Source organism: Pseudomonas brassicacearum subsp. neoaurantiaca (genome assembly GCF_013608025.1).
Taxonomy (GTDB): Bacteria; Pseudomonadota; Gammaproteobacteria; order Pseudomonadales; family Pseudomonadaceae; genus Aquipseudomonas.
On sequence record NZ_VDLV01000041.1, the window covers coordinates 38,963 to 135,729 of the forward strand.

The 96,767-nt window shown below is 62.4% G+C and carries 80 protein-coding genes and 1 pseudogene; 26 read left to right on the forward strand and 55 right to left on the reverse strand.

The features are described from left to right. Positions 1-641: 641 nt before the first annotated feature. Together FHK92_RS20445 and FHK92_RS20450 are read right to left on the reverse strand one after the other, a co-directional pair. On the reverse strand, positions 642-845 hold the full coding sequence (locus FHK92_RS20445) for a hypothetical protein (protein ID WP_181289667.1): 204 nt from the start codon (positions 843-845) through the stop codon (positions 642-644). A gap of 187 nt (positions 846-1,032) precedes the next feature. After that, positions 1,033-1,380: a carboxymuconolactone decarboxylase family protein gene (locus FHK92_RS20450; protein WP_030140590.1), complete on the reverse strand. Its 348-nt coding sequence runs from the start codon at positions 1,378-1,380 to the stop codon at positions 1,033-1,035. A gap of 110 nt (positions 1,381-1,490) precedes the next feature. Between FHK92_RS20450 and FHK92_RS20455 the strand changes: the two genes are divergently transcribed. Beyond that, on the forward strand, positions 1,491-2,396 hold the full coding sequence (locus FHK92_RS20455) for an AraC family transcriptional regulator (protein WP_181289668.1): 906 nt from the start codon (positions 1,491-1,493) through the stop codon (positions 2,394-2,396). On the opposite strand, the gene FHK92_RS20460 is transcribed toward FHK92_RS20455, so the two are convergent. The 6 genes and pseudogenes from FHK92_RS20460 to FHK92_RS28160 all read right to left on the reverse strand — a co-directional run. Further along, complete coding sequence (locus FHK92_RS20460; RefSeq protein ID WP_181289669.1) at positions 2,393-3,298, reverse strand: LysR family transcriptional regulator; 906 nt, start codon at positions 3,296-3,298, stop codon at positions 2,393-2,395. The genes FHK92_RS20455 and FHK92_RS20460 overlap by 4 nt on opposite strands. Further along, a complete protein-coding gene (locus tag FHK92_RS20465) occupies positions 3,298-4,218 on the reverse strand; it encodes a LysR family transcriptional regulator (protein WP_181289670.1) in 921 nt (306 codons plus the stop codon). The genes FHK92_RS20460 and FHK92_RS20465 overlap by 1 nt, the downstream gene beginning before the upstream one ends. A gap of 90 nt (positions 4,219-4,308) precedes the next feature. Further along, a complete protein-coding gene (locus FHK92_RS20470; RefSeq protein ID WP_181289671.1) occupies positions 4,309-4,938 on the reverse strand; it encodes a glutathione S-transferase family protein in 630 nt (209 codons plus the stop codon). Positions 4,939-5,082: 144 nt separating this feature from the next. Beyond that, positions 5,083-7,137 carry a 2Fe-2S iron-sulfur cluster-binding protein gene (locus tag FHK92_RS20475; RefSeq protein ID WP_181289672.1) on the reverse strand — a complete coding sequence of 685 codons (2,055 nt, stop codon included), beginning with the start codon at positions 7,135-7,137 and terminating at the stop codon, positions 5,083-5,085. A 232-nt stretch (positions 7,138-7,369) separates the two neighbouring features. Beyond that, positions 7,370-7,966 carry a methyl-accepting chemotaxis protein gene (locus tag FHK92_RS28155; RefSeq protein ID WP_375154619.1) on the reverse strand — a complete coding sequence of 199 codons (597 nt, stop codon included), beginning with the start codon at positions 7,964-7,966 and terminating at the stop codon, positions 7,370-7,372. After that, positions 7,958-8,725 (reverse strand): annotated as a pseudogene (locus tag FHK92_RS28160) (PAS domain-containing protein); the annotation flags it as partial. The gene FHK92_RS28155 and the pseudogene FHK92_RS28160, both read right to left, overlap by 9 nt. Before the next feature lie 300 nt (positions 8,726-9,025). Here FHK92_RS28160 and yghU point away from each other — a divergent pair. After that, positions 9,026-9,865: a glutathione-dependent disulfide-bond oxidoreductase gene (gene yghU, locus FHK92_RS20485; RefSeq protein WP_181289674.1), complete on the forward strand. Its 840-nt coding sequence runs from the start codon at positions 9,026-9,028 to the stop codon at positions 9,863-9,865. 39 nt (positions 9,866-9,904) lie between these two features. On the opposite strand, the gene FHK92_RS20490 is transcribed toward yghU, so the two are convergent. The 10 genes from FHK92_RS20490 to FHK92_RS20535 form a co-directional block, all read right to left on the reverse strand. Continuing rightward, positions 9,905-10,666 carry an ABC transporter ATP-binding protein gene (locus tag FHK92_RS20490; RefSeq protein ID WP_181289675.1) on the reverse strand — a complete coding sequence of 254 codons (762 nt, stop codon included), beginning with the start codon at positions 10,664-10,666 and terminating at the stop codon, positions 9,905-9,907. 55 nt (positions 10,667-10,721) lie between these two features. Then, the gene (locus FHK92_RS20495) at positions 10,722-11,432 is read right to left on the reverse strand and encodes an ABC transporter permease (RefSeq protein WP_181289676.1); all 711 of its coding nucleotides are present in this window, start codon (positions 11,430-11,432) and stop codon (positions 10,722-10,724) included. Then, positions 11,429-12,157: an ABC transporter permease gene (locus FHK92_RS20500; RefSeq protein WP_181289677.1), complete on the reverse strand. Its 729-nt coding sequence runs from the start codon at positions 12,155-12,157 to the stop codon at positions 11,429-11,431. The genes FHK92_RS20495 and FHK92_RS20500 overlap by 4 nt, the downstream gene beginning before the upstream one ends. Before the next feature lie 54 nt (positions 12,158-12,211). After that, positions 12,212-12,994 (reverse strand): transporter substrate-binding domain-containing protein, encoded by a 783-nt coding sequence (locus FHK92_RS20505; protein WP_181289678.1) that lies wholly within the window; start codon positions 12,992-12,994, stop codon positions 12,212-12,214. A gap of 155 nt (positions 12,995-13,149) precedes the next feature. Then, positions 13,150-13,467, reverse strand: coding sequence for a DMT family transporter (locus tag FHK92_RS20510; RefSeq protein WP_181289679.1), 318 nt, complete (start codon positions 13,465-13,467; stop codon positions 13,150-13,152). Between the two features lie 153 nt (positions 13,468-13,620). Next, positions 13,621-14,823, reverse strand: coding sequence for a trans-sulfuration enzyme family protein (locus tag FHK92_RS20515; protein ID WP_181289680.1), 1,203 nt, complete (start codon positions 14,821-14,823; stop codon positions 13,621-13,623). A 10-nt stretch (positions 14,824-14,833) separates the two neighbouring features. Beyond that, on the reverse strand, positions 14,834-16,291 hold the full coding sequence (locus FHK92_RS20520) for an aldehyde dehydrogenase family protein (protein WP_181289681.1): 1,458 nt from the start codon (positions 16,289-16,291) through the stop codon (positions 14,834-14,836). A gap of 178 nt (positions 16,292-16,469) precedes the next feature. Further along, positions 16,470-16,907 (reverse strand): Lrp/AsnC family transcriptional regulator, encoded by a 438-nt coding sequence (locus FHK92_RS20525; RefSeq protein WP_030140575.1) that lies wholly within the window; start codon positions 16,905-16,907, stop codon positions 16,470-16,472. A gap of 14 nt (positions 16,908-16,921) precedes the next feature. Next, positions 16,922-18,283, reverse strand: coding sequence for a threonine synthase (thrC, locus tag FHK92_RS20530; protein ID WP_181289682.1), 1,362 nt, complete (start codon positions 18,281-18,283; stop codon positions 16,922-16,924). A 40-nt stretch (positions 18,284-18,323) separates the two neighbouring features. Next, complete coding sequence (locus FHK92_RS20535) at positions 18,324-19,019, reverse strand: B3/B4 domain-containing protein (RefSeq protein WP_181289683.1); 696 nt, start codon at positions 19,017-19,019, stop codon at positions 18,324-18,326. Between the two features lie 161 nt (positions 19,020-19,180). On the opposite strand from FHK92_RS20535, the gene FHK92_RS20540 reads away from it, so the two are divergent. Further along, positions 19,181-19,783, forward strand: a complete 603-nt coding sequence (locus FHK92_RS20540; protein ID WP_181289684.1) for a helix-turn-helix domain-containing protein — start codon at positions 19,181-19,183, stop codon at positions 19,781-19,783. Between the two features lie 47 nt (positions 19,784-19,830). Here FHK92_RS20540 and FHK92_RS20545 read toward each other — a convergent pair whose 3' ends face one another. Beyond that, a complete protein-coding gene (locus FHK92_RS20545; RefSeq protein ID WP_181289685.1) occupies positions 19,831-20,757 on the reverse strand; it encodes a Gfo/Idh/MocA family protein in 927 nt (308 codons plus the stop codon). Positions 20,758-20,848: 91 nt separating this feature from the next. Next, positions 20,849-21,634, reverse strand: coding sequence for a DeoR/GlpR family DNA-binding transcription regulator (locus FHK92_RS20550; RefSeq protein WP_181289686.1), 786 nt, complete (start codon positions 21,632-21,634; stop codon positions 20,849-20,851). A gap of 217 nt (positions 21,635-21,851) precedes the next feature. On the opposite strand from FHK92_RS20550, the gene mqo reads away from it, so the two are divergent. Then, positions 21,852-23,498 carry a malate dehydrogenase (quinone) gene (gene mqo / locus FHK92_RS20555; RefSeq protein ID WP_181289687.1) on the forward strand — a complete coding sequence of 549 codons (1,647 nt, stop codon included), beginning with the start codon at positions 21,852-21,854 and terminating at the stop codon, positions 23,496-23,498. Between the two features lie 22 nt (positions 23,499-23,520). Here mqo and FHK92_RS20560 read toward each other — a convergent pair whose 3' ends face one another. The 19 genes from FHK92_RS20560 to gspG all read right to left on the reverse strand — a co-directional run bounded on the left by FHK92_RS20560 (position 23,521) and on the right by gspG (position 56,453). Then, positions 23,521-24,498 carry a LysR family transcriptional regulator gene (locus FHK92_RS20560; protein WP_181289688.1) on the reverse strand — a complete coding sequence of 326 codons (978 nt, stop codon included), beginning with the start codon at positions 24,496-24,498 and terminating at the stop codon, positions 23,521-23,523. Between the two features lie 40 nt (positions 24,499-24,538). Beyond that, positions 24,539-25,504, reverse strand: a complete 966-nt coding sequence (locus FHK92_RS20565) for a peptidylprolyl isomerase (protein ID WP_181289689.1) — start codon at positions 25,502-25,504, stop codon at positions 24,539-24,541. Positions 25,505-25,509: 5 nt separating this feature from the next. Next, entirely contained in the window at positions 25,510-25,992 is a 483-nt protein-coding gene (locus FHK92_RS20570) for a YbjN domain-containing protein (protein WP_181289690.1), read from the reverse strand. 34 nt (positions 25,993-26,026) lie between these two features. Continuing rightward, entirely contained in the window at positions 26,027-26,674 is a 648-nt protein-coding gene (locus tag FHK92_RS20575) for a DNA repair protein (RefSeq protein WP_181289691.1), read from the reverse strand. A gap of 16 nt (positions 26,675-26,690) precedes the next feature. Then, positions 26,691-28,382, reverse strand: a complete 1,692-nt coding sequence (locus FHK92_RS20580; protein WP_181289692.1) for a putative porin — start codon at positions 28,380-28,382, stop codon at positions 26,691-26,693. 35 nt (positions 28,383-28,417) lie between these two features. Further along, entirely contained in the window at positions 28,418-29,140 is a 723-nt protein-coding gene (locus FHK92_RS20585) for an energy transducer TonB family protein (RefSeq protein WP_181289693.1), read from the reverse strand. A gap of 3 nt (positions 29,141-29,143) precedes the next feature. Next, positions 29,144-29,569, reverse strand: a complete 426-nt coding sequence (locus FHK92_RS20590; protein ID WP_181289694.1) for an ExbD/TolR family protein — start codon at positions 29,567-29,569, stop codon at positions 29,144-29,146. Positions 29,570-29,579: 10 nt separating this feature from the next. Beyond that, positions 29,580-31,406, reverse strand: a complete 1,827-nt coding sequence (locus FHK92_RS20595) for a DUF2341 domain-containing protein (RefSeq protein ID WP_181289695.1) — start codon at positions 31,404-31,406, stop codon at positions 29,580-29,582. Between the two features lie 31 nt (positions 31,407-31,437). After that, positions 31,438-33,021, reverse strand: coding sequence for a ShlB/FhaC/HecB family hemolysin secretion/activation protein (locus FHK92_RS20600; protein WP_181289741.1), 1,584 nt, complete (start codon positions 33,019-33,021; stop codon positions 31,438-31,440). Between the two features lie 159 nt (positions 33,022-33,180). After that, positions 33,181-33,780, reverse strand: coding sequence for a transposase (locus tag FHK92_RS28035; RefSeq protein WP_181289696.1), 600 nt, complete (start codon positions 33,778-33,780; stop codon positions 33,181-33,183). A gap of 242 nt (positions 33,781-34,022) precedes the next feature. After that, positions 34,023-46,535, reverse strand: a complete 12,513-nt coding sequence (locus FHK92_RS20610) for a filamentous haemagglutinin family protein (protein WP_181289697.1) — start codon at positions 46,533-46,535, stop codon at positions 34,023-34,025. A 202-nt stretch (positions 46,536-46,737) separates the two neighbouring features. Then, complete coding sequence (locus FHK92_RS20615) at positions 46,738-47,970, reverse strand: substrate-binding domain-containing protein (RefSeq protein ID WP_181289698.1); 1,233 nt, start codon at positions 47,968-47,970, stop codon at positions 46,738-46,740. 339 nt (positions 47,971-48,309) lie between these two features. Next, positions 48,310-49,521 (reverse strand): type II secretion system inner membrane protein GspF, encoded by a 1,212-nt coding sequence (gene gspF, locus FHK92_RS20620; protein ID WP_181289699.1) that lies wholly within the window; start codon positions 49,519-49,521, stop codon positions 48,310-48,312. Beyond that, positions 49,521-50,951 (reverse strand): type II secretion system ATPase GspE, encoded by a 1,431-nt coding sequence (gene gspE, locus FHK92_RS20625; RefSeq protein ID WP_181289742.1) that lies wholly within the window; start codon positions 50,949-50,951, stop codon positions 49,521-49,523. The genes gspF and gspE overlap by 1 nt, the downstream gene beginning before the upstream one ends. Positions 50,952-50,959: 8 nt before the next feature. Beyond that, complete coding sequence (gene gspD, locus FHK92_RS20630; RefSeq protein ID WP_181289700.1) at positions 50,960-53,329, reverse strand: type II secretion system secretin GspD; 2,370 nt, start codon at positions 53,327-53,329, stop codon at positions 50,960-50,962. Next, entirely contained in the window at positions 53,326-53,880 is a 555-nt protein-coding gene (gspM, locus tag FHK92_RS20635) for a type II secretion system protein GspM (RefSeq protein ID WP_181289701.1), read from the reverse strand. The genes gspD and gspM overlap by 4 nt, the downstream gene beginning before the upstream one ends. Beyond that, the gene (gene gspL, locus FHK92_RS20640) at positions 53,873-55,036 is read right to left on the reverse strand and encodes a type II secretion system protein GspL (RefSeq protein WP_181289702.1); all 1,164 of its coding nucleotides are present in this window, start codon (positions 55,034-55,036) and stop codon (positions 53,873-53,875) included. Before gspL ends, gspM begins: the two co-directional genes overlap by 8 nt. Next, positions 55,033-55,977 carry a type II secretion system minor pseudopilin GspK gene (gene gspK / locus FHK92_RS20645; RefSeq protein ID WP_181289743.1) on the reverse strand — a complete coding sequence of 315 codons (945 nt, stop codon included), beginning with the start codon at positions 55,975-55,977 and terminating at the stop codon, positions 55,033-55,035. Before gspK ends, gspL begins: the two co-directional genes overlap by 4 nt. Positions 55,978-56,003: 26 nt before the next feature. Next, the gene (gene gspG, locus FHK92_RS20650) at positions 56,004-56,453 is read right to left on the reverse strand and encodes a type II secretion system major pseudopilin GspG (protein WP_181289703.1); all 450 of its coding nucleotides are present in this window, start codon (positions 56,451-56,453) and stop codon (positions 56,004-56,006) included. A 175-nt stretch (positions 56,454-56,628) separates the two neighbouring features. Between gspG and gspI the strand changes: the two genes are divergently transcribed. Next, positions 56,629-57,009 (forward strand): type II secretion system minor pseudopilin GspI, encoded by a 381-nt coding sequence (gspI, locus tag FHK92_RS20655; protein ID WP_181289704.1) that lies wholly within the window; start codon positions 56,629-56,631, stop codon positions 57,007-57,009. A gap of 1 nt (position 57,010) precedes the next feature. Here the strand turns inward: gspI and FHK92_RS20660 are convergent, their stop codons facing one another. Continuing rightward, a complete protein-coding gene (locus tag FHK92_RS20660) occupies positions 57,011-57,439 on the reverse strand; it encodes a type II secretion system protein N (protein WP_181289705.1) in 429 nt (142 codons plus the stop codon). Positions 57,440-57,531: 92 nt separating this feature from the next. Here FHK92_RS20660 and gspH point away from each other — a divergent pair, with 92 nt between their 5' ends. After that, complete coding sequence (gene gspH / locus FHK92_RS20665; protein ID WP_181289706.1) at positions 57,532-57,990, forward strand: type II secretion system minor pseudopilin GspH; 459 nt, start codon at positions 57,532-57,534, stop codon at positions 57,988-57,990. After that, positions 57,990-58,604 (forward strand): prepilin-type N-terminal cleavage/methylation domain-containing protein, encoded by a 615-nt coding sequence (locus FHK92_RS20670; RefSeq protein ID WP_181289707.1) that lies wholly within the window; start codon positions 57,990-57,992, stop codon positions 58,602-58,604. The genes gspH and FHK92_RS20670 overlap by 1 nt, the downstream gene beginning before the upstream one ends. Before the next feature lie 6 nt (positions 58,605-58,610). On the opposite strand, the gene FHK92_RS20675 is transcribed toward FHK92_RS20670, so the two are convergent. From FHK92_RS20675 to FHK92_RS20685, 3 genes are read right to left on the reverse strand one after another with little or no spacing between them, the layout of a single operon-like run. Then, the gene (locus FHK92_RS20675) at positions 58,611-59,567 is read right to left on the reverse strand and encodes a FecR family protein (protein ID WP_181289708.1); all 957 of its coding nucleotides are present in this window, start codon (positions 59,565-59,567) and stop codon (positions 58,611-58,613) included. A 54-nt stretch (positions 59,568-59,621) separates the two neighbouring features. Then, positions 59,622-60,167, reverse strand: coding sequence for an RNA polymerase sigma factor (locus FHK92_RS20680; protein ID WP_181289709.1), 546 nt, complete (start codon positions 60,165-60,167; stop codon positions 59,622-59,624). Then, a complete protein-coding gene (locus tag FHK92_RS20685; RefSeq protein WP_258232705.1) occupies positions 60,164-60,838 on the reverse strand; it encodes an STN domain-containing protein in 675 nt (224 codons plus the stop codon). Before FHK92_RS20685 ends, FHK92_RS20680 begins: the two co-directional genes overlap by 4 nt. 215 nt (positions 60,839-61,053) lie before the next feature. Here FHK92_RS20685 and FHK92_RS20690 point away from each other — a divergent pair, with 215 nt between their 5' ends. Then, on the forward strand, positions 61,054-61,362 hold the full coding sequence (locus FHK92_RS20690; RefSeq protein ID WP_181289710.1) for a hypothetical protein: 309 nt from the start codon (positions 61,054-61,056) through the stop codon (positions 61,360-61,362). Positions 61,363-61,425: 63 nt separating this feature from the next. Continuing rightward, complete coding sequence (locus FHK92_RS20695; RefSeq protein WP_181289711.1) at positions 61,426-61,929, forward strand: GNAT family N-acetyltransferase; 504 nt, start codon at positions 61,426-61,428, stop codon at positions 61,927-61,929. Here FHK92_RS20695 and FHK92_RS20700 read toward each other — a convergent pair. Next, complete coding sequence (locus tag FHK92_RS20700) at positions 61,926-62,843, reverse strand: transcriptional regulator GcvA (RefSeq protein WP_181289712.1); 918 nt, start codon at positions 62,841-62,843, stop codon at positions 61,926-61,928. The two genes, FHK92_RS20695 and FHK92_RS20700, sit on opposite strands and share 4 nt — an antisense overlap. 114 nt (positions 62,844-62,957) lie before the next feature. Here FHK92_RS20700 and gstA point away from each other — a divergent pair, with 114 nt between their 5' ends. Then, entirely contained in the window at positions 62,958-63,569 is a 612-nt protein-coding gene (gene gstA, locus FHK92_RS20705; protein WP_181289713.1) for a glutathione transferase GstA, read from the forward strand. Here gstA and FHK92_RS20710 read toward each other — a convergent pair whose 3' ends face one another. Together FHK92_RS20710 and FHK92_RS20715 are read right to left on the reverse strand one after the other, a co-directional pair. After that, entirely contained in the window at positions 63,570-63,947 is a 378-nt protein-coding gene (locus tag FHK92_RS20710; RefSeq protein ID WP_181289714.1) for a hypothetical protein, read from the reverse strand. 168 nt (positions 63,948-64,115) lie between these two features. Then, entirely contained in the window at positions 64,116-64,457 is a 342-nt protein-coding gene (locus FHK92_RS20715; RefSeq protein ID WP_181289715.1) for a hypothetical protein, read from the reverse strand. A 140-nt stretch (positions 64,458-64,597) separates the two neighbouring features. Here FHK92_RS20715 and FHK92_RS20720 point away from each other — a divergent pair, with 140 nt between their 5' ends. Continuing rightward, a complete protein-coding gene (locus FHK92_RS20720; RefSeq protein WP_181289716.1) occupies positions 64,598-64,840 on the forward strand; it encodes a hypothetical protein in 243 nt (80 codons plus the stop codon). Positions 64,841-64,895: 55 nt separating this feature from the next. Here FHK92_RS20720 and FHK92_RS20725 read toward each other — a convergent pair whose 3' ends face one another. Next, positions 64,896-66,074: a XylR family transcriptional regulator gene (locus FHK92_RS20725; protein WP_181289717.1), complete on the reverse strand. Its 1,179-nt coding sequence runs from the start codon at positions 66,072-66,074 to the stop codon at positions 64,896-64,898. 154 nt (positions 66,075-66,228) lie between these two features. On the opposite strand from FHK92_RS20725, the gene xylA reads away from it, so the two are divergent. From xylA to leuD, 6 genes are all read left to right on the forward strand, one after another. Beyond that, complete coding sequence (gene xylA / locus FHK92_RS20730; RefSeq protein WP_181289718.1) at positions 66,229-67,545, forward strand: xylose isomerase; 1,317 nt, start codon at positions 66,229-66,231, stop codon at positions 67,543-67,545. 148 nt (positions 67,546-67,693) lie between these two features. Further along, complete coding sequence (xylF, locus tag FHK92_RS20735) at positions 67,694-68,695, forward strand: D-xylose ABC transporter substrate-binding protein (RefSeq protein ID WP_181289719.1); 1,002 nt, start codon at positions 67,694-67,696, stop codon at positions 68,693-68,695. A 157-nt stretch (positions 68,696-68,852) separates the two neighbouring features. After that, positions 68,853-70,409 carry a D-xylose ABC transporter ATP-binding protein gene (gene xylG / locus FHK92_RS20740; protein ID WP_181289720.1) on the forward strand — a complete coding sequence of 519 codons (1,557 nt, stop codon included), beginning with the start codon at positions 68,853-68,855 and terminating at the stop codon, positions 70,407-70,409. Continuing rightward, positions 70,410-71,546 carry a sugar ABC transporter permease gene (locus tag FHK92_RS20745; RefSeq protein WP_181289721.1) on the forward strand — a complete coding sequence of 379 codons (1,137 nt, stop codon included), beginning with the start codon at positions 70,410-70,412 and terminating at the stop codon, positions 71,544-71,546. Between the two features lie 156 nt (positions 71,547-71,702). Next, positions 71,703-73,124: a 3-isopropylmalate dehydratase large subunit gene (gene leuC, locus FHK92_RS20750; protein ID WP_181289722.1), complete on the forward strand. Its 1,422-nt coding sequence runs from the start codon at positions 71,703-71,705 to the stop codon at positions 73,122-73,124. Beyond that, positions 73,121-73,732, forward strand: a complete 612-nt coding sequence (leuD, locus tag FHK92_RS20755) for a 3-isopropylmalate dehydratase small subunit (protein WP_258232710.1) — start codon at positions 73,121-73,123, stop codon at positions 73,730-73,732. Before leuC ends, leuD begins: the two co-directional genes overlap by 4 nt. 145 nt (positions 73,733-73,877) lie before the next feature. On the opposite strand, the gene FHK92_RS20760 is transcribed toward leuD, so the two are convergent. Together FHK92_RS20760 and treA are read right to left on the reverse strand one after the other, a co-directional pair. Continuing rightward, a complete protein-coding gene (locus tag FHK92_RS20760; protein WP_181289724.1) occupies positions 73,878-74,852 on the reverse strand; it encodes a LysR substrate-binding domain-containing protein in 975 nt (324 codons plus the stop codon). A 62-nt stretch (positions 74,853-74,914) separates the two neighbouring features. Then, on the reverse strand, positions 74,915-76,519 hold the full coding sequence (gene treA / locus FHK92_RS20765; protein ID WP_181289725.1) for an alpha,alpha-trehalase TreA: 1,605 nt from the start codon (positions 76,517-76,519) through the stop codon (positions 74,915-74,917). A gap of 147 nt (positions 76,520-76,666) precedes the next feature. Here treA and FHK92_RS20770 point away from each other — a divergent pair, with 147 nt between their 5' ends. Next, positions 76,667-77,968, forward strand: a complete 1,302-nt coding sequence (locus FHK92_RS20770) for an SDR family oxidoreductase (protein ID WP_181289726.1) — start codon at positions 76,667-76,669, stop codon at positions 77,966-77,968. A 19-nt stretch (positions 77,969-77,987) separates the two neighbouring features. Here the strand turns inward: FHK92_RS20770 and FHK92_RS20775 are convergent, their stop codons facing one another. Further along, on the reverse strand, positions 77,988-79,988 hold the full coding sequence (locus FHK92_RS20775) for a sigma-54 interaction domain-containing protein (protein ID WP_181289727.1): 2,001 nt from the start codon (positions 79,986-79,988) through the stop codon (positions 77,988-77,990). A gap of 179 nt (positions 79,989-80,167) precedes the next feature. Between FHK92_RS20775 and FHK92_RS20780 the strand changes: the two genes are divergently transcribed. The 4 genes from FHK92_RS20780 (at position 80,168) to FHK92_RS20795 (ending at position 84,405) form a co-directional block, all read left to right on the forward strand. Continuing rightward, positions 80,168-81,190: a Gfo/Idh/MocA family oxidoreductase gene (locus FHK92_RS20780; protein WP_181289728.1), complete on the forward strand. Its 1,023-nt coding sequence runs from the start codon at positions 80,168-80,170 to the stop codon at positions 81,188-81,190. Beyond that, entirely contained in the window at positions 81,187-81,978 is a 792-nt protein-coding gene (locus FHK92_RS20785) for a TIM barrel protein (protein WP_181289729.1), read from the forward strand. Before FHK92_RS20780 ends, FHK92_RS20785 begins: the two co-directional genes overlap by 4 nt. 59 nt (positions 81,979-82,037) lie before the next feature. Next, positions 82,038-82,964 carry a sugar ABC transporter substrate-binding protein gene (locus FHK92_RS20790; protein WP_181289730.1) on the forward strand — a complete coding sequence of 309 codons (927 nt, stop codon included), beginning with the start codon at positions 82,038-82,040 and terminating at the stop codon, positions 82,962-82,964. A gap of 226 nt (positions 82,965-83,190) precedes the next feature. Continuing rightward, positions 83,191-84,405 (forward strand): multidrug effflux MFS transporter, encoded by a 1,215-nt coding sequence (locus FHK92_RS20795; protein WP_181289731.1) that lies wholly within the window; start codon positions 83,191-83,193, stop codon positions 84,403-84,405. A 7-nt stretch (positions 84,406-84,412) separates the two neighbouring features. On the opposite strand, the gene fabF is transcribed toward FHK92_RS20795, so the two are convergent. From fabF to FHK92_RS20810, 3 genes are read right to left on the reverse strand one after another with little or no spacing between them, the layout of a single operon-like run. After that, positions 84,413-85,699, reverse strand: coding sequence for a beta-ketoacyl-ACP synthase II (fabF, locus tag FHK92_RS20800; RefSeq protein WP_181289732.1), 1,287 nt, complete (start codon positions 85,697-85,699; stop codon positions 84,413-84,415). After that, entirely contained in the window at positions 85,696-88,758 is a 3,063-nt protein-coding gene (locus FHK92_RS20805; RefSeq protein ID WP_181289733.1) for an efflux RND transporter permease subunit, read from the reverse strand. The genes fabF and FHK92_RS20805 overlap by 4 nt, the downstream gene beginning before the upstream one ends. Next, the gene (locus tag FHK92_RS20810) at positions 88,755-89,864 is read right to left on the reverse strand and encodes an efflux RND transporter periplasmic adaptor subunit (RefSeq protein WP_181289734.1); all 1,110 of its coding nucleotides are present in this window, start codon (positions 89,862-89,864) and stop codon (positions 88,755-88,757) included. Before FHK92_RS20810 ends, FHK92_RS20805 begins: the two co-directional genes overlap by 4 nt. A gap of 219 nt (positions 89,865-90,083) precedes the next feature. On the opposite strand from FHK92_RS20810, the gene FHK92_RS20815 reads away from it, so the two are divergent. Next, complete coding sequence (locus FHK92_RS20815; RefSeq protein ID WP_181289735.1) at positions 90,084-91,544, forward strand: efflux transporter outer membrane subunit; 1,461 nt, start codon at positions 90,084-90,086, stop codon at positions 91,542-91,544. 130 nt (positions 91,545-91,674) lie between these two features. Here FHK92_RS20815 and FHK92_RS20820 read toward each other — a convergent pair whose 3' ends face one another. Both FHK92_RS20820 and FHK92_RS20825 read right to left on the reverse strand, forming a co-directional pair. After that, complete coding sequence (locus FHK92_RS20820; protein WP_181289736.1) at positions 91,675-92,295, reverse strand: TetR/AcrR family transcriptional regulator; 621 nt, start codon at positions 92,293-92,295, stop codon at positions 91,675-91,677. A 102-nt stretch (positions 92,296-92,397) separates the two neighbouring features. Further along, positions 92,398-93,354: a threonine dehydratase gene (locus tag FHK92_RS20825; RefSeq protein WP_181289737.1), complete on the reverse strand. Its 957-nt coding sequence runs from the start codon at positions 93,352-93,354 to the stop codon at positions 92,398-92,400. Positions 93,355-93,458: 104 nt separating this feature from the next. Between FHK92_RS20825 and FHK92_RS20830 the strand changes: the two genes are divergently transcribed. From FHK92_RS20830 to FHK92_RS20840, 3 genes are all read left to right on the forward strand, one after another. After that, positions 93,459-94,253 carry a helix-turn-helix transcriptional regulator gene (locus FHK92_RS20830; protein ID WP_181289738.1) on the forward strand — a complete coding sequence of 265 codons (795 nt, stop codon included), beginning with the start codon at positions 93,459-93,461 and terminating at the stop codon, positions 94,251-94,253. Between the two features lie 143 nt (positions 94,254-94,396). Continuing rightward, a complete protein-coding gene (locus tag FHK92_RS20835; protein WP_258232706.1) occupies positions 94,397-95,401 on the forward strand; it encodes a response regulator in 1,005 nt (334 codons plus the stop codon). A 3-nt stretch (positions 95,402-95,404) separates the two neighbouring features. Continuing rightward, on the forward strand, positions 95,405-96,361 hold the full coding sequence (locus tag FHK92_RS20840; protein WP_181289740.1) for a sensor domain-containing diguanylate cyclase: 957 nt from the start codon (positions 95,405-95,407) through the stop codon (positions 96,359-96,361). Positions 96,362-96,767: the final 406 nt, after the last annotated feature.

Genomic DNA, 96,767 nt, shown 5'->3' on the forward strand with positions numbered 1-96,767 from the left:
GGCGTCAGGTCAGTCGACGAAGATATTGAACGTGCTGGCCTCTTCGCGAGCAAGCTCGCTCCCACATGGGGGCTGTGGTGTGCACGAATTTTGTGGCTACTGAAAATCCGAATGTGGGAGCGAGCTTGCTCGCGATAGCATCAGGTCAGTCGACGAAGATATTGAACGGGCCGGCCTCTTCGCGAGCAGGCTCGCTCCCACATGGGGGCTGTGGTGTGCACGAATTTTGTGGTTGCTGAATACCCGAATGTGGGAGCGAACCTGCTCGCGAAGGCGTCAGGTCAGTCAATGAAGATAATGAATGTGCCGGCCTTTTCGCGAGCAAGCTCGCTCCCACATGGGGGCTGTGGTGTGCACGAATTTTGTGGTTGCTGAATACCCGAATGTGGGAGCGAGCCTGCTCGCGAAGGCGTCAGGCCAGTCAATGAAGATAATGAATGTGCCGGCCTCTTCGTGAGCAAGCTCGCTCCCACATGGGGGCTGTGGTGTGCACGAATTTTGTGGTTGCTGAATACCCGAATGTGGGAGCGAGCCTGCTCGCGAAGGCGGCATTAAAGTCGATAAGGATGCTGGATGTGCGGTCTCTTCATGAGCAGGAACCATAAGCCGCCGTTACCAAAGAAACGGATACACACACCCGCTCAATGAGACCACTTCGCAGCCCAACGAAACAGCGAAAACTTCAAGCCCCGCCGCTCCTGATCGCAAGAATCCAAACCCAACGATTCACCCGCCAGGGCGCCCATCAATTGCGGCAAGAGAAAACTGCTCTCACGCTCCGACCCCATAGCCGCAGGAGCATCAGGCCAAACATCGTCGGCGCTGCAAGAAAGAATCTCAATCATGGGAACCTCCGATCAAATGAAGACCATCGCGAAGGCCCAAGGAAGGCCCATCACCCTGAAACCAGTGTCACCGCCAAGCTTTTCCAAGAGAATCCCCAGAATCATCAGGGCTGGATTTCATGGCATGAAACAATCACAAAAAAAGCCCGGCCACACCAACGTGCCCCGGGCTTTGCGAAGCGCAGGATCAAGCCGGTTGCTTAAGCGTGTCGTACGCCTCCAGCGACCGCAGCGAATAGATATAGGCAGCGCCCGCATTCAACGAAATCGCGGTTGCCAGGGCGGCGGCCACTTCCTCGCGGCTGGCGCCGGCCTTGATGGCGGCGTCCGTATGGACCCCGATGCAACCGTCGCAGTGGGTGGTGATCGCGACCGCCAGGGAGATCAGCTCGCGAGTCTTGGCGTCGAGTACGTTGTTTTCGCTGGCGGCTTCGCCAAGGGCCATATAGGCCTTGACCATTTTCGGGTTGCTGCGGCCCAGGGCACCAAAGGCTTTCTGGATGGTAGGCAACAATTCGGACCAGTTATTGAACATGGCATTAACTCCTGAGTGGGTTGGGTGTACTGTTTCAACGCCCTCAGTTTTCCACTTGGGTGCGGGTCTGGTTTGTTCGATCCGCTCAGCTTTTGTCGCGAAACGCTCAAATGAATGCCATCGATAAACTCATCAGCCTCGCCAACGTACGCGGCAGCCTGGACCTACGTTGCCAGTTTCAAGGCGACTGGGCCTTGAACCACGAACAGGAAACACTCGGGCACGCGCCCTACCACATCGTGCTGGCGGGAGAATGCCGCGTGGAGTTTCCCGATGGCCAACGCTTGCCCATGCGTGCCGGCGACATTCTGTTGTTGCCTCGCGGCGCCCGGCACGTCATGCACAGTTCCGGAAAAACCGTAGCGCCGACCTCGCCGAAGATCATCAGCGGCGGCACACTGCCGATCCATCGCATCGGCGCTGCCAGCCCGGAACTGGACATGCTCTGCGGTGGATTCCACTTCAATCGCGCCTCCCTGCTGTTCGCGTCCTTGCCTGAATACCTGGTGATCCCCAGCGGTGCGCTGCCAGCCAACGGACCGTTGCCGGCTCTGGTCGATGTCATTCGTGCCGAAGCGGACGCGAACAAAGTCGGCGCGCGCTTCCTCCTCGATGCGCTGTCCCAGGCACTGTTCACCTTGATCCTTCGGGCCCACCTGGCAAACCACGGCCAGGACAGCGGATCGCTGGCGCTGCTGGGCGATAAACGCCTAGGCCGCGCCTGGCAATCCATGTTGGACGACCCGGCCCATGAATGGACCGTTCAAAGCCTGGCGGACCTGGCGAGCATGTCCCGGGCCAACTTCATGCGGGCATTCGTGAAAGTGGCGGGCGTCTCGCCATGGGTGCTGCTGACCCAGGTGCGCATGGAGCTGGCGTTCAGCCTGCTGAGCCATTCACATCTGGGCTTGAGCGATATTGCCGTGCAGGTCGGCTACCAATCCCAGGCGGCGTTCAGCAAGAAATTCAAGGAAATCTATGGCGAGGCGCCGGGGCGCGTGAGACGGGCAATTTAGTCAGCCTGCATCGCAGGGTGTTCGCGCAGGTGCTCGACCATGTAATCGACAAAGCTGCGTGCACGCATCGACGCCTCGCGCCTTTGCCGATACACCACGTGGACCGGCAGCGAAGGCGGTTCAAAAGGTTGCAGGACCCGTCGCAGATGCCCGTTGCTCAAATAATCGTAGAGCGGATAGCTCAAGCAACGCGTCAATCCAGCGCCTTGGATCGCCGCCGCAATGGCGCCCTGCAGCGTGGCGCAACTGAGCCGCGTACGCGCCTTGATACAGTCAGGCTCACCCTGGCGCTGGAACGACCACTGAACCTTGTCCTGGTAGGCATGCGTGGCGATCAGCCGATGTCGATGAAGATCCTCCGGCACGACGGGCTCCCCATAATTTTCAAGGTAGGTGGGGCTGCCGCAGACAATCGAACGAACGCTGCCGACAGGTCGAGCGATCAGCGAGGAATTGGGCAGACGCCCCACCAGCACCGCCACGTCCACCCCCTCCTCATTGAGGTTCGCGAACCGGTCATGAAAGTGGGCGAAGACCTTGATGTCGGGGTACAGGTCCATGTAGCCGACCAGCAACGGCGCCATGACGTAGCGACTGAACAGCAACGGCAGCAGGACCGTCAGATTACCCTGCGCTTGCACATGCATGCCCCGGGCGGAGGCCTCCGCCTCGTCGATGCCCTTGAGGATCCGCGAGCAGTCAGTCATGAACGCCATGCCGGCGTCCGTCAGCACGACTCCACGGGTGCTGCGCGACAACAGTTGCACGCCCAGGCGCGCCTCCAGCCTGGCCATGGCGCGCATCAGCGTAGGGCCCGACACGTTGAGGCGGCAGGCAGCCGAAGCCAGGCTGGGACACTGCGACAGCGCATGGAACATCAGCATTTCATGGTAGCGCCCCATCAGCCGACGCCTGCACCGAAAGCCTTGAGGGTGGCATCGCCGCGCAGCCGATCGGCAAGAAAATCCACGAAGGTGCGCACCTTGGCCGGTATTCGATTGTTCTTTTGATACACCACATGAATGGGCAAGGCCGGCAGCTCGTAGTCGCGCAGCACCACTTCCAGCTCGCCATCCACCACTTGCCTGGCGACCTGATAGGACAATACCCGCGTGACGGCCCAGCCCAGGCAGGCAATGTTGATCGCGGCCTGGTTCGCGGTGACCACCAGGCGTGGGTTGGCCCGGACACTGAGCGGTTTCGAACCGTCCATGAATTGCCATTCGCTCAGCAAATGGCTGGCCGAGGACATGACGATATTGGCCTCGCTCAATTCCGTTGGATGACCGGGCCGCCCGTGCCGCTGGAAATACGCGGGCGCGCCGCAGATAACCTGGCGTACCTCGCCGACCTTGATGGCCTGCTGGTTGTTGTCCTGCAAATGACCAATCCGGATCGCCACGTCGATGCCCTCGTCGGCAATATTGACCACGCGATCGACCAGCAAGGCGTTGAGTTGCACGGCGGGAAATTGATCCAGGTAGTCCGTCAGCAACGGCGCGATGTACAACTCGCCAAACAGCACCGGCGCGGTGACAGTCAGGTAGCCACACGGGACCGAGTAACTGCCGGCGGCCGCTTCCTCGGCTTCATCGAGTTCGCCCAGGATGCGTCGGCAATCTTCCAGATAACGTTGCCCCGCTTCGGTCAGGTGGACGTTGCGGGTGGTGCGGGACAGCAATTGGGTGCCGATCCGTTCTTCCATCGCAGCGATGGCGCGCGTCACGCTCGGCGGTGAAATGCGCAGTTGCCGCGCGGCGGCGGCAAAGCCTTCCTGCTCCGCGACGGCAATAAAAACCTGCATTTCCTGAAAGCGATCCATGGGCGCCCCGACCTGGGTGAGGAAGACGTGGAAAAATGGCCGCACGACGCTCGCCGCAAGATGACCCCGGGCAAGCGTCCACGGTGCGGATCAAGCCTGTTGCAAGCCCTTGGCGGTGCGCTGCATGCCCACGAACCTTGGCAAGGCTTCGATGCTGCCCAACCATGCGCGGACGTTCGGGTAATCGGTCAGCGCGACGTTGCCCTCGGGTGCATGGGAGACATAGGTGTAGGCGGCAACATCGGCGATGGTCGGTTGTTCACCGGCAAGGAACGGGCTTCGCTTCAACTCGTCTTCCATTACCTCCAACAGCGCATGGGAACGCTTGATCGTGTCTTCCGGGTCGTAACCTGCGCCGAACACCGTAATCAAGCGGGCGTTGGCCGGCCCTTGGTTGATCTGGCCCGCCGCGACCGATAGCCAGCGCTGGACGCGCGCCTGGCCAACCGGATCGCTCGGCAGCCACTGCCCCTCGCCGTACTTGGCCGCCAGGTAGACCAGGATGGCGTTCGAGTCGGCCAGGACAGTGCCGTTGTCATCGATCACCGGCACTTGGCCAAAACGGTTGATGGCCAGGAATTCGGGGGTCTTGTGCTCGCCTTTCATCAGGTCCACGAATACCAGCTCGGTCGGCAGGCCGAGCAGCGACAGCATCAGTTCTACGCGGTGGGCGTGGCCGGACAACGGATGGCGATAAAGTTTGATCGCGTGCTGAGACATGACGTACTCCGTGTTGTTTTGGATCGAAGCGGTGATCGCGTCGATGGCGCTATCCTCTGCTCTTGGTCCGAACAGCGGAATAACCAGCTTTTACAATCCAGCATTTCATCCGCTGTAACAGTGCGCGGATGAAATGCCGGCGTATCAGGCCTCCAGCACCAAAGGCTCGCTGCCCTGGGCCGGTACCGCGCAACAGATCAGCACTTCGCCCTCGGCGACGGGCTCGGCGGGTTGGGTCAGGTAATGCACCTGGCCTTGGGTCATGCGAGTTTTGCAGGTGCCGCAGGAACCGCCACGGCAGCTGAATTCCGGGTTCAGGCCGCGGGCCTCGGCCAACTCCAGCAACGTCCCGCTGCCCGGTTCCCAGCGCGCCTCCTTGGCTGAGCTGGAGAACAGCACTTTCACCGCCTCACTCGCCGCCGGCACCTGTTCGGCGGCCGGTACGCTGATCTCTATGTCGCGCACCAGCGTGGACGGGCCGAAGGTTTCCGCGTGAATGCGATCGTCCGGAATGCGCAGCTTGCGCAGGCCGTCATACAACGCCTGGGTAAAGGTGCCCGGGCCGCATAAGTAATAATCGTAGTCGTCCAAGGGCAAGAGTTGCTTGAGCAATGCCACATCGATTCGACCAGCCACGTCATAGCCCTGCCCAGCCTTGCCGTCGGTGGGCGGTTGGCTGACCAGGCGCAGCACCCTCAGCTTGTCACCGGCGCGCGCCACCAGTTCATCGATTTCTTCGCGAAAGGCCAGATCGGCCATATGACGGACACTCTGCACCAGCCAGACCGGGCGCATGCGGCTGATGCGTTTCCCTTGGTAGACAACCTCGCGCAGCATCGACAACAGCGGCGTGATGCCGACCCCCGCCGCCAGCAGCACCAATGGGCGGCGCTCGGTGGGATCCACGGTGAAATGCCCTTGCGGCGCCCGAGCTTCGATGTCGTGGCTCGCCTGGATCTGCTCATGCAGATGCGACGACACCACGCCATCGCGCTTGACACTGATGCGCAGGAAATCGTCCGATGGCGCGCTGGACACGCTGTAGGTGCGGATCGACGGCACATCCTGTCCTTCCAGCAACACCCGCACGGGCAGATGCTGCCCGGCTTCGAACCGGGGCAAGCCGGCACCGTCGGTGGTTTGCAGATAGAACGACCGGATATTGTGGCTCTCGTCCACCACGCGGGTGACCTGCAGCGCACGCCAGTGCGTGCGCAGCGCTTCAGCCTGCAAGCGCTCGGCGGTCTGCTCCCAGCTTCCGGTCATCAGTGAATTGGGCGAGTCGCCCTCGGCCTGGTCTTTCCAGCGCAACGGTATCGCCGCCGGACGGTAGACAATGCGCTGCGGAGTAAACCGCAACAGCCGCTCGGCGCCCTGGAACGCGGCGATCTGCGGGTCGTCCAGCAACACCTGCGCCGAACCGCTCATTTGCAGCAAGGCGCCGGTCTGGAAATCCACGAAGACCAAGCCCGCTCGAGGGTTCAGCAGGATATTGCCGAGGGTGTTGAAGAACAGGTTTCCGGAAAAATCCGGGATGGTCAGCGTCCCGTCCTCGTCCATGCGCACAAAACCGGGCTTGCCGCCACGATGGGAAGCATCGACCTGGCGCTCGCCGTCGCGTACCACGTAGGTGGCTACATAGAACGAATCAGACGTTGTGACCAGACGACGAACCAGCGGATCCGCCACCGCCAGTTCACGGGACACGGCTGGCAGCTCATCGACGAAGCTGTACTGCCTCAGATTGATATAACGCGGGCAGTTGCCATAGGCCTGGCTGACCGAAATTTCCAGCCCTTGGTCAAGCCGGCGGCGCACCACGCCATTCATGCGATTACGCCGACGAGTGTGCAACTCGATACCCAGCATCCCGATGGCATCGCCCTCGCCCATGCCTGCCTGGGCCGGGTCCTCGGGCTGCGGATCGAAATGGATCTGCAGCGTTTCAGGATCCGGTGAATTCATGAAGCCCGGCTGCCCGGTGCGCAGGGTCGCCCAGACATCACCCTGACGATCGACCGCACCCAGCACCACGAATGGCAGTTGCGCGTAGAACTCACGGTGCTGGTCCGGCATCCAGGTCCGCGCCAGTTGCCGCTGGCCGACTCCGGCCATCATTTCCATCGCCCCGACGGAGCGCTGCAAGGTCAACTCACCTTCATGCCAGGGCGAAGGTTGTGCTTTGGTGGCTTCGTTCATCAGCTACTCCTTGCGCCCCCGGGCTTTGCAACGGGGTCAGTGCGCTGTGGTCAGGGAGGTCCATCACACCGTTGGCGAACGGTGTGCGCGGTGGAGCCATCTTCTGCCCAAAGCGTCGGCGCAGGAATACGCACGGATTGAAATCCACTGTTTCATGAAATGGAATGACCTGCTGCGAAAGGACGGGCTCCTGCTCGGCGCCCGTCCCAGATGCAGCAATCAGCTGACCACTTCAGCCAACCCAACCAATCGCTGTCTTGGGTATCACTTCCGACTCGTCGAGCTTGGAGGCAAACATACTCACCGCCTCCAGCGCATCGGTAGTCCCGGCCCTGATCTGGACGATGACCGATCCCGCCTGGTCTGCCAGGGTAACGCCGCGCAGCGCGCCCTCGTGGGTCACGCTCATGCTGGCCACCGCATCGCGGGTCTCGGAGAGGATCATGCCGATCATCTCGGCGATTTCCGAGGTCGAGCGGCTAGTGCGCCCGGCCAGTTGCCGGACTTCATCGGCCACCACTGCAAAACCCCTACCCTGGTCGCCCGCCCGCGCCGCCTCGATGGCGGCGTTGAGCGCCAGCAGGTTGGTCTGGTCGGCGATGCCGCGGATGGTATTGACGATGGCGGTGATCTCTTCCGAACGCGCGCCGAGTTGCCCGACCAGGCGCGCGGAGGCGCCGATGTTTTCGGCAATCTGGCGCATTTCCTTGGCGGTTTGCTGGATTACCTGGGCGCCCTGTTCGGCGACGCGTTCCGTCTCCGAAGAAATATGGTACGCACGGGAAGCACCACGTGAATCCTCTTCGAATTTCTCTACCCGTTCGGTGATGTCACTGGCGAACTTGACGACCTTGCTCAGTTTGCCTTCGGCGTCGTAGACCGGGTTATAGCTGGCCTCCAACCAAACTACCTTGCCGTGTTTGCCGAGGCGTTTGAATTGACCGCTGAAGAACTCGCCGGCATTGAGACGCCGCCAGAAGTCGTTGTATTCCGAACTGTTGACCAGGCTCGCTTCGCAAAACAGTCGGTGATGCTTGCCTTTGATCTCCGCCAGCGAGTAATTCATCGTCCGCAGGAAGTTTTCATTAGCGGTGATGATGTTGCCGCCCAAATCAAACTCGATCACCGCCATGGCCCGATCCAGAGCCGCCAGCCGGCCACGAATTTCCGCATCGCTGGCCACCCGAGCGGTGACGTCCAGTGCGTACTTGACCACTTTCACGACCTTGCCCTGCTCATCCAGGACGGGGTTGTAACTGGCCTCCAGCCAGACATGACGGCCTTGGCCGCTGATCCGCTGGAACGTTCCGGAAACGAATTGACCGGCACGCAGCCGGTCCCAGAACTCACGGTATTCGGCACTGCCGACTAACGCAGGGGCACAGAAATTGCGGTGGGACAAGCCCGCCAATTGATCTTCGCGATAACCCATGGTGTTGAGAAAGTTCTGGTTGGCCCGAAGCACTTTTCCATCCGGGCTGAACTCGATCACGGCCATGGACCGCTCCAACGCACCGACCAATCCTTTATAACTTGCCAAGTCGGCCGTCCTGGCCGTCAGTTCATTTTTTAGTGTTGTGTTAAACATGACGTACCCTCGACGAACCCAGGAAATTCACCGGACCTCAGATGGCTATCGGCGAATAATCCAAGGGCTGAACCGGTTCGAAGGAATTATCTTTTGACGTCAACAAAGCCTATATCCATATATTTAAGGAATTATCGCCAAAGGAAATATAACGACTGTGGTTTAGCCTGTAATTGCCACTGCCCTTGTCTGCCTGACAGAGCGCCCATAGATTAGAGTCCATGCCTCGACGCGAGCCATGGCGCACCTGTGCCATGGCGTCGCCCCAGGATCAATGCATTCAACGATAAGGTACGTTTCATGAGCCAAGCGTCTTACGTTCCGCCCAAAGTCTGGAAACACGAGGCCCCTTCGGGTGGCCAGTTCGCCAGCATCAACCGGCCTGTCGCCGGGCCAACCCATGAAAAGCCATTGCCGGTGGGCAAGCACCCGCTGCAGCTCTATTCATTGGCAACGCCCAATGGCGTGAAAATCACGATCATGCTCGAAGAGTTGCTGGCCCTCGGGCACGCTGGTGCGGAATACGACGCCTGGCTGATTCGCATCGGCGAAGGCGACCAGTTCTCCAGCGGCTTTGTCGAGGTCAATCCGAACTCCAAGATCCCGGCCCTGCTGGACCGCAGCGTCGAGCCGCCGCTCCGTGTGTTCGAGTCCGGTTCGATCCTGCTGTATCTCGCGGAAAAATTCGCCGCGTTGCTGCCCAGCGATCCGGCCGGCCGTACTGAAACCCTCAACTGGCTGTTCTGGCAGATGGGCTCGGCGCCTTACCTGGGCGGCGGTTTTGGCCACTTCTACGCCTACGCGCCAGAAAAAATGGAATACCCGATCAACCGCTTCACCATGGAAGCCAAGCGCCAACTGGATGTGCTGGACCGTCGCCTGGCTGAAAACCGCTACCTGGCCGGCGACCAGTACACCATTGCCGATATCGCGGTCTGGCCGTGGTACGGCCAACTGGTGCGGAACAACGTGTACTCGGCGGCCGAGTTCCTGTCGGCCCACGAATACACCCACGTGCAACGCTGGGCCGAGGAAATCGCCAATCGGCCTGCGGTCAAGCGAGGGCAACGTGTCAACCGGACCTGGGGCGATGAGGCGAGCCAAGTGCCGGAGCGGCATCAGGCGGAGGATCTGGAGTAGCGATGACCTGACGCGTCGTCATCGGCTACCCCAACTGTTTCACTTCAAGCCATTGGAGAGGAATTGCTGCAGGCGCTCGCTGCGCGGCTTGTCGAGGATCTCGGCCCCGCCCTGCTCCTCGACGTGGCCTTGGTGGAGAAACAGCAACTGGCTCGATACCTTGCGGGCGAAGCTCATTTCATGCGTCACCATGATCATGGTCCGACCTTCCTCCGCGAGTCCCTGGATGACCTTGAGCACCTCTCCCACCAACTCGGGATCCAGCGCCGAGGTCGGCTCGTCGAAGAGCATGACTTCGGGCTCCATTGCCAGCGCCCGGGCAATGGCGACCCGCTGCTGCTGGCCACCCGACAGAAAGGCTGGAAACTGCTCGGCCACACGCACCGGCAGCCCGACCTTATCCAGGTAATGCCTGGCCCGCTCCTCCGCTTCTTTCTTACCGACACCCAACACCCGTCGCGGCGCAAGGCTGATGTTGTCGAGCACCGTCATGTGCCCCCACAGATTGAAATGCTGGAACACCATCGCCAAGCGCGTGCGCAGGCGCTGCAACTCACTGGCATCGGCCACGCGCAGCCCCAGATGATCCTTGACCATGCGAATCGGCTGGCCGTCCAGGCTCATGGCGCCATCGTTGGGGGTTTCGAGAAAATTGATACAGCGCAGGAAGGTACTTTTACCGGAGCCGCTGGCGCCGATCAGGCTGATGACATCGCCGGTACTGGCTTTGAGCGACACGCCCTTGAGCACTTCGTGGTTGCCGTAGCTTTTATGCAGGTCTTCAACGGTCAATTTGTACATGTCGCAATCTTCTTCTTTAAGCGGATCGGGATGGGCAAGGTTCGGGCAGGCGCGGCTAATGAGCCGGGCCAAGGAAAGCCAGCCAGCGGCGCTCGGCGAGGCGGAACAGGCCGACGAGTGCGAACGTCACCGCCAGGTAGATCAGCGCTGCGATGCCAAACGATTGGAAGGTCAGGAAGGTCGCAGAGTTGGCGTCCCGGGCCACTTTCAAGATGTCCGGTACCGTCGCGGTGAAGGCCACCGTCGTGGAATGCAGCATCAGGATGACTTCATTGCTGTAGTACGGCAGCGAACGGCGCAGCGCGGAAGGCATGATCACGAAGGCGTAAAGCCTCCAACCGGACAGGCCATAGGCTTTGGCCGCCTCGACTTCTCCGTGGGCCATGCTGCGAATGGCTCCGGCGAAAATCTCCGTGGTGTAGGCGCAGGTGTTAAGGGCAAACGCCAGGATGGTGCAGTTCATCGCATCGCGAAAGAACGCATCCAACAACGGCTGCGCCCGTACCGCCGCCAGGCTGTAGATGCCGGTGTAACAGATCAACAGTTGGATATAGAGCGGCGTCCCGCGAAACAGATACGTGTAGAACTGCACCGGCCAACGCACCAGGCCACGGGACGAAACCCGGGCAATGGACAACGGGATCGACACGATGAACCCCACGAGAAGGGAGGCGCTGAGCAGCCACAGTGTCATCGCCAGGCCTGTGATCTGCTGCCCATCGCTGTAGAAAAACGGCTCCCCGTACATCTTCAGAAGTTCGATCATCGCACGGCCTCCCGGCAACCCGTTGCGTAACGCCGTTCCAAGTGACGCAGGACAACGTTGGAAACGCTGGTGATCACCAGATAAGCCAACGCCGCGAGCACCAGGAAAAAGAACAGCTGATAGGTACTCTTGCCCGCGTCTTGGGCGGCCTTTACCAAGTCAGCCAGGCCGATGATCGAGACCAGCGCAGTGGCCTTGAGGATGACCATCCAGTTGTTGCCCAGCCCTGGCAGGGCAAAGCGCATCATTTGCGGAAAAACCACCAGGCGAAAGCGCTGTGCCCGGCTCAACCCATAAGCGGTGGCGGCTTCCAATTGCCCGCGGGGAACGGCGAGCATCGCGCCGCGAAAGGTCTCGGTGAAATAGGCGCCGTAGATGAATCCGAGGGTGAGAATCCCGGCCGCGAACGGGTTGATTTCGATGTACTCCCAACCCAGCGCGACCGTGATCATCGTCAGCCAGGTTTGCAGGCTGTAGAAAATCAACAGCATCAGCACCAGGTCCGGTACGCCGCGAATGAGCGTGGTGTAGAGCTGCGCCGGCATGCGAAGCCATTGCTTGCCGGAGAGCTTGGCGCTGGCCCCGGCAAGCCCCAGCAGCACGCTGAGCAGCAACGAAGCGACGGACAGTTTGACGGTCATCCAGGCACCGTTCAGCAACAGCGGCCCGAAGCCCTTGAGGCTGAACCCTGCGAGCCCCAGCGCGTTTGATAATGTGTCGATCATTGTCAGCAACCTCAGGCGAAAAGACGCCCATCCCCGCGGACGAGCGTCGGAGGGTCATTTGCCGCTGTAGAGATTCAGATCGCCAAAATATTGCTTCTGGATCGAATCGTAGGTGCCATCGTCATGGAGCGCCTGGATGGCCTTGTTCAGCAAGACCTTCAACTCGGCGTTGCCCTTGGCAATGCCGATGGCGGTCTTGGCCGGCAGGTAGGGGCTGTCCACGGTGTTGCTGAGTTCATAACCGGCGCTTTGTGGCGACGCCATGAAACCCAGTTTCGCTTGCAGCGTGTCCTGGATGGAGGCGTCCAGGCGCCCCGCCACCAAGTCGTAATAAACCTGATCCTGATTCTGATAGGACTGGGTTTTCACACCCGCCTTCTCCAGGACGGATTTTGCGTAGGCTTCCTGGATGCTGCCCTGGAAATAACCGACGGTCTTGCCTTTGAGCGAAGCCACCTCCTCGCTCAGCCCAGAACCTTTCTTGAACACGTAGGAGGTTGGACCGGAAAAGAGTTCGTCAGAGAAATCGATGGCTTTTTCTCGGGTTGGGGTCACGGTCATGGACGACAGAATGCCATCGAACTTGCCGGCCTTCAGGCCTGGAATAAGACCGTCGAAATCGCTCTCGACCCAGACGCACTTGACTTGCAGCCGGGCGCAAATGGCGTTGCCCAGGTCGATATCAAAGCCTTTGGGGCTGCCATCGGCCGCTTTGGATTCGAAGGGCGCGTAGTTGGCATCGACACCAAAGCGCAGCGTCGTGTAGTCCTTGGCCGAGGCCACGCCCACAGATAAAGGTAAGAGCATGACCATGCACAACTTTCTTAACGAAATCATAAGTACTTCCCTAACTATTGTAATTGGATTAAGGGCAATCGATGTCTGGCGCTGTTATTCCACGAACACAACGACCTCGACTTAAACATTACCGGAGCGTCGTTATTTTACGAATATGGCAAAGTGAACGATATTACGAGCAGACTGCTCGCCTTTCAGGCCGAGACCAACTTCATCATCAACAGACCACTGACAATCAACACCGCAGCCACGACACGCGCCAGGCTGGCCGGTTCGTCCAGGAAAACGATGCCGACCGCGAACGCTCCCACCGCGCCAATGCCGGTCCAGATGGTGTAGGCGGTGCCGAGCGGCAAGCTTTTCATCGAATAGGAAAGCAAGGCGAAACTGGCAACCACCGTTATCAGGGTAATCACCGTCGGGCCGACCCGAGTCAATCCATCGGACTGTTTCATAGAAAAGGCCCAGACCACTTCAAGCAGTCCCGCGATTATTAAACTTAACCAAGCCACAATCCAACTCCGTTAAATATTCAGGCAATTATCCAGGGGCACTCAGAAGTAACTGAATGAGATAACTGCCAGCAATTTTGTTAAAAGAACCCCCGCTGGTACGGGGGCAAAGACGGGTTGACCAAACCCTGTTGCGCGACCTGATTAACTAACTTAGTTGAAGGTTTCATCCAACGCGGCGGTGATGTCGCTGATCAGATCTTCGGGATCTTCCAGACCAACCGAAAAGCGCAAATGACCGTACTGGCGAAACTCTTCTGGGTACTTGTCGAAACCACCCCGGCCCTCCGCGCCGACGTGCACGATCAGCGACTCATCATGCCCCAGCGATACGGCTGACGTGATGATGCGCAGGTTCGAGACAAAGCGGTTTTGCATGTCCGGATCGCCTTTCACCGCAAACGCCATCATGGCGCCGTAGCCCTTGCCGGCGAACTGTCGGCGCGCCAATTCATGCTGGGGATGAGACGCCAGCCCGGGGTAATAGACGTAGGCGATGCGATCATCGGAATCAAGAAATTCAGCGACCTTCTCGGCGTTGCTCAGCAGCTGCTTCAAGCGTAGCGGCAGCGTGACCGAGCCGCGCATGATCATCCAGGCGTTGAACGGCGAAATCGTCGCGCCGAGGTCGACCAGCGCATCGTTCTTGATCTTGTCGATCATCTGCTGGCTGCCGATGACCACGCCACCCATGGCATCGCCGTGGCCGTTGATGTACTTGGTCAACGAATGCACGACGAAATCGACGCCCTGCTGGCTGGCGCGGAAGAATGGCGGCGGCGTGAAGGTCGCATCCACGCTGATCAACGCGCCATGGGCATGGGCGATGTCGGCCAGCGCTGCGATGTCCGCCACCTTGGTGGTCGGGTTGGCGATCACTTCGGTGTGGATCAGCCGGGTATTGGGCCGCAAGGCTTGGCGCACCGAATCCAGGTCGCCCACGTCGACGAACGTCGCTTCGATGCCGTAGCGCTCAGGCAGCAGTTCCGCAAAAAGCCGCCAAACCGCCTGATAGGTGATATCGCTGACGATGACGTGATCACCGCTTTTCAGGAATGAGAAAAACACCGAATGCAACGCCGCTACGCCGGTGGCGAATACCACCGCCGCTTCGCAGCCTTCGAGTGCGGCGAGTTTTTTCTCCAGGCACACCTGGTTATGACCTTGGTTGCGCGTGTACACCAGCCCGTCCGGACTCGACCAGTCCATGGTGGCCGGGTCTTCAGGCAGCAGATAAGAATTGGCCATCACCAGGGGCGTGCGAACCGCGCCACTGGTGGCGTCGGCAACGTTGCCGCCGTGCACCGCCAGGGTGGCGGCAGACAGCGAGGACAGGTTCTTTTTATCAGGACGCATCGGTATTTCCTCAGAAGGATGTTGTTGTCTTGCCGGGTGAAATCGCGCTTGCACCGGTGCCCGTGTGGTTAAGGCAGACGACCTTGGGCTGGGTCATTTCCTCATAGGCAAAACGCACACCTTCGCGGCCCATGCTGCCGTATTTGAAGCCGCCGAAAGGCATGGCGTCGAACCGAAAATCCGACGAATCGTTGATCATCACGCCGCCCGCCTCCAGCCGTTTGGCGGCGCTCAGGGCGACGTTCAGATTGCAGGTGAAAATGCCGGCATGCAGGCTGTATTGCGGCTCGTTGGCCAATGCCAGCGCCTCATCCAGGGAGCCCACCGATTGCAGCATCACGACCGGACTGAAGACTTCTTCGTACCAGAGCGGACAGTCGCATCCGACGTTTTGCAGGATCGTTGGCGAATACAGCGAGCCCACGCGCTCGTTGCCAAGCAACAACGTAGCGCCATGATCAAGCGCTTCGTTGACCAACGCTTCAGCACGCTTGGCCGCCGCTTCGCTGATCATGGGACCGACGTCCGTACGCTCATCCGCGGGATCGCCGAGGACCAGGGCGCGGGTCTTTTCGATGAAGCCTTTCTTGAACGCCTCAAACACCGGCGCCTCGATCAGGATGCGTTGGGTGCCTATGCAATTCTGCCCCGCCGCCCAGAACGCACCCGACACGCAGGCGTCAATGGCAGCGGCAAGGTCGCTGTCGGCCATGACGATTACCGGCGCATTGCCGCCCAAGTCCATTGCCAGCTTCTTCAGGCCGGCGATACGGGAAATCTGCTCACCGGTGACGAAGCCCCCGGTGAACGAAACCATGCGCACCGCGCGGTGCGCGACCAGGGCCTTGCCCAACGCAGCGCCACCTGTCGCAACGCTGACCACGCCGGGCGGCAAGCCGGCGTCGATCAGACAACCCACCAGTTTGATCGCCGACAGCGGCGTCAACTCGGAAGGCTTGAGCACGACCGCGTTGCCACCTGCGATGGCCGGTCCGAGCTTATGGGCCACCAGATTCAGCGGATCGTTATAAGGCGTGATGGCGACAATGACGCCGAGCGGCTCGCGGGTGTACCAGCCCTGGCGGGACTCCGACCCGGCGTAGGCATCGAACGGGATCACCTCGCCGGCATTGCGCCTGGCTTCCTCAGCGGAGAGTTTCAAGGTGTTGATGCAGCGCGAGACTTCCTTCCTTGCTTGCTTCAAGGTTTTCCCGGACTCGGCCACGATAAGCCGGGCAAACGCATCCCTGTCGGCTTCGACACCTGACGCGGTGGCTTCCAATATCCGCGCCCGTTCATGTCGCGGCAGCTCCCTGGCAACCAGGGCCCCCAGCAGTGCCGTGTCAATCAGCGGGGTCGCTGATGAAGCGGGCATGTCCATCACCTCACCCACTGGAGAACCGTCAAAGGGGTTGCTAACAACTATCGCCTTATAATCAGCCGCGAGCGAGAGACTCAAATTATTCATAATGATGGACCTGTTGTTTCAATACCAAACAGGTAACTGCACAGTCAGCCACGGCACGTTCTCGTTGTTATAGTTAGGTACTGACGATGATAATTCCGCCATTGATGTTTACGAAGATGGCAAACAGCGCGTTATTACGAGCAATTTGCTCGCGCATCGGCACACTTCGCTTTTCGGTTTACTTAGTGCAAGACAAGACGAAAGACGTGACGGTATTCAATACACCCGGCAACGCCGAGATCTCGCTCCAGACTTTGTGGATGCGATCCGAATTCAGCGCCTCTACGGTCAAGACGATGTCGAGATCACCGCTCATCACGTTGCAGGACGTGACTTCGGGAATGGTGGCCACTGACCGGACCACCTCGGCATCGCGCATCCGGTCCTTTCGATAGACAAAGACCAGCGCCCTGATAGGCCCTGCTTCCGCCGCCGGCGTGCCCTTGACGATGGTATATCCCCGGATATAACCATCGCGTTCCAATCGCTCGATCCTGAGCCGCACGGCATTGCGCGACAAATTAACCTTCAAGCCAATTTCATTATGGGCAAGCCGTGCATGACGGGTCAGTTCATCCAGTATTTTTTCATCAACTTTATCGAGAACACGTTTCATCGCTGACTCCGGTTTTATAACGAGCGAGACTCCGTGTCTTTGGACAAGTCATCAATAAACTGCACCAGCGCGGCAATATCATTGGGTATTGAAATACAACTGTCGCTGGACAAACGTTGCAGCCCTGCATCACTGATCGATGGATGGGTGGTCGCCAGGCAAATCATTGGAATCAGCAAGCTGCGTCGGCTGACACGCGCCGCACGCAAGCCGATGGCCGTGGGCGGACTGACCAGGTAACCGCTCTGCACGAAAACCTCATGGATGCTGTTGAAGGCATCCGCGTCCTCGACGGCAAGGGAGTCGAACAGCTTGCGTGCCTGCAACCATTCGTCCTGTTCCAGCTGAATTCGCCCATCTTCCTCCAGCCGCTCCATGTTCCTGGCGACCTTGTTCCCGCAACCATTGAGCACGCTCCATTGCAGCCGCTCGAAATTCGACGCCACGGACACGTTCATGCAAGGCGTCTGGGTGGCGCGGATTTCGTTGCGGCGGTAAAGGTTGTTCTGCAGGAATTCGTGCAGGCCCGCGTTGGCGTTGGTTGCCACGATCAGTTGTCTGATGGGCAGGCCCATTTCCTTGGCCACATACCCCGCGTACAGCGCACCGAAGTTGCCGGTGGGCACGCTGAAAGCCACCTCCCGCTTCGGTGCCCCGAGTTGAAGCGCCGAATAGAAAAAGATCGACAGGTGCGCCAGCACCCTTACCCAATTCACCGAGTTGAAGGAAATCAGCGCTTTGCGGGTTCGGTGGTCGCCCTTGAGAAATTTCTCGCACAAGCGGTGGCAATCGGCGTAATCCCCATCGACTTCGATGTTGATGACGTTGGCTTGCCCGGTGCTCAACAAACGCCGTCGATGCGCTTGCGTCATGCCCCGGGACGGGTGCAGCACGATCAGGGTCACGCCTTGCACGCCATTAAAAGCCTGGATGGCCGCCGCACCGGTGTCGCCGCCGGTACAGCCCACCACCAAGACCTCCTTGCCATTCTCCGACAAGCTGTACTCAATCAGACGGGCCATCAGTTGCAGGCCGAAGTCCTGGTAAACGCTGGCGGGCCCGTGAAACAACTCCAACACCCACTCGTTGGTCGCCGTCTGGTAAAGGGGCGCGACTGCCCTGCTCTTGAAGCCGCAATACGCCTGCTCGACGATTCGGGACAACTGCTCTCTAGATATCCAGTCGCCCAGGAAGGGACCGATCACTTGGCAGGCAAGCTCATGGAAAGGCAGCCACTCCAGCCTGGAGAGGGCCTGTTCGGTAAACCGAGGCACCTTGCCAGGAACGAACAATCCGCCATCCGGGGCATACGCGCCCATGAGCACTTCGCTGAACGCGTAGGTCTTGTCGGGTGTCCGCGTGCTGACGTATTTCATGAATGAGACACCCTCTTGTCCGCTGCGGGACAACTGTTTTTCAGTGAGCGCCGGGGCCGACCAGCGTGCTCTCGATCTGGGCGCCGGGCATCATCGACTGCAACCCTTCGATCAGCCTGTCGCCCGCCTCGGTCAGCGCTTCGAGCGGCATCGCCGGCAGGCTTTCGAGGATGAACCACATGTGTCTGGCATCCGCATCGAGGCGTGTCCTGACGCCCTGTCGCCAGTTCCAGCGACGGCACGTCACGCCCTGGTCGTCGCGCCAGACCACTTCGCCGGCGTCCGGGAATTCATGGGCGGGCGCGCCTTCTTTCATGGTGTCGAACGGTTCGGAGCCGTCGGCGATCACGAGCCGCGGCGAGCCTACGTAGGCCTCGATGTTTTCGCCGCCGACGGGGATCGCGTACTTGATGCTGATGGCGTTGTAGAGATCGACGACGGGATCCAGGCTCGGCAAGCTGCCGTCCCGCAGCACGCGCTTGCGCAGTGCCTCGGCCGAGCACGGCGTGCGTTGTGGCTTGGCGCCGAACTGTCGAAACGTGTCGGCCCATTGCAGCAGGTGGGCCTCACCCCAGGCGGGACCGCCGGCCAGCACCGATTGGCAGGCCCGATCCAGGGCCGTGCGGGCGACGTCCGGTTGGGTCAGCGGCGCAGCCTGCACCACGATGCTCAGGGCCCTGAACCCGGGCGCCAGCTCGGCAACGGCTTGTTCGATCAACGGCAGTACTGACAGCATCAAGGTTCTCCAGCGATCCAAATTGGCTTTCATGCTAGTCATCGCCGACCACCAAAGTCAATATATCGACTTTTCTGGTCGATAAACGCCGATAGGCGGATTGACGGCACCACCGGCAACCGTCGAGAATCCGGGCCTATCTTCCTCACGATTCTTTGGTGATGACCCTGAATACCAATATATCGACCACGCCTGGCGCGGATGCCCACGCGGTGAGCCTGGCCGTTGCCCGTACGCTGAAGCAGGCGCGCAAGGCTCAGAAAATCACCTTGGACGAGCTGTCCCGGCGCTCGGGCGTGAGCAAAGGAATGGTGGTCGAGATCGAGAAATGCACGGCGAACCCGAGCATTGGCATCTTGTGCAAGATCGCTGCGGCGCTGGGCCTTTCGGTGGCGGACATCGTCAACGTGGCGGAGCCACCGTCGGCCCACATCATCGATAGCCAGGACATCCCCACGCTGTGGACCGGGGAATTGGGAGGCACCGCGCGCCTGCTCGCCGGAACGACCGGTCCGAACATGATCGAGTTGTGGCGTTGGGAGATGTTCCCGGGCGAATCCTTTTCTTCAGCCGGACACCCTCAAGGCACCCTTGAGCTGTTCCATGTCGAAAAAGGCACCCTGAAATGTGTGGTGGGAGAAACGGAGCTGGTGATTCCCGCCGGAAGCTCGGCGGTCGCGAAAACCGATGTCGCCCACGCCTATTCCAACGCAGGCAAGTCGAAGCTGGTCTTCACCATGTCGGTTGCAGAAATACATCAATAGGTTGTCACATGCCCATCGTCACGGGGACGATGGGCATGCTCGTGATATCAATCGTAGAACGGCTCGACCAAGGTCCGGCTGCCAACGAAGAAGCTGTCCGCGACCAGGCGTAGCGGTTGCAGGTCCATGTCGCTGGCCTTGTCCTTGATCAACTGCTGGAAATGCCGGTACACCGCCGCATACTCACCCTCCTCCGACACCGCTTGGCGTACGCCGTCGATGCTCAACAGCGCACCGCCGTTGTCCAGGCGCAAGGTGCCTTCGGCGCAGCGAATCTCGATGCTCCAGAGCTCGTCATGACCATGGTCGAAATCGAACTCCGCGCGGATGTCGAGATGGCCGGCGTCGGACATCTTGATGCTGGCGGCAATCGGCGATTGGCAGTTATCGGGAACGCGCAGTTTGGCGGACTCGACGAACAATGACCGCGGCAGCAGGTGGGTAGCGATGGACAAGGCATTGATGCCCGGATCGAACACACCGAGGCCGCCGGGTTGCCAGATCCACGCCTGGCCGGGGTGCCATTTGCGCACGTCTTCCTTCCAGTCGATCTGCACGCTTTGCAGCGTGCGGCTGGCGAGCCAGTCGCGAGCCGCCTCGATGCCGGGCGCATAACGCGAATGCCAGGCGAACAGGCCGCTGACGCCCGTTTCGCGCGCCTGCTCGACCAATTCCATCGCTTCGCCCAAGGTGGCGCATGGCGGCTTTTCCACAAGCACGTGCTTGCCCGCTTCCAGCGCTTGGCGAACCAGGCCGAATCGCCCTTGCGGCGGCGTGCAGAAGGCAATCGCATCGACGTGCGGAGCGTTTTCCAGCAACTCACCCAAGGACCTGAAGTTCTCCACGCCGGCGCACGGCTGCCCTTGCGTGGCGACCGCCACCAGCTCGAACGCAGGGTTGGCGCGGATGGCGGGGACGTGTTGATCCTGGGCGATCTTGCCGTAGCCCACCAGGCCGAGACGAATCGGTTGCATCGATGACTCCTGACTTTTGTAGTTGTGATGGGGCAGCAAACTAGACGTAAATCAGCTGGCGGACAATGGGCTTGTATCCCATCGTTTCACCTCAGGCCCTGGCGGGCGCCGTCATGACTTTGGATATCAGCGCCAGAAAAGGATCGAGTCGCTCACGCGGCGCATCGTGCTCTACCACCAGCGCGGAGACTTCTTCACAAGATGCCACCTGGTAATGAGCAACGCTGGACAGCTTCTGATTGGTGACTGCCACCACCACCTGGCCGCTCGCCGCGACCACCGCCCGCTTGAATTCGGCGTCGTCCAGGCCAAACGCCGTGACACCGTTGTCCGGGTCGATGGCGCAGGCACCCACGAAACACACATCGAAGTTGAACTGGCGCAATTGCTGGACAGCCGCCAACCCGATCGCGCCGCCTGCCACAGGGTTCAGGCGACCGCCCAGCAGAATGACTTCGGCGTTGGGCAGCTTCATCAGCTCCACCGCGATCAACGGCGAGTTGGTGGTGAGGGTCAAGCGCAGCCCGGGATCGATGGCGCGGGCGATGGCCAGGTTGGTCGACCCGGCATCAAGGAAGACATGCTGACCCGCACTGAGCAGCGACGCCGCGGCCCGGGCAAGATTGTCCTTGCGTGCCGAGTCCTGATGGATTCGGACGTCTATCGGCGCTTCGGCCGCCGGCAGGCGAATCGCGCCGCCATAGACGCGCTTGCACAAACCGGCCGCAGCCAACGCGCCCAGGTCGCGACGAATCGAGTGTTCGGAGACGTTGAATTCGCTGGCCAGATCAGCCGCGATAACCCGGCCATACAGGGCCAGCCGCTCGCTGATCAATCGTTGGCGTTCGCCGGGGAATACTTCAAGGGCGGTACTCATGGGATCCACAACCTGCATAAACGAGCACAAATAGACACAACCGAGCGCAATATGCCCCGTCTCCGGCGTATCGTCAAATCTCGGGACGTCCAGGCTCGATTGCCTTTCGTCACCCTGTCCCGCCAGCCGGTGAACAGTATTTTCCCAGCGCAGGTCAACCCAGGGTCGATAGCCACATTTCGCGAACGAGCGACGCACGGTCGCCGAGGATGGAGCCATGAACAATCTGATCATCGCGGCCCTGTTGAGCGTCGCCCTAATGAGTGCCAACGATGCCCAGGCAGCGGAAACGAAAAAGGTCGATGTGCTGCTGGTGGGCGGCGGAATCATGAGTTCCACGCTGGGCATCTGGCTCAATGAGCTTGAGCCCGGTTGGTCAATGGAAATGGTCGAGCGCCTGGACGCGGTGGCTGAAGAAAGCTCCAATGGCTGGAACAACGCCGGTACCGGCCACTCGGCGCTGGCGGAACTGAACTACACGCCAATGGACGACCAAGGCAACGTCAACATTACCAAGGCCATCGAGATCAACGAAGCCTTCCAGATCACCCGGCAGTTCCTGGCATGGCAAGTCAGGAACAACGTGCTCAAGAACCCTCGTTCGTTCATCAATTCCACCCCGCACATGAGCTTCGTCTGGGGCGACGACAACATCAAGTTCCTCAGGAAACGCTACGAGGCGCTGCAAGCAAGTCCGCTGTTCCGCCCCATGCAATATTCGGAAGATCCGGAGCAGATCAAAAAATGGGTGCCCTTGATGATGGAGGGCCGGGACCCGAACCAGAAGCTCGCAGTGACCTGGACGCCGATCGGCACTGACGTGAATTTTGGCGAGATCACCCGCCAGTACGTCAGCTACCTGCAAAGCAAACCCAATTTCAGCCTGAAGCTGTCCAGCGAAGTGCGCGACATCACCCGTAATGACGACGGCACCTGGCACGTCGAATACAAGAACCTGAAGGATGGCGAGACGACTGCCACCGACGCCAAATTCGTGTTCATCGGCGCGGGGGGCGGCGCGCTGCATCTGTTGCAAAAGTCGGGCATCCCGGAAGCGGACGATTACGCCGGATTCCCGGTCGGCGGCTCGTTCCTGGTCGCCGAGAACCCCAGCGTTGCCGAGCGACACATGGCCAAGGCCTACGGAATCGCTTCCACCGGTGCGCCGCCAATGTCGGTGCCGCACCTGGATACCCGCGTACTCGACGGCAAGCGCGTCATCCTGTTCGGCCCCTTTGCGACCTTCTCCACCAAGTTCTTGAAGGAAGGCTCTTATTTTGACTTGTTCACCAGCATGACGCCCCACAACATCTGGCCCATGACCAAAGTCGGCATCGAGCAATACCCGCTGGTGGAATACCTGGCCGGCCAGCTCATGCTATCGGACGATGACCGCTTCAAGGCCCTGCAGGAGTACTTTCCCCAGGCCAAGCAAGAAGACTGGCGTCTATGGCAAGCTGGCCAGCGTGTACAGGTCATCAAGCGCGACGAGGAGAAAGGCGGCGTACTCAAGTTGGGCACCGAAGTGGTGGCCTCGCAGGATGGCAGCATTGCCGGCCTGCTCGGCGCATCCCCTGGCGCATCGACGGCTGCTCCGATCATGCTTGAGGTGATGCAGCGGGTGTTCAAGGACAAGGTCGCCTCGCCGGCCTGGCAGGAAAAGCTTCACCAGATCGTGCCCAGCTACGGAACACGACTCAACGATGATCCTGGCCGTGTCTACGAGGAATGGAAGTACACCAGCGACGTGCTGCAACTGGCACCGCCACCGGATATCCGTGGGAACAGTGAGCCAAAGGCCCCGACCAACAGCGATCCGGTGGGCCAGAAGCACAGCGATTCCGACCCGGACCTGGCGTTGTGAAGGTCGTCTTGGCCGGCAAGGGTTAAAACCACTCCCGGTGTGCCTCGAACGCCGCGCGGACCAACGCCACCAGCCGGGCGACCTCTTCCCGGTGTGCTTCATCGCCGTGTACGGCCATCCAGACCTGCATCGTCATGTCACGGCCAAACAACTCGGGTAGCGGCTGCAGGTTTTTTTCCAACGCGCACACGTAATGCGGCAGCAGGCCGACGCAAGCACTCCATTGGATCATCTGGCGCATCAGTTCATAGGCGTTCACTTGAGTGACACCGGAACGACGCGCGTCGACTGCGTTATTCCAAGGTTGAAGGGAAGGAATATTCGCGTAGCTGTGCAGGCTCACCAGCATATAGTCCTGTAGCTCGGCCAGGCTGCGTGGACGGCTCGCTTCCCGTGAATACCGCTTGGCGATGTGCGGGATGTACTCCAGTTCGGCGAGGCAACTGAGCTCAGCCACCGGAAACGATAGCTGCGGCGCTTGCGCCTGCGGGTTGGTAAGCCAGACGACGACGTCCGCCTCGGCCGGCTCCTGGTCGGGGTTGCTGTCGAGACGCAGCAAGTTCAGGCGCACGTTGGCGTGTTGACGCACAAAGCCGAGCAGCTCGCGATTGAGGATGTCGTGCAACAGGGGCTCCGCCACGGCCACGCGAACCAATGCCTGATCCTCGACGAAGGCGTCAGGCAAAGCCAGCAAGGCTCGGTGAGCCAACAATTGGTTGCGCAGGCGCCGACCGTCCTGGCTGAGCACCAGTGCATTGCCTCGGTGCTCGAACAAGGGACTGCCGTAATGGATCGACAACCGCGAGAGCTTTTTTCGCAGCAACGACGCTTTGACGTTCAAGCTCCGCGCCGCCTGCATGAAGCAGCTGCAGCGCGCCGTCACCAGGAAAAACTCCAACGCCTGGAGATCCTTGAGGTTATCCAGATGCCGATCATCGCTATTGATCGAGGGTGGCAACCGCGCACAATCGTGAATCTGGCCAACGTCCTCCAAAGCCATACGCCCTCCTCCCTAAGGTGTCCCCACGCGACCGCGCCGCTTAACGAACAGACTCCAATGCCTGATTCAGTTGCGCGCCATCGATGCTCAGCGTTGCCTTGCTCACCAGCCCTTCCATATAGGCCCTGGCCACTTGTTCCTGGCGCTGATTGCGCAGCGCCTCGCGCAGTTGTTCGCGAACTTCATCCAGGCTGGCGGCGCGTGCTGGCTGCATATCGGTCAGTTTGAGAATGTGAAAGCCCGCCTGGCTCCGCAAAGCGTCGGAAACGCTGCCGACCCGTTGTCGGCTCAAGACCTGGCGCATCTCCGGCACATATTGCTGCAACGGTTGCAAGCCGCTGTCACCGCCCCGCTGGGCCGTTGCCTGATCCTCGGAAAACTGCCGGGCTAGCTCGGCGAAATCGGCGTTGGGGGCCTGGGCACGACGAGCCAGCTCGGTGGCTTTCTTGCGTAGCGGTTCTTCGTTGGCTCCCGGCTCAACCGCGATGAAAATCTGGCTGACGCGGTACAACGCCGGGCTTTGCAGCTTGTCCTTGGCGCCCTCGTAAGCCTGTTGCAGGGCTTGCTCATCCGGATAGTCGGCGGGGACCTGGCTGACGGATTGCAAGTAGGTGCGCAGCAAAATCTGTTCGGTGGCCGCGCGGGTCATCTGTTGGATGTCCGGACGCTGCTGCCAACCCTGGGCGTCGGCCTGCTGCAACAGGGCTTTCTCTGCCAGGCGCGCACGGATCCAGCCCTCCAGTGCGCCACGATTGCCGCGCAGTTGCTCGCGCACCTGCGGTGTGAGCGAGCTCAACACAGCGTTGAGTTCGGCGCTGCTCAGTTGCAGTTCGCCCAGGCTGGCCACGGTCGGCGCCGCCTCGTCGGAGGTTCTGGCGGGTTTCGGTTGTGCCGCGGGCACCGAGGCTTGGGATACGCCGTCAGGGTTGGAGATCACCGTCAGTACAATGCCGCCGAGCACCAGGACAGCCGCACTGATGCCAGCCAGTTTGCTAAACCTGTTCATCGTAATCAGGCCTCTTCGACCGCAGCTTCCTGCGTTACATCCGCACCGTCCTTTTGCTGCTCGCGTGCGTGCTGGCTGTAGTCGCGCAGGTACACCACGAATTCTTGCAACAGCCGGTCCCAGAGTTCCAGCACGCCACGCACGTGGTCTTCGCTGACACCGGCGGCAACGATGGCGTCCATTTCCATCACCAGGAAATCACCCTGGCGACTCAGGCGGGCAAAGCGGCGGCTGGCATTCCATACCTGGACCAGGCCTTCAGGCAATTCGCCCTCGATGCGCAGCGCGCAACTGAACGTGAAATCCAGAAAGCTGCCCTCGGTGGCGGCCGGGTTGCCGAAACGCACCGCAAAGCCAATGCCCTGGCTGGCGCTCAACAACTGCACCACGGCGCCTTGTTCGGTACGATTGACGCGGTAGCCGGCGGCTTGCAGCAGTTCGCCCAGTTGTTCGGGAGTGATGCTCAGGATCAGTGTTTGTGCGGTCATGACTGGATTTCCCTTGTGGTCATTTGATCAATGGTTATTTGCCGGCGGTGGTCTTGGCGGCATCGAACTGGGTCTGGTACAGCGCATCGCCATAGCGCTGCGCCAATTCTTCGAACTTCACCCGCGCGCCACTGGCGAAGGGTTGGCGGATCTTCAATACGTCGCTGACTTCGATGTTTTCGTAGGCAGTGAGAATCTCTTTGGCGATGCCGTACATCTCTTGGTTTTTCGCCACGCACTGCTGCACTTCACTGTCCCGACTGGTCAGGCTGGCTTGCAGCGTGGCACGCGCCGCCTCTATACCCCGCGCACGGCCCAGCAGTTCTTCGTAGGCCTGCTTGAATTTGCCGACCTGCTCGGTACTGGCGGCTATCTGCGCCTGGGCGCTGCTGCGAACAGCGTCTTGCTGTGCGCCCAGTTGTTCGCTCTGGCTGCGCGCCTTGGCGAGTTCGGCGGTCAGTTGCTTGATTTGCGCTTGCGCCGCACTCAGCTCGGTTTGCGCCGCCTGGCGCGCGGCGGTGCCTTGCGCCTGTTCGCTCTGCAAGGCTTGCAGCTGTTGGGTGGTGCTGCGCAACTGGGCGCGCAAGCGTTCCTCCATGGTTTCCGCCGATGCGCCCAGGGCTGCACCGAGCCCCAACAGCAGCACCACGGCGTGGATCGCGGGATGAAATGACTTTTTCATGCTGTCTCTCCCGGCGCTAGAAGCGCGTGTTGAGCTCAAGTTGCAGAACGTCGATATCGAACGGCGCGCCGTAGACTTCTTCGCTGCTCAACCAGCGTGCGGTCGCGAACACGTTGTCTTCGATGCCGTAGTTGCCGCCGAGGAAATAGCCCTTGGCGTTGGTGCCACCGAGGTGGAACGAAGAGTCGTTGAAGCCGTCCGGCAAGGCATCCGGCTCGATGTGTTTGTAGCCGGCGAACAGGTTCCAATCGCCGCGCTTCTTCAGGTCCAAGGAACTGCCCAGGGTGAACTGCAGCATCCAGGCGGTATCGCCGCTTTCGATGTCACCGTTTTCGTCCACGTTGTTGACCAGCGCGCCGGCCGAGCGCTTGCGCATCTTGCCTTCGTCGTAGCCGAGGTTGACCAGGTAGTTGCCCTGGCTGCGCAACTTGAGATCGTCGAACAGCAAGGTGTCCCAGACCAGATTGAGGTCAAGCAGGTTGAACTCCGAGGCCAGGCCCACGAATTGTGGTTGCGGCGACGTGGTCGGTGCGGACGGGTCCGGCACCAGGTTGCGCAACTCCATCAAGGTGTTGCCCTTCTGCATGAACGCCGGACGCGTTTCGTCGCTGTCACAAGCCGGCGCGCCGTCGTAGATGGCGCAGGGATTGGAGCGTCGTCCTTCGATGTCGTCAAATTGGTAGTAGGCCAGCGCGCCCTTGATGCTGTTGTCCGGCGCAAACGCCCAGTTCGCACCGAGTTGCGCGCCGTAGAGCCATTTGTTCTCGCTGTCTTCTTTGTTCAAACCATCGCTCGACGCGCTGTCGGAGCTGTATTCCACCGGGAACGCGCCCAAGGTGCCGAATACCGCCAGGTCGCGGTTCAACGGGTGATTGAACGAGCCGGCGATACCGTCGAAATTGAGATCGTTGGAATACAACAGATCGGTAGACATGAATGGATTGGGCATGCGTCCCCCGGTGAAGCTCCACTCCTTCGTCGGGCGGTAATTGAGGTAGCCCTGATCGAGCCACAGGTCCTTTTTGTCGAAGCCGCCGCCCAGCGTCTGGGTGGTGGACACAGGACTGCTGTCCGAGCCCGTGCCCAGCCGGATGGCGGCGGTCCATTGAGGAGAAAGCGCGGCCCGCAAGCCCATCCGGGCACGCAAGCGCAGCATGTTCTCGCGATCTTCGCGGGTGTTGAGCAGCGGTGGGTATTGCGTACCGCTTCTAGGGTTGACGTCATAGGGCCCGCTGTTATTGAGCTCGGCGAAATCGACGATCTCGTTGCTGTTGCTGCCCGAGTAATAGCGCGACTCGTTGCGCAAACGCACGTCGCCTTCAAACGTGATGCGCGACACCCAGTCGGGGAAGGTATTGGGCTGGGCCCAGTTTTCCTGTTTGGCCTGGGCGATCACCTCGGCTTTCACCTGGTCGCGAATCTGTTCCCGCACGATGGCCGGCACGTATTGCACCCGCACCTCCCCCGGCGCGCCGGGTGCCGGCACCGGCGCAGCAGTCGCGGCGGCCTGCCGGGCTTGCGTGGCCTCGGCTTCGGCCTGGTCGATCAGCGCTTGGGCCTGGTCCTGCTTGAGCACGCCTTGTTGCACCAACAGGCGAATCAGATTGACCGTAGCGTTCTGCGACGGCGTCTGCGCCAAGGCACTGCCCGTCAGGCTGGCGATCACCAGGCCGACACCCAGCGCCAATCGATTGATTTTGCAGATCATGAACACAACTCCTAATGGTCTCTTGGCGACCCGGCTCAGCCCGGTCGGCGTCCTTGTAGGCGGATACGCACCGGCACCTGCAACGAGGCGGGTGGACGTTCCAGATGGGGTGAAGCGCGCAAGGTCGCCAGGACCTTGGCGTCGAGTTCGGCATCGCCACTGCTGCGTCCCAGCTCCACGCGCGTCACGCGACCGGCCTGGTCCAGCCAGACATCAGCCTCCAGGCGAAACGCCAGGTTGCGCAGCTCGGGCGACTCGCGCAGCAAGCGCTGGAAGCTGTAGGCCAGGAACTGGCTGTAGGTGCCGTTGCCGAGGCGCCCGCCGCCGGTGCCGGCCATGCCGCCGCCCTTGCCCGCACCGATGTTGAAAGCGTCGGAACCCGCCTGGGCGTCACTGTTCATTTGCATCGGGTCGGCCAGGTCTTCGGCGGGCGAAGGCGGCGCCTCTTCCTCCGGCTTGACTTCCTCGGGCTCAGGCGTGGGCTCGGGCTCGACGATCTTTTCTTCCACCGGTTTTTCCGGCTCCGGCGGTTTTTCCGGCGGCGGAGGCGGAGGTGGCGGCAACGGAATGATCGCCGGGATCTTTGGCGCCTCGCGGCGAATGCCGCTCATGTCATTGGCCCACGTCCACAGCAGCCAGGCCAGGCCCGCACCCGCCAGCAGGCCAACGCTCCACAGCAGTACTCGACGCACCGTCCTGGTGACGTCGCGCTGTTGCTTCAGATGGCCGTTCTGCGGCTGTTCAGGAAAAGACGTCATGGCTCAGCCCTGGCTCGGTTTGCCGGTGACCAGGCCGACCTGGGACAGCTCCAGGCGGCGCAAGAGGTCCAGCACTTCAATGACTTTCTGGTACTGCACCGTCGAGTCCCCGCGCACAATCACCGGGAAATCCGGGCTCTGCGCCTTCTCGATGCGCAAGCGGTCTTCCAGTTCGTTGAGAGTGACCGGGTAGGCATCGAGGAACACCTGGCCGCCATCATTGATGGAAATCGCCTTGGTCTTGGGTTGCGAAAGCGAGATGGTCGAGCTGGCCTTGGGTAAGTTGATCTGGATGCCGGAGACCTGGGCGGTGGCGGTGAGGATGAACATCACCAGCACCACCATGAGCACGTCCACCAGTGGCGTGATGTTGATGGTGTCGACGGCGGCATCTTCGTCATCGTCCAGGGCGCTGTTGAGGTTGGCCATGGTCGTCCCCTCACACCGTCAACGACGGACTGGCGACGTGGTTGCCCCGTCGATGCGCCGCTTCGCTGGATTGGCTTTCACCGTGGACTTCGGCCAGGCGGGTGATGAACTCATCCACGAAGACGCGCATGTCGGCGCTGACTTCCTTGTTGCGCGTGGTCAGGCGGTTGTAGCCAAACAGCGCCGGGATCGCGACGAACAGCCCCATGGCCGTCGCCAGCAAGGCCGCCGCCATGCCCGGCGCGATGGCGTTGATGTTCACGTCACCGGCCATGGCGGTGCCGAGAAAGACCACCATGATCCCCAGCACCGTGCCTAACAGGCCGATGTAGGGCCCACCGGCGATGGCATTGGACAGGGTCGACAGCTTGGCGCTGAGCTGCTGGTTTTCACGCGTCCGGACGCCGTCCATGGAGCAACGGATGGCTTCGATGGTGGCGGCGGAAATCGACGACGTATCGGCGCCCTGGTCGCGGCGGGTGCGGATCTCGGCCACCGCCACCGTATACAGGCGCCACAGCGACGAGTCCGCCAGGCGCTGCGCCAGGTCGCGTTCATCGGCAAGCATTTCCAGCCGAGTCCCGACCTTGGCGAAGTGACTGCGGAACAATTCGTTGGCACGGCTGACACGGGCGACATTGCGACTCTTGCGCACCATGATCACCCACGACTGCAGCATCATTAGCACCAGGACGGCGATGATCACCCAGGCGTCCAGCGGCACCGCGTTGAGCAGGAAACCCAGGCTGCCGAAGCCGAAGCCGGACTGTTCTTCGTCCACGCCGTAGACCACCAGGCGTGACTCGGCGCCCTGGGCGGTGGCATCGGCCAGGATCAGCTCGGGCGAGCGAGCGATGCGGGACACGCGCAGTTCATCAAGGCCGCCGGTGAAGGCCTGATAGGTCGCGGTCGGCGCGCCGACAGCCACCGCTGCCGGTGCATCGCCACCAATCGCGATTGCACTCTGCAAGGCCGGCAGCGGCTGCGCCAGGTTGGCCGCCGCTCTGCCGTTGACGTACAAACGCAACCCACTGGCATCGGCTGTCAACGCCAGGTGTTGCCATTGCCCAAGGGCCACGGCCTGGTTCGCCACCGCGCGCTGGCCGTTCACCTCGACGAAAGGAACGCCCTGGTTCATGCCCACCAAGAGCGAGTTGCCGGCGTCACGACGGGCCAGCAGCAGTTGTTCCCCTGCCCCCTGCTCCATGCGCAACCAGGTGCTGAACGTCATCGCGCCCCCCGCGTTGACGCCCAAGGACGCGCTGGCCGGCAACAACAGCGGTTGGCCGTTGAATTGCGCCGCGCGGCCGATCACGCCGTCAAGGATGCCTGCCGGTGCGTTCTGCGCGTGGTTGGCAAAGGCGCTGGCATCACGCGGTGGTGCGCCAACGGCACCATCGAAGTGATAGACCAGGCTGTAATCGGCGTCGAACGCCAACTGGGGATTGCTGGTGGCCGGTGCTTTCGGGTTGCCGTAGTACATCCAGATGTCCGAGCGCTTGCCCCCCTCCACCATGGGCACGTCCACCCAGATCAAGGCCATGCCCATCAGCGGATCGAAGCTTTCAATCTGGTGGTTGAGCACGGTGTGGTCGTCGGCGGCGACAAAACGGATGTCCGAGCCGTTTTCGTTGACACCGTCAAAGGTGAAATTGCCGGTGTGCAAACGCACCAGCAGCGCAGTGCGCCCCACCGCCTCGTTGATGGCGGCGCCCTGGGGCGTCGTGTCGATGCTGATCTGTTTGCGGTAATGCCAGTCGTCCTGCCACCAGGCGTTGGCCGTTGCCGGCAGCGCAAGGCCCAGGCAAGCGAGAAGAATGAAAATCAAGCGGTGCATAACGGGTGCTCCAAGGTCTGTTGGCTGCCGGTCAAAAAGTTGCCTGCACGTTGAAGTGCACGCGTGAGTCGTGTTTGCGGGTATTGGGGCCGTCCTTGAGCGGCAGGCCCCAGTCGAGGCTGCCGGACAACCATTCACGCAAGGTCGCGCGAGTGCCGAAGCCAACGCTTGCCAGGCTGTAATCGGCTTCCTGGTCGGGTAACGCGTCTTGCAGAGCCATCTGCGCGCCCTCGGCAAAGACGTACCAACGCCAGTTGTCGACGTAACTGCCAAGGCCTTTGCCCAAGTGCTTGCTCAAGGACGGCGTGCGCAGTTCCTGGGAAAACAGCACGCCGTCATCACCCGTGCGCTCCGCAGCCAGGTAGCCGCGCACACTGGTGGCGCCACCGGCGGAAAACTGCTCGTTGGAGACCAGCGGCCCGGAAGCCAGCTGGAAGCTCAACTTGCTCGCCGCTTGCCAGTCCCCGGCAAACGTCTGGGTGAAGGTGCTGTCGCCCTTGAACACCGCGAAGCTGGGATTGGATTCATAGCGCTTGGCACGAAACTCATCGGCGTCGCTGCCATAACCGAAGAAACTGCGCGTGCCGGCGACGATGCTCAGGCCCAGGCCGAACTGCGAGGTTTCGGTGTAGCGAAAGCCGTTGTAGGCCAGCGTGATGGGCGCGTACTTGATCGGCACTTCATCACTCGAACCGCCGAACTGCAGGGCTTCATCGAAATCCTTGAAATCGACGCCCACCGACAGCGAGTTGGCCCAGACGCCTTGCGGGGGCACGCTGTAGATCAGTGACACGCCGTAGGAATGGCCCTTGCCCAACACGTTGCTGCCGCCGATGGTTGCGACGTTGCTATCGGACTGGTACCCGGCGAACTGCACGTTCCAACGCTCGTTCAGGGGCGCGTTATAGGAACCCGACCAGACTTGCGCGTTATCCCGGTCTTCGGGGGCGGTGAAATAGGTCAGCGAAGCCGAATGGCCACGTTGCCAGAGGTTGTTGTGGCCGAGCGTGACTACCGAACGCAGCTTTTCGGTATCGGCGCTGTAGTCATTGTTGAGCCCGATGCTGGCCTGCCAGGGGTTTTTATCTTCGACTTGCAAGTCGACATCCATCGTTCCCGGGCGCTGCCCTTCGCGCACGACCGGCACCACTTGGCGTCCCGGGTTACGGTTGGCAACCGCCAACTGGGTTTGCACCGCCGCGAAATCGGCCACCTTGCCTTCTGTCAGCGCGGGTACTTCTTCGCGCACGTTGACCGGTGAATAATGCTCGGTGCCAACCACGCGCACCCGGCCGATCCGGGTTTCGCTGACTTGCAGATACACCACGCCGCCGTCCACCTGCTGCTCTGGCAGCTCGACGAAGACAGACTGGTAACCCTTGGCCTGGTAGCGCTGTTGCAGCGCGTCGCGGGCGCCCTCGATATCGGTGAGGCTGCGTTGCGGCCCGAGGAACGCATACACCGCTTCTTCGATGTCGCGAGCATCCAGCACGGTATTGCCGCGCACGACGTACTCGTTCACATCCACCAGGCGCGCAGGCGTTCCGGCGTCAGCCTCGATCGGCGTGCCGGCCTCTTCGGCGAATGCCGGCGCTTCGAAGGCCAGAGCGAGCATCAGCGCCGTGGGCAGGAAAGGCCACGGCCTGCGCTTGCTGTTGAAATCCCAATGATCCACACATCCCCCTCGATTCAATTGCGCCACGCGCGCAGCGCCTGCTGCCAAGGCGCGCGCTGCCAGGCCCGCAGCGTTGGCAGCGTGTTGTCCTGTGACGGTTTATTTGTGTTTCGAATGCCTGGACAGCCAGGTGTGCAACAAGGCGAAGTTCAACGAGAATTCCGGCATGTGCATCAAGTCGCCGCAGAACACTTCGCTGACGATGCGCTCGAGCAATTTCGCCGCGTGAGGGCTATCCAGCAGTTCGCCGATATCCCGCACGAAGACGGCGAACGTCCAGACCCGCTGGTTCAGCTCGAGGCCGACAAACCAGCGGAACAGCAAGTTGTAATTGAGCTGCTCGTACAGCTGCTTTTCGCTGGGCAGCGAGTACAACAGTTGGAGCAACAAGGCGAGCATCAACGCCGGCACCGGCACCTGAATCTGTTGTTCCCGTGCCCATTGCTGCAGGGGTTCGGAGGAGGCCTCCAGCAGTTCTTCGATTTGTGGGCGCAACATGACCAGGGAATGGCCAGGCGGCACGTAGCTGGACAACTCCTTCAAGGCGCTCTGCCAGTCGTCCTGGGACACGATCCACACCCAGGGTGCGCCGTAGCGATAAACCGAAACCGGCTTCTTGCGTGCAGCCTCGACGATCTTCGACAGGCGCTGGTCCAGCTCCTGCATGCCCACTTTCGAGTAACTTTCCATAGACCCCATAGCCCCTGTCACACCTGGCATCCAGCGCGAAATAGCGCAAAAAAGTTGTCCGGGCGTCCCTGCCAAAAGCTTCTTTTATGAACAGCAATCCAGTGCCGTTGCCCTTTCACACAACCTTGACCGAGGCCACCGGCCACTACCGAACTTTTGTCATCGAATCTTCATGAACGGCTACCGACAGCGCCCCGCGCCCATGAAAAAGGGCGACAGTTGCCTGTCGCCCTGGGGCCCTGGAACGATGCTTACAGCGTCAGGTTGCGTTGCTCCTCAGGGGTCAATTGATTGCGCGCCTGGTCGTCCAACCGTCCAGCCCCCAATACCCGCACGCTGTTGCTCGGTTCCTGGGCCGGCGCACGGCTGGCGCCTTCCTGGGATGGCGCCAGACGCTCGTTGCCGAAGCCAAGGACCTGCACGCTGAACACCGATGGCATACGGTTGCGCGAAGCGGCCTGTTGTTCGCGTGCGACGCCTTCCGCGGCATCGCTCGCCGACGCTGCGGCGGAGCTGGCGTTGGTCAGTGCGCCGGTATTGACCACCGCGCTGACCGGCACGCCGTTGGACTTGCCTTGCACCTGGATATTGGCGGCGTTCACCACGTGCAACGCGGCGATGTTGATGTTGCCCGAGACCCGGATGCCCGCCTCTCCCGCGTCGATGGTGCCGAGCGGCGCGAGCAGGTCGATGTCGCCCGGTGCGACCTCGGCGATGGGGTTGAGGGTGGCGATACCGGCGCCAGTGCTCGGCACCGACGGCGACAGCGTGACGTTGCCCCAGTCGTCGTAGACGCGCTTGGGCGGCGTGTACACCAAGGTGGTTTTCGAGCCGCGACCGGCGTTGATATCCCCGGTCGCCGACCAGGCGAGAATGTCGCCGCCGAAGGTGGTCATGATCCGGCTTTGTCCCAGCAACACGCTGCCGTTGCTGAACAACTGAATGTCACCGGCACCTTGGGTGATGACCCCGGCACTGGACGGCGGGGCCTCGCCTTCGATACCGAACACCTGCTGCCCGCCGGGCGTCAGCATCTGGATATCGCCGCCGAAGTTGGTGTGCACCCCGGCGCCGCCGAACATCGTGATGTCGCCCTGGTAAGCCAAGGCATTGCCGGCCACGTCGTGGGTGGGAAACAGCGCGGCGATGGCGTTGCGACCGCGCAGGTAGCTGCCGGAACGCGGGCTGCTGGCATCGTTGTACTCGCGGCCACCGGCACGCAGCTCAGCGAAGTACACCTGGCGGGCAAACACCCGTTGTTGTTCGGACGGCAATGCCGCGAAGTAGGCCAGCGCCTGCTCGGTATCGCCGTTGAAGCCATACCGCAATGCCAGCCACGCCGCCAACTCGACCTCATAAGTCTTCGCCACCTTGCCCGGCTGTTGGGCCAGGCCGGCACCGGCGTCCGCCAGGTTGGCCGGGTCGAGGTACTGCCGCACGAAGCCCAGGTAATCCGGCCCGGCGGCGCCTACACCGGCTTGCATCACGATGCTTGCGCCGGGGCGATTGTCACCCGCTTTCACCGGACCGAGGCTGGTCACGGCGGCCTGGTCTTCCATCAGGATATTGCGCCCGGCGCTGATTTCCAGCGTACCGGGGCCGGCAACGTTGAAGGTGCTGTAGAGGATGTCGCGGCCGGCGGAGACAATGGAGATGTCCGTGGGGTCGTCGTGGACGAACAGGTTGCCGGTGCTGGTGGGCCCGGTTTCGAACTGCGTCAGTAAAGTGCCCGCAATGTCACCACTGTTGACGATATCCCGCCCCGCCATGATCCAGGCGGGACTGGCGGCCTCGTACCAGGTCTCGCCGCCCCTGCGACCGGCACTGAAGGCAATCAGCTCGCCCGTGCGCAACCCAACGATATCGCCCCTGACGGCGTAGAAGCGTACCGGCTGGTCCGCGCCTCGATAATCTCCGCCAGACCCTGTACCGCCGAACGCGAACAAGCCCATTCCGATGCTTCTGAGTACCGAAGGGTCCGCACTCGCTCCTTCCAGGTCGCCGTGTAGCACACCCGATCGGTCCTTGTAATAGAACGCAGGATGGTCCGGAGTTGCCAGGCTGCTTGCTGAAGCATTGGTCGGTGATATTGCGTAGCCTCCCGCATAAATCGAATCCCCAGCGAGAAACTCCAGCTGCGCCTGGTTTCCAGGCGCCAGGATCAAGGAATAGGGGGTCACAAAGCTCCCTACCCCACGTGATGAGGGCCCGTAATACAGGCTGCCTGAGGGCGCGGCTACCCGCAAAATCGACGGATAGACGAAACGCCCGTCGGTCGGTGAATAGTCCATACCGCCACGAGGCGTGATGATACCGGAGCCTGTCGAAAGCTCTCCGCCTTGGGTCGAAGGCGTAGCGTTCCCTCCAGCGGCAAACAGATCGATAGCCGTATGGTCAGTCCACAGGCTGAACCAGGAATATCCGGGGCCTCTGGTCCCGCCGCCCAGGTCCACCGACTGGGCGACTCGTGTCGGCGCACGGCCCGGGTCCACTGCGGCGCCAAGTACGAGATCGCCACGGGCATCCAGACTGGCGGTGGCATCGCCGGGTACCAGCAGCAGTCCACCGGTCGCGCTGGCCATCGTTGCATCGTATGGGTTGTAGGCACGGATTTCTCGGGGGTCCTGCGAAACCTCGTCCGGACCGTTGATCAATTCCATGCCGCCGAACGAACCGGCACTGGCCCTCAGCGAACCCCGCAAGTTCGTCAGGCTGCCATTCATGTCATGGCGCGAATCAACCGGCTGGCCGGCTAAGTCGAGAAACGCCCTAGCCTCCAGTGAAGGGTTGAGCGCGCCGCCGATTGCCAGCGACAGGTCACCGCCACCCGTGAACTTCAATTGACCGTCCACCATGCGCCCGGTCGAGCCGACCGCCAGGACTATCCCCTGACTGCGACTGGCGCCCTGCTCGCCTCGCTCTCCACGGGCGGCCAACATACCCGCGTCGCCTGCGACTCGCACATCCACGTTGCCGCCGCCCAACGTACCGACACCGGTGAAACCGTTCAGTACCGGATCGGTGCCATGGGGCACATAGGTGCCGAAATTGATCCACCAGGCCGTAGGCGTACCGTCACCATCGCCTTGGCGCCACAACCAATTCCCAACCCCCGAGCTCTCCATCTGCGGTGCATCTTCGGTCACGAGAGTACTTTGTTTTCTGCCGACTATGTCACCGGCCAAATCGCCGCCCACCGACAGCAGCAGGTTACCGCCATGGTCTGGATACCATGCGCGATATCGGCTGTCTGCGCCGCCATCCACCAAGCGTTCATAAGGGCTGTCACCGTTCCCCAGGATCGAGTCAGTCGGCAGGCCGGCGTTATTCACCGAGACGCCTCGCGCAAGGTTGTACGCCGCCGAGTCGGCCAGGCTCAAGGACGACGTGCCCGCGGTATAAATGCCAAACAGCGATTGCATGCTGAAATCACCTGCGCTGACCAGGTCCAGATCGCCGGTACCGGTACGAAGCACACTGAAGCTGCTGGTGCCCACCACGTAGGTGTAAACGCTCCCACCGACGCATAACCCCGGCGCCTGGGCACAGAATTCGTCCTCCGACATACCGTACAGGTCCGCCAACTCCGCCACTGGCCGACCGGCATAGGTCAGGTCACCGAAATAGTCGAGCGAGGCTTGCTCGGTCAACGTCCGCCCCGCCGCGACGCAGAGCCCTGGCGCCTGCCCGCAGAACTCGTCGACGCTCATGCCGTAAAGGTCAGCCAACTCCGCCACGGGTCGCCCGGAGTAGCTCAAGTCACCAAAATAGTCGAGCGAGGCTTGATCGGTCAGCACCTGGCCTCCCGCCTTCGCCAGCATTCCATAGTGAGTATCGGCCACGGTAAAGCGCCCATGCTCGGCATACGGATTGACCAGGCGGGTATCAGCGGCTTGCAAATCAGCGCCCGCCACGGCACGTAGCGACCAGGACTGCGAACCCTCGGCCAACATGGGCGCGATTGCCCAGTTGTGGCCCTTGCCATCGCCGCCGCGCAGATTGATCTTGTCCACGCCTTCGGCCAGCTTCACGTCGGTGCCTGCGGGTATCAGCGCGCCCAAGGGCAACAGCAACGCGCCCGCCTGAACCACGGTGCTTGGGCTATGAACTGTCACCGAACTTGCCGGACGGCTGGGCAAAGCCACGCCTTTTGGCCAGACCAATCCGGTCAAGGCGATATCGCCGATCAACACCGAACCACTCCCGAGGATCATCCCTTGCGCCACGGTCAGGTCGGCGGTCAGGCGCGTACCGGCGGCATACGCCACACGGCCGTCGCGGTAACGGATATTGGCCGCCAATACCGTGCCGGCAGGCAGTGAAATCGCCTCGGCCAACTCACCGTCCACCGGCAGGCGCGTGCCTGCGGCCAGAGTGATGGCTTGCAGCGGCAGGTCGTAGTTGAGGATGACGCCGGAGAGGAACGTCGTGCCGTCCTGCAATTCAATGCCCGCGCGGGGCACGAGCACATCGCCGTTGAACATTTGCTTGCCGGGCGTCAGCACCCAGCCATCGTCGTCCGGCGTTTCTGGCGGCGGCGCGAAACCATCGTTGATGCTGCCAAGCACGGTCAGGTCGCCCCCGGCGCGCAGTACCAGGCTGCCGACTTCGCCGGAACCGTATACAGGCGTTTGGGGTGTCAGCGGATTGAGGCTGGCGTAGCGATAGCCGGACAAGTCCAGGTCGCCCTGCACTACCAGGTCACCGTCGGCGGTGGCGCTGACGATTTCGACGCCGGGGCGCAGGTGGAACGCGTTGCGGTACGTCGCATTGTTCAGGCCGGCCAGCTTACCGTCGCGCAAGGCGTCGTTTTTCAAGGCGTTGTCGATGAAGTTCCGGTTTTCGCGGTCGATGTCATTGAGGTAGTCCTGATTGATGATCTGATACGGCCTGCCGCTGGCCGCCGGATCGCTGCCGTAGTGGGCATTGTCGTAACGCTGCACACCATTGAGCGCTATCAGCTTGGCGCCCTGGATATTCAGGTTGCCGCTGGCGTCGATGGCGATATCGCCGGCAGTCGCCCCGCCCAGGCGAGGAGCGTTCAGTTCCAGGGTGCCGCGGGCCTTGCCGTCGTGGCCGGTCGTAGCGGCAGTGCCGTGACGCAAATCGATCCGAGCGCCGTCGGCCAAGGTCAGCAGGCCATCACCGGAACTGAGCTCGACCATGGCGCGGTTCGGCGAATCGATGATCTGGCCGTAGCTGTCGACCCGCAGCACGCTGCCATGGGCGTCGAGTACGGCGTTGCCGCCGAGGGTCAAGCCTTGCTTGCCGGCCAGGCGGATGGAACCCACCCGCTCGCCGCTGGCGTCCACGGTGCCATTGACCGTGAGTTTGCCGCCGTCCACCGATACGCTGACCACGCCGGCCTTCAGGCCATCGCCAATCACCAGGTCACCCTGCTTGAGCTGGAAGCTGCGCCCGCCGAATACCTGGCCCTGGTTCAACCGTTGGTTGAGGACGGCGAAATCCTCGCTCAGGCTTGCGTCACCCAGGCGTTGGGCGCGGATGTCCACGCTGCCGGCCTTGTAGGGCACGGCGGTACCGCCCGCATCGTAGTAGCCGCTGCTGCTGCCAAGAATGGTGCCCGCCAGGTCCACCCTGCCGGCAGCCGCCGCCAATGCGGTGGCCTTGAGCGTGCCGGCCTGGTTGTTCACGGCGGAGAGATCGATCACCGAGCCGACAGCCTGGCGGATATTGCCGTTGCGGCTTTCGAGAATCAGGTCACCGCCCCAACTGTACTTGCTGACATCGTTGAAGGTGATTTTGCGTCCGGCCAGGTCGAGGCGCGCGGCGGCGCTCAAGGTCAACTCGTCCTCGGCGCTCAGGGTCAGCTTGCCGCTGGGCAAGACCACGTTGCCGTCGACCCGCACGTTCTGGCCGTTCAACGCCAGCTCGGCGCCGAGGCTATCGGCGCTGGCCACGGGCACGCGGCTGCTCGCCGGAGCGCTGACGCGGATATTGCCGCCTGCGGTGATCCGGTTGACCGACCCGGCCTCGCCGGTCATCAACGGCGTGAGGATGTTCAGGTTGCCGCCGCTGTACTGGAAACCTTTACCGGTGATGTATTCGCCCTGGCTCTGGTAAACCGACAAGCCTCCCTTATGGTTGGCGGTGATGCGTTCGCTGGCGTTGAGATTGACGTTGGCGAATCCCAGGGCCAGGCGGTCATAGGCCTTGGCCACCTTGGACTCGGTGGCTGGGGCATAACCAAACTCGATGCGTTGGGCATCGATCTGCAGGTTGCCCGTGCCGGTGCCCGCGCCGCCGGCCACGATGCTGCCAGCCTCGTTTTGCACGCCATTCCAGATCAGGTTACCGGTGCGAATCAGCGCCGTTTCATTGGCATTGCCTTTGCCGTAGATCGCTGGAGTGCCAAGCACCAATTCCTTGAGCCGCGACTTGCCAGTCACCGCGTCAAAGGTATCGAGGCTGGCGTTGCCATAGAAATTCAGTGAGTCGCGCGCGCCCAGCACCAGGGTTTCGAGCGCCGGCGCGCCAGCGCTGGTATCGCCCAGCAACAGGCGGTCGAGCACCTGCTGGTTGAGTGTCAGGCCGCTGGGCAACAGATTGCGTGACGCCAGGTCGGCCAGGGTCTCGGCGCTGCCAACGTTGATGCCGCCAACCGCCAGGGTCAGGTTACGGGTACCGAAGCGTACGGCATCCGTCAGCTCGAAGCGATTGTCCGTGGCCGAGGCGATGGTGCCTTCGGAATACAGGCGAGTGGTGCCGGTGCAAACGCCGTCGCACACGCCGATGCGGATACTGCCTGGTGCGCTGTCCGGACTTTGCGGGTTGGGTGCGGAAGGCGCCAGCATGTTCACGTAGCCATTGGAGACGGCGAGCACGCTGTTGCGACCGGGGTTGTAGAGATAGCCATCGCGCGAGTCACGCGCCACGGCGCCCATGCCCAGCGTATTGATCGACGCGCCCTGCTCCACGGTGATGCCGCCATTGGGACTCGACGTCACCAGGAACACTTCCGGCGCCCGCAGGGTCGCACCGCTGCGCAGGGTGATATTTTGGGTTCGGGAGGCGCTGCCGTTGCCATCACTGAATTCAAGGAAGTTACCGCCCTGGCCATAGCGGGCCAAGGCGTAACCGCCAATGAACAGGCTGCTGGCGCGGATGGCATTCACCGCATCGTCGGTCAGGGTTACAACGTCCAATCCAGAACTGACCGCCTCTCCTGCCTTGATGATCTCCAGGTTCCCGGCCCTGACCAACGTGAGTGCGGTGGTGCTGCCGCGACCATCTTTGGCTGCTTTGCTCAGCAGTTTCCCGGCAAAACTGAAGCTCGGTTGGTCACTCTGGTTGCGCTCGAACGTGACGTTGAACGCCTTGGCATCCCGGGGCAGCAACACGGAGGGCACGCCCAGGCGCGCCGCGTCGGCCAGGGCGAACTGACTGAAGCTGGTCTCGTTGTACTGTGAATAGCGGCGCAGCGTATCGGCCGCGGTGACGATCACTTGGCTCGCCAGGCTGTCGCGTACGCCCGTACCGGCAATGCCGAGGGTACCGGCCGTTGCCCAGGAGCCGTTACGCATGGCCTGGGTCGGCACCACCCCACCCTGCCCGGCCAGGCCGTTGACCTCGATGCGAAACGCACCCGGCAGCAGCGCGTAGGTCGAGGGCAGTAAGGTATAGGTGCCGGCCGGCAAGCCGGGTACGCCAGCACCGAGGGTAATCTGCTGGCCGACCAAGGGGGCGACGGCGCCGGCTTCACCACCCGTGGGCGCATAGCCGGTCTGTACGCCAGGAACGATAGCGTAGACCGGGTTGCTGCTCAGTGCCGGTAACAGGAAACCGTCCGGACCGAACTGCACCAAGGGGTTGAAGCGCGCGTCAGTGGAGCCGCCACGCCCCGAGATGAACCCGGCGCCGGTCAATTCACCCCCACCGGACACGTCCACAACGGCTCCCGCCGCAACGTCGATGGTCTCGCCCACCAGATCGATCTTTCCCGGCACGCCATTGAGGGCTGGCCGCAGCAGGCTCTTGTCGAGCGTCACGCCATCGAACACGTAGGACTTGCCATCCGCTGTTCCGCCATAGGGCATGACGAGCCCCGCGCCGCTGACGGAGGTCAGGCTGCCGGGCAGCAAGTTCACGTCGCTGCCGGGACGGGACGCGGTCTCCAGCGCCGTCTGGCCAATGATCAGGTTGCCCAATGGCGCCCGCAGAATGCCGCCCTGGTTGATGACATCCGCCTCAAGCCGCAACTCGCCAAACGCGGAATAAGGCACCGAGGGAATCGCCGAGCCGTTGCGGCCTATGTCCATGCGCTTGGCGGTCAGCGTCCCTTGCACGCCGGTGCCGGGATAGATCTGCGCGGCGGTGAGGCCCAGGACGCCGGGGGTTCGAAGTAACATTTTATGATCGGCCTGGCTGCTCGCCATCCGAATGTCACCCTGGCTGTTCAATTGCAAATCCGCAAAACCACGACGATCGACGTTTCGAACTTCGCCCTGGGCCATCGTCAGCGTTCCGCTGCCGCCGATCCTCACCGCGTCGCGAACCTCAAGCAACCCGGTCGCTGACACCAACAACTGCCCTGCGGCAGGTCGTGCCGAAGGCGCCAGCCCTATGCCGGTGCTGCTGTTGTCAGCCCCGGCGGTCGTATTATCTTGCGCGCCGGCCAAGCGCACATAGTTACCGCGCAGTTTGACCACCGAGTCCGCCGCCGCTGTCTCCGCCATGCCGTACGCACCCGCGTAGAGCTGAAGCGCATTGGCCATCGTCAGGTTGACATTGCCATCGAAGGTCAGCAGACCGGTACTGAAGAGGGACAACGTATCAAAGCCGCCGGCCTCGACCTGATCCACCGCAAGCCGTGCATAGCCGTGCTCCAGCAGGGAGGCGCCCTGCTCTGGCGCGCTCCCGGCCGTGATACCCGTCGCGGAATGGTGCTGCTCGATAATCAGTTCGCGAGTCTTGCGCTGGTTGTCCGGCAAATCCGAGCTGTTCAAATAAACCGTCGCCCCGAGCCCGACCGACAAGCTTCCGCCCGCCGCTCCGGCACCGCCGGCGGCAGCCTTGAACTGACCGTCCAGGTAAAGCCCACTGGTCGAGCCAAAACTGATGTCGCCGCCGTGGCTGGCAACCACTCGGCGTTGCCCCGCGTCATCCAGCACCGCCTGGGCACCCGAAGCATCGAGCAACGCGCCTTCGCGCACCACGATGAATTTGCCGATACCGCCGCCGTCGCCCGTCGCATGGTCGATTTCACCACCGATGACGATACTTCCGCCGTTACGCACGAACCCATATTGGGTCCCCCTGGTACCCGTGGCGGTGGCGGCGCGAGCGGCTACGTCCAGGACCGCGTTCTCGCCGATCCAGATCGACTTGAAGTTGTCACTGGGCGGTATGACCGCCGCTTGCGGCCCAGGCGCGGAGCCGATAGTGATCGAGCCGCCCCAGGCATTCAAGGTGCCGTCCACGGTGATCTGGCCAATACCCGTCAAGCGGATCGCTTGTCCGGGGTCGACATTCAACACCGCCGACTTGCCCACCAGCAGGTCAGCCGTGGCGACATTCGCCGCGCCGGTTTGCTGGCTGCCGGCTTGCAAGGACAGGCTCGCACCCTGGCGCTGGGTCAGCACGCCCTTACTGGCGTCTTCGAGGTACAGCGGCGGCGTCCAGGTCTCCAGCGCGCTGCCCGGTGTACCACCGGTGGCGACCCCAGGCGCGCCAGCGCCTTGGCGATAAACCGGCACGGTGACGTCAACCTGGGTGCCCTCGGCAACCTCCAGGCCGTCGTTGCCGATGATGTCGTAGGCGGAAAAGCCTTTTTTGAAGAAGCCACCATCGAGCAGCAAGGTATCGGCCGCCGCGGAGGTCGCGGTGTCGCTGATCAGGACTTTACCGGCCTGCAATTGCAAGGTGCCGCCGCCCTTTACACCCTGGCCCCGCAACTCGCCCCCCAGGCTCAATCCGCCGTTCAGGCTACTCAGGGTTACATCGCCCCCTTTGCCGCCCTGCACCTTGCCCGAGTTGAGCAACACCGCTCCGGAAGAAACGTCCAGCACGCTGCCGGCGCCCAGCGCGATGGCGCCGCCGGTTTTCAGGGCGATGCTGCCGCCGTTCTGGTAAGGCAAGGCGCTGATATCGCCAGGGTCCAGTTGTAGATTGCTCCACAGCCCGCTGGCATCCAGACGCACCCCGTCAGCCACCCTGACCGAGGACGCGCCGACAACCGGCATCGTGCCGTCGACCTGGACGAAGTCCCTGCCTACCTGAATGGCACCAGCGTGGGCAGTAAGATTGGCATTCACGGCCACCGTCGGGCCAAACAGGCTGATGGAACCGGCCGGAGCCACCTGCAACGCACCGTTGACTGTGATGCCTTCGCTCGCAGCGACCTTGACGGCACCGAGCTTGAAGCCGTTGAGCTGGTTGCTGTCCAGGTACAACGTGCCCTGGCGATCCGTCGGCAAGGCACCGTCCAGGCCGACGCTACCGGCAACGCCCGCCGCGCCTTGGCCGAAAATCACGTTCTTCAAGGTATTGGCCGTGGCGCCAAGGGCATATTCCACAGTGCCGCTTTCCTTCACGTAGAACGGCACGTAAGAGCCGACCACCAACTGCCCGCCACGGGCCACGGCTTTCTGCGACTGCTGGTAGCCATCCAGGCCGGCCTGGGCGGCGCGGGTCTGGCGGTCACCCTGGAAGGTATCGCTGGCGAGCGTGCCTTCGAGCACCGCGTTTTTAGTCCCGATCACCAGGGTGCCGGCATCGCGGCCGACCGTGTAGCCGGCCTCCTGGCGCGAACGCGGGGCAATCAAGGGATTGTAGTAATACTTCGTTTGCCCCCAGCGCTGGGTGTGGTCTTCGTATCCCTTGTAGATCCCGGTGTAGAGCATGTCCCCAGGCGCACTGTTGAGTTCATACAAGCGGCCATCGGCGCCCTTGAGCCAGGTCTGCTTGACGGTGCCGCTCTGCACATCCAGCGTGCCGCCGGACAGATTGATCTGCGAGCCGGCCTGGGTCACCACGTCGTTACCGGTAAAACTCACGGTACCGCCCTGGGCCATCCATTCGCCAGCGCTGTGGCCCTGGGTGCCGAGGTAGCCGCTGACTTCCAGCAGACCACCGGCGGTGTACCAGCGATCAGTGGCGTAGCCGTTGGTGCCGGCGGGTACGAACACCAGCTCACGCGCATCCACCCACACGTCGTTGTTGTTCAACGTACCTTCATCCCGGTTGCCGGCGGCATCGCGCTGCTCGTTGCCCTGGATGTTGACCTTGATGCTGTTGGCTTCCATCGCCACCTTGACGCCGGTGGCGCCGGAGACGTCGATCACCGCACCGTCGCGCACCAGGCTGCGGGTGCCGGCGTTCACCGCCACCTGACCGCCCGTGGCGAGGGTGATCGATCCCTTCTGGAAATCGACGCTGCCAGCGCTGTCGATCTGCACCAGGGACAGGTCGCGGCGATAGGTGTCCGCTGAAATGACTTTGCCGTCCTGGCTGACGATCGGTTTCAAGGCACTGTCGCGTTGGCTGTCCAGGGCCGTCGCGCTGGCATCCACCAGAATCGCCGTGGTACTGCCCTCGCCCAGGGTCACGTTGGCATCGCTGCCTCGCGCCGTGAGGTGCAGCGTGCCACGGGTGTCCGCCGAAGTGCTGGCCACGGCCACACCGTCCTGCCGCACTTGATTGCCGGTCAGCGTCACATCACCGCTGGCCGCCATCAACAATCCAGTGTTGCTCACCCGGCCGGCGCCCGTGCCGCCATCCTGGTGGGCGATGACTTCATTGCCGCGCGTGGTCGACGTCGAGTTGCCGTCACTGGCGAAGCCCTTCTTGATGGTGAAGCTGTCGCCCGCCGCCAGCACGGTCTGTCCACGCGGGGTACTGATGGTGCCTGCGTTGTCGACGTTTTTGCCCAGCAACAAGACATAGCCACCGCCGGCGGTCGATTTGCTCGGGGCGGTCGTGGAAATCTGCGCGCCCTTCTCCACCCGGATCGCGCCTTGGGCGTTGGTAAAGCTCGCCGCGTTGGCGTTGTAGAGGCCACCGGTCTTGAACTGTTCGTCGCTGAAATCCGTAGCGGCCGCCACCAGGTTACGCACGTTGACTTGGCTGCTACCGCTGAACACCACGCCGTTGCTGTTGAGGATCATCACCGTGCCGTCGGCCTTGATCTGGCCCTGGATCTGGCTCGGCGCGGTGCTGTTGTTGACCTTGTTCAGCGCGGCCCAACTGGCGTCCTGTTGAAACGCCAGGGTGGTGTCACGGCCAATGTTGAACGTGTCCCAGTTAAGGATCGCCTTGTCGGCGGTCTGCTTGATCGTCACGATAACCTTGCCATTGGCGTCGGTCTGTACCGGACCGTTGGCGTTGAGAAACAACGGCTTGCCATCCGGCCCGATCACTGCGTTCAAGCCATTGCCGCCCAAACCGTTATGAATGGTCTGCGGCGCGCCGAAACTGGCCGCACGCCCTGCCGCCTGGGCAGCCTGGCTGGCCGCAATCGCCGCCACCGTGCTGTTCATGTTCGCCAGCGAACGGCCCAACTGCTGCTGCACCCGTTGCTGCTGCGCCAGCGGTGGAGGCGTTCCAGGGCGAGGCGCGCTGGGACTGGCCGGGCCTGCGACAGGTGCCGCGCCCTTGGCCGCGAACCAGGCCGAACTGAAACTGGTCGCTGCGTAGGCGGGATTGGCCAGCAGCAGCAAGGCGATGGCCTGGGCCAAGGGTTTGAGGCACAGCGCAGCAGTAGAATCAGCATCATGGCGAGTGGTTTTCTGTGGGCGGCAACGCATCACTACGGATCCTTTTTACGCAGGGCGAATTCGGTAGCGCCCTCTGGAGGAGGCGCGCAAATGACTAATCCCAAGGCAGGTTGAAGCCGTCGCGACCGAACTTTTGTCATGCAATGTTCATCTGCCGGGCGGTTGGCTGAAATGAAAAACCGGCAACAGCGCGAGGCTGTTGCCGGTTCATGAAGCAGACCCTAATCAGGGCTTATTGCGGACGACCAATGCCGTTGCAGGCGGTGGTGTTACCCACCGACAGCGAGTTGGTGGCGGTCCAGAAAGTGCTGCGAATGGCCGTTTTCCAAGTGTCGGTGATAGGAATCAGCTTGGCGGCGATGATTTCATCGTCGTTGTTGTTGGCATCGGACAGGGTGTAGTGGCGGCTGATGAAGTCACGTACGGCCGCGGTATCGGTGCTGTCCTTGTAGCATTGGTTGAACACCAGGAAGGTGTAGCCCACGATGCTGTAGCCCGTCGCCGGGTTAGGCAGGACCTTGGCCCAGTTTTCCGGCAGGCCACGATCAGCGGTGGCGGGCGGCGCAATGGTGCTCAGCGCGGTCGTCACGTTGCCGACGGTAGGCAGGTTGCCGTTGACGCGAGCGACCACGGCGTTGCTGGTGGCGTTGACATCTTCCGGCCCGACGTAGCCGATGGCGCCTTCGGTGGACAACACGGTGCTGGCCATCGCGGCGCTGCCAGTCACGGCAGTGGCGTTCGCCGGAACGGTGCCGACCGCCGTGGTGAAGGTACCGTTGGTGGTGAACTTGGTCGGGCACTGACTGTTCAGGTGACGGGTGAAGATCTCGCTGGTGCCGCTGCTGCCAGCACGGTAGTAGACCTTGATCGGGGTGGTCGGGTAGGTGCTGTTGACCTGGTTCCAAGTGGTGACGGTGCCCGAGAAAATGTCGCACAGTTGGGCGCTGGTCAGGTTCAGGTTGTTGACCGCGGTACCGTTGGCCAGCGTCAACTTGTACGGAACGGTTACCGAAGTGGCTTCGGCAGGAATCTGGATGATCGGACCCCAGTTGGCAGCGTTGCCGGTTGGCACGGCTGGCGACTGGTGAGCGGCGCGATAGGTGGTCAGTTCGGCAGTGGACAGGATCGAATCACTGCCGGCGTAGTCAACGGTCACGGCCGGAACGTAGACCTTTTCCAGGGCAGTTGCCGAGTTGCCGTCGAGGTTCCAGACCAGCACGTCCGAGTTGTTGGTCAAGAAAGCACTCTTGCCGCCGCCGCTGCCCACGCCCACGTAGTTGGCGAAGGCGGGTTGTGGCGCTGGGCCGTTGAGGATGCCGACGGGCGCTGCGACGCCACCAGTCGGTGGCACGCCGTACAGGTTTTGCGGCAGGGTGGCACCGCCACCGACGACAGCGGCCATGGCCTGGGCGGAGCAGAGGCCGGCGACGGCCATGGAAACGGCGAGAACGTTGCGCTTGAACATGAAGAATCTCCTTTCATCGTGTCTGGACGTTGGTAGTTCGCTTGTGCTTCTCATCGCGACCGCTGCCCCGAGCAGAATTCCGGCGCTCGTTCGAAGGGGTGGCCACGGCGTAGAAACTCTCAATTTCCAGTGACAGAGAAAGGAAAAAATCTCGGGTGTTCGGCCTTGTTTTTCCTAAATATTCTCGGGAGTTACCGACACCGTCCTGACATTTTGCTCAGCTTTCGCAGCGTAAGCGTGAGTCCGTGGCATGCCCTCCTCCGTGCGCCGTAGCCTGGCGCAGCGTAGATGTCGACCGGATGAACCCGAGTGGCGCTCAGGAGTGGCATCGCGCAGGTGTCATTGCACCAGCTGATTGATCTCGATGATCGGTAGCAACACGGCCATGACGATGGTCAGCACCACCCCGCCCATGATCACGATCATCAGCGGCTCCAGGAGTGCCGTCATGCCCATGGCCCGGCGCTCGATGTCGCGCGACAAGGTTTGCGCGGCGCGTTCGAGCATGGGCGGCAAGGCCCCGGTTTTTTCACCGCTGGCGATCAGGTGAATCAGGATGGGCGGGAACACCTTGCCGACCCGCAGTGCATTGGCGAGGCCCACGCCTTCGCGCACCCGCAAGGTGGCGTCGGCCACGCAATGGGCCAGGCGATCATTGGCCAGGGTCTGCCCGGCGGCATCCAGGGCGCGCAACAGCGGCACGCCAGCGCTGCCAAGAATCGCCAGGGTCGAGGCGAAACGCGCAGTATTGACCCCCAGCACGAAGCGGCCGATCAACGGCAGCCGCAGCACCCGACTGTGCCAGGCCAGGCGTGCGTCGGCGTTACGCAAATAGCGCCGCCATCCCCACCAGCATCCGGCAAGTCCGGCAAAGCAGGCCCAACCCCAGGCGCGCAGGAAGTCGCTGGCCTGCAACATCACCCGGGTCAGGGTGGGCAAGTCCTGGCGCGCCTGGGAAAAAGCGCTGACCACCTGTGGCACCACGAAACCCAGCAGGAAGATGACGATGACAATCGACACCACGCCCACCACCGCTGGGTAGATGAACGCCGTGAGGATCTTGCCCCGCAGGTTGTTGCGCTCTTCGATGTAGTCGGCCAGGCGCTCCATCACCTGGGCGAGATCGCCAGACTCCTCGCCAGCGGCAATCATCGCCCGGTAGATCTCGGGAAAATCCCTCGGTCGCGCGGCCAACGCATCGGCCAGGCGCATGCCGTTGCGCACATCGCCGCGCACCGCGCCGAGGGTGTCGGCGATGTGGCGTTTCTCGGCCTGGTCGACAGTGGCCGACAGGGCCGCTTCCAGCGGCAAGCTGGCGCCCAACAGGCTTGCCAATTGACGGGTAGCCCAGGCCAGGTCGCTGTCCGACAATTTTGCGCTGAACAGGCCCGAGGCACCGGCGCTGCCGACGTGCAACTGCTCGTCGATGCGCAACGGCGTCAGCCCACGGCCGCGCAGTTCACTCATTGCACTGCGCTGGTTGTCGGCCTCCAGCACGCCTTGCTCGATGTTCCCCGCGGCATCGGCGGCCTCGAAACGGTAGCGGTTCATCAGGCGTCCCGGGTCACGCGCAGGATTTCTTCGCGGGCGGTGGAGCCGCTGCTCACCCAGCGTTCGCCGTCCTCGCGCATGCTCAACATGCCGGCCTGGCGCGCACAGGTGCGCAATGCCTGCTCGCCTTCACCCTGATGGACCAACCGCCGCACCTCATCGTCCACCACGAAGAGTTCGTGGATACCGGTACGGCCGCTGTAACCGGTGTGGTTGCAGCGCGGGCAACCATGAGGACGCCATTGGCCCGGCGCGGCTTCGTCAGGCTGTTTGCACGCCGGACACAGGCGACGCACCAGGCGTTGCGCCAGGACGCCGAGCAATGACGACGCCAACAGGAACGGCTCGACGCCGATGTCGGTCAGCCGCGTCACCGCCGACACCGCGTCGTTGGTGTGCAGCGTCGCCAGCACCAGGTGCCCGGTCAACGAGGCCTGGACCGCGATCTGCGCGGTCTCCTGGTCGCGGATTTCACCGATCATGATGACGTCCGGGTCCTGGCGCAGGATCGCGCGCAAAGCCAGGCCGAAGCTCATGTCGATCCGCGTGTTGACCTGGATCTGGCTGATGCCCGGCAAGTCGTATTCCACCGGGTCTTCCACCGTCAGGATATTGCTGGTGCTGGCATCCAGACGGGCCAGGGCGGCGTAGAGCGTAGTGGTCTTGCCGCTGCCGGTGGGGCCGGTGACCAGCACGATGCCGTGGGGTTGGCGGATCAGTTGATCCAGTTGGGTGAGCACGGCGGGCGCCATGCCCAGGGTTTCCAATTGCAGGCGCCCGGCCTGTTTGTCCAGCAGGCGCATCACCACCCGTTCGCCGTGGCCGGTGGGCACGGTGGACACCCGCACATCGATGGGCCGTCCGGCGACACGCAGGGCGATGCGGCCGTCCTGGGGCAAGCGTTTTTCGGCGATGTCCAATTGCGCCATGATCTTGATCCGCGACACCAGCGCCGCGTGCAGGGCCTTGCGCGGCGCGACCACGTCCCGCAGCGCCCCATCGACGCGATAACGCACCACGGAATGGCTTTCGAACGGTTCGATATGTATATCGCTGGCCTCATCCCGCGCGGCCTGGGTCAGCAATGCGTTGATCATGCGGATTACCGGCGCGCCACCCTCACTGTCCAGCAAGTCGGTGACTTCCGGGATGTCCTGCATCAGGCGATCAAGGTCGACTTCGTTTTCCGCCGCGCCGACGATCGCCGCGGCGCTACCGGTGTCGGCGTAGGCGCTGGTCAGCAGCGCTTCGAGCTCTTCGTCGCGTATGCGTTGCAACGCAGTGGGGCCATAACGCCGACGGACCTCGTTGATGGCCCAGCCCGGCGTCGCGGCACTGACCAGCAGCACGTTGCCCTCCTCGCCAACCTTGAGGAGGAGCCGCTGGGCCTTGGCCCACGCATAGGGCAACGCGCCCGCACCGGTTTGCATAGAGGGATTCATGGCTGCTCCGGTTCCAGCGGCACGGCGCGCATCGCTCGGGGTGGCTGATTGAGCGGTATCGGCTGGCGGGGTGACGGATTGAGCGGCATCGCCTGGGCGGCCGGCGGCAACTGCGGTGCTTGCATATCAGTGAGCGGCCATTTGTGCGCTGGCTGCAGATTGCCCTGGGCACGGCGGATAAAATCGTAGCGATTGAGGGTAATGCTGCGGCCGACGTTACTGTCGCGAATGATGTAGGGCCGCAGGAAGACCATCAGGTTGGTCTTGGTCCGCGAGCGGCTGTCGCTGCGAAACAGCGCGCCAATGCCCGGGATGCTGCTCAGCCCCGGAATCGCGTCGGAGCTTTCGGTAAAGCCATCTTGCAACAAGCCACCCAACACCATGATTTGTCCGTCGTCGAGCAGGATGCTGGTGTCGATGGCGCGCTTGTTGGTCACCGTGCCGGCGTCGCTGGAGGCGCGCGGGTCCACGCTGCTGACTTCCTGGTAGATGTCCAGCTTGACCGTGCCACCCTCGGAAATCTGCGGGCGCACGTTCAGGCGCAGCCCGACTTCCTCGCGCTCGATGGTCTGGAACGGGTTGTTGCTGTTGCCGCCGCCGTTGGTCACGTAGTTGCCGGTGACGAAGGGGATGGTCTGGCCCACGAAAATGCTCGCCGCTTCGTTGTCCAGCGTCAGCAGGTTGGGCGTGGACAACACGTTGGTTCCGCCCTTGCTTTTCAGGGCGCGGGCTAGCACCTTCAAATCGAGCACCTGGCCGATGCCGGGAATATTCACCGTGCCCGACACCTTGCCGATGCTCAGGCCTCCGGGCAGTGCATCAATGCTGTTCCTGGCCGAGGTATTGATGCCAGCACCGCCCAGGTTGGCGCCACCGATCCAGCCGTTGCCCGCCAGGTTGCCGGCTTGCCACTGGATGCCGAAGGCACTCGCATCGTCTTCGCTGACCTCGACGATCAGGCTTTCGATCACCACCTGGGCGCGGCGCTGGTCGAGCAGATCGATGACTTCGCGCAGGTTGCGATACAGCGGGTCGGGCGCCGAGATCAGCAAGGTGTTGGTGGTGGTGTCGGCCTGCACGGTGACGCCGTTGGCGGAAAACGCCACTGCGCCTTCGCCTGCCTGATGGCTGCCCTGGCCGCTCGACATCTGCAGCCCTGCACTCTGCCCATTGTTGGTTTGCGAACTGCTGCCGGTAGTACTCGACGAATTATTGCCGTTGCCGCTCGTACTGCTGCCCGCTGGGCCACCCAGGCCACCGCCGTTCAACAGGCTCCGTGCGCTGTCGGTGGACGCACCGGCCATTTCCCCTTCACCGGTGAGCAAACCCCGCAAGGCTTGCGCCAGCTTGTTGGCCTGGGCGTTGCGCAGGTACACCACGTGGAGATTGCTCGGGTTGTTCTGGGCATTGTCGAGCTTGTAGATCAGCTGCCGGGCCAGCTCGGTACGTTCGGGGCTGCCGGTGCGCAGGATGATGCTATTGGATCGAGGGTCGCCGATCACCGAGACCTTTTGCGTCGCATCGGCGCCCTGCACGTCGAGCAATTCCGACACCATCGTCGCGATGTCGACGGCAATACCGTTCTGCACGGGCACCACATCGGTGTCGATGGCGCCGGGTATGTCGATGTTGGCGATGATCTGCGCCACCCGATTGAGGTTTTCCGCATAGTCGGTGACCACCACCGTGTTATTGCCGGGGTAGGCATTGATGGGGTTGTTGGCCGATACGATGGGCCGCAGTGCCGGAATCAGGTTGACTGCGTTTTCGTATTGCAAGCGAAAGGTCCGGGTGATCATGCCGTTGCCCGCCGCGCGATCGGCGTCCCCCACCGGGCCGCCCAGCAACTTGGCGTCGGCTTCCGGGACCACCTGGCTGACCCCTTCCACTTCGACCACGGCAAACCCCTGCATGCGCAGGGCTGCGAGCAACATGTCATAGGCCGTGCGGGCCGGCACCTCGCCTTCGGACACCAGGGTCAACTGGCCTTTGACACGTGGGTCCACCAGGAACTGGCGACCGGTGGCGCGTGACAGCGCACGCACCACGGCGGGAATATCGGCCTCGACGAAATTCAACTGCACCGGTTGATTGCCGAGCCCGCTGCCGGTCGAGCCGGCATTGTCGGAGGATGGCCGAAGGCTTGAGCGCGACGAGGCCTTGCGCGTGACCTGGCGTCGTTGCTCTACCTGTGCCTGCACACGCTGGCGCTCCACCAGCGCGTCACCGCTGCCGGTCTGTGCGAGCGGCTGGCCCAGCTCACTTTGAGCGGGAATGGGCGGCGCCTGCTCACTGCCCAATTGGCTACAGGCACTGAGCAACAGCGCCAAGGGAATTGTTGACGCATACGTACCAAACCGCTTCATGAGGATTCCTTAGCGCCGGGCGCCTGTTCCATGCCAACGACCCCGGAAATCCGCGCGGCCGTCTCAGTGCTTTGCGAGGTTGCCCGTTGCAAATGAGCGTCGCGCACCTGCAGGCCGAGCCTCGGTGCGTCGTCCAATAACCAGTTGAACAAGGCATCGGCGGGCGCGTTGTCGAGGGTCAGCCGCCAGGTTGCGGCGTCGGCCTCGACCCGGTGCTCCAGGTCGTAGGCGCCGGCCAGGCCGATGCCATCCAAACGCTCTTTCACAAGCTGTGGCGTGATCGCGCCGGGCACCACGCCGGCGCCCTGCACCTCGGCCAGCACCCCATCCAGCGCTGCCGCCTGGGAACGCAGGCGCGGCAGTTCGGCTTGCCAATGGTCGATGCGTTGCAGTGGCGGCTGGATCAGGCCGTACCACAGCACCACCACGGGCAACACCAGCGCGGCAATCCGCAGGATGCGTTTATCCCGGGCGCTGCTGCGTTGCCAGAACTGCTGAGCGCTGGCTCGCTGCGCCTGCCAGCGGGCGCGGTAACGTGCCAGGCTATTCATCCGTGCCTCCCGCAACGGGCGCTGCCCTGGCGTCCGCGGGCAAACGCTTCAGCGTCCATTGCCCATTGGCGAGATCGGCCACGATGCCCGCTTGCGCCAGGCTGGTTTGCCAGTTGCTATCGGCGGGTGGCTTGCGGGCAGGCGTGCGCGGGGTCAGGTGCAATTCGCTGCCGTCGAAGTCGAGTTTGTCGACCGCGCCCGCCATGAACGGCAACTGCCCAGCCGCCTGCTGCACCAAGGCGGCGAAGCTGACCGGACCTTCGGCCAACGCGCCATTGCGCCGGGCATCGCGTTGCTGGCGAGCCTGCTGCAAGGGATTGAGGATCACCGGCAGTTCAGGAAAAGCCTGCTGGACCCGGCTGGTCATCTGTCCCTTGATTGCCTGGCCCCCGCCGGCCAACCGCACCGCGTACAGGTTGAGGCCCAGGGTCCAGATCAATGCCGCCACCGCGCAACAGCCGACCGCGCGGCCCCAGCGCTGATTGCCCCGCACGTTTTGTTCGATCCCGCTCAGCAGGTTCCAGGCGGGAACCGGACCGAGCCAGCGCTGCTCGTCCGGCCATGAATCGACGGATTCCGGCCCCTCGCCGACCCAACGCACCGTCCGTTCGCGCAACTGTTCGGCGCCTTCCTGCATCATGGGATGCGCCCAGGCGCGCTGGAGATCCTCACGGACCAGCAAATGACCTTCCACGCTTGCCGCCGTGCATGTGCCCGGCTCAGCCAGCGGCAGAAAACAAGGCGCCGCGTACACACCACGCGGCTGCAACTTGAGCCCCTGCAATAATTGCAAAAGACGCAACAGGGCCGCACGCTCGAACCAAGCCAGTTGAACCTGGCCGCCCGTATCGCGAGGCCCGTGCGCCAGATGCACGGCATCGTCGCTGCCCAGCAGGAGGTTGTCTGCCGCACAGCGCACGGCATCGCCAAGGCGCGCCGGTGGCAGTGGCGGCAATTCGATGCAGGCGAGCAACGTGTCTTGAGGATGCAAACAGAGCTCCAGGGCTTTGCCTTGGGCCGCGCCGCTCAGCTCGCGCAGGGGTTGCCGCCCCTGCTCGACCAGCACGCCCTTGCGATCGAGCCAGGCGAAGTCCAACGGGCTGTCGGCGGTCAACTGTGCCAACGGCGCCAGCGCTATGCGCAGCAAGGTGCTCATGCGCCCACCCGCGACCAGACCACTTGCGGCCTGCGCTGCTCGCTGCGATAAAACAACGCTTGGACACCGAAGCGGCGCTGTTCGACAGTGGCCTGTCCCCGCAATAGAAACCACTCGCTGGTAATGCCCAGGCGCAACTGCTCCGTGCTCATCTGCGGCACGCGCAAGCGGTTGAGGAAATCCCCGCTGTTGATGAACCACTGGCCGCGGTCACGCTCGGCTATCAGCGCCTGCGCCTGCGCCACGCTCATGCCGGGCACTCGCGCGGCCAATACCTGGGCCGTGGTGGTATTGCCATTCACCCAAGTGGGCGCCGGCAGCACCGTGACATAGGGGCGCAGGCGCTCAAGGGCAGCGAGGTCGATCCCGGGCAGGCCGGCCAGGTCATCGAGACCGCGCAACATCGGCCGGGTGGCGGGCAGCGGCTGGCTTTCGGCGTCCGGCGATGTCAGGCGACCGCTGTCGAACCCGGGTGCCGCGCTGGAGGCTGGCGGCGGTGGACGCAAGCGCTTGGGGTAGGCCTCCACCACGCGTTGGACGATACGGTTGCCCTGGGCCACGGGCACGCCCAGCTCGGCGCACAGGCGTTCGAATACGGCGACTTCCAGTGTGTCGAGTTGGCCGTCGAGGATCAGGTTGCGCAGGTTGAACTTGCTTTGCTCATCGCTGATATGGCCGTCGAACACCCCGCTTTCAGCGTCCAGGCGCACCCCACGCAAGGGCTGCGCCCACGCCTGGTCCAAACGCGTCATCGGCTCGCGCAGGCGTTGCTGCCAGAGCACCTGGCGGGTCCATTCCAATACGCCGTTGGACAACCAGGCGCCCCGCACCCGCTGGCTTTCGCTTTCCACGCTGCGAGTCACCTGGACCTGTCGGGCGATCATGCCAGCGGCGATCACCGCGACCACGGTCGCCACCAGCAAGGCGCTGATCACCGCCATGCCACGCTGGGCTGAGCGATTCACGACTAGAGCTGCCAGGAGCCGATATCAGCGTTGACACCTTCGCCGTCGGGCTGCCCATCGGCGCCGAGGGAAAACACATCGACCTCACCGTTAGTGCCCGGATTGAGGTAGTTGTAGGCGCGGCCCCACGGGTCCTTGGGCAGCCGTTCCAGGTACGCGCGCCAATTGGCGCTGGTGGCGTTGGCGGGTTTTTCCGCCAGGGCCTTGAGCCCTTCGTTCATGGTCGGGTAGCGCCCTTGGTCGAGACGGAACAGTTTGAGTGCCTGCATCAGCCCCGCAACATCCTGGCGGGCCGCCGTGGCCCTGGCCTGGTCAGGGCGATCAAGCACCTTCGGCACGACCATGGCGGCAAGGATGCCGAGGATGACCACCACGACCATGATCTCGATCAGGGTAAAGCCTTGCTGCCGGCGAGGGCCATGTGTGGGACGGCCAGACGATGCGACACCCATCTCGACACTCTCCTTGGCTGGCGCCGTGTTCTGGCGCTGGTTGAGGTTTCCATTCGCTGCGGATTGTTCCAGCGGCATATGTCACTGGTATAAAAAATCCTCAGGAGCTTTGGTCAGCAATCCGTCAAACGCGGGCATTAGGCTGAAGCACATTTCCCCGACGATGCTCATTGCCATGACCCGACAGGCACTCCGGCAACGCGGCTTTACCCTGATCGAAGTATTGGTGGCGCTGCTGATCGTGGCGGTGGCGATGTCAGCAGCTGTGCGCGCCAGTGCACAAATGAGCCAGAGCAATGCGCTGTTGCGTGATCGCTCGATGGCGCTGTTGGCGGCCCAGAACAGCCTGGCCGAACTGCGTCTGCGCGGGGCCAGCGATAAGGGCAACGCCATGCAACGCTGTGACCAAGGACGTCTGAAACTCAGTTGCGAGCAGCAGGTAACCCGCAGTGGCGACCTGCTGAGAGTGAAAGTGCTGGTGCATGAACGCGAACATGACGGACCGCCGCTGGCGCGCCTGGAAACGCTGTTCAGCCGCCCTGTCACCCAGCCATGAATCAGCGCAACGACGGCAGCGCCACCGGCACCGGCAGCCGGGCCATCGACAGGCGCGATTCGGTGCCGGCCCGCTCGATGATCACGGCATCAGCCTCGATTCCTCGCAGGCGCACACCTTCGCCCAGTGGCTCACCCGCGCGAAAAGCCCGCGGCGGCGAATCCTCGATGCTGAGAATCGCCACCGCGCCTTGGGGTCCGGCCAGCAGGCCACTGAGCTTGATCTCCAGGTTCTGCGGGGAACTGGCGAACCATTGCGCCGCGGCTTGGCCAGTGGCTGCCAAGGGCGGCAAGGGTTCGCTATTGGCCTGGGCTTGCACAGGCGCCGAATCGTTGAGCAAAAAGCCCCAGGTGACAAGCCCCGCCACGCTGGCCAACACGGCGACAGCCTGTACCAGCGTGGCCGGATCGAGGCGATGGAAATGGCGCATGAGCGGATCCTCCGTGACGTCCAGTGCTTCAGGCTACCAGCGCTTTCTCACGGTTTTATTGCAAATTCACCCCAGCGAAAGGCGTAGCGACCATGAATGAACGGCGACACCGACAACGCGGCTTCACGCTGATCGAATTGATGGTCGTGCTGGTGATCATCGGCATCGCCAGCGCCGCCATCAGCTTGAATATCCACGCCGACGCGGCAAGCGGCCTGCGCGAAGATGCCAAGCGCCTGGCCTTGCTGCTGGAAACCGCCCAGGCCGAAGCGCGCAGCGATGGTCGTCGCATCGCCTGGGTCGCGGACAGCCAGGGTTACCGTTTCGTGCGGCTGGATGCCGTCGGCGCACAGGATCGGGAGTTCATCAACGACCCGCAACTGCGCCCCAGGCACTGGAGCGCGGGACCGGTGCAGGTGCGCATCCACCCAGGAAAAACGCTGGTGCTCGATGCCGAATGGATTGCCCCGCCCCTGCAAGTCATTCTGTCCAGCAACCAGGCCAGCGTATCGGTGACGCGCACGGCGGCTGGCCGCATCGAGGTGCATTGATGGTCCGGCAGAACGGCTTCACGCTGATTGAAGTGATGGTCGCCATCCTGCTGATGACCATCGTCAGCCTGATCGCCTGGCGCGGGCTCGACGGTGTGACCCGCGCCGACGCCCACCTGCAGGACAGCGCCGAACAGCACGCGCAACTGATGCGCGCATTCAACCAGCTGCAGCGTGACTTCGCCCTGCGAGCCACCACTGAACTGGCCGAGCCGCCACCGCCCGATGAATCCTCGGCCAGCCGCCCCCCGGTGCCTGCTGCGATCAGTATTCGCAGCAGCGACAGCGACCCTTTGCAGTTGGAATTGATACGTGCCGCGGCGGACCAGGACGGCAAGATGCAACGGGTGAGGTGGTGGATTGAAAGCGGCACCCTTTTCCGTGCCTCGGGCGTCGCGCGGTCACGCTATCCCCTACCGGCGCCCAAGGAGCGTGTCGCGGTGTTGAGTGAGCTTGAGCGCGTTGATGTGCGGGTATGGCGCACCGATCAGGGCTGGAGCCATCTGACTGGCAGCAAGGAGGAAAATCCGGCGGGTGTGGAAATCAGCTTCAGCCGTCGCACGGCACACGGCACCGAGCGCTACCGCCAGGTGCTGGCACCGCTTCTGGAATGAAAACGCCTAGCTGACCAGCACGACGCCGCCCGGTAGCTCGGTAATGGTCGCGCCGTAGGCATCGCGAATCAGCACGGCGACATTCGCCAGTTGCGCCAGGCTGAAGCGCGCCTGCACCTTGCGTCGCCCGAGTTCAGCGTTCATCAGCACGATCATTCCGGGACGGTAGCGGTTGATTTCATCGATCACGCTCGCGAGGGGGGCATCGTTGAACACCAGCAACTGTTGACGCCAAGCCATGACTTGCTGGGTATCGAAAGAGGTGGGTTGGCCTTGTCGCTGCGCGGTGTAGGTCAATTGCCGGCCCTGCTCCAGGCTCACGCGCCGCCCCTGATGTTTCAGTTGCAAGCGGCCCTCCAGGCACGTCACGCACACGCTACCCTCGGTGGCCCGCACATTGAACCGCGCGCCATCGGCGAACAACTCGCCATTGCCGGCAAGCACACGCAACGCCGTGCTGGCCTGGATTTCCACTTCACCGCTCAGTACTTCGATGGCGGCGTCACCAGGGGCCTCGCTGCGCTGGCTGATGCGCGTCTGGGTATTGAGTTCAAGCACCACGCCCTGCGTCAGGTCGACGTGGCGTTGCTCGCCGACACCGGTATGAAAATCCGCGCCCATGGGCCAGCCATCCAGCAGTGACGGACGCGCGACCAGCACCGCAACCGACGCGGCAATCGCGCCGCCGAGAAACGCTCGGCGCCCGAAACGCCGCGGGTGGTTGACGACCTTTGCCGCCTGCTCCTGCTGGAGCTTTTGCTCGGCAGGCGCCATGGCCTGCCACAACTGGCGGGCCAGGAAAAAGGCCTGGGCGTGTTCGGAACTTTGCGCGCTCCAGCGCCGAAAAGCCTCGGCGTCAGCGTGGGTGGCATGCCCTGAAGTCAAGCGCACCAGCCAATGGAACGCTTCTTCCCGGAGCTGGTTAGCCGTGGCAGTGGCTGATTCAGATGCGCTTATAGACATGTTTTTCAAACGTGAAATGACTCAATCAGGAATGCGCGACGAGCGCCTTATTACCTAAGACTGTTTTCCCGCGCCGGGACCGAACCGCTGAATCACTTTTCTTTCCAGGCGATCGGCACAGTATTGCAGCGCAACCTTGAGCTCCTTCTCGACCATACGGGTGGAGATGCCGAATCGCTGGGCGATCTCCTGATGCGGTGTTTGCTCCATGCGTGATGCCATCAATATTTGCCGGCGCCGGGGCGCAAGCTCGGTCAGCGCCTGCATCAGCGCGCGAATTTCAATCTGGCCACCGACGATCACCGCCGGGTCCTGATGTTCGTCGGCGGTGTGCATCAGTTCTTCGATTTCAGTGCCGGTGAGCAAACGTGCATCCTGCGCACGACGGTCAGCCGCGATGTTCAGGGCCATGCGGAACAGGTAGGCGCCCGGCTTCTGCACATCTGCCGGCGGTTCCATGCGGTCTACCCGAAGATAGGTTTCGTGCAATACGTCGTTGGCCAGGTCATCGGAGCCCAGACGTCGGCGCAAGCGTGCGCGAAACACATCATAGGAAGCCAGGAACACCTTGAGCATGGCGCTCTGCTCCTTTTCCGTCATGGCTTTACCGCTCCTTCCCATGGGTTGCATTCCGTGCCTGCCGAAGCGGCGCCCGGTACCACCAGCACCGTCACCGGCTGCGGCAACGAAGACGGCGGGACACGGCCGATGTCCAATGTGCTCAGGCCCTCGATAATCGCCGCATCGCGCCGGGCGTCACCGGTGGACGCCAGCAAGCGACTCTTGCGCACCTCGCCCGATCCTCCGACCCACAGCTGTAGCGCCGCTCGATAATGGCCCGGACGCGTCACCGCAGAACGGCAAAGCGCCTGCTCCAACGCGACCTGCAACGCACGGGCAAAGTTATCCTCGCGCACTGTAGGGCCACCGCTGCGCGAAGACGCATCGGCGCGGCTGGGTAGCTCTGCCTTTTTCACGGTAAAAGCATCCGCACCGGTATAGAGCGCCACCAAGCCGCTACCGGCCAGCAACTGTTCCAACGCCTGGCGGGCATACAGACGCCCGTGCACCGCAGTCGACCGTCGCCCATGTGCCAGTTGGCGATCCACCAGGATCGCCATCCCGCTGACCCTGCTGTACAGGTCCAGGGCAACGGTCATTTCCTGGGCGGGTATCGAAAACTCGACAGAACGCGCCAGCCTGTCGCCCACCTCGTGGGACGCAGGCGTGGCAGACCACGCGTCGCGCTGCGGCATCAATGCATGGAGCAAAAAAAACAGTACCGTGGGCGCGAGGCAGCACCTGCTCAGCGCTTCTCTTGACATAGACATCTTCCGGCCCGAACGGCGTGTCGACGCCCTGCGTTGGCGCATCATGAGACGTGTACATGTCGTTTGTGTGACGAGCGCTGCAAAAAAAACATCGTCATACCTTGCCCCAATAAGAGGTAGATTCAGGCCTCAACCGTTGGAAAAGGAGCTTCGCCATGGACTGTCGCGTATACGCGCTGCTGCTTGCTGCCCTTCCCTTGTGGGCCCAAGCCGCCGAGCCGGCGAATGAGGGATGCATCAATGTCGAGGTAAACGGCTACAAGGCGCTGTCCTACGAATGCCTGAGCGAACAGATGGCCAACCCGAAGGGTACGGCGGCAGCGCGCAAGAACCAGGAAGCGTTGAACGTGCCGATAGAGCAGCGAGCGCCGAACAAGCTGGGTCTGTACAACCAGTCGGCCACGCGGATTCGCATGGGCAATACGTTCGGCCACTCGGCGTTGCCGCAACGCCCGCCGCAGTAGTGCATTGTTCCGTCCCTGATTCAGGGCCATGAGTTTATTTTGAGTAGAAACAGGACGTGATACGTGGACAAGGAAACGACCAGGATTCGTACCCTGCAAGTCACCGATGCCGAGGCATTGCTGGCGTTTGAAGTGCAGAACCGCGAATGGTTCGAGCGTCACATTGAAGCGCGCAACCCGGCGTTTTATTCGATACAGGGCGTCAGCGATCACATCGCCGACTATCTTTCCGGCCTTGCTGCCGGGACCTGGCACCCTTTCGTAATCGAAGACGCTAGCGGAACGATCATCGGGCGGGCGAACCTGAAGGACATCGACACCCATGAACGCTCGGCGCAAGTTGGCTATCGTATCGCCCAGCAAGCTTGTGGCCAGGGTTTGGCGACGCTGGCAGTGAGGCACTTGGTCCAGCAGGCCCAGATGCACTGGGGACTCGGACAGTTGCTGGCCAATGTCTATGCAGAGAACATCGGCTCGGTGAAAGTGCTCCGACGCTGTGGTTTCGTGATGGCGCGCGCCGGAGAAGACGAGGCCGGGCGTGACGATTGGTACAGCCTGTCAATCTAGCTGGGGAGAGTCGCTCGGTTTGATCCCCTTATCGTGTCGATCAACCACATCCTGAACGCCTCGACCTTTTTCGAGTGGGCTGTTTCGACAGGTGTCACCAGATAAAAGCCGAGATCGGACTTCAACCTCAAGTCAAACGGCGCAACCAGTCGACCCGCCTTCAGATCGTCGTCGACGTACGTCGAGCGGCCGATGCAAACGCCCAAGCCGTCGATGGCCGCCTGCACGGCCATCATCGCCAGGTCGAAGGTCAACCGCGAGCCTTCGGCCAGAGCGCTCGGTTGGCCGGCGGCCCCCAGCCAGAGGCTCCAATCGTCCCGCGTCATGCCACTGACCTGCAACAAGGTTTGATGGGTCAGATCGCCGGGCGCCTTCAGCGCATTGGGCCCCACCAGCAGCTTCGGACTGCACACCGGAAAAACCTCATCGGACATCAGCCAGTCGGCGCGCAAGCCCTTCCAATCTCCGGTGCCGTAACGAATGGCCGCGTCGATGCCACCCATGCGAAAATCCACCATATCGGTGGAGGCTGAGACACGTACATCGATGTTGGGATAGGCCTCTTGGAACGAGGCCAAGCGAGGCAACAGCCATTTGGACGCGAATGACACCAGGGTACTCACCGTCAGCGCACTGTCATGGACAGAATCCAACAAGGTTTCGGTGCAATGACGCAACTCATGGAATGCCGAACGAACGCCTGGAAAATAGGCGCGACCTTCATCGGTCAACGCGAGGCCGTCCTTGAGACGCAAAAACAAGCGCACCCCCAGTTCGTCTTCCAGCCGTCGGATCTGATGACTGATTGCCGTTTGGGTGACATTCAATTCGAGGGCGGCCTGGGTGAAGCTCATGTGACGGGCGGCTGATTCGAACGCCTTCAGGCCATTGAGAGAGGGGATTTTGACGGCCATGGAGGTCAACGAAGCTCATGAGAATTCGTCATACGCTAGCACCGCAAATGTCCTTTGAAAATCTTCCGGTTGGCGCCGATTCTCAGCGGCACTCAACGCCATCAGGAAAACTCCATGAAATTGTATTTCGCGCCCATGACCTGTTCATTGTCCCCACACATCGTGCTGCGGGAGCTGGGCATTGCCTTCGAGCTGATCCGCGTGGACAACAAGACCAAGCGAACCGCCGACGGGCAGGATTTCCTGGCAATCAATCCCAAGGGCTACGTTGCGGCGCTGGTTCTGGATAACGGTGAAGTGCTGACTGAAGGTCCCGCCATCGTCCAGTACCTGGCCGATCAGGTTCCGGGCAATCACTTGGCACCGGCCAATGGCACCTGGGAACGGGTTCGATTGCAGGAATGGCTGAACTTCATCAGCACGGAAATCCATGGCGGCTGTGCCCCGCTGTTCAGCGCCGAGATCCCGGAAACGACCAAGGCCATCTTCAAGCAGAAGCTGTTCAAGCGTCTTGATTACCTGGCCGGTGCCCTTGAGCAACACCGCTATTTGCAGGGGGATTTCGGCCTCGCCGACGCGTATCTGTTCTCGGTGCTCAAATGGCTGCCGTTTTTCGCCATTGATATCGAGGATTGGCCGCCGCTGGCGTCGTACATGGCGCGGATCGAGACGCGACCCAGCGTCATGGCCGCGATCGAAGCCGAGGCGAACGCCGGTCAAGGCTGATCATTGAGCCACGAACGGATAATGCTCGATACGGCAAGGATGTTCGTTGCCGTCGCCTTTGCAGATGCCGTCCAGGTAGCGGTACTTGATCCGGATCGCCTGGCCTTTCGCGGGCCATTTGCGCCGGGCAAGCGTGGCCTGGTAATCAGCGGTTTCCGGGATAAAACTGATCACGGCGCCCTCTTCCGGACATTCCACGTCGGGCGAGGCCGGGCGGGTTTTCAGAACCTGGGCCCGGAGGCCAGGGTACGGCTGCTTCACCACCTCAGTGACCTGCAATTGCATATCGCAAATCTGCCAGGTCGCGGCGTGCACCGGGGCGCACAGGGCGGCGAACGTCAGGAGGAATGGCACGGAGTGCGCTGGGAACAGGTTCATCTCAGTCCTTTTTGTCGAGGGTGGCGTCGAATGCGCCATCCTCTCACACCACGATACGCAAGGCGCGCCGGACAAAAAAAGCCCCGCGACCGAATACGGTGCGGGGCAAAGGGAATTGGTTGGTTGCGGCCAACCAAAGGAGCACGGAGAAAAGCGTTTACGGCCCGGTCAGATGCAATCCTGGGCGGCGCGTTCAAAATTCGAAGGCAGGAGATTGGAGGCCAGCAAATGCCGGTCATAGATGAACACCTTCCCGCCACTGCCAGCCTTATAGGCTTCCAGCACGTTGTCCGCCGCCACTTTGCTCGGCACGACGATGCGGTAGCTGCGCTGAGTCTGGGAGACCGTCGGGTTCAGCGCGCTGCCCTGCAACTTCGGTACGACGCATTCGGCGTATTCGGCCGGCGTCTTGCTGGTCTGCAAGGTCAGGGTCGGATCGTTCGGAGCCGAGGCACATCCGGCCAGCAACAACGGCGACAAAGCCAGGGTAAGGAAAAATAAACGGCGCATGATTCAGGTCCTGCAGTGTTGGGCTGCGTTTCGATGGGGCTGATTCTCCAATGAACGGCGGCAAAGCAGAACTTGCATTTCGTAATGGTCACTATTACTGATGGCAATAGTTGCAAATCGAAAAAAGGACGAGGCACCTGATGAGAACGTTCGATCTGATTCGTGGCGCGGTATTGCCTGACTTCCGGGAGCGGGTGGCGGAATATCTGATCCCGTACGAAACCGTGCTGTTGAGCGACACCGAAGCCGGTCCGCAACTCAAGCGGGACACGGCCAATCAACTGCGTGGTTATCTACGTGGCCTGAATACCACGCGGGTGTTGGGCATGGCGGATTGGGAGGAACTGGATCGGCGGGTCGCGAATACCTGGCTATCAAGCTGAACGGCTTGGCCTTCGGTGGAGGGACTCCGTCACTGATTGGCAAAACCTCAAGCCATCATCCATTTGTGCCCTGCTGATATTCCCGAGGCGTACAACCGAACTCCCGACGAAACACCGTGTGCAGGTACTGCGCCGACTTGAAGCCGCAATTGCGCGCGATGTCGGCAATCGCCGAGTCGGTATTCTCCAGACCACTGGCCGCCGCAGCCAATTTGAAGCGCAGGATTTCGTCGTGAACGCTGCACCCGCGCGCCTTGCGAAAATGCGCTTCCAGGGATGAACGCGACACGCCGACATACGCCGCCACCTGGGCGGTCTTGATGCCCTGGCAGGCGTATTGGCGGATGAACAACAGCGCCTGCATCACATACGGATTGCCCAGCGGTTGATGCAAGCTCGACGCCTGCACGTTGATCGCATCCGGTGGGATCAGCACCTGCGTGCCCGTGGACGGCATGCCATGCAGCATCTGGTGCAACAGTCGCGCGGCGGTCCGGCCCATGGTTTCGGTGCCCTGCACCACCGAGCTCAGCGGCACTCGGGTCAGGCTGCGGGTCAGTGGGTCGTTGTCGATGCCGATCAACGCCACTTGTTCCGGCACGGCGATGCCGGCGGTCAGGCAAGCTTGCAACAGCTGCCGGGCGCGCGCGTCGCTGACGGCGATGATGCCGATGGGTTTGGGCAGGCTTTGCAGCCAGGCGATCTGCTGCTCGACGGCGCTGTCCCAGAGCGGCGCACTGGTGCCCATGCCGCGATAGACCTCGGCTTGCAGGCCATCGCGCAGCATCAACCGGCGAAAGGCTTTTTCCCGTTCCTGGGCCCAGCGATTGGCTTGGGATTCTGGCAGGCTGAAACAGGCGAAGCGCGTCAGCCCGGCTTCGATCAGATGCTCGTAGGCCAGTTTGATCAGCGCGTCGTTGTCCGTGGCGACATAGGGAATGCCCTTGGGATAGGCGCGCGCGTCCTGGTACGAACCACCCACCGCCACCACCGGCATCTTGATCCCGGCCAGCGCCTCGCCGATCAGCGGATCGTCAAAGTCAGCGATGATCCCGTCGCCCTGCCAGCGCTCGATGCCTTTCAACCGACAGAGAAAGTCTTCCTCGAGGAACAAGTCCCAGGACGCGCGGGTGCTGCTCAGGTAGTTACCGATGCCGCTGATGATGCCACGGTCGTAGATCTTGCTGCCGTTGAACAACAGGGCGATGCGGTGGACGGGCGGGACGATTTTCATTGTTTGAACCCTGGGCCGATGGCCACAGACTAGGCGCGCCGGCGGCGAATCTCAATACTCAAAATCGAACTGTCCTTTGGTGACTTTCATAATCAGCAGGCCCGGGGCCGGCGTTAGTATCAGGACACCGCCAAGAATAAAAAGGAAACCGCCCATGCCGTACTTCCCCGATGTCCAGCCCATTCGCTTCGAGGGCCCAGGCAGCGACTCGCCGCTCGCGTTCCGCCACTACGACGCCAACAAGCTGATCCTCGGCAAACCCATGCGCGAACACCTGCGCATGGCTGTCTGCTACTGGCACACCTTTGTCTGGCCAGGGTCCGATGTGTTTGGCGCCGGGACCTTCAAACGCCCGTGGCAGCACGCCGGCGACCCGATGGAGCTGGCGATCGGCAAGGCCGAGGCGGCGTTCGAGTTCTTCTCCAAGCTGGGCATCGACTACTACTGCTTCCACGACACCGATGTCGCGCCGGAAGGCCAATCGCTCAAGGAGTACCGCAACCACTTCGCGCAGATGGTCGACCACCTTGAGCGCCACCAGGAACAGACCGGGATCAAGCTGCTCTGGGGCACCGCCAACTGCTTCAGCAACCCACGTTTCGCCGCCGGCGCCGCCAGCAACCCGGACCCGCAGGTCTTCGCCTGTGCCGCCGCGCAGGTGTTCAGCGCCATGAACGCCACCCAACGCCTCAAGGGTTCCAACTACGTGCTGTGGGGCGGTCGCGAAGGTTATGAAACCCTGCTCAATACCGACCTCAAGCGTGAGCGGGAACAGTTGGGCCGGTTCATGCGCATGGTGGTCGAGCACAAATACAAGATCGGCTTCAAGGGCGACCTGCTGATCGAGCCCAAGCCCCAGGAGCCGACCAAGCACCAATACGATTACGACACCGCCACGGTGTTCGGCTTCCTGCAGCAGTTCGGCCTGGAGAAAGAGATCAAGGTCAACATCGAGGCCAACCACGCGACCCTGGCCGGGCACAGCTTCCACCATGAAATCGCCACGGCGGTGTCCCTGGGGATCTTCGGCAGCATCGACGCCAACCGGGGCGATCCGCAGAACGGCTGGGACACCGACCAGTTCCCCAACAGTGTCGAGGAAATGACCTTGGCCACCTATGAAATCCTCAAGGCCGGGGGCTTCGGCAACGGTGGGTTCAACTTCGATTCCAAGGTCCGTCGCCAGAGCGTGGACGACGTCGATCTGTTCCACGGCCACGTCGCGGCCATGGATGTGCTCGCCCTATCCCTGGAACGCGCGGCCGCCATGGTGCAGGACGATCAGTTGCAGAAATTCAAGGATCAACGCTACGCCGGCTGGAAGCAGCCATTCGGCAAGGCGTTGCTGGCGGGTGACTACAGCCTTGAGTCGCTGGCCGAGCACGCGTTCACCAACGACCTGAATCCGCCAGCCGTCAGCGGTCGCCAGGAGATGCTCGAAAACGTCGTCAACCGGTTCATCTACTCCTGACTGCGGGCAAGGTTGCGGGCGCGGCGAGGCTGTTACATTCGCGCGACAATTCTGTGCCCGCAACGCCACGTAACTCTCTACAGTTCTACCGGCATCACGTTCATCGTCAGGCAGTGTCTTTCAAAAAACAATAAAAGGACGCACCACCATGAAAACATTCAAACGTACCCTGCTCGCCGGCGCCCTCGCCCTGCTATCGCTCCCGGTCATGGCCGACGCCGCCCACCCGAAAATCGGTTTCTCCATCGATGACCTGCGCCTGGAACGCTGGTCGCGGGACCGCGACTACTTCGTCGCGGCGGCGGAAAAACTCGACGCCAAGGTGTTCGTGCAATCGGCGGATGCCAACGAGCAGAAGCAGATTTCCCAGATCGAAAACCTCATTTCCCGTGGCGTCGACGTGATCGTCATCGTGCCGTTCAACGCCACCGTGCTGACCAACGCCGTCGCCGAAGCCAAGAAGGCCGGGATCAAGGTTGTGTCGTATGACCGGCTGATCCTCAACGCCGACATCGATGCCTACATTTCCTTCGATAACGAAAAAGTCGGCGAGATGCAGGCCGGCGGCGTGTTGAAGGCAGCGCCCAAGGGCAACTACTTCCTGCTGGGCGGCGCACCGACCGACAACAATGCGAAGATCCTGCGCGAAGGCCAGATGAAGGTGCTGCAACCGGCCATCGACAAGGGCGACATCAAGATTGTCGGCCAGCAATGGGTGAAGGAATGGAACCCCACCGAAGCCTTGAGCATCGTGGAAAACGCCCTGACCCGGAACAACAACAAGATCGACGGCATCGTCGCCTCCAACGACGCCACCGCTGGCGGTGCGATCCAGGCCCTGGCCGCGCAGAAGCTGGCCGGCAAGGTGCCGATCTCGGGCCAGGACGCCGACCTGGCGGCGGTCAAGCGCGTGCTCGACGGCACCCAGACCATGACGGTCTACAAGCCGCTGAAACTGATCGCCTCCGAAGCCGCCAAACTCTCGGTGCAACTGGCGCGCAACGAAAAACCCACCTACAGCTCGCAGTACGACAACGGCAACAAAAAAGTCGACACCATCCTGCTCACGCCCACCGCGCTGACCAAGGACAACATCGACCTGCTGGAAAAGGACGGGTTCTACACCAAGGCGCAGATCGCCGGGCAGTGACCTGACCAGGCAATCAAACGAAAAACTGTGGGAGCGAGCTTGCTCGCGATGGCGATGGTTCAGCTTGCATCAATGTTGGATGTACTGCCGCTATCGCGAGCAAGCTCGCTCCCACAAGTTCAGTGATGCCCGGAGCCTTTTTTTACGAGCCCTCGCCATGTCCGAATACCTGCTGCAAATGAACGGCATCGTCAAATCCTTCGGCGGTGTCAAAGCCCTCAATGGCATCGACATCAAGGTGAGGCCGGGTGAGTGCGTTGGCCTGTGCGGCGAGAACGGTGCCGGCAAATCCACCTTGATGAAAGTCCTCTCGGCGGTCTACCCCTGCGGCACCTGGGAGGGTGAGATCCTCTGGGATGGCCAGCCGCTGAAGGCGCAGTCCATCAGCGAAACCGAAGCCGCCGGCATCGTGATCATTCATCAGGAATTGACCCTGGTCCCCGACCTGTCCGTGGCCGAAAACATCTTCATGGGCCACGAGCTGACGCTGCCCGGCGGGCGCATGAACTACCCGGCGATGATCCACCGCGCCGAAGCCCTGATGCGTGAACTCAAGGTGCCGGACATGAACGTCTCGCTGCCGGTCTCGCAGTACGGCGGCGGCTACCAGCAATTGGTGGAAATCGCCAAGGCCCTGAACAAACAGGCGCGCCTGTTGATCCTCGACGAGCCCTCCTCTGCCCTGACCCGCTCGGAAATCGAAGTGCTGCTGGACATCATCCGCGACCTCAAGGCCAAGGGCGTGGCGTGTGTCTACATCTCTCACAAACTCGATGAAGTGGCCGCCGTGTGCGACACCATTTCGGTGATCCGCGACGGCAAACACATCGCCACCACGGCCATGGCCGACATGGACATCCCGAAGATCATCACGCAAATGGTCGGGCGGGAAATGAGCAACCTCTACCCCACCGAGCCCCATGAAATCGGCGAGGTGATTTTCGAGGCGCGCCACGTCACCTGCTACGACGTCGACAACCCCAAGCGAAAACGGGTCGATGATATTTCGTTCGTGCTCAAGCGCGGCGAAATCCTCGGCATCGCCGGGTTGGTCGGTGCCGGCCGCACGGAACTGGTTTCGGCACTGTTCGGCGCCTACCCTGGTCGCTACGAAGGCGAAGTCTGGCTCAACGGCCAACAAATCGACACCCGCACGCCACTCAAGTCGATCCGCGCCGGCCTATGCATGGTCCCGGAAGATCGCAAGCGCCAAGGCATCATCCCGGACCTCGGGGTGGGCCAGAACATCACCCTGGCGGTGCTGGATAATTTCTCCAGGATGACCCGCATCGACGCAGAAGCCGAGCTGGGCAGTATTGACCGGGAAATCTCGCGCATGCACCTCAAGACCGCGAGCCCGTTCCTGCCGATCACCAGCCTTTCCGGTGGCAACCAGCAGAAAGCCGTGTTGGCAAAGATGCTCCTGACCAAGCCTCGGGTGCTGATTCTCGACGAGCCCACCCGGGGCGTGGACGTCGGCGCCAAGTATGAGATCTACAAGCTGATGGGCGCGCTGGCGGCCGAAGGCGTGTCGATCATCATGGTGTCCTCGGAATTGGCCGAAGTGCTTGGAGTGTCCGACCGCGTGCTGGTGATCGGCGAGGGGCAACTGCGCGGCGATTTCATCAACAAGGAATTGACCCAGGAACAGGTGCTTGCCGCCGCGCTCAGTCATCCCGAAAGCAATAACAACAATGATCGGAAGTCCGCGTAGATGAATCAGGTCAAACAAGTCTTCACCCGCTACAAAATGCTCGCCCTGGTGATCGCCGTGGCGGTCATCTGGATGTTCTTCAGTTGGCAGACCGAAGGGGGATTCCTGACCCCGCGCAACCTTTCCAACCTGCTGCGGCAGATGTCCATCACCGGCATCCTGGCTTGCGGCATGGTGCTGGTGATCATCAGCGGCGAGATCGATTTGTCGGTGGGTTCGCTGCTCGGTCTACTGGGAGGGCTGGCGGCGATACTTGACGTGGTCTATCACATTCCGCTGCTGGCGAACCTGAGCGTGGTCGTCGTGTGCGGGCTGGTGATTGGCCTGGCCAACGGCTACATGACTGCCTACCTGCGCATCCCTTCTTTCATCGTTGGCCTGGGCGGCATGCTGGCGTTTCGCGGGATCCTGCTGGGCATCACCGGCGGCACCACCATCGCCCCGGTGTCGCCGGAGCTGGTGTATGTCGGCCAGGGTTATTTGCCTCACGCAGTCGGCACGGGCCTGGGCGTGTTGCTCTTCGCGCTGACGCTTTTCCTGACCTGGAAACAGCGTCGCAATCGCGCCCTCCACGGCCTGGCAGCCCATTCGCTGGTGCGTGACGTGGCGCGGGTGGTGCTGATCGGCGCGGTGTTGGCCGGGTTCGTCTACACGCTCAACAGCTACGACGGGATTCCGGTTCCGGTGCTGCTCCTGCTGGTCCTGCTGGGGGTGTTCAGCTACGTGACCAGCCAGACCGTGTTCGGCCGGCGCGTCTACTCCGTGGGCAGCAACATGGAGGCCACGCGCCTGTCCGGGATCAACGTGCAGGCGGTGAAACTATGGATCTTCGGCATCATGGGCGTGATGTGCGCCCTCGCCGGCATGGTCAACACCGCACGCCTGGCCGCCGGTTCACCCTCGGCCGGCAATATGGGTGAACTGGACGCCATCGCCGCCTGCTTCATCGGCGGTACGTCGATGCGCGGTGGTTCGGGCACGGTCTATGGCGCGCTGCTGGGGGCACTGGTCATCACCAGCCTGGACAACGGCATGTCGATGCTCGACGTCGACAGCTACTGGCAGATGATCGTCAAGGGCAGCATCCTGGTCCTGGCTGTGTGGGTGGACGTCAGCACCCGCACCGCCAGACGCTGATCCACTCCGATTCGGGGCGGCCAAGGATGGGCCGCCCCGCCCGCCCGTGATGATTGATCACAATCCGTGTGCAACGCCTTCACTCCCGTGCGCTTGATGTGACGTCGGCAGTCAATATGCTGTGCGCAGACCCGCCAGGAATGAAGAAGAGTCTGCATGAACAGCCCTCGAACGCTCTATCAGAAGCACATCGACAGCCATACCGTATGCCCACTGGATGACCAGGGCCACGTGCTGTTGTACATCGATCGCCAGGTCGCCAACGAATACACCAGCCCACAAGCCTTCAGCGGCCTGCGCGAAACCGGCCGCAATGTCTGGCGGCCGGGCGCGACGCTCGCGGTGGTCGATCATGTCAACCCGACGGCACCCGAGCGCATCGCAACCATGCCCGACGCCGGCGGCGCCCGGCAGGTGTCGTACTTTGCCGAGAACTGCCGCGACTTCGGCATCGAACTGTTCGATGTGCTGGATAAACGCCAGGGCATCGAGCACGTCGTCGCGCCCGAGCAAGGTTTCATCCTGCCCGGCATGGTGGTCGCTGCGGGCGACAGCCACACCACGACCTACGGTGCGTTGGGGGCCTTTGGCTTCGGCATCGGCACGTCTGAAATCGAACACCTGCTGGCGACACAGACGCTGGTCTACAAGCGCCTGAAAACCCTGCGCGTCACGGTCGACGGCGCCCTCGGGGCAGGCGTCACCGCCAAAGACATCATCATGGCGCTGATTGAAAGAATCGGTGCCTCGGGCGCTACGGGATATGCGATCGAATTCGCGGGCTCGACGATCACGGCGTTGAGCGTCGAAGCCCGGATGACCATTTGCAACATGGCCGTCGAAGCGGGCGCGAGGGGCGCGTTCATGGCCCCGGATGACAAGGTCTTCGCCTACCTGAAAAGCAAACCCCGCGCGCCCCAGGGCGAGCTGTGGGAACGAGCCGTGACCAAATGGCGAGCCCTGCACAGCGATGCAGGCGCAGTCTTTGACCGAGAAGTGACGCTTGATGTCAGCACGCTTGAGCCCATGGTGACGTGGGGCACCAGCCCTGACCAGGCCGCACCGATCGGCAGCCGCGTGCCTGACCCGTCGGCGCAGGCCGACCTGATCCTGCGCCAAGGCTTGCAACGGGCGCTGGACTACATGGGCCTGACGCCCGGAATGCCGCTCGCCGACGTGGTGATCAACCATGCCTTCATCGGCTCGTGCACCAACGCGCGGATCGAAGACCTGCGCGATGCGGCCCGTGTCGTACAAGGCAAACACGTCGCCGCCCATGTGCGGGCGATGATCGTGCCCGGTTCGACCTTGGTGCGTGACCAGGCCGAAGAAGAAGGCTTGGCGGCGATATTCCGCGACGCCGGTTTTGAATGGCGTCAATCGGGCTGCTCGATGTGCCTCGCCATGAACGATGACGTGCTGGCCCCTGGAGATCGCTGCGCCTCCAGTACCAATCGCAACTTCGAAGGACGCCAGGGCGCGGGCGCGCGCACCCACCTGATGAGCCCGGCCATGGTGGCCGCCGCCGCGATTGCCGGTCACCTGACCGATGTTCGTTCACTGCTGCCGGAGGCCTGAACATGCAACCTTTCACGACCGTAAGCGGCACCGCCGCCCCGCTGCTGGCCGCCAACATCGACACCGACGTGATCATGCCCAAGCAGTTCCTCAAGGGCATCGACCGTAATGGTCTGGACCGTGGCTTGTTCTTTGACTTGAAATGGCTGGAGGCTGGCGTTCCCAACCCTGACTTCGTGCTGAACAAACCTGGCTGGCGCGGTGCAACGTTCCTGGTGGTGGGTGAGAATTTCGGCTGTGGCTCAAGCCGGGAGCATGCGGTGTGGGGCTTGAAGCAGACAGGTATCCGGGCCTTGATCGGCAGCAGTTTCGCCGGGATCTTCTATGACAACTGCCAGCGCAACGGGGTATTGCTGATTCAATTGCCTGAAGCGCAGCACAGGAAAATCGCGCAAACCATCAGCCACGCCGAAACCGCCCGCATCAGCGTCGATCTGCCAGGGCAACAGATCCGATTGGCGGACGGCGAGGTGATTGCCTTCGAGATCGATGAACTGCGCAAGCAATCCTTGCTGCTCGGGCTGGATGCCATTGGCACGACCCTTCAACGAGCGGAGCAGATACGCCGCTTCGAGAGCCGGCACCTGGCGGAGAATCCCTGGCTGTAGCGTAACGTCACCGAGGAAAAACTGTGGGAGCGAGCCTGCTCGCGAAGAGGCCGGCACATTCAACATCATCGTCGACTGTGATACCGCTTTCGCGAGCAAGCTCGCTCCCACAGGGATCTGAGGTGGCCACACAATTCCCGGTTTTTCAGAAATCAAGTGTGGGAGCGAGCTTGCTCGCGATGGCGGTTTCGCTGTCGCCGCTACACCCAGCCGACAAATCCCGAAAACACGCCTCTAGAAACTCAACACACACCCGAAGCTTCGCCGACTGACTGAGCCGGGTCGGATACACCGCCCAGACATTGGCACTCTGGGAATACGCCGGCAGCACCTGAACCAACCGCCCCTGTTCAAGCAGCGGCCCGGCGTCCCACATCGAGCGCAACAGAATGCCGCCGCCACTCAGGGCCCACTCCAGGACTATCTCACCGTTGTTGGAAGACAACGGGCCTCCGACGCGCACCGTTTCCTCTTGCCCATTCTTGCTCAAGGTCCAGATGCCGAAGGCGTTGTCGCGCTCCTTGAGCACCAGGCAATCATGGCCCTTGAGGTCTTCCAGCGACTGCGGCGTGCCGCGTCGTTGCAAATATTCGGGAGCCGCGCAGAGCACGCGCCGATTGCTCACCAACTTGCGGCCCAGGTGTTGGCCCGGCAGGTCATCACCCACGCGGATCTCCAGGTCGAAGCCCTCGCCAACGATATCGACGACGCGGTCGAACACATCCAGGCGGATGTCGAGGCCAGGATACGTCTGTGACAGCTTGCCGATGGCTGGCGCGACATGATTGCGGCCGAAACCGAAACTGCTGCAGATGTTCAGCGAGCCGGTGGGTTGATGACGTGCGTTGGCGATTTCGCCGACGAACTCTGCGAAATCCCCCAGCAGCTTTTCGGCCCAGACCCACACGCGCTCACCGTCGCCGGTCAAGGCAATGCGCCGGGTCGTGCGATGCAGCAACCGGGTGGACAACGTTGACTCCAGGACAGCAATGCGCTTGCTGACATAGGCCGGGGAATACCCCAGCGCCTCGGCGGCGTTGGCAAAGCCGTTTTTCCGAATGACGGTCACAAAGACCTTCAAGTCTTCCGGCGAGGGGAACTGGTGACGATTCGTGTTCATTGATCCAATCTCGGTGCCATTCTTCGCGGATTTCGCGAAGAATAGCACCGAACCGACCCGGCTTAACCGCCGTATTTACCGAGCAGTTTCAGCGTCACCCCGTTCGTCCAGCCGAAGCCGTCCTGCAATTCGTACTCACCGCCGCCTCCGCCGCTGCCTTGTCCGGACACGTCGTATTTCTCCACCAGTTTGTCTTCCTTGCGATAGAGATCCTGGACCTGTTGCAGGAAGCGGCTGCCGATGTCCCGGGCCACGCCAGTTTGGCCGTAGCGCTCCAATCCCTCGACCGCGACCCATTGCAACGGCGCCCAGCCATTGGGCTCATCCCACTGTTGGCCGTTAGTGACCTGGGTGGTGGCGATGCCGCCAGGACGCAACAAGCCCTCGCGCACGGCGTCGGCGGTACGGTTGGCCCGCTCGCTGGACGCCAGGCCGGTATAGAGGGGGAACAATGTCGCGGCGGTGAGCGCCGGGCGCTGGCGGTTCTGCTGCCAATCGTAGTCCACGTAGTAACCACCGTCGGCGTTCCACAGGTGCGTCTCGATGGCGCGCTGACGAAGCTCGGCGCGTTGCCCGTAGGCCTTGACGCACGCCACGTTCTCTACGGTTTCACAGGCCTTGGCGATGGTGCGCTCCAGGTGATACATCAGGCTGTTCAGGTCCACCGGCGCGATGGACGTCGTGCGGATGGTCGCCAGGTCCTTGCCATTCCCCAGCCAACGGGAACTGAAATCCCAGCCGCTTTCGGCACCGGCACGCAAGTCGCGCCAGACTTCGTCCCTGGGTCGGTCGGCTGCCTGTTCAGCGGTCTTGACGTCCTGCAACCACGACTCCTGGCGAGGCGTCGGGCTGGCGTCCCAATAACGGTTGAGCACGCTGCCGTCGGCAAGCTTGACGACATGTCGCCCAGCCTCGCCCGGCTTGAGGGTCTGCGCCCCTTCCATCCAGTAGGCGTATTCCTTTTGCAGTTGCCCAAGGTAGCGCCCGTAGGCCTGCTCGCCTTCGATGTGCGCCTGCAACTCCACCATGTAGGCGAAGAATGGCGGCTGCGATCGACTCAGGTAATAGCTGCGATTGCCGTTGGGAATGTGCCCGTAGGTGTCGATCATATAGGCGAAATTGTCCGTCATCTGGCGGACCTGCGCCCTGTCACCGCTTTGCTCCAGCCCCAGCATGGTGAAATACGAGTCCCAGTAATACATCTCGCGAAAACGTCCGCCGGGCACCACGTACGGCTGCGGCAAGGGCAGCAGGCTGCTGTACTGCGGGACTTGCGTGTAGGTTCGGCTGAGCACCGGCCAGAGGTTATCGATGTGCTCGTCGATCGGCGCACCGGGTTTCGGCGTCGGACTTTCCGCCTGGCCGGACTCGGTGAAATTGTCCTTTACGAAGGCCTCGAGATCGAAATCGGCGCTGGCCCGACGGGCCAGGTAATCCGCGCGGATCTGCGCAGGGTCGCGCCTGGGCAGCGCGTCGACGAAATGCTTCTGGTCGGTAAACAGCTGTTTGCCTTGTACCGCTTCAAACAACTCGGGATATGCCTGGTCGGGCGGCACCGGGGTGCGACTTCCCGCGTCCTCGTAGCTCCAGGTCGCGGGTGGTTGGCTTGAACACGCGGCGCAGAGCAGCGCAGTGAAGGATAGGCTGGCGAGATAAACAGAACGCATCTGAGGCTCCTTGATGTAATCACTTCCTAAAAAAATGACTGACGGGAACGAACCTCGGTTCACTCGGATTTCCTTTCCTCACTTCGATGGAACCCCGGTTTCACCCCCGCTCTCTATCGCAGAACCAACAGAGCGGAGGTGTTGATCATGATTTCCCCGGCAACCGGCATGAGGACGGGCGAGCGCTACGCCGTCGAAAGCGTCGAGCGAGCGCCGCATTTCCCTGGTTTCTTCCTCGATGGAAAATATTACCTGGGCCCTGAACTGAACACGGCGGTGGGCTGGCTGGAGGGCGAGAAGTTTCTCTACGACCAGCTCGATCCCGAGGGCGAGCCGGTGTACCCCGACCGGGTCGCTGGCACTATCGAGGACCTGACGCTCATCATGGCTGACGGTGTGCGCCTGAAGCTGACACCCATGTGGCCCGAGATCGACCAGCCTGCGGGAGAACCCGCCTCCAGCCGCGAAACCAAGTCGTATCCCTTGGCCGAAAAACTCGTGGTCATCACTGGCGCTTCCAGCGGGATTGGCCGCGCCACCGCGCAGGCGTTCGCCCGGCAGCGGGCGCGTCTGGTCCTGGCGGCTCGTGACCGCGCGGCGCTCGACGAGGTCGTCGCAGAATGCCAGGCCCAGGGCGCCGCCGCGCTGGCGGTGTGCACCGACGTTACCCGCAGCGAGCAGATGCAGGCGCTGGCCGCCGAAGCCGCGACGTTCGGTGACGGTCAGATCGACATCTGGATCAACAATGCTGGCGTGGGCGCGGTGGGCGATTTCGAGCAAACGCCGCTGGAAGCCCATGAGCAGGTCTTGCAGACCGATTTGCTCGGCTACCTGCGTGGTGCCTATGTGGCTTGGCCGTATTTCAAGCGGCAAAAACGCGGCATCCTGATCAACACGCTGTCGCTGGGCAGCTGGGTCGCCCAGCCCTATGCCGCGGCCTATTCAGCGAGCAAGTACGGGCTGCGCGGTTTGTCTGAAGCCTTGCGCGGTGAACTCGGGGAATACCGGGACATCCACGTCTGCGACATCTATCCAGCCGTCATCGATACGCCGGGCTTTCGCGACGGCGCGAACTTCACCGGCCACGCGCTCAAGCCACCGCCACCGGTCTACGACCCGCATCGCGTCGCCGAAGCAATGGTGAGTTGTGCCCTTAACCCCAAGCCCACCATCACCGTCGGCAGTGCGGCGGTGCTGGCGAGAGCGGCACACTTTCTGCTGCCGGGTTTCCCGCAACTCTCCGGCTGGCTGACACGCCGGGGCCTGAACCGCAGCCCGGCATCGGACGCGTCCTCAGGCAACCTGTTCGCCCCACCCAGCGGCCAGCGACGTGTCGAAGGCGGTTGGCGCAAGCCTGCGCGGCGATCCGCACCCTTGCTGGTGGCGGGCGCCGCGCTGTTGCTGGGCGGGTGCCTGGTGGCGTTGGGTCGCGAACGAAGTCGAGGCTGAATCAGCCCTTGGCAGTGGGTTAGTCCAATCCCGAACGGAACGCTTCGACCTTGAGCCCGAATCGGCTCATCTTGTTGTACAAACCGCCACGGGACACGTTCAACTGTCGGGCGGCCAAGCGGATATTGCCTCGCGTGTCCTTGAGGGCCGCGATGATCGCATTCATTTCATGGGTGCCAAGATCCACGGCCGCTCGGGACTCGGGGACGAATTGGCGAGCCGACGGCCGCGCGCCCTGCCTGATTTCCAACGCAAGATCGTTCGCCTGGATCAGCTCGGTGGCGGCCAGGTTGGTCGCGCGCTCGATGACGTTCTCCAGCTCGCGGACATTGCCAGGCCAGTGGTAGGCGCCCAAGAGTTCCAGCGCCTCGGGGGACAGGTCGCGCATGGGTTTTCGCAGCGACCGGGCGCAACGTGCAAGAAAATGTCGCGCCAGCATCGGCACATCTTCAAGACGCATCCGCAGCGGCGGCACCGTCAGGCCCAGCACGTTGAGTCGATAATAAAGGTCCTCGCGAAAAGCCCCTTCGGCCACCGCTTGGCTCAGGTTGCGATGGGTCGCGGCGATGATACGAACATTGACCCGCAACGATTTTTTCGCCCCGACGCGGGTGACTTCGCCTTCTTGCAGGACGCGCAGCAAGCTGACTTGCGCATCGAAGGACATGTCGCCGATTTCGTCGAGGAAAATCGTCCCGCCATCGGCCAACTCGAACTTGCCCGCCGAGCCGCCCCGCGCCGATCCGGTGAACGCGCCTTCGACGTGGCCGAACAGTTCGCTCTGCACCAGGTCGCGGGGAATGGCCCCGCAATTCACTGCGACGAAAGGCCCACCGCGACGCTCGCTGGCATTGTGGATGGCTTGGGCGAACAATTCCTTGCCGGTGCCGCTCTCGCCGAGGATCAGCGTGGTCGAGTCGCTGCGGCTGGCAATTCGGCCCAGGTGCAAGGCGTCCTGGATGGCGCGTGAATGGCCCTGGATGGTTTCGAAGGTGTAGCTGGCCTGGGTGCCGATGATGCGCCGGGTGATTTCGCGGATGCGCCGGTTCTCGCGCAACGAAACAATGCGACCGCCCTGCTCCAAGGGACAGACCGACACCAGGCAGGCCAGGTGACTGCGATCGTGCAGCTCGAACGTGCAATCCAGGTCCCGCACACCTTCCCCGGTACTGCGCAGGATTTCACCGCTCAGCTCGGTCTGCCCCAGGCTCTGGAACGGCTTGCCCAGCCAGGCACGATCCACACGAAACAACTGCCGTGCGTACTGGTTGAGAGCCTTGATGTCGCCATTTTCGTCCAGCACCACCAGGCCTTCATTGAGCACTTCCAGGACCGTTTGTTGTTCCTCCAGCAACGCCTGCAACGCCATTTGCCGGGAGACGGCTTCGGCCGCGGCCTGGACGGTGCCCAAGGTGTGGAAGTGAAACCAGCCGGGCTCGGCGGTCAAGGTCAACATCGCCAACGTCCGCCCGTGTGAATCGCGGATGGGCGCCGCGGCGCAATGCATATGCCGCTGGCGCAGGCCGACGCCGTAGTTCTCACCTGCCAGCACATACACCAGACGGTCTTCCACCAGCGCCAGCCCGGTGCAGTTGGTGCCCTGTACCGATTCCAGCAATCGACTGCCGATGGGCGTGAGGTCCAGGCCGCAGAAGTACAAGGTGGTGCCTTCGGCATCGGTCAGGTTGATATGCCCGTTGGGGTTGTAGGCAAGCAAGCCGCGCATGACCTGCGCCGCCGCGGCAATCAACAGACGATTCGCCGTCAACGTCGCGGTCAACTCGTCGGGCGTGACGAAACGGTAATCGCCGTCTTCCGGATCGAGGCAGGCATCGACACTGCGCCGCCAGGAGTTCCAGATCACCTGCCTGACACCCGCAGGACGTTCGGTGACGCCCTTCAAACAGGCGCGCCAGGCCTCATCCAGCGCCGGGCTTGATCCGCCATTCAACGACGCGGGGCCTAGGGAAGTCAGGTAGTCACGGTCTTCGACGTTCAAGGCCATCGGCTGGGCATTCATGGTGGGCTCTATGTCCATGTTTTCGACATGTCAGTATAGACATGTCATTGAAATGAACATTTACAAACACAAACAACCAGTAAAAGCCTTGTATTTCAGTAGGTTAGTTGTTGGCACAACGCTTGCTCCCGATGAGATATCGACAACGAGTCGCGAACAACAATAAAAGGGAGTCATTCATGAGTACGTCAAACACCCTCCGCCTGGGTCTTATCGGTGCCGGTCGCATGGGCAGCTTTCACGGCCTGACCGCCGCTCGCCACATCCCCGGCGCATGCCTTGCCGCCATTGCCGACCCGACGCCGGGCCAGGCCGCACGCCTGGCGACGGAACTGGGCGTGGAAAAGATCTATACCGATCCAAAACAGTTGCTGGACGACCCGGACATCGACGCCGTGCTGATCGCCGCGCCAGCCCGCAGCCACGCCGAACTGGTGATCAGCGCAGCGCTGGCGGGCAAGAGCGTGTTCTGCGAAAAACCCATGGCCATTACCCTGGACGAGGCGGATCGCGCCATTGCCGCCGCTGCCGATGCGAGGGTGACGTTGCAAGTGGGCTTCAATCGGCGCTTCGCCAAGAGCTTCCGCACGGCGCACCTGGACGTGGTCGCCGGTCGGATCGGCACGCCGCAATTGCTACGCTCGCTGACCCGCGATCCGGCGCTGAACAATCCCGCCGCCTCGCCGCAATGGGTGATTTTCCTGGAGACGCTGATCCACGATTTCGACACCTTGCGCTATCTCAATCCGGGTGCCGAAGCGGTCGAAGTGTTCGTCATGGCCGACGCGTTGATAGCGCCGGATTTCAAACACAAAGGATTCCTAGACACGGCAGTGGTCACGATCCGGTTCGACAACGGCGCCATCGCCACGGCCGAGGCGAACTTCCAGGCCGTGTACGGCTACGACGTGCGTGGCGAAGTGTTCGGCAGTGCCGGCATGTTGACCATGGGCAACGTCAACGATTCCGATTTGCTGCGCTACCTGGCCATTGGCGTCCAGGCCGATACCCAGCGCATGGACACCGATTTGCTGCGTGACGCCTACGTGGCCGAGCTCAATCACTTCGTCAGTTGCGTGCGCAGCGGCGAAAAACCCCTCGCCAGCGGTGAAGACGCCCGGGCCGCGTTGGCGATTGCCCGCGCCTGCATCGAATCGTTCCAGCAAGGCAAAGCGGTGCGTGTGCAAGGAGCGCTTTCATGAGTTTCATACCGTTCAAGCTGGCGGTCAGCGCCGAGATGGTGTTCCTCGACCTGCCCTTTGTCGAACGCGTCAAACGCATCCACGCGCTGGGCTTCAGCGTCGAGATCTGGAACTGGACGACCAAGGACATCCAGGCCCTCGCCGCCACTGGCGCTGATTTTACGTCCATGACCGGCTACATCGCGGGCAACCTGACCGACCCCGAGGATATCCAGCGACTGCTCGACAGCGCCCGGGAATCCTTGGCGGTCGCGGCGCAATTGGGTTGCCCAGGCCTGAACCTGCACGGCACAGGCCTGGGTGACCAGGGATTGCCAGTCAAGCCCGTAGCCCTGGCCACCGGCCGCATGTGGTTGAGCGCCTGCAAGACCCTGGAGAAAATCGCCCGTATCGGGGAAGACGCCGGCCGGGTGTTCCTGCTGGAAAACCTCAACACTGAAGTCGATCACCCGGGTACGCCGTTCGCCCGCGCCGACGACACGTTGGCGCTGATCGAGGCCGTGGGCAGCCCGCATCTGAAAATGAACCTGGACCTTTATCACGCGCAGATCGGCGAAGGAAACCTGATCGAGCTGATCCAGCGCGCCGGCGACGCCATCGGTGAAATCCAGGTAGCCGATGTGCCCGGCCGCATGGAGCCAGGCACCGGCGAAATTCATTACCCCGCCATTGCCAGGGCTTTGTCCGGCATGGGATACAACGGTGTGGTCGGCCTCGAAGGCTGGGCCAGCGGTGACAGTGAACGGGCGCTCGAACGCTTCAGGCAAGCCTTCACGCTGCGTGGGTGAGCCCCATGCAGAAGAATTCTTGATGACGTGCACTCCATAACAACAAAAGGAAAACCATCATGCGTCGTTGCTCACTGCTGTTCGCCACGCTGCTCCTGCTCTTCTGCCAATGGGCCACCGCCGACTATCGCATCGGCGTCAGCATCGCCAGGGTCGACGATAACTTCATGACCTATGTGCGTAACGGTCTGGACGAGGCCGCCAAGAAGGACGGCGTGCAGATCCAGTTCGAGGACGCCCAGGGCGATGTGGTCCGCCAGCTCAACCAGGTCCAGGGCTTCATCAACCAGAAAGTCGATGCGGTCATCGTCCTGCCGGTGGACACCTCCGCCACGGCCAATATCACCCGCGCCGCGGTGGAGGCAAAGACACCGCTGGTCTACGTCAACCGTCACCCGGACGAACGTACGCTGCCCAAAGGCGTGGTCACGGTGGCGTCCAATGACATCGAGGCCGGCCAATTGCAGATGCGTTATCTCGCCGAAAAACTGGGTGGCAAGGGCAACCTCGCGATCATCATGGGCGACCTTGCGCAAAACGCCACCCACGACCGTACCGAAGGGGTCAAGCAGGTGCTCAAGGACTTTCCCGACATCAAGGTGGTCGAGCAACAGAGTGCCGAGTGGCAGCGCAACAAGGGCATGGACCTGACCAGCAACTGGCTGCTGGCCGGCAGCCGCTTCGATGCCATCGTCGCCAACAATGACGAGATGGCCATCGGTGCGGCCATGGCCTTGCAACAGTCCGGCAAGGCCAAAGGCGAGGTTGCGATTGTTGGCATCGACGGTTTGCCGGACGGCCTGGCGGCGATCAAGCGCGGGATGCTGGTCGCCTCGGTGTTCCAGGACCCCAAGGCCCAGGCCACCAGCGCGATGCAGGCCGCCCTCAAGATGATCAAGGGCGAGCCGGTCGAGGCCGAGGTATGGGTGCCGTTCCAGTTGATCAAGCCTGAACAACTGGCGGTGTTCGAGCAGCGTTACAAATAGACGCGGGGCCTTGCTGCAGAATGCCCATCCGTTCGATGGGCTAACCTGACTCGGTTGACGCCGACAAGCGGCGACCGAGTCATTCAAGATGGTCCCTTCGCGCCCCCGTCCGATTTTCTCCACCCCATCGCTCTCCGAGACCACTTTCTGTCTTGACGCATCAGATGACGACCGTCATATTACGATCATCATAAGCCAGACAAAAACCGGCCAAGAGGGTTGATCCATGGAAACCGGAAGTGCATCAGCGATAGCAACCGCGCAACCACAGGCATCGAGTCCAGCCCTGACCGGCCGAATCGTCGCGCTGCTCGCAGGCCTCGCGGCGATCGGCATGCTCTCCACCAACATCATCCTTCCGGCGTTCCCGGTCATCGGCGACGACCTCGGCGTGACCGCCCGCGAATTGGGCCTGACACTCTCCAGTTACTTCGTCACCTTTGCCCTCGGCCAATTGGTGGTCGGGCCGCTGGCTGATCGTTATGGGCGACAGAAACTGGTGCTGGGCGGACTCTTGGTGTTCGTAGTCGGCACCGTCATCGGTGGCCTTGCCACAACTCTTGAGGTACTGATTGCCGGACGCGTCGTCCAGGCGCTCGGCGTGTGCGCGGCCTCGGTGCTGTCGCGTGCGATCGCCCGGGATCTGTTCGAAGGCGAGACCTTGGCCCGCGCCCTGTCGTTGACGATGGTCGCCACCGCCGCTGCGCCAGGTTTTTCACCGCTGGCCGGCAGCGTGCTGTCCGTCACCCTCGGATGGCGGGCGGTCTTCATTCTGGTGGGATTGGCCGCCGTGGTGCTGGCGTTCTTCTACGTTCGTGATCTTGGCGAAACCCATCCGGCCGACCGTCGGGCGCCCCACTCCACCGCCAGCGTCGTGCGCGCTTACGCAAGGCTGATGGCGGACAAGCGCTTCATTCTCCCTGCCCTGTCGATGAGCCTGCTGCTCAGCGGCTTGTTCGCCTCTTTCGCCGCTGCCCCGGCCATTCTCATGAAAGGCATTGGCCTGACGTCGGTGCAGGCCGGCCTGTATTTCGCCTCGACGGTGTTCGTCGTGTTCGCCGCCGGCATGGCTGCGCCGCGCCTGGCCCACCGCTACGGCCCACGGAACATTGCCCTGCTGGGGATCGCCTGCGCCATGGTCGGTGGCGGGCTGCTCATCATCGGGCCGGCCCATCCAGGCCTCGGCTGGTATGCAGTTTCGATGGTGACGTTCCTCTGGGGAATGGGGTTGGCAAATCCGTTGGGCACGGCGATCACCATGGGGCCTTTCGGCAAAGAGGCCGGGATGGCCTCGGCGCTGCTGGGTTTTCTCTCCATGGGTGCCGCAGCGCTGACCACCTGGCTGGCCTCGGTGTTGAGCTTTTCGCCCATCACTACGGTGGGCGCGATCCAGGCGTTGACCTGCCTGGTCGCGCTGGTGCTGTTCTTCCTGCGCCGCTGACGCGGCGTCAGTCTTCCCAGCGACGGAACAACACGCTGGCGTTGACGCCACCAAAACCAAACCCATTCGACAGCGCATGGGTGATCGGCATCTTCCGCGCCTTCAGGCCAACCAGATCGAGCCCGTTGGCCGCCTCATCGGGATGGTTCAGGTTCAGTGTCGGCGGCACGACCTGGTCACGCAGCGCCAGGACCGTGAAGATCGCTTCGATGCCGCCCGCCGCGCCCAACAAGTGACCGGTAGCGGATTTGGTGGACGTGATCGCCACACCGCCGCCCACGCCGAACACTGCACTAATCGCCGCCAGCTCACCGGCATCCCCAACCTGGGTGGACGTCGCATGGGCATTGATGTGTTGCACCTCGGCGGGGCTGATATCTGCCTGGCGCAGCGCTTGCTCCATGGCGCGACGGGCGCCATTGCCATCTTCCGGCCCTGCGGTGAGGTGATAGGCATCGGCGCTGGTGCCATAACCCACCAGTTCTGCCAACGGCTTGGCGCCCCGGGCCAGGGCGTGTTCCAGCGACTCGATCACCAGCAACCCGGCGCCTTCGGCCATGACGAAGCCATCGCGATCCCGGTCGAACGGCCGCGAGGCCTCTTGCGGACGCTCGGCGAATCCCGTGGACAGCGCCCGAGCCGCCGCAAAACAACCCAAGGTCACGCGATCGATCGCGGCCTCGGTGCCGCCGCAAATGGCAATGTCCGCCTCGCCACTCTTGATCATCCGGGCGGCATCGCCAATGGCTTGCACGCCGGCAGCGCACGCCGTGACCGGCGCACCGAGCGGCCCCTTGAAACCATGGCGGATGGACACTTGGCCGGCCGCCATGTTGGCCAGGAATGCCGGCGCGGTGAACGGCGACAACCGCCGTGGACCACGCGCATCGGTGATGCGCACCGCATCGGCAATCGTGGCGAACCCACCGACGCCCGAAGAAATGATCGTGGCGGTCCGCTCCTGATCGACGGCTTCGACCGGGTGCCAGCCCGCCTGCTCCAGCGCTTCGTGAGCCGCCACCAGGGCGAACTCGATGAAGCGGTCCATTTTCTTGCGATCCTTGGGCGCGATGAGGCGTTCCGGGTCGTAACCGGCGATGCCATCCTCTTCCAGCGTTGGCACCTGCCCGCCCACGGCAACGCCCGTGCCTTCGGTGACATCGGCGGACAGGTTGCGAATGCCGGAATGCCCGGCCAGCAACCGCTGCCAGACCTCTTCGACCACGCAGCCCAGCGGCCCGACCATGCCAACGCCAGTGACGACGATGCGTTTTTGATCTTCGTGATTTTTCATGAAGCCCTCTTCGTATCAGGACGGATCTTGAACCAGATGGAATACATCGCCGGCAGGAACACCAGCGTCATGATAGTGCCGACGAACGTGCCGCCGATCAGGGTGTAGGCCAGCGTGCCCCAGAACACGGAATGCGTCAGCGGAATGAACGCCAGGATCGCCGCCAGCGCAGTGAGCAGCACCGGCCGCGCCCGCTGCACCGTGGCTTCGATCACCGCGTGGAACGGATCGAGGCCTTCGCTGGCGTTGTGATGGATCTGTCCGATCAGGATCAAGGTGTTGCGCATCAGGATGCCCGACAGCGCGATCAGGCCAACCAGTGCGTTGATGCCGAAGGGCTGGTTGAAAATCAGCAGCGTCGGCACCACGCCGATCAGCCCCAGCGGCGCGGTCATGAACACCATGATCATCGCCGAGATCGAACGGACCTGCAGGATGATGATCAGCAACGTCATGGCGACCATGATCGGCACCAGCGGCACGATCGCCTTGCCGGCCTTGCCCGATTCTTCGATGGCGCCTGCCTGGTCGATCCGGTAGCCGGCGGGCAATCTGTCGATGACCGGCTGCAGTTGCCGGATGATCGCGCTGGAGACGTCCGGTGGTTGCAAGCCTTCGGCGATGTCGCCACGTACGGTCATGGTCGGCGTGCGATCACGACGGCGCAGGATCGGGTCTTCCATGCGCACATCGACTTCGCCCACCTGGGACAGCGGAACATGCTGGCCCGTCGCGCCCACCAGGGTGAAGCCTTCGATCTTGGCCGGATCGAGGCGAATGTCCCCGGCGGCGCGGCCGACCACCTGCACCGAACGGATGTCCTCGCGCACTGCGGTGATCGGCACGCCCGTCAGCAGGAATTGCAACTGCTGGGCGACCGCGTTGGAGGTCAGCCCCACGGCCTGCAGGCGGTCCTGATCGAGGTTGAAATGCAGGGTCGGCACCAAGGGTCCCCAATCGGTGTTGACGGTCCTCATCAACGGACTCGCCTGCATGATGCCCTGGACCTGACTGGCAATCTCGCGCAGCTTCGACGGATCCGGGCCCATCACTCGATAGGCCACGGGGAACGGTGAATACGGGCCAAACACCAGTTGCGTCACCCGCACCCGTGCCTCGGGCGCGAGTCCATCGGCGACCGCTTGGCGGAGGCGGAACTTGAGGGCCTCGCGCGCCTCCTGGCTGTCCGTCAGCACGACAATCTTCGCGAACGACGGATCGGGAAGCTCCGGCGCCATCGCCAGGTAGAAACGCGGCGCGCCTTGGCCGATATAAGCGGTGACGATCCTGGCCTCCTCCTGCTGTTGCAGCCAGGTTTCGACCTTGGCGGTGGTGGCGCTCGTCTGCTCGATGGAAGTGCCGTACGGCATCTGTACTTCCACCAGTACCTCGGGCCGGTCCGAGGTTGGGAAAAACTGTTTCTTGACCAGGCTCATGCCGAGGATAGCCACCCCGAATGTCGCGATCACCGTACCGGCCACCCACCATTTGCGCGCGATGACCCGCGTCAGCACTCGGCGGAAGCGGTTGTAATGGCGAGTGTTGTAGATCGCCGCATGACCGCCTTCGACCTGCTTGATGTCGGGCAACAGTTTCACGCCCAGGTACGGCGTGAAGGCCACCGCGACCACCCAGGACGCGATCAGGGCAATGCCGACGATCCAGAACATGTTGCTGGTGTATTCGCCGGCGGTTGATTGGGCGAAGCCGTTGGGCATGAAGCCGATGGCGGTCACCAGTGTGCCGGAGAGCATCGGCGCGGCCGTGTGGCTCCAGGCATAGGCGGAGGCCTTGATCCGGTCGTAGCCCTCCTCCATTTTCACCACCATCATCTCGATGGCGATGATCGCGTCGTCCACCAGCAACCCGAGCGCGAGGATCAGCGAGCCGAGGGTGATGCGGTCGAAATTCTTGCCGCTGGCGGCCATGACCACGAAAACCACCGCCAGGGTCAACGGCACAGCCGCCGCGACCACGACACCGACGCGCCAGCCCATGCTGAGGAAACAGACGATCATCACCACCAGCAGCGCGACGAAGAACTTGACCATGAACTCGCCGACGGCCGAGTCGATGTTCACCGACTGATCGGTGACTTTGCTCAACGTCATGCCCAACGGCATGCCCTCGTTGATCTTGCCCGTCTCGGCGTCCAGCGCCTTGCCCAGGTCCAGGCCATTCCAGCCCTCGCGCATAATGACGCCCAGCAACAATGCCTCTTCGCCGCCGTTGCGCACCAGGAATGAGGCCGGATCTTCATAGCCGCGCTCAACGGTGGCCACGTCCGACAGTTTCAGCGAACGCCCTTGGACCGTGACCGGTGTGTCACGAATCTTCTGCAGCCTGTCGAAGGCACCGTCCAGGCGCAGGAAAACCTGCGGCCCGGCGGTTTCGATGGAGCCGGCGGGCGTGAGCATGTTCTGGCTGTTTAGGGCGGCAAAAATGTCCTGGGGCGAAACCCCCAGGGTCGCCAGGCGATCATGGGAAAACGACACGAAAATCCGTTCGGCCTGCTCACCGATGATGTTGACCTTCTTCACGCCCGGCACGTGCAGCAACCGTTGGCGCAACGCCTCGACATCGCGCACCAGCAATCGTTGCGGCTCGCCCTTGGCTTTCAGGGCGAACAAGGCGAAGGTCACGTCGGAAAACTCATCGTTGACCATCGGCCCGATGACACCCGCCGGTAGCTTGATCGCCTCGTCAGCCAGCTTCTTGCGCGCCTGGTAAAACTCTTCCTGCACCTGGGACGGCGGCGTGCGGTCGACCAGCGAAACCACGGTGAACGCCAGCCCTGGGCGGGTGTAGGTTTCCGTGCGGTCGTACCACTTCAATTCTTGCAGGCGCTTTTCCAGCGGTTCGGCGACTTGGTCCTGCATCTCCTGGGCCGTCGCGCCCGGCCAGGCCGTGATGACCGTCAGTTGCTTGACCGTGAACGGTGGGTCCTCGGCGCGCCCCAACTGGAAGAACGCGAGGACGCCCGCGACGGCAATCAGGAACAACAGGAATACGGTAATGGAGCGTTCGCGAACGGCGAGCGCGGACAGGTTGAAGCTCATGGGTGATTCCCCGCAACCTTGACGTCGCCCGGAGGAGCCACATTCACCGCCTCGCCTTCGTGCAACAGATGCGTGCCCAGCGCGACGATCCGCTCGCCCATTTTCAGTTCGCCGGAGACCTGCGCAGCATCGTCGCTCAAGCCGAGGACCTGCACAGGACGCCAGGCGACTTTCGCCGGCTCCCCCGTAATGACCCAGACGCCGGTGCCCTTGCCCGCATCGTGCACGGCGGCGATCGGCACTTGCAGCGCCTGACCTGGTCGAGCGCCCGTGGCGATCCGCAGTGTGACGGTCGAACCCAACGGCGCGTTGCCCAGTGCGCCCTCCAATACATACCGCGCCTCGAAAGTGCGGGTCACGCGATCGGCGGAATCCGACAGCAACCGCAACTTCGCGCTGACCACTTGCGAAGCGTTGCCATACAGCGTTGCCTGCGCAGTGGCCCCCGGGGCAGGCCGCAGCGTCTCGGGCAACTGCACAACGGCTTCGCGCTGCCCGGCCCGCGCCAGTCGAACCACGATTTGTCCCGGGGCGACGACTTGTCCGGGCTCGGCCAATGTCTCCATCACCACGCCATCGGCGTCGGCGAGCAGGACGGCGTAGCCGGAAGCGTTGCGAGCCACATCGGCCTGGGCCTGGGCCGCGCTGAGTTGTGCCTTGGCAGTGTCGGCGGCGGCCTTGATCTGGTCGTAACCCGAAGCGGAGATGGCGCCTGCGGCGACCAGTTCCCGATAACGAGCCTCATCGTCGGCGGTCTGCTTGGCCCTGGCCCGGGCGGCGGCGACAGCCTCTTCCTGGGCCCGCGCCTGCAATCCAAGATCAATAGGGTCCAGGCGCATCAGCGGTTGCCCGCGCTTGACGGTCTGGCCGGTATCAACCAGGCGTTCCAGTACCTTGCCCGACACGCGGAAACCCAGGTCGCTCTGGACCCTGGCCGTGACTACGCCGGTGAAGGACCGTGATATCTCAGGGGAACCCAATACTTCGGCCACCCTCACCAAGGGCGCCGCCGTGCGGGGATCTTTCTCGGGGGCCGACTCGCCACACGCCGTCAGGACGAGAGGCAACAGGCAAGCGGCAAGGGTGACAGGTCGACGCCGAAGCATAGGATCCCTTTCTTGTACGGTCTGATGGAAAGCGCATTCTCATTCTCGTGACCATTTCTGTCAATCGTCACATAGGAGGCGCTTTTTGCTCGTCCCAAACAATCCTTTAATCAGCCGGCCAATCTTCGCAACTCTCGGCAATCGTGCCAATAAGCTCGATTGACAGGATGTGACCATAACGTACTATGGTCACAATCCACGCCGTCCCAAGGAAACGCCATGCCTCCCCTTCGCCCACTTGCTCTTCTACTGAGCACCTGCTTGATGGCAGGTTGCGCAGTCGGCCCGGATTACCATCGTCCGGCCGCCCCGCTTTCGAATCAGTACCTGGGTCAACCTTCGGTCGAACAGCGGTCCTCGACCCGCCGGGCCGATTTGATTGCGTGGTGGGAAAGCTTTGGCGACCCCATGCTTGCCGGCTTCGTCGTCCAGGCATTGGAACAGAACCTGGACCTGGCGCAGGCGTCGGCGCGGGTAATGCAGGCTCGGGCGGGACTGGGTGCAGCGACCGCCGCTTTGCTGCCCTCGGGAAACATCAACGGTCAAGCCGCGCGCGCCTACCAGTCGGTCGAGACGCCGCTCGGCCAGGTGCTGGATTCCACGCCTGGCTACGATCGATACGGAAGTTCCTATGAGCTCAACCTTGGCGCCAGTTGGGAGATAGACGCCTTTGGTGGCCTGCGGCGCGGACGCGAAGCGGCGATGGCCGATTACCAGGCATCGGAGGCCGGTGCTGTCGCCACGCGCCTGGCCGTCGCCGCGCAGGTTGCCGACACCTACATCACGGTTCGCGGATTGCAGGCCCGGCTGGACATTGCCAACCGACAGGTCAGGACGCAGCAAGACCTGCTGGGTAAAGTCCAACTGCTCTACAGCAAAGGCCTTGCCGCCAGCTACCAGGTTCGCCAGACCGAGGGGCAACTGGCACAAGTCCAGGCAACGGTGCCGGTCCTGCAGACCGGGTTGGATGCAGCGATGAACGCCCTGGATGTCATGCTCGGCACGCCACCCGGCACTCATCGATCTCAACTGGCAGAGCAACGCGATATTCCGCTCGCCCCGCAAATAACCACGACCGGAACACCCGCGGACCTGCTACGTCGCCGGCCTGATCTGATCGTCGCCGAACGCCGCCTGGCGGCTTCCAATGCACGCATCGGCGAAGCCGTCGCCGAGTACTATCCGAAGTTCTCCCTGAGCGCCCTGCTCGGCAGCGCCACGGCAGTATCGAGCGGCAACCTGTTCAGCGGCGGTGCCAGCCAGTCGGCGGGCGTGCTGGGCCTGCGCTGGAGGCTGTTCGATTTTGGCCGCATCAACGCCCAGATCGACCAGGCCAAGGGGCAGGAAGCCGAAGCGTTGGCCGCTTATCGCCAGTCGGTATTGCGCGCCACTGAAGACGTCGAAAACGCCTTCAGCGCCCTGGTCAATCGCGAAGCCCAGGCAACCACCCTCACCCAAGGCGAAACGTCTTTGAGCCAGGCTCGCCAATCCTCCTTTGTCGCCTATGAGAAAGGCACCGCGAGCCTGATCGATGTGCTCAACGCCGACGAGACGCTGTTGCGAACCTCAGACACCCGAGCGCAAGCGCGAACGGAATCTGCACGGGCGGCGGTCGCGGCATTCAGGGCGCTTGGCGGTGGCTGGCAGTCGCCAGGGGAAGGTCCGCTGGCGACCCGGTGAGCGCGCCAGCCCCCCTGACTGCAAGCAGACTTGAGAGCGAATCCGTAGCCGCACGCATGACCAAAACAACAAATGGTCACGCTTCTGCTCAATCTGTTTCAGGATCACATAGACGCGCCATGTCGAAACATCAGGGCATCAGGCTGCGCAAAATGAGATTGGCAGTCAGCGCAGGGCCCTCTTCGACGAAGTCCAGGCTGTGCTGCAGCAATAACGGATTGACGAAAGGCCGCAGGGTCAAGTGGATGGCATCCACGGTTTCGTCCAGTGGCGTGCGGCGTTCAAACTCACCGAGTTCACGGCCCTCGCGAACGATCTGCAACACGAACCCCTTGATCCTGGCGTCATAGACGCGCGAGCTGGGCCAGCGTTCCGAAGCCGAGAAGGCCGCGATATCGTAGAGTTTCCGGTCGTTGAAGAACAGGCTCACCCCGGTAACCATCAAGGTCTTGACCAGCCGACGAAGACGCTCGGTCGCCGAAATCCCCTCTTCATTGATGGCCTTGTCCACGGCGTCGACGATCGTCGACAGGCAATTGGCGCAAATAGCTTCGCCAATCGCCTGCTTGGAGTCGAAGAACTTGTAGATGTACGCCTTGGAAAAACCGATGGCCTTGGCCAGGTCGGAGACCGTGGTCTTGCCGAAGCCGTACTGGCTGAAATGTTCATGGGCGGCCGCGATGATCTGGTCACGAATTTCGTGATCAGCTGGGCCGCGGGCACTGGGCGGTGCGATGGATGGCTGGTTCATGGGGGCAGCTTACGCATCCCAAGGAGGGTTGACAACTTATGACCAGATTATGATTCAGTCACAATCCAACCATGGCAGCCAAGATAACCCGCCATGTCGCCGCTACCCGATCACCCGTGCATACACCGACCTGTCGACATTGCCACCGGACAGGATCACCCCGACCTTTTTTCCCTCCATCTTCTCCCGCTCCTGCATAAGCCCCGCCAACGCCGCCGCACCGGCGCCTTCAGCCAGATTGTGGGTGTCGGTGTAATAGACGCGCATGGCCTCGGCAATCTCCTCATCGTTGACCGCCACGATCCGCGCCGCCCCGGCGCTGTAAATGGCGAAGGCTTCTGGAATCGGCCTGCGCACAGCGAGACCGTCGGCGAAGGTATTGGCCGACGGGGTTTCATGGATTTCAGCCGCTTCAAACGATAGCTTCGCCGCCATCGCCTCGGTGGAAACTACGCCCACGATTTGGGTCTGCAACCCGAGGGCATCGCGCGCGGCGATGACCGCGCAGATTCCCGAGCCACAGCCAATCGGCACGTAGACGGTGTCCAGGTCAGGCGCGGCCTTGAACAGCTCAAACGCATAGGTGGCGACGCCCTTGACCAGCTCGGGATGAAACGGCGGTACGAGATAGAGTCCCTGGGTTTGCGCCAAGCGCGCCGCCTCTTCCCGGGCCTCGTCAAAATCACGGCCATATTCAATCACCTCGCCGCCGAAACCGCGCATGGCGTTGTTCTTCTCGGTCGAGTTGCCCTCCGGCACCACGATCAGCGCCCGTAGCCCCGCCGAGCAGGCCGCCAGCGCCAAGCTTTGACCGTGGTTGCCACGGGTAGCGGTGACGACCCCTTTTGCCTGCGGGTGCTCGCGCTTGAGCCAATGCACGAAGGTAATGCCGCCGCGCGCCTTGAACGCGCCTGTCGGGGTATGGTTTTCATGCTTGACCCACACCGTGCAACCCAACCGTTCCGCCAGCAAGGGCCAGGCATACTGGGCGGTGGCGGGCATGACCTGGTAGACCTGGCGAGCCGCTTGTTCGATATCGTCGTAAGTCAATGTGTGCATGGTCGGTCTCCTGTGGTTTCGCCCAGTCTAGGCACGGTGATCGAGCCCGGGCTTTCAAAAAACTGACCTGACTTTTATGCCGCCGCTTCACTACTATGGGCAACATGAGCCATCGGAACCGCCCGCAGCCACCACGCCCGACTGAATCGACCCGTCGCATCGAGGCCGGCCCGTGGCTGATCGAATTGCTCCCCGGCTGCGCCTACGCGACCCGATACGTCGCGACCCAGGCGTCGATCGGCTTTGCCTTCGACAGCCAGCGCGGCCAGCACGCCATCGGCAGTGATCGGATACTGCCTTTCAATGCGATGCCCAACGGCCTGGCGTTCGTCCCGGCCCAGTGTGATGTGTATTCCGAGTCGCCCCATGGCGGTGAATACCTGCGGGTGATGCGCACCGACGGCGTTGTACTGCCAGGCAATAATGCCTTCAACAACCGACTCGACCCGCGCGCCATCGCCTTCGCGCAACGCATGCGTCGTGCGTTGTTGCACGGCTCGATCGACGACGATTGGGAAGCCTGGGCCCTTGCGTTGGCTGAACGTGCAACGTCGGAAACAGCCCTGCCGGCGCGGCCCCAAGGCTCCATCACCGACAGTCGCATGCGTTTGCTGGATGAGTTCATCGATGCCGGCCTCGACCAACCCCTGGGCGTATCGGCGATGGCGCAACTGCTCGGATTATCCGAGGGTTATTTCATGCGGGCTTTCAAGGCCGCTACGGGCAAAAGTCCCCATGGCTACCTGATCGACCGGCGCCTGGCCAAGGCCCGGGCACTGATGCGTGACTCTACGGCGACCCTGGCGGAAATCGCCCACGCCTGCGGCTTCAGCTCACAGGCGCACATGGCGACGACGTTCAAACAGCGCCTCGGGGTGAGTCCGGCGCAGCTGCGCTAGATGACGAGCGGAGTTGACGCCCTTGACTTAATGGTCCAGTTTTTAAAAGAAGCCAAGACAGCATCCCGCTCGTTAATCAGAGGGCCACTGCCGCCTATGAATGATGTACGAAGGAACTCCCCCACTATTGAATGTCGTTGGGCATGCCAGTGCCGTTGATCCCTCTGGTTGTGTGCGACGACTCCACCATGGCGCGCAAGCAGGTGTTGCGGGCGCTGCCGCAAGACTGGCCGGTTTCAGTCACCGAGGCGGTCAATGGCCGCCAGGCCATGGATGCCATACGCCAGGGCCTGGGCCACGTTGTGCTGCTCGACCTGACCATGCCGGAGATGGACGGATATCAAGTGCTCAGCGCCTTGCGCGCCGAAGGGCTGAAAGCGCAAGTCATCGTGATTTCCGGGGACGTCCAGGATGAGGCTGTGCGCCGTGTGCTCGAACTGGGCGCCCTGGCTTTCCTGAAAAAGCCGTTCGATGAAAATGAACTGCGCCAGACACTCAACCGGGTGGGACTGCTGACCCAGCCCGGCAAGGCGCCGCTGCAAAACCGACCGGCATCTAACGCGGCCATCAGCTTCCAGGATGCGTTTCGCGAAACGGTCAACGTTGCCATCGGCCAGGCAGCGGCCCTGATCGCCAAGGTGCTGGGTGTCTTCGTGCAACTGCCGGTGCCGAACGTCAATGTCCTTGAGGTTGGCGAATTGCACATGGCCTTGAACGACGTCGGCAGCTCCCAGCAACTCACGGCAATCTGCCAGGGATTCATCGGCAGCGGTATCGCCGGCGAAGCCCTGCTGATCTTCCATGACTCGGAGATTGCCGATATCGCGCAACTGATGCAGCGCCAGAGCGCCGATTACTCTGACCTGGAAATGTTGGTGGACCTGTCGAGCATCCTGATCGGCGCGTGCCTGAGCAGCATTGCCGAGCAGATCGACGTGATTTTCTCCCAGGGGCATCCGCAGGTCCTTGGCCAGCATGCAGCCATCGAAGAACTGATCCAGGCGAACCGCGTCCGTTGGAAAAAGACCTTGGCGGTGGAAATCAGCTACAGCCTGGAGGGGCAGAATATCCGGTTCGACCTGTTGCTGCTGTTCACGGAAGACTCCATCGAGCGGCTGACCCACAAACTCGCCTACCTGATGAACTGAGCCATGAACGAATCCATCGATCTGAACGAATTCCACTGGTTGCTGGCCATCGTTCAGAGCATCGACGTCGGCGTGGTGGTGCTCGATCGCGAATACCGCGTGCAGGTCTGGAACACCTTCATGGAGAACCGCTCCGGGGTCCAGCCCAAGGATGCCCAGAACCGGAATTTCTTCAGTCTGTTCCCGGAAATCGATCGCCAGTGGTTCAGCCGCAAGGTGGAAAGCGTCGCGACCCTGGGCACGCCCGCGTTCACGGTCTGGGAGCAGCGCCCGTACTTGATGCGCTTCAAGAGCTACCAGCCGATCACCGGGCAGGAGGAGTTCATGTACCAGAACACCACGCTGCTGCCGCTGCGCTCGCCTGACAACCGCATCAACCACATCTGCCTGGTGATCTATGACGTCACCGACGTCGCCACCAATCGCCATCAGATCCAGGCCGCCAACGCTCAACTGCAATTGCTCTCCAGCACCGATCGCCTGACCGGCCTGTACAACCGCGGCCATTGGGAAGGCAGCCTGAAAGCCGCCTACGCCCGGCACCAGCGCTACGGCAATGCGCTGAGCCTGGTGATGTTGGACATCGACCACTTCAAGCACGTCAACGACAACTACGGGCACCAGGCCGGCGACAAGGTCATCGAGCAGCTCGCCCAACTGCTGCGCGAGCATGCGCGCGAGTCCGACGTGGCCGGGCGCTATGGCGGTGAGGAGTTCGGCGTGGTGCTCTCGGACACCGACCAGGCCGGCGCACGGATTTTCGCCGAGCGCCTGCGCCAGGCTGTCGAGCAGTTGTTGGTGCAATACAACGGCCAGGACATCCGTTTCACCATCAGCCTGGGCGTAGCCGACCTGAGCGCGCCGGCGAACGATCACGCCGAGCTGATCGCCCGGGCCGACCAGGCGTTGTATACATCGAAGAAAACCGGGCGCAATCGCGTGACGGTTCACGGTCACTGACCCACGAAAAACCGTGGGAGCGAGCCTGCTCGCGAAGGCGTCGGCACATCCTACATCGCTGCAAACTGATCCACCGCTTTCGCGAGCAGGCTCGCTCCCACATGGATAGCGCATGCTCATGTGCTTTGCATTCAGCGCAAGACCCTTGCTCGCGAAGGCGTCAGCACATCCAACATCAATGCAAGCTGATCCACCGCTTTCGCGAGCAGGCTCGCTCCCACAGAGATCTTGGGTGTCCATGTGCTTTGCATTCAGCGCAGGCCCCCTGTGGGAGCGAGCTTGCTCGCGAAGACGTCGGCACATTCAACATCACTGCAAGCTGATCCACCGCTTTCGCGAGCAGCCTTGAACTGGTCAAGTAATCCCGGACACCGATTACGGTGTTTATGCCGCTTTTTGCTCCATG

Excerpts from the sequence above, each read along its gene's own strand:
- FHK92_RS20445 (WP_181289667.1), bottom strand. The coding sequence starts at position 845 with ATGATTGAGATTCTTTCTTGCAGCGCCGACGATGTTTGGCCTGATGCT.
- FHK92_RS20450 (WP_030140590.1), bottom strand. The coding sequence starts at position 1,380 with ATGTTCAATAACTGGTCCGAATTGTTGCCTACCATCCAGAAAGCCTTT.
- FHK92_RS20455 (WP_181289668.1), top strand. The coding sequence starts at position 1,491 with ATGAATGCCATCGATAAACTCATCAGCCTCGCCAACGTACGCGGCAGC.
- FHK92_RS20460 (WP_181289669.1), bottom strand. The coding sequence starts at position 3,298 with ATGGGGCGCTACCATGAAATGCTGATGTTCCATGCGCTGTCGCAGTGT.
- FHK92_RS20465 (WP_181289670.1), bottom strand. The coding sequence starts at position 4,218 with ATGGATCGCTTTCAGGAAATGCAGGTTTTTATTGCCGTCGCGGAGCAG.
- FHK92_RS20470 (WP_181289671.1), bottom strand. The coding sequence starts at position 4,938 with ATGTCTCAGCACGCGATCAAACTTTATCGCCATCCGTTGTCCGGCCAC.
- FHK92_RS20475 (WP_181289672.1), bottom strand. The coding sequence starts at position 7,137 with ATGAACGAAGCCACCAAAGCACAACCTTCGCCCTGGCATGAAGGTGAG.
- yghU (WP_181289674.1), top strand. The coding sequence starts at position 9,026 with ATGAGCCAAGCGTCTTACGTTCCGCCCAAAGTCTGGAAACACGAGGCC.
- FHK92_RS20490 (WP_181289675.1), bottom strand. The coding sequence starts at position 10,666 with ATGTACAAATTGACCGTTGAAGACCTGCATAAAAGCTACGGCAACCAC.
- FHK92_RS20495 (WP_181289676.1), bottom strand. The coding sequence starts at position 11,432 with ATGATCGAACTTCTGAAGATGTACGGGGAGCCGTTTTTCTACAGCGAT.
- FHK92_RS20500 (WP_181289677.1), bottom strand. The coding sequence starts at position 12,157 with ATGATCGACACATTATCAAACGCGCTGGGGCTCGCAGGGTTCAGCCTC.
- FHK92_RS20505 (WP_181289678.1), bottom strand. The coding sequence starts at position 12,994 with ATGATTTCGTTAAGAAAGTTGTGCATGGTCATGCTCTTACCTTTATCT.
- FHK92_RS20515 (WP_181289680.1), bottom strand. The coding sequence starts at position 14,823 with ATGCGTCCTGATAAAAAGAACCTGTCCTCGCTGTCTGCCGCCACCCTG.
- FHK92_RS20520 (WP_181289681.1), bottom strand. The coding sequence starts at position 16,291 with ATGAATAATTTGAGTCTCTCGCTCGCGGCTGATTATAAGGCGATAGTT.
- FHK92_RS20525 (WP_030140575.1), bottom strand. The coding sequence starts at position 16,907 with ATGAAACGTGTTCTCGATAAAGTTGATGAAAAAATACTGGATGAACTG.
- thrC (WP_181289682.1), bottom strand. The coding sequence starts at position 18,283 with ATGAAATACGTCAGCACGCGGACACCCGACAAGACCTACGCGTTCAGC.
- FHK92_RS20535 (WP_181289683.1), bottom strand. The coding sequence starts at position 19,019 with ATGCTGTCAGTACTGCCGTTGATCGAACAAGCCGTTGCCGAGCTGGCG.
- FHK92_RS20540 (WP_181289684.1), top strand. The coding sequence starts at position 19,181 with ATGACCCTGAATACCAATATATCGACCACGCCTGGCGCGGATGCCCAC.
- FHK92_RS20545 (WP_181289685.1), bottom strand. The coding sequence starts at position 20,757 with ATGCAACCGATTCGTCTCGGCCTGGTGGGCTACGGCAAGATCGCCCAG.
- FHK92_RS20550 (WP_181289686.1), bottom strand. The coding sequence starts at position 21,634 with ATGAGTACCGCCCTTGAAGTATTCCCCGGCGAACGCCAACGATTGATC.
- mqo (WP_181289687.1), top strand. The coding sequence starts at position 21,852 with ATGAACAATCTGATCATCGCGGCCCTGTTGAGCGTCGCCCTAATGAGT.
- FHK92_RS20560 (WP_181289688.1), bottom strand. The coding sequence starts at position 24,498 with ATGGCTTTGGAGGACGTTGGCCAGATTCACGATTGTGCGCGGTTGCCA.
- FHK92_RS20565 (WP_181289689.1), bottom strand. The coding sequence starts at position 25,504 with ATGAACAGGTTTAGCAAACTGGCTGGCATCAGTGCGGCTGTCCTGGTG.
- FHK92_RS20570 (WP_181289690.1), bottom strand. The coding sequence starts at position 25,992 with ATGACCGCACAAACACTGATCCTGAGCATCACTCCCGAACAACTGGGC.
- FHK92_RS20575 (WP_181289691.1), bottom strand. The coding sequence starts at position 26,674 with ATGAAAAAGTCATTTCATCCCGCGATCCACGCCGTGGTGCTGCTGTTG.
- FHK92_RS20580 (WP_181289692.1), bottom strand. The coding sequence starts at position 28,382 with ATGATCTGCAAAATCAATCGATTGGCGCTGGGTGTCGGCCTGGTGATC.
- FHK92_RS20585 (WP_181289693.1), bottom strand. The coding sequence starts at position 29,140 with ATGACGTCTTTTCCTGAACAGCCGCAGAACGGCCATCTGAAGCAACAG.
- FHK92_RS20590 (WP_181289694.1), bottom strand. The coding sequence starts at position 29,569 with ATGGCCAACCTCAACAGCGCCCTGGACGATGACGAAGATGCCGCCGTC.
- FHK92_RS20595 (WP_181289695.1), bottom strand. The coding sequence starts at position 31,406 with ATGCACCGCTTGATTTTCATTCTTCTCGCTTGCCTGGGCCTTGCGCTG.
- FHK92_RS20600 (WP_181289741.1), bottom strand. The coding sequence starts at position 33,021 with ATGCTCGCTCTGGCCTTCGAAGCGCCGGCATTCGCCGAAGAGGCCGGC.
- FHK92_RS28035 (WP_181289696.1), bottom strand. The coding sequence starts at position 33,780 with ATGGGGTCTATGGAAAGTTACTCGAAAGTGGGCATGCAGGAGCTGGAC.
- FHK92_RS20610 (WP_181289697.1), bottom strand. The coding sequence starts at position 46,535 with ATGCGTTGCCGCCCACAGAAAACCACTCGCCATGATGCTGATTCTACT.
- FHK92_RS20615 (WP_181289698.1), bottom strand. The coding sequence starts at position 47,970 with ATGTTCAAGCGCAACGTTCTCGCCGTTTCCATGGCCGTCGCCGGCCTC.
- gspF (WP_181289699.1), bottom strand. The coding sequence starts at position 49,521 with ATGAACCGCTACCGTTTCGAGGCCGCCGATGCCGCGGGGAACATCGAG.
- gspE (WP_181289742.1), bottom strand. The coding sequence starts at position 50,951 with ATGCAAACCGGTGCGGGCGCGTTGCCCTATGCGTGGGCCAAGGCCCAG.
- gspD (WP_181289700.1), bottom strand. The coding sequence starts at position 53,329 with ATGAAGCGGTTTGGTACGTATGCGTCAACAATTCCCTTGGCGCTGTTG.
- gspM (WP_181289701.1), bottom strand. The coding sequence starts at position 53,880 with ATGAATAGCCTGGCACGTTACCGCGCCCGCTGGCAGGCGCAGCGAGCC.
- gspL (WP_181289702.1), bottom strand. The coding sequence starts at position 55,036 with ATGAGCACCTTGCTGCGCATAGCGCTGGCGCCGTTGGCACAGTTGACC.
- gspK (WP_181289743.1), bottom strand. The coding sequence starts at position 55,977 with ATGGCGGTGATCAGCGCCTTGCTGGTGGCGACCGTGGTCGCGGTGATC.
- gspG (WP_181289703.1), bottom strand. The coding sequence starts at position 56,453 with ATGGGTGTCGCATCGTCTGGCCGTCCCACACATGGCCCTCGCCGGCAG.
- gspI (WP_181289704.1), top strand. The coding sequence starts at position 56,629 with ATGACCCGACAGGCACTCCGGCAACGCGGCTTTACCCTGATCGAAGTA.
- FHK92_RS20660 (WP_181289705.1), bottom strand. The coding sequence starts at position 57,439 with ATGCGCCATTTCCATCGCCTCGATCCGGCCACGCTGGTACAGGCTGTC.
- gspH (WP_181289706.1), top strand. The coding sequence starts at position 57,532 with ATGAATGAACGGCGACACCGACAACGCGGCTTCACGCTGATCGAATTG.
- FHK92_RS20670 (WP_181289707.1), top strand. The coding sequence starts at position 57,990 with ATGGTCCGGCAGAACGGCTTCACGCTGATTGAAGTGATGGTCGCCATC.
- FHK92_RS20675 (WP_181289708.1), bottom strand. The coding sequence starts at position 59,567 with ATGTCTATAAGCGCATCTGAATCAGCCACTGCCACGGCTAACCAGCTC.
- FHK92_RS20680 (WP_181289709.1), bottom strand. The coding sequence starts at position 60,167 with ATGACGGAAAAGGAGCAGAGCGCCATGCTCAAGGTGTTCCTGGCTTCC.
- FHK92_RS20690 (WP_181289710.1), top strand. The coding sequence starts at position 61,054 with ATGGACTGTCGCGTATACGCGCTGCTGCTTGCTGCCCTTCCCTTGTGG.
- FHK92_RS20700 (WP_181289712.1), bottom strand. The coding sequence starts at position 62,843 with ATGGCCGTCAAAATCCCCTCTCTCAATGGCCTGAAGGCGTTCGAATCA.
- gstA (WP_181289713.1), top strand. The coding sequence starts at position 62,958 with ATGAAATTGTATTTCGCGCCCATGACCTGTTCATTGTCCCCACACATC.
- FHK92_RS20710 (WP_181289714.1), bottom strand. The coding sequence starts at position 63,947 with ATGAACCTGTTCCCAGCGCACTCCGTGCCATTCCTCCTGACGTTCGCC.
- FHK92_RS20715 (WP_181289715.1), bottom strand. The coding sequence starts at position 64,457 with ATGCGCCGTTTATTTTTCCTTACCCTGGCTTTGTCGCCGTTGTTGCTG.
- FHK92_RS20720 (WP_181289716.1), top strand. The coding sequence starts at position 64,598 with ATGAGAACGTTCGATCTGATTCGTGGCGCGGTATTGCCTGACTTCCGG.
- FHK92_RS20725 (WP_181289717.1), bottom strand. The coding sequence starts at position 66,074 with ATGAAAATCGTCCCGCCCGTCCACCGCATCGCCCTGTTGTTCAACGGC.
- xylA (WP_181289718.1), top strand. The coding sequence starts at position 66,229 with ATGCCGTACTTCCCCGATGTCCAGCCCATTCGCTTCGAGGGCCCAGGC.
- xylF (WP_181289719.1), top strand. The coding sequence starts at position 67,694 with ATGAAAACATTCAAACGTACCCTGCTCGCCGGCGCCCTCGCCCTGCTA.
- xylG (WP_181289720.1), top strand. The coding sequence starts at position 68,853 with ATGTCCGAATACCTGCTGCAAATGAACGGCATCGTCAAATCCTTCGGC.
- FHK92_RS20745 (WP_181289721.1), top strand. The coding sequence starts at position 70,410 with ATGAATCAGGTCAAACAAGTCTTCACCCGCTACAAAATGCTCGCCCTG.
- leuC (WP_181289722.1), top strand. The coding sequence starts at position 71,703 with ATGAACAGCCCTCGAACGCTCTATCAGAAGCACATCGACAGCCATACC.
- FHK92_RS20760 (WP_181289724.1), bottom strand. The coding sequence starts at position 74,852 with ATGAACACGAATCGTCACCAGTTCCCCTCGCCGGAAGACTTGAAGGTC.
- treA (WP_181289725.1), bottom strand. The coding sequence starts at position 76,519 with ATGCGTTCTGTTTATCTCGCCAGCCTATCCTTCACTGCGCTGCTCTGC.
- FHK92_RS20770 (WP_181289726.1), top strand. The coding sequence starts at position 76,667 with ATGATTTCCCCGGCAACCGGCATGAGGACGGGCGAGCGCTACGCCGTC.
- FHK92_RS20775 (WP_181289727.1), bottom strand. The coding sequence starts at position 79,988 with ATGAATGCCCAGCCGATGGCCTTGAACGTCGAAGACCGTGACTACCTG.
- FHK92_RS20780 (WP_181289728.1), top strand. The coding sequence starts at position 80,168 with ATGAGTACGTCAAACACCCTCCGCCTGGGTCTTATCGGTGCCGGTCGC.
- FHK92_RS20785 (WP_181289729.1), top strand. The coding sequence starts at position 81,187 with ATGAGTTTCATACCGTTCAAGCTGGCGGTCAGCGCCGAGATGGTGTTC.
- FHK92_RS20790 (WP_181289730.1), top strand. The coding sequence starts at position 82,038 with ATGCGTCGTTGCTCACTGCTGTTCGCCACGCTGCTCCTGCTCTTCTGC.
- FHK92_RS20795 (WP_181289731.1), top strand. The coding sequence starts at position 83,191 with ATGGAAACCGGAAGTGCATCAGCGATAGCAACCGCGCAACCACAGGCA.
- fabF (WP_181289732.1), bottom strand. The coding sequence starts at position 85,699 with ATGAAAAATCACGAAGATCAAAAACGCATCGTCGTCACTGGCGTTGGC.
- FHK92_RS20805 (WP_181289733.1), bottom strand. The coding sequence starts at position 88,758 with ATGAGCTTCAACCTGTCCGCGCTCGCCGTTCGCGAACGCTCCATTACC.
- FHK92_RS20810 (WP_181289734.1), bottom strand. The coding sequence starts at position 89,864 with ATGCTTCGGCGTCGACCTGTCACCCTTGCCGCTTGCCTGTTGCCTCTC.
- FHK92_RS20815 (WP_181289735.1), top strand. The coding sequence starts at position 90,084 with ATGCCTCCCCTTCGCCCACTTGCTCTTCTACTGAGCACCTGCTTGATG.
- FHK92_RS20820 (WP_181289736.1), bottom strand. The coding sequence starts at position 92,295 with ATGAACCAGCCATCCATCGCACCGCCCAGTGCCCGCGGCCCAGCTGAT.
- FHK92_RS20825 (WP_181289737.1), bottom strand. The coding sequence starts at position 93,354 with ATGCACACATTGACTTACGACGATATCGAACAAGCGGCTCGCCAGGTC.
- FHK92_RS20830 (WP_181289738.1), top strand. The coding sequence starts at position 93,459 with ATGAGCCATCGGAACCGCCCGCAGCCACCACGCCCGACTGAATCGACC.
- FHK92_RS20835 (WP_258232706.1), top strand. The coding sequence starts at position 94,397 with ATGCCAGTGCCGTTGATCCCTCTGGTTGTGTGCGACGACTCCACCATG.
- FHK92_RS20840 (WP_181289740.1), top strand. The coding sequence starts at position 95,405 with ATGAACGAATCCATCGATCTGAACGAATTCCACTGGTTGCTGGCCATC.